The following is a 115,343-nucleotide window of genomic DNA, read 5'->3' as shown; positions in this document are numbered from 1 at the left end:
ACCATGTACGGGGTGCTGGTGGGCAAGGTCCGCCAGTCGATACCGGTCGGCGGCCTGCTCACCACCAGCAATATTCAGCACGCCACCGACAGCTACGGCGAACACCAGCACGAAAAAGCCCCCTGGTCGGCCCCCGACGTAAGTCGTTGGCAGGACCGCACCTTCATGGGCTACCACCGCCGCGACGGGCGCGTGGGCACCGCCAATTACTGGCTGGTTATCCCACTGGTATTCTGCGAAAACCGCAACATAAAAGTGTTGGAAGAAGCCCTGGTAAATGACCTGGGCTACGCTCGCCGCAAGAGCTATCAGCCCCAGACGCAGGCGCTGATTTCGCTGATGCAGGCGGGTAAGTCGGTGGAGGAAATTCTGCAAACGGATCTGCACAGCGCCGAAAATGCCCCCCAGGGACCTAACCGGTTGTTTCCGAACGTGGATGGCATCCGGTTCCTGAGCCACGAGGGCGGCTGCGGCGGTATTCGCCAGGATGCCCAGACGCTGTGTGGGCTGCTGGCCGGCTATATCACGCATCCGAACGTGGCGGGCGCGACGGTGCTGAGTCTGGGTTGCCAGAACGCGCAGGCGAGCATGCTACAGGACGAAATCAATAAGCGCAGCCCTAACTTCGATAAGCCGTTTTTTATTCTGGAGCAGCAGAAAATCGGGACGGAAGAAGCGCTGATTAGCGCGGCTCTGCGTCAGACGTTCGCGGGCTTGATGCAGGCGAATCAGGTGCGCCGCCAGTCGGCGCCGCTGAGCAAGCTGAGCATCGGTTTGGAATGCGGCGGCTCCGATGGCTTCTCCGGCATTTCCGCCAATCCGGCCGTGGGCCACGTATCGGATATGTTGGTGGCGCTGGGTGGCTCGGTTATTCTGGCTGAATTTCCGGAGCTGTGCGGCGTAGAGCAGGAATTGGTTGACCGCTCGATCAATACCGAAACGGCTGAGCGCTTCAGCCACCTGATGAAAGCGTACGGCGACACGGCTATTGCCGTGGGCTCGGGCTTCGACATGAACCCTTCACCCGGCAACATTCGCGATGGCTTGATCACCGATGCGATGAAGTCGGCGGGGGCGGCGCGGAAAGGTGGAAGCTCGCCCGTGGTGGCGGTGCTCGACTACCCCGAACCCGTGACCAAGCCCGGCCTGAACCTGCTCTGCACGCCCGGCAACGACGTGGAATCGACCACGGCTGAGGTCGGCTCGGGAGCGACGGTGGTGCTGTTTACCACGGGCCTGGGTACGACTACCGGCAATCCCATCGCGCCCGTCGTGAAGATTGCCAGCAACACTGCTTTGGCCAAGCGCATGCCCGACATCATCGACGTGAACACCGGCACCGTCATCGATGGCGAAGAAACCATCGAGCAGGCGGCCGAGCGCATTCTGGACTATGTGGTTCGGGTGGCGAGCGGCGAAGAAGTTGCCGCCGTGCGCCACGGACAAACGGACTTTATTCCGTGGAAACGCGGCGTTTCGCTGTAATGACTAAGAACGTCAAGCTCCCCTCCTCAGCTGAGGAGGGGACGCGGCGGCACAGCCGACGCGGGGGTGGTTGACCTCGTTGCTGACGTTGTTTAGTAAGAGCTACTTCAAAAAAGCCCCCCGCGCATCGTTCAACTAAACAACGACTGCAACCACCCCAGCTTTGGCTGTGCCAAAGCATCCCCTCCTTGGTAAGGAGGGGAGTTTATCGTTCTTTTTGCGCTCAAATTTGCTCGCTTCATCAGATAGATACGCACTATGAAAAAGCCTTTTCTCAATGACGATTTCCTGCTGCAAACGGAAACGGCCCAGCAACTCTACCATGAGTTTGCCAAGCCTATGCCCATCATTGATTACCACTGCCATTTGCCCCCCGATCAGATTGCGCAGGATCGGCAGTTTGAGAATATCACTCAAATCTGGCTGTACGGCGACCACTACAAGTGGCGCGCCATGCGCACCAACGGGGTTGATGAGCGCTACATTACGGGTGATGCGTCGGACTGGGAGAAGTTTGAGAAATGGGCTGAGACTGTGCCGCAAACCGTGCGTAACCCGCTCTATCACTGGACGCATTTAGAGTTGCAGCGCTACTTCGACATCACGGAATTGCTGAATAAGGACAGCGCCCGCCGCATCTACGAGGCCTGCAATGAGAAGCTGCGCACATCAGAGTATTCGGTGAAGAATCTGCTACTCAAAATGCAGGTGAAAGTCGTCTGCACGACCGATGATCCGGCCGATTCGCTGGAGTATCATCAGGTCATTGCCGCCCAGCCGTTTGGGGTGCAAATCCTGCCTGCTTTCCGGTCCGATAAGGCTATGTCGCCGGAGGACGTAACCGCCTACAACAGCTACCTGGATAAGCTGGCGGCAGCGGCAGATATAACCATTGCCACCTACGACGACCTGCTCGAAGCCCTGCGTCGCCGCCACGATTTCTTTCACGCCCAGGGCTGCCGCCTCTCTGACCACGGTTTGGAGCGTCTTTACGCTTCTGACTACTCAGCGGAGCAAGTGGCTAATGCCTTTGCACAAGCGCGTGGGGGGCAAAAATTAAGTCAGGAGGATACTGAAGCGCTGAAGTCGGAACTGCTGCTGGAGCTGGCCCGCCTGGATCACGCCCGCGGCTGGACCCAGCAGTTTCACTTGGGCGCGCTACGCAACAACAACGCCCGTATGCTGCGCCAGCTCGGCCCCGACACGGGTTGGGATTCTATTGGTGACTTCCCCCAGGGCCGCGCCCTTTCTACCTTCCTCGACCGCCTCGATTCGTCGGATCAGTTGGCCAAAACGATTCTCTACAACCTCAACCCCGCCGACAATGAGCTGCTGGCTACTATGATTGGTAACTTTCAGGATGGCACGGTGGCCGGTAAGGTGCAGTGGGGCTCGGGCTGGTGGTTTCTGGATCAGAAAGACGGGATGGAAAAGCAACTCAACGCGCTGTCGAATATGGGCCTTGTGAGCAAGTTTGTGGGCATGCTCACCGACTCGCGCAGCTTCCTTTCGTATCCGCGCCACGAGTATTTCCGCCGCGTGCTCTGCAACCTGCTCGGCAACGACGTGGAAAACGGCGAGCTGCCCGACGACATGGCGCTGCTGGGGGGCATTGTGGAAAACATCTGCTACTACAACGCCCAGCAGTATTTCGGCTTTGACGCGGTAGCAACCGAGGCCGTAACTCCAGGCTCCAGCTTGGTGAACAGTTGAACAACAGTAGCAGTAGCGCGAAGCTTCTGCTTCGCGTTTCGTCGCGGTCATTGTTAAATATGATTCCCAGCTAGTCGTTAGCTTCGCTGCCCTACGGGTCAACGATGCGCGAAGCGGAAGCTTCGCGCTACAAACAACGATTCGCCAAGCTGGAGCTTAACGTTACATTTACCTTTTATGAAACAGGTTATCACTTTTGGCGAGATTATGTTACGGCTCTCGCCGCCTCTGAACTATCGGTTCACGCAAGCGGCCAGCTTCGAGGCGAACTACGGCGGGGGCGAGGCCAATGTGGTCGCCGCCGTAGCGGGCTTGGGCATACCGGCCGCGCACGTCACCTGTTTTCCGGCCAACGAGCTGGGCCAAGCCGCTGCTCAGAGCTTCCAGCGCTTAGGCGTGGACATGCGCCACACGGTATATAGCGGCAAGCGGCTTGGTCTGTACTTCCTGGAAGTAGGTGCTTCCCTGCGGGCCAGCAAAGTGGTGTATGACAGGGCTGATTCTTCCTTTGCCAACCTCGATCCGGCCGCTTTCGACTGGGATAAAATTCTGAAAAATGCCCAATGGCTGCACTGGACGGGTATTACGCCCGCCATTTCGGCCGCTGCGGCGCAGGCCATCGGCGCAGGTATCCGGGCGGCTCGCCGTATGGGGCTCACTGTGTCGGCAGATGTGAACTACCGCCGCAACCTCTGGCAGTACGGCCAGCGCGCCCAGGACGTAATGCCGGACCTCGTGGCTGGCTGCGATGTGGTGGTGTGCTCCGAGAATGACGCCGCCGACTTATTCGGTATTCGCCCCGCGGCGGGTGCCGAGAATAAGTTTGCTTCCATCAGTGAGCAGCTGATGACGCGCTTTCCGCAAATCAAGCAAGTAATCAGTACTCGTCGCAAAACCCAAAGCGCCTCCCACGAGCGCATCAAGGGGCAGCTTTTTGACGGCGCTTACTCCGAAACACCCTACTACGACATCACGCCGGTGGTAGACCGCATCGGGGGCGGCGACGCGTTTCTGGGGGGCTTTATTTATGGCTCCTTACACTACGCTACGCCGCAGGAGGCGCTGCACTTCGCCGTGGTGGCCTCAGCCCTCAAACACACGATTCACGGCGACGTGAACCTGGTGACGGTGGCCGAAGTGGAGCACGTGCTGCAAGGCAACACCACCGGCCGGCTGGTACGGTGAAATGGTGAGTGGTGAAATGGTGAGTTTGACGTTCTGGCGGCGCGGACTACATGAGGACGATAATAACTAGAACAGCAAACTCACCACTCACCATTTCACCACTTCACAAACTCACCACTTCACAAACTCACCATTTCACCACTTCCCGAATGCCTCGTTTTTCCGCTGATCATATTTTAGAAACCGTCCTGCGCCACCCCATTGTTCCGGTTTTTTACCACGCCGAGGCTGCTTACGCGAAGCGTATCATGCAGGCTTGCTACGATGGCGGACTGCGGGTATTTGAGTTTACAAACCGGGGTGAAAAAGCCCCCCAGGTCTTCGCTGAACTGGCCGCTTTTGTGCGCGACACCTGCCCCGATATGCTGCTGGGTATCGGTACTATTTATCAGGCGGAAGAAGCGGAGCGTTTCATTGCCGCCGGCGCCGATTTCGTGGTGCAGCCCGTCACGACGGCGCCCGTGGCGGCGGTATGCCGGCAGCACGACGTGCCCTGGCTGCCGGGCGCCATGACGCTGAACGAAATCTATAACGCTACTCAGCTGGGCGCGAAGCTCGTGAAGGTGTTTCCGGGCAACGTGGTGGGGCCGGGTTATATCAAGAGTTTGCGCGGCCCGATGCCGGATGTGAAGCTGATGGTGACCGGCGGCGTGGAGCCCACGACGGAGAGCTTGGCCGAATGGTTTGGGGCCGGGGTAAACGTTGTCGGGATGGGGTCGCAGCTCTTTAAAAATGCTGATGATACGGCGGCCTTAAGCCGGCAGATTGCTGACTTGCTGGCGTTTGTTGAAACACTAAAAAAGTAACGCTGCCCGAATGGCGCGACCACCGTGCCATCGATTTGCCCACGAGTACGAGTTCTGCTTTGCTATCAATTTCCACACCCGATGATGATACCCTCTCCAACTCAATCTCCGCCCGGCACCCCGATTGCTGCATCTGAGAAGATGAGCAAGTATCGGTGGACCATCTGCGCGCTGGTGTTTTTCGCCACTACGGTCAACTATCTTGACCGGGCCGTTATTTCGCTATTGAAGCCTTATCTGGAGACGGAGTTTAACTGAAATTCGGGCGACTATGCCAACATCGAAATAGCCTTTAAGGTAGCGTACTCGCTGGGTATGCTCGGCGCGGGTCGCATCATCGATGCGCTGGGCACCAAGATCGGCTACGCCTTATCTACTTTTCTGTGGAGTCTGGCCGCCATGGGTCATGCGTTTGTCAGCAGCACTTTCGGGTTTAGTGTGGCGCGGGATTTCCTGGGCGTAACGGAGGCCGGCAACTTTCCGGCCGCCATCAAAACGACGGCCGAGTGGTTTCCGCAGCGTGAACGAGCATTAGCAACGGGTATCTTCAATTCGGGCTCCAACGTGGAGCGCCTTGCGATAAGACAGTGGAAATGAGTACTTAGCCCGGCTCTATGCAGCCGGACTCTGGTACGCTACTGTCGCACTTGTAGGTGCTGTGGTATAAGCCCTCGTTCCTCTACGCTCTTATTTCTTATGTCTAACCTCTTTCTTCCGAGCCTCTTATGAATCCCGCTCACGAAAACAACTTAGCCCAACCAGTCGGCACTACGCTCGACCGCTACATCATGCGCAAGCAGTCGGAGTTTGCGTTTGCCACCGGCGAACTGTCGCAGCTGCTGCGTGATATTGCCTTAGCGGGCAAAATTGTGAACCGCGAAGTAAACCGCGCGGGCCTGACCAGCATTATCGGGGCCGCCGGGGGGCAAAATGTGCAGGGTGAGCAGCAGCAAAAGCTGGATGTAGAGGCCAATATTCGCTTCATTCGGGCCCTGACCAACGGCAAGGAAGCTTGCGCGGTACTCTCGGAAGAAGAGGAGGATATTATTCATACCGGTCACTGCGAGGGCCGTTATGTAGTAGCCATCGACCCGCTGGATGGTTCCTCGAACATCGACGTGAATATCAGCATCGGCACCCTGTTCAGCATCTACCGGCGCGTGTCGCCGGTAGGAACGGAGGCCACGGCCGCCGACTTTTTGCAGGGCGGACGCAAACAGGTGGCAGCGGGCTACATTCTGTACGGCTCCAGCACCATGTTCGTGTACACCACCGGCCACGGCGTGGCGGGCTTCACGTACGAGTCGTCGCTGGGCGAGTTTTTCCTGTCTCACCCCGATATCCGCATTCCGGCTACCGGCCCCGTATTTTCCTGCAACGAAGGCTACTGGTTTGAGTACCCGGAGTACGTGCGCAAGTTTCTGCTGAGCTGCAAGCGTCGCACTATGTCCGGGCGCTACGTGGGCTCGTTGGTGGCCGACTACCACCGCAACTTATTTACGGGGGGCATTTACTTATATCCGCCCAATAAAAAAGCCCCCCAGGGCAAGCTGCGCCTCCTTTACGAAGGCTACCCGCTGGCCTTCCTCATGGAGCAGGCCGGCGGCTTGGCCTCCTCGGGCACCCAGGCCATCCTCGACATGGTACCCACCGATTATCACCAGCGCGCGCCCCTCTTTATCGGCTCTCCGAACCTGGTGAACGAGCTTCTGGCCGGAGCCGGGAAGCCCGCCATAGCCGCTATGGCCGCTAATCAATCAGCCGACTTTCGTTGTTAAGTATAAAGAATAGGAAAAATAAGCTTCTTGCATACTCTGTATTGCGTCTGGCTCGCTCCTTCTTGTTCTTTGCTGTCAACCTTCCGCTTCCAACCTTTCTTTCATGCCCAAACTAGTTGCCCCCCAAGTCGAGTTCAGCCACTTGCTGAGCCAGGTTAAAAGTGTCACCCCCGAAATCTTAACGCCCGACGGTCAGTTTCTGAACCTGATGGAAGGCCGCTGGCAGGAGCCCGGCAAGCCCCGCAAATTTATCTCGCCCGTGGATGGTACCGAGCTAGGCTCCCTGCCCATGCTTGACCACGAAACCGGGCTGCGGGCCGTCAGCTTCGCCAAGCAGGAAGCCGCCGCCTGGGCCGCCACCGACCTTGATGAGCGCAAAAGCCGGGTGCAGGATTGCCTGCATCAGCTCCGCCAGCAGGTAGACTTGGTGGGCAAGCTCCTCATCTGGGAAATCGGAAAAACGTATAAGCTAGGCTTCACCGACATCGACCGGGCTATTGAGGGCGTGCAGTGGTATGTCGATACTATAGAAGAAATGCTGGGTCAGCGCAAGCCGCTGGGCTTGGTGAGCAACATCGCCTCCTGGAACTATCCCATGTCGGTGCTGCTGCACGCGGTGCTGGTGCAGGTGCTCTGCGGTAACTCCGTGATTGCCAAAACGCCCACCGATGGCGGTTTTATTTCCCTCAGCCTCACCTTCGCCATCGCTCGCCGCTGCGGCCTGCCCGTCACCCTGGTCAACGGCTTGGGCAGTACCCTGAGCGACGCACTGGTTAAGAATGGTCATATCGACTGCCTCAGCTTCGTGGGCGGACGCTACAGCGGCCGCAACATCGCCGACGTACTGAGCCTGCACAACAAGCGCTACATGCTGGAAATGGAAGGTGTGAACACTTACGGCATCTGGGACTACAGCGACTGGGACAGCATGGCCGATCAGCTCAAGAAAGGCTACGACTACGGCAAACAGCGCTGCACTGCCTACGTGCGCTTCGTGGTGGAGCGCCGCCTGTTTCCGCAGTTTCTGGAAACCTACCAGAGCGCCATCCGCAGCCTGAAAGTGGGCAACCCCACGCTCGTAGACAACGCCGACGACAAGCTGCCCGACCTGGCATTCGGGCCCGTTATTCATGCTCAGCAAGCTCAGGATCTGGATCGGCTGTATAAAAATGCCCTCCAGACCGGCGCCACGCCTATTTACGAAGGCAAGCTCGATGACAACCTGTTTCTGCCCGGCCAGGACCGGTCGGCTTACGTCGCGCCCCGCGCCCTCGTCAACCTGCCGCGCCAGAGTGAGCTTTATTTTAAAGAACCCTTCGGCCCCATCGACAGCATTGTGCTGGTGGATAGGGTAGAGGAGCTGGTCGGCGAAATGAACATCAGCAATGGCGCGCTGGTAGCCGCCATTGCCTCCGACGACGAGAAGCTGGCCCGCCGCACGGCCAAGGAAGTGCGCGCTTTCAAAGTCGGCCTCAATAAGCTGCGCTCCCGCGGCGACCGGGAAGAAGTATTCGGCGGCCTGGGCGAATCCTGGAAAGGCGCCTTCGTGGGGGGCAAATTACTGGTGGAAGCCGTGACGCAAGGCGACTCCGGCCAGCCGGTGCTAGGTAATTACGAAGACGCTACGTTGCTGCCGGAGAAGATTTAGGTACTGGGTTTTCGTTTTACCAGCTGTATTAGCTAAAAGGCTCGAAAAGAGACCCTGGGGGGCTTTTTCGAGCCTTTTAGCTAATATACTGCGGAGTTTTTGAGGTTTAATAGCTTCACATAGCATTTACTTCTTAAACACATACTAGAAGAACCTCACGCCTACACTCACCATCACTAACCCGCTGGTATTTAACGCTCAGCCTGATACCTTTACCTGCTCTCCTTGCCCCACCGCATGAAACTATCCTTGCTAGTGCTGCTGCTTGTAGGCTTGGCCTTACAGGCTCGAAGTCAGGAACGTAAACGCGCCAGAGAGTATAGCATCCGCATTGGGGTGCTGCCCGCCGGTGCGCTCAACGCCATTACCGATGTACAGGGTGTGCGCGTAGGGCACACGACTTTGGTGCAAGGCCAATCGGTGCGAACCGGCGTAACGGCCATTGTGCCGCACGCCGGCAACGTGTTTCAGCAGAAGGTGCCAGCGGCGGTGTACGTCGGCAACGGCTTCGGCAAGCTGGCGGGCAGCACGCAAATAGAAGAGCTCGGCATTCTTGAAACGCCCATCGTCCTGACCAACACGCTTGGCGTGGGCACGGCCCTGAACGCGGTGGTAGGGTATGTGCTGCGGCAGCCAGGCAACGAAGCGGTACAGTCGGTAAACGCCGTGGTAGGGGAGACCAACGACGGTGGCCTCAACGACATACGCGGCCGCCATGTCACGGAGCAGCACGTGCTGGCCGCCATCGAGCAGGCACAGGGTGGCCCGGTGGCCGAGGGCAACGTAGGCGCCGGTACGGGCACCGTATGCTTTGGCTTTAAAGGTGGTATCGGCACGGCCTCGCGCCTGTTGCCTGCCAAGCAGGGGGGCTATACCGTGGGCGTGCTGGTGCAGACGAATTTTGGCGGCGTGCTCCAGATCAACGGGGCGCCGGTAGGCCAGGAGCTGGAGCAATTTTACCTGAGTCAGCAGCTGAAAGACCGCGCCGATGGGTCGTGCATGATTGTGGTAGCCACCGATGCGCCCGTCGATGCCCGCAACCTGGAGCGCCTGGCCAAGCGTGCCTTTCTGGGCCTGGGCAAGACGGGTGGCATTGCTACCAACGGCAGCGGCGATTACATCATCGCTTTTTCCACCCATCCGGGCTTGCGCGTGCCGTATGCGCCTACCACTGCTACCCAAACCACGACCACGCTCACCAACGAAGCTATGTCGCCGCTGTTTCTGGCGGTTATCGAGGCCACGGAAGAAGCCATTATCAACTCGCTTTTCAAGGCCGAACCCATGCAGGGCAAGGAGCAACAGCGCATTGAGGCCTTGCCGCTGGATAAAGTTCTGAAGATTTTAAAGCAACACCATGCCCGCTAACTCGCCGCTGCACGCGTATATCCACGGCCAGATTACGCCCCTCGATCAGGCGTTTCTGCACATCAGCGACCTGGCCATCCAGCGCGGCTACGGCGTGTTCGATTTCTTTAAGGTGCATGCGGGGCAGCCATTATTTCTCGACTACTATCTCGACCGCTTCTACCAATCGGCGCAGCTCATGGAACTGACCATACCGTTGGCGCGCCCGGCGTTGATAGAGGTAATTCAGGCCCTGATTCGGCGCAACGACCTGCCGCTGTCCGGCATCAAGATGATCCTGACCGGCGGCTACTCAGCCGATGGCTATAACCCAGGCGAGCCCAACCTGCTCATCACAGAGCAGCCGCTGGTGCTGCCTACGCCCGAGTTGTTAGTAACGGGCATCAAAGTGATAACACACGACTACCTGCGCGAAATACCGCCGGCCAAAACCATCAACTACTCCATGGGCATTCGGCTTATCAAGCAGATCAAAGCCCACGGCGCCGACGATGTGCTTTACCACCACAAGGGCGTGGTGACGGAGTTTCCGCGCGCCAATTTCTTCCTGGTAAAGCACGACAACACCGTAGTTACCCCCGCTACCCAGGTGCTGGCGGGCATCACGCGCCGCAATATCCTGGCGCTGCCTGAGCAGCCCTATTCAGTATCGGTCGGCACGGTAACCCTCGACGATGTATATCAGGCCAAAGAAGCTTTCCTGACCAGCACAACCAAGCGCGTGCTGCCGGTGGTACAGATTGATGATGTTGTACTGGGCCCCGGCAAGCCGGGGCCAGTGACACTGGCGTTGCTGCAGGCACTGCTGCAAGTAGAAGAACAAGAGCGGCAAACGTTACTTGTAATCTAGTCAACTAGTCAGTCCTTGCTAGGTAGCTATGAGAAGGCTACCCTGCCGCCAGCGAAGATTTAGGATAGGCGCGGGAATAGCGCAAAGTAAGCAGACGCCAGAGCCAGCATGACGCTCCAGTGTGTTTTGGACGGCTTCCTAAACAGCTTCTTTGCATTCGGAAAGCAGAAAGTGCTGATTTACGGCTTTGCTCCAGTATATTGCATCGCTACTATACCATAGAAAAAAGACAGTAATGGTAAAACGAATTTTGCCTCAACTACTTCTAGTGGGCTTTGTGTGCTCAGCAATAGTTACCGTTGCTCAGACTCCGGCTTTTTTCAAATCAGTAGGTGAATTGTGGATGGCTCTTAGCGGGCAGACGGACAGCTACGGCACTGGTCATGCACTCGGGGCTTTCGTGCGTTCGGTTTCTCGCTTTTGCGTGCCTTGTGTGTTATGGATTTATAGGCAGAGAGAATTGAAGGAGCTGGCTCAGTAGAGCGGCAACTACGGCTTCCCTTTGGGGCTATTTCAAGCCTTGTACAAGCTGCGCGCTCAGCGGGGGAATAACCTTTGTAGAGGTACGGCAGCAGGCGTAAGGCGATGATGGATTGGGCACGGCGCGCTGCTACCAGTTCCCATTAAGATGCATCGAGTGCGCTATAATTTGCAATAAATCCAGCATCTATATCCTAGCCGCGAAAAGCCCAGACCTGCTAACAGATTTGGGCTTTCTTATGCATAAAACATTTCCCTACATGCTACTGGGAGTAGGCTGCGCGGCCGGCCGGGGAAGCGTAATGGCATCCACGCTCTTATCCCGAATGAGCTTGTTCAGGGCCGGAAGGTCCTGCTCCCTGAGCATTTTGAACTGACTGAGCTGCTGATTAATCTGCTCCGTAACTTCCTTCTTGAACGCCACGGCTTGCTCCGTGGGCCGGTAGTCGCCGGTGCTGGCCTGCCCGACCAGATTGGCTAATTTGTTGTTCAACCGGATCGGGAAGTTCAGGGGGTCCTGGCCACTTTTGTTCTTGGTCTGGTAAAGCGCCTCTTCAATCTGAGTCATTTTCTTATCGATGGCCGCTGCCGATTCTACGATATCCTTGGCATTGGCCTGGTCTTTCAACGGGCCCGTGATGGTGTTGAGCTGCCCGCGAATGGTGCGGATATCGCGGATGGCGTCGTGGGTTTCCGTGAGTTTCCGCTGTACTTCTTGCAGGAAGTCAAACTGCGCCTGTAGGTCTTGCGGCGTGGCTTTGCTGCGCGGATCGGGCAGCACGGTAAAGGCAGTTTCCTGCGTTTCCTGGTTGAGTGTCAGGCGGGCTTTGTAGGTGCCCGGTACGGCCCTGGGTCCCTGCGTGCCGCCACCCCACAAAATAAGCCCTTCAAACTGGCTGGCATCGGGGTAGCTCAAATCCCACACGTAACGGTTCAGGCCCTTACGGGTGGGCAGCAGCTCCTTTTTTACTTTGGCTTTTTCTGCCTTCGTCAGATTTTTGCCCCCCAGGTCCCGGTCGGTGTTGGCGAACGTGCGAATAAGCTTGCCGCTCGAATCCAGGATTTCCAGCTTGACATTGCTGGTCGAATCCTGTTTTTGAGCCAAGTGATAATACAGCATGACCCCGCCCGGATGGTTCTGGCCCGCGGTTTTGGGAATGGTGGGGGTGCCGCGGCCCTCCATTTTGTAAGTCGGGGTGGGCGTGAACAGATGAAACTTGCTGGCGGCTACCGGCGCACTCAGCTGGTGCAGGGGCGTAAGGTCGTCGAGCAGCCAGAACCCCCGGCCCTGAGTAGCGGCAATGAGGTTGTCGTTTTTAATAGTCAGGTCAGTAATGGAAGCCGGCGGCAGATTGAGCTGAAACGGCTGCCATTGCTTGCCGTCATTAAAGGAGACATACATGCCGTATTCGGTGCCGGCGTAGAGCAGGCCGGGGCGCTTGGGGTCGGCGCGAACCACGCGGGTAAAGTGCGTGTCGGGAATGCCGGCGGTGATTTTCGTCCACGTCTTGCCGTAGTCGGTGGTCTTGTAGAGGTAGGGCCGAAAGTCCCCGGACTTATACATCGTGGCCGCCACGTAGGCTGCCCCCTTGCTGGTGGGATGGGCGTCGATGCTGTTAATCTGAATCCACTCGGGCATGCCCTTAGGCAGCACCTTCGTCCAGGTCTTGCCATTGTCGCGGGTTACGTGCAGCAGCCCGTCGTCGGAGCCCGTCCAGATAACGCCTTGCTCGGCCGGCGACTCCGCGATGGCGAAGATGGTACCATAGTACTCCACGGCCGTGTTGTCCTTGGTAATAGGCCCGCCCGATGGCCCCAGGGTTTTTGGATCATTGCGGGTCAGGTCCGGACTGATTATTTCCCACGATTGGCCTTCGTTGGTCGTTGCGTGCAGATGGTTGGAGCCGGCGTAAAGCTTCTTAGGGTCGTGGGCGGAAAACAGCAGGGGGAAATTCCACTGAAACCGGTATTTCATGCCCTCCGCGCCGTGGCCCATGGGGTTGTCGGGCCACACGTCAATGGTGCGCTCCTGCTGGGTGCCATGGTCTACACGGGAAAGATACCCGTCGTAGCTGCCCCCATACACGATGTCGGGGTTAATCGGGTCCACGGCCAGATGGGCGCTTTCGCCCCCGGCCGTCGATTCCCAGTCGCGCTCCTCGATGCTGCGGCCACCCGTGCGGTGCGGAATTCGCACCGTTGAGTTGTCCTGCTGGGCTCCGTAAATACGGTAAGGGAAATGGTTGTCGGTGACCACGCGGTAAAACTGCCCCGTGGGCTGGTTGTGGTACGTGGTCCAGTTCAGGCCGCCGTCGGTACTCACCTGGGCCCCGCCGTCGTCGGCCATCACCATGCGGTTGGGGTTCTCGGGGGCAATCCACAGATCGTGGTGGTCGCCGTGGGGGGCATCGTTGGCCTGGAAAGTGCGGCCCCCATCCTTGCTTTTGTGGTACGAGACGTTCAGCACGTACATGACGTCCGCATCCTTGGGGTCGGCATAAATGCGGGTATAGTACCAGGCCCGCTGGCGCAGATTACGGTCGTCGGAGAGCTTCTGCCAGTTCTTGCCCCCATCGTCGGAGCGAAACAAGCCCCCTTTTCAGCCTCCACCATGGCCCACACCCGGCTGGAATTCACGGGCGAAACCGCCACGCCGATGATGCCCAAAGTGCCCGCGGGCAAGCCTTCGTTGCGGGAAATATCCTTCCAGGTGTCACCGCCATCGGTGCTTTTCCACAGGCCCGAGCCCGGTCCGCCCGAGGAGAAGCTGTACGGGGTGCGCCGCACATTCCAGGTGCTGGCGTACAGAATGCGCGGGTTGGAAGGGTCCAGTAGTAAGTCAACGGCGCCCGCGTCTTTGTTGGCAAACAGCACCCGCTCCCAGTTCTTGCCCCCATCTTTGGAGCGGTACACGCCGCGCATCTCGCTGGGCGCGTACAGGTCGCCCATGGCCGCTACGTACACCAGATCCGGGTTTTTGGGGTGAATGCGGATGCGGCCGATGTGGCGCGAATCCTTCAGGCCCACGTTCACCCAGGTCTGGCCCGCATCCTGCGACTTCCACACCCCAAAGCCCGACGACACGTTGCCCCGCACGGTTTGCTCGCCCTCGCCGGCGTACAGCACGTTCGGGTCCGACTCGCTGACGGCCACGGCCCCTACTGACCCGCCAAAGTAGCGGTCCGAGATATTATCCCAGGTGCCGCCGCCATCGGTAGTGCGCCACACGCCGCCCCCGGCCGTACCCATGTAGTACAGGTTGGGGTTGCCGGGCACGCCCGTCGCCGTACCGGCCCGTCCGCCGCGGTAAGGGCCAATGGAGCGCCACCGCAGCCCATTGTACAAGGTAGTATCATAGACTGCGGCCGTGCCTTGGGGGGCTTTTTTTCGTTTGGAGCGCTGTTGGGCTTCGGCCGAAGTAGTAAGTAGCAGAAGAAACAGCACGCCAACAAAAGCGGCATTTAAGGGTAGCGAAAGTTTCATGCGCAATGGGTTAACATGGATCAGGCACTAAAAATAAGCGCCCAAAAATCGCGGTGAATGGTCTTAGCAAGCCAACTGCCTCTAAGGTAATCAGCCATAGATTCTAAACTAGCGAGAAACTTTCTGGAGGAGTATATTCCACTGTTGTGCTTGTAGCTTATGCTAAATTAAACAAGGTAGAGACGCAATATTTTGCGTCTCTACCTTGTTCTGACTGGCCCAAAAACTCAAACAGCTTCCCTAGGCGCTTTCTTTTATAGTTGATAAATAGTGTCGAAGCCAAGAATCCGAAAAGCACAATCTGCGGCCTGCTAGATGGTAAAGTATTTATGAGGCTATTTCGAGACAATGATATAACTAACGTTATGTCAAGAGGAATGCAAAGAAGAGTTCTAACAATAAATCGCCTGTACAAACTCATAAAAATTCTATTCTAACTGGCACGAAATTGCTGCCTAGCTGTACGTCTTCATTTTGCTGGTTAGTAACATGACTTTCTCTAAAATCTGGGTTATTGTTTTCGCTTGTCTAGTACTTTCCGCTAATGTGCTCTTTGACCACTATCGAGCTCCCACCGGTATGCTCTTGTCGCCGTTGATAGCGGCCGGCATGACGTGGCTGATTATGTTTTATGGGCCGGCATGGCCGCCTTATCTGCAAACGGGGCTGTGTGCCGTATTACTGGGTTTACAGGATATCGGTATCAAACTCACAGGCGGCGGCTCGCATGATGCCGAGGGACAAGGATTCATGAATCTGATGGTTCTGGTGGGAGCAGTGCTCTCGTTGGGCTTTATTGCTAGGGCCTTATGGGACCAGAAACAGGTGACGTGGTGGCTCAGGTTGGCGGCGTTGGTGTTGTTTCCTCTGTTAATCCTGCTCCACTTGGAGCTATTTAATGCTTTGGGCGAAGGGCTCTACTATGAGTTGTAGCGATGGGTAAGACAGCGCGTTGAACCCCCGTATGTTTAGCGAATTTGATAAGAGTCAATGAGAAGAACAAGAAGACTGTTATTCTCACAAAAAATTAATCCAATAGCGTATAATGCCCACTTTGCGATGGCTTCAGGTAAACAAAAAAGAGTAGGGCTGCTCGTTGTGCTCTTAGCAGGTTTGGTCGGGGCAGGCTACCAGTTCTTAGCCTCGCTGAATCCAATAGAAGGCATGAGGTCCTATACCACCAGTTCCACCAAGTCGAAAACCATGGGCGTGTTTGACCGACACGTACAAGTCCGCCCCCAGTTCCTGCGCCACGATTCGCTGTATTCAATCCGAATAGAAGAAGCGTATCTAGAGAACTTTTGGGTATGTGACGAGGGCTGTACTATCGCGAGCGAAATAGATGCTGTAGGCAGTAAAACGCTCATCGTCCGGTTACAACCGGGTTCGGATGCGACGGGCTTAACATACACCTATTCTATTCGGCATCAATACGGGGAAAACGAAAGCTCTTTTCATTTGGGGATGGATGGGGTCTTAGTGGCCTATATCAGCGCGCATATAGGCATTGGTTACCCCCCGTTCCCCCTAAAATTTTATGTATATGGAGGGAGCCATCGCGCAGATGAAATCTTACTCGATAGCATTACCTTTTATTAGCCTTTACTGTCCGATAAGGCGAATTATCTCAACCAACGTCAAAGGTGACTGGTACCGCTTTTGTACCCACCATCACCTTGATTCTCACCAACAATCTGTACCCTACAACGCCAACAAGCTCCCACCTTCAAGAGCCATAAGAAACAACGGCTATCCACTACCTTAGCCGCTATGCGCTGCTCCCTGCTACTCGTCCTGCTACTTTTCGCCCAAGCCACCGCGGCCCAAACCCCGAAGGCTGATATCCTCATCCGCAACGGCCGCCTCTACGACGGCACCGGCAACGCCTGGACGCTGGGCGACGTGGCCATCCGGGCGGGCCGCATTGTGGCCGTGGGCCGACTAGCCGCCAATTACCCCGCTGATACTGTGCTCGATGTAAAAGGCCTGGCCGTAGCGCCGGGCTTTATCGACGTGCACACGCACATTGAAGACGACGAGCTGCGCCAACCCACCGCCGACAACTTTATTTACGACGGCGTGACGACGGTGGTAACGGGCAACTGCGGCTCCTCGCGGTTGCCGCTGGGGGGCTATTTTCAGGTCCTGGACAGCGTCCGGTTGTCGGTGAATGTGGCCTCTTTGATTGGCCACGGCACCGTGCGCAAGGCCGTGCTGGGCCGGGCGCAGCGGGTGCCTACCGAGGCCGAGCTGCAGCGCATGGAAGCGCTGGTAGACAGCGCCATGCAAGCCGGCGCGGTGGGCTTATCATCGGGGCTGATTTACATTCCCGGCACCTACGCCCGCACCCCCGAGCTGGTGCGCCTGGCGCGGGTAGCGGGTCGGCATCAGGGCCTCTACGCCACCCATATGCGCAATGAAACCGACAGCGTAACTTATTCTATTCAGGAGGCCTTGCGGATTGGTCGCGAGGCCGGGCTACCGGTTCAGATTTCCCACCTCAAGCTGGGTGGGCAGCAGAACTGGGGCCGTACCGCTAACCTGCTTAATCTTATCGAGGAGGCCCGGCGGGCGGGGCAGGAAGTCACCATCGACCAGTATCCCTACACGGCCAGCTCCACATCGCTCAGCACGCTAATTCCCGAGGACGTACAGGCCGATGGTCGCGATTCTCTGCAAGCTCGTTTGGCGCGTCCTGCCGTGCGCAAAGCCGTGATAGCCAGTATGGTAGCGCGCCTGCGTCGGCGCAAGCTCAAGCACTTCAGCTACGCCGTGGTGGCCAGCTTCCCGCCCGATACCAGCTACCAGGGCCGCAGCATCGAGGAAATAAACCGCCGCCGAAACCGTCCGCACAACGCCCGCGCCGAGGCCGCTACCGTGCTCGACCTGGTGCTGCAATACGATGCGGGCATGGTGTTTCACGGCATGAGCGAAACGGACGTGCAAAACATCATGCGCTACCCGCAGAACATGGTGGCCTCCGATGCCAGCATCCGGGTGTGGCAGGAGGGCGTGCCGCATCCGCGCGGCTACGGTTCCAATGCCCGCGTGCTGGGCCACTACGTACGCGAAAAGCACATCCTGACCCTGGAAGAAGCCATCCGCCGCATGACCAGCCTGCCGGCTCAAACCTTCGGCTTTGCCGACCGCGGCCTGCTGCGCCTCGGCTTCGTGGCTGATATTGTCGTTTTCGACCCGGCTACGGTCGCTGACCGCTCTACCTTTGATAAGCCGCACCAGTATTCCGTAGGCATGCAGTATGTGCTGGTCAATGGCCGCCTCACCCTGCGTGACGGCCGGCACACGGGCACCCGTGGGGGGCAAATTTTGTATGGTCCGGGCCGGCAGCTATAACGCTTAATGCTCCGTAAGCTTTAGCCTTGCTCCAGCACCCGCCAGCCGTGGGCCGGCACGAGCAACTCTTCGCCCGCCGACAGGGTGAGAATGGTGTCCGTGAAAATGTCCATCCATTGGCCCGACGCCTCGGCCGGCAGCGGCAGCCTCTGCGCGGTGGCGGCGCAGTTGATAACGCAGAGCACGGCCGCCTCTTCCCTGTAGCGCCGGAAGCCGTAAAGGTCGGCGGGGCTGGGTAGGCGCTGGAAGTGGCTGGCAGCGTCGCCGTTGCGCAGGGCCGGGTGGCGGCGCTTGAGCTGGAGCAAGCGGGTGTAAAAATCCTGCAGCGGAATATCCTGCCACGCAACCGTATCCTTGTCGAAGAAGGCCAGCCGCCGATTCAGGGCCGCTTCCTGCCCGGTGTACACCAGCGGCATGCCCGGCAGCAGCACCGTGAGCACCGCAAAAGGCAGAGCCAGCGGCCCCAGACGCTCGTACTCGGTGCCGTCCCAGCTGTTCACGTCATGGTTGCTGGTAAAGTGCATCAGGTATACCGAAGGCGGGTACTTGGCCCGCTCGGCGGTCAGGTAGTCGTCAATAGCAGGGAGCGGCTGCTTGCCCTCGGCAATGTGGTCGAGCAGGTAATGCAGGCGCAGGCCAAAGGTCATGTTGAAGGCCTTCTCCAGCAACCTGGTGTTGCCGTCAAATTCTTCCCAGGAAAGCCCCCAGATGGGTATAACTCGTCCCACTCGGCCAGCATAAACAGGGGCTTCACCGCGTCGAGCTCCTGGCGGGCGTCGTCCCAGAAATCGGTGGGTACGAGGCCGGCCACGTCGCAGCGGTAGCCGTCGATATCGGCTTCGCGCACCCAGTAGAGCAGGGCGTCCGTCATGTAGCGGCGCAGCTGGGGTTGGGTATAGTCGAAGGCTACTACATCGGTCCAGTCGGCTACGGGCGGCACGAGGTTGCCCTGGGCGTCGTGTTGGTACCAATCAGGGTGCTCCGTGACGAGCAGGTTGTCCCAACTCGTGTGGTTGGCTACCCAGTCGAGCAGCACGCGCAGGCCCAGGTCGTGAGCCGTTTGCACGAGGTGACGCAAGTCGGATAGGGTTCCGAACTCCGTATTCACCCCAAAATAGTCGCGCACTGCGTATTGGCTGCCCAGGCTGCCCTTGCGCTCTACTTCGCCAATCGGATGAATCGGCATCAGCCACACGATGCTCACGCCCATAGCTGCCAGCCGGGGCAAATGACTTTCAAAGGCCCGAAAAGTACCTTCTGGCGTATAATTTCGCAGGTTTACTTCGTAAATAGTAGCATTAGCGGCCCATTCCGGGTGACGAACCTGAAACAGATGAGCGTGAGGGTGAGCGGCAGAATCGGGCACGGCAGTGGGGGGCTTTTTGAGTTAGTTAATGCGTGGCTGGAAGCAGCTGCAAGTTCACCCAATCAGATCGAATTCGCGCCCCTTTATAGGCGAAAGGCCCTCGGAAAAAGCCCCCAAAGACCATCTGCCAAGAGCCTTTCCGGTACAGGAAGTTAAGCTTACTCGGTGCGGAGGTTTTTGATGGGGTTAGTCGTAGCGGCCTTAATAGCCTGATAGCTAATGGTTAGGAATGCGACCAGCGCCGCTGCCACGCCCGCCGCCACAAAGACCCACAGCGGAATATCTATACGGTAGGCAAAGTCTTCCAGCCAGTTGTGCACTACCAGCCACGCTATCGGAAACGCAATGACGGCCGCTACTACTACCAGCTTGACAAACTCTTTGGACAGCAACCTGACGATGGTTGATACGTCGGCCCCGAGCACTTTGCGGATGCTGATTTCCTTTTTGCGGCGCTCGGCCGCGTAGGTTGCCAGCCCGAATAAGCCCAGGCAACCCACGAAAACAGCGACACCCGTAAAGATCCAGAGCAGAGATTTTAGCTTGTCTTCGGCCTTGTACATCTGGTCGAAATTCTCATCCGGAAACTTGTATTCGATGGGATAATTGAGGGTGAACTTGTTCCACACTTGCTCTACGTGCGCCACCGATTGGCCGACGTCGGTGGACTTCATCTTCACGGCTACCTTCCAGTTATCCGCCGGATTTATCTGTAGCACAGCCGGCTCTACCTTGTCATAGAGTCTTTTGTAATGGAAATCTTTTACCACCCCGATCACTTGGCCCTTTTTAAGCGAGTCTGGTTTGGCTGGGCCTCAATCTTCCAGATCAAGTCCTGGCCAAGAGCTTTCTGGGGTGTTCCGAAGCCAAATTCTTTGACGGCCGTCTCGTTGATAATGAAGGCGTAGTCCTTATCCGTGGTTAGTTCCTTTGAGAAATTACGACCGTTAAGCAGCTCCAAACTTAAGGGATTGATGTAGTCGTAATTAACCATCAACAGCGTAGCGGAATAAGGTTTTGCTCCCCATCTTTCGACACATGCACCTGGTCGCCGGCGACGGCATTGCCGGGAAAGCCACTCGCCTTTCTGCCCCGGAAAAATGCGCGAGATGTAGTACTCATCAATATTGGCCCGCACCTTCAGGCCGTTGAGCATATCCAGCTGCCCAATGCGCTGCCCAGGAGTAATCGACTCGCCTACCCCGGCGTTCAGTGAGGTAATCCGACCGGCTACGGGCGCTTTGATGGTCAGGTCATCCATCTTCTTGTGCATCAGGGCCAGGTTGTTTTGCATGCGCCCCACCGATTCCTGCATCTGATTGACTTGCTGGCGCATCGCCACCGAATCCTGCTGCAGGGTTTGATTGGTAGCTGCCGCTTGCGCACTTGGTACTGGTAGTTGTTCTGGCTTTCTGTGAACTCTTGCCGCGAAATAACTTTCTGCTCGTACAGCGATTTATTCAACTCATAAATGCGCTTGGCTTCTTTCAAACGGTATGCGATATCGTCGAATTGGTTAAGCTGCTGAATGCGGTTTTGCTGCATTAGATTGCGCATGTTCTGCAGGTTATTCATCAGGTCGAACATGGCCGTTTCGCGTTTTACCATTTGCCCGTACCCATCGGCATTCGGCGCGTTTTCCTCTAGCTGTTTAATGCAGAGCTTTCGGTAACTTTAAGAGTGCCCAAACATTGTAATCGCCTATCCGCTGTAAGCGTATTGCTGCTTTCCGCTGCGCTCGAATTGTGGCTCAGCGGGTACGCTCGCGCCCAAGCGCCCTACAACGTCATTGACTGGAAGGCACCCACTACGCTCAATACCTACCTGGTTCAGCAAACTCATCAGCAGTCCGACCAGCGTCGGGCTGCTTTCGCTGCTGCTTTGAAATCGGGGGCAGCCATGCGGGCGTATCAGGACAGCGCCCGGGCGCGCTACCGCCGCCTCTTGGGTCCGCTACCAGCCCGTACGCCGCTCAAGGCCCGGGTGGGGGGCAAAATGGAGCGCGCCGGCTATCAGATAGAGAAAATTGTCTACGAAAGTACTCCCCGCCACCACGTTACGGCCAACTTGTATGTGCCGAAGGGCAAAGGCAAATGGCCCGCCGTGCTGCTCTTCTGCGGCCACGAAGCCACTGCCAAAGCCACCGAGTCATACCAGAAAACCGCCATTCTTTTCGCTCAGAATGGCTTTATGGTGCTGGTCATCGACCCGATTTCTCAGGGTGAGCGGTATCAGCTCACTGATGCTAATGGAAAGCCACTTACTCGCGGCGGCACCACCGAGCACACCCTGCTTAATGCGGGCGCGGCCTTGCTGGGCACCAGCGTGCCCGCCGCCCAGCTGTGGGATAACGTGCGCGGACTCGATTATCTACTCACCCGCCGCGAAGTCGACCCCGACCGCATCGGCTGCCTCGGCAACTCCGGGGGCGCTACGCAAACCGCTTATTTCATTGGGTTCGATCCGCGGGTGAAGGTGGCTGCCCTGTGCAGCTACGTGGCCAGCGGCGAAAGAAACCTGGAGCTTACCGGCCCTGCCGACGGCTGCGTGCAGATTCCCGGCGCCGGCCAGGCTGGCCTTCGACTTACTGGAGTGGCCACTCATGTTTGCGCCCAAACCTTTGCTGCTCCTAGCTGGCCGTTATGACTTTGTCGATTATACCAGCATACAAGCCACTTATCACGAGCTAAAGCAAGTATATACCGAGCTAGAAAAACCTGGACGAATCAACCTGTTCACCTTCGACGATGGGCATGGCATTTCTCTGCCCAAGCGGGAGGCGGCCGTAGTCTGGTTCCGACGGTGGCTGCGGGATGATGCGCTGCTCGTGCCGGAAAATGCCCTGGCTACGCTGTCGGCTGAGCAACTGCAATGCACCTCTACGGGCCAGGTGAATACTGCCTTCCCAAAAGAAAGCACGCTATCAGATCAGTATTTGGCGCAGGCGCAGGAACTGGCTTCCCGGCGCCAGCCACTCACGTATGCCAGCCTCACGGCGGCTATCCGGCACGTACTGGCATTGCCCGACGCCACAGCTATTATCCCTCCTTTGGAAGTGGCCGACGAAGGCAGCGTACAAGGCCAAGGTATCACCATGCGTAAGCTGCTGCTCCGTCGCGCCGGCCAGCCGCCCTTACCCGCTCTGCTAGCTCTGCCACCCAATAATTTGCCCCCCAGTAAGGTTATTATCTGGCTGCCCGATCAAGGCAAGGCTTCACTTGCAGATAGCGCCGATCTGGTTGCCAAATACCTGCAAGAGCGGGCTGCCGTGCTGCTCGTAGACCTGCGCGGCCTGGGCGAAACCACCGATCCAGCCTCGTTCAACGACCCCAAATACTACAACCGCGAATATCGACCGGCGCTGCTGGCACTGCACCTAGGCCGGCCATTATTGGGGCAGCGGGTGGAGGATGTGTTTTCGGTGCTAAGCTTTGTCCGGCAGGATAATCGGTTCAACGCTGTGCCCGTGGAGGTATATGCTAATGGGCGGGCCGCGCCGGTGGCCCTGCACGCGGCCGTGCTGTCGCCTCAAATTACCCGATTAGAAGTGAGTGATTTACCTGGCTCGTTCCACGAAATTCTAACGCAGCCTACCCGGAAAGATTGGTACTCACTGGTGCTGCCCAATGTGTTGCACTACTACGACTTATCGGATGTGGCGGCGGTAATAGGCCCCCAACGACTTCATAAAAAAGACGTGCGATAAAGCAGCCGTAACACTAAGGGCCGAATGTGAAACCTGTCTTTTAAGGTTTTAAAACCCGACAGTGGCAAGAAAATTGAATTAATTTTATGCGACGGGACGCGCATGAGGTAGCTGGGAAATTAGTTTTAATACCTGGAGGTACTAAGTCATGTACCTTTCTATTCATTATACCAGCTTCATGTTATCTCGTCTTTTTCGGGCTTCGCAACGCTTTACACTCGTTTTTTGCTTGTGTGTTCTGGCCCAGCTTGGTTATGGGCAGCGGTTTGCGGCCATTGGCGACTATGGTTATGCAGGTCGAGCTGAGAAGAATGTAGCGGATTTAGTGAAAAGCTGGAATCCGGAATTTATTATTACCCTCGGCGATAACAATTACGAGCTAGGTGATTCGGCCACTATTGATCAGAATATTGGCCAGTACTATCACGCCTACATTTATAAATACAAAGGCCGCTATGGCCCCAGCGCCTCCACCAATCGTTTCTTTCCCGCGCTCGGCAACCACGATTATTATACCTCGAATGGCGAGCCCTACCGGGATTACTTTACCCTGCCTGGTAATGGCCGCTACTACGATATTGTGCGCGGCGATGTACACCTCTTCGCTCTCGACAGTGACCCGGCTGAGCCCGATGGCATTGATGCTAACTCGGTGCAGGCCCAATGGCTAAAAAAGAAACTCGCTGCTTCTACGGCGCTGTGGAAAGTTGTGTATTTGCACCACGCGCCATATTCCTCGTCCGGGCATCATGGTAGCACCACGGTTATGCAATGGCCCTTCCGCGAGTGGGGTGCCTCGGTGGTGTTGGCCGGCCACGACCACCACTACGAGCGGCTGCTAGTTGACGGGATACCGTACTTTGTAAATGGCTTAGGCGGGCGTAGCGTCAAAAATGTTCTAAAAGTGCCCCTTCCCCAAAGCCAAGCCATCTTCGGCACAGACTATGGCGCAATGCTACTCAATGCCACCCCCGATAGCTTGGTTCTACAGTTTTTTACCCGCAAACAAGAGCTCAAGGATACCTACGTGCTCCGGCCAGCCCCAACCACGACGCCCACTCTCTACCCCGTCAGCCCCAATCCTTTTCAGGATGCCACCCAAATTGAATTTTCTTTGCCAAGCCCTGCCGAGGTGCAGATACGCATTCTGAATACGCTGGGCCAGGAAGTAGCCACGCTCCAAAAAGGCACGGTAAAGGCGGGCCGGCACCGACTCGTGTGGCAGCGCAATGGCTTGCCCGCGGGCGTGTACTATGTGCAGTTGCTGGGCAGCAGCTTCTCATTAGTGACCCGCGCCGTAGCGTACTAAACACCCCGAAGCCAGGTACAGGCGGCAGTAGGAATAAAGTCTCGAAAAAGGCTTCATTTCTACTGCCGCTTTTTTGCGTCATCACCCCTGAATAGTGGGGCTAATGACGCAAAAAGCTCCTATGTAAAGCCTCTCCTAGCGCTGAATACTTTACTGCGTTAGGTATTCATTAGCCGAACATATGAGTATTCATTTCTCTAGTTGATTGATAATTAGAGAGTTGTTAGCCGGAATTCTCATTCTTTATTTAGTTATATAAACTTCAATATTGGCATGCTTTTTAATGGTTGGGTTTGGTTATAAAATGTGCCCTCAAGTGCCAAAACCCTAATTTAGAACAAGCGAGTAATGCGAAAACCTTCTACTATGAAAAGTGTAATAATTATATTTACTCTTATAATCGTTACAGGGATAAACGCCATAGCTGGTGCTACTATCACAGTTCCATCAAAATTTTATCATGTTGATCACAGAAAGAACCTGATACTGATCAATCAAAATATCAACGAAATAAATGCCACTAATGGCGAAATTGTCAGTGATATTTTGCTTGATAAAAAATATAGTTTTGTTGAGCCAGCCGCAATTTTAAAGTCTTCTAGTTCTTACCAGGTTAAACACGATAATCAAACGTATACCCTGTATTTTACTCAGCTTCCAGTTATTCAGATTGGTGCTAAAAAGGAAATAAAAGATAGCCCTAGTGTATATGCTAAATTTAGCATGTCCGAGTCAACAGGCCTTGTTACTGAGTCGGCATTAGGAATTGAAACCAGGGGGCTTTTTCGCAAACATTTCCAAAAAAGTCGTACGAATTAAGCTTCTTAAATGATACTATAGCCGCAGAAAGTAGGGACGTAAGCTTTTTGCAAATGCGCACGGATAATAAGTGGAATTTGCAAGCTATGTACAATGAGCCTTTGCGTATAAGAAGCAAAGTCTCAAACGAATTGTGGCAGAATATACACCAGATATACTATAAGGACAAAGAGCCAGATGCCAAGAATGGCATTGACATGGTTTATGTAGAGCTTTTTGTTAATGATGAATATAAAGGAGTTTATACCTTGAGCGAGCGAGTTGACCGCAAGCAATTAAAGCTGAAAAAGTACAGCAATGGAATAAAAGGAGAACTGTACAAAGGCAACGAATGGGGTGGAGCCGTGACTTTTACGGGGTTGCCGCCATTTGATAATACTAGTTTGACGTGGGACGGTTTTGAATACAAGCACCCTGAAGAAAAAACCGATTGGACGAATATTTACAATTTTGTAAATTTTGTAAAGAATAGTCCGAATGAGGAGTTTTATCGTGATTACCAGAAAAAATTCAACCTGAATAATGCAGTTGATTATTTTATCTTTCTGAATTTGCTTAGAGCTACTGATAACACTGGCAAAAACATTTATATCGCTAAGTATAAAACGGATGATCCATATTATTACGTTCCATGGGACCTCGACGGCGTATTTGGTAATGACTGGCAAGGTTGGAATATAAATGTTACGAACGATATTTTATCTAATGGCTTTTATGATCGTTTGATGCAGGACCGTTCAGCAAATGGGTTTCGCTTTGCACTTAACCGCCGCTGGGCTGAGCTAAGATCTTCGATAATAACAGAAGAATTTATACTAGCAAAGTTTCAGAAGAATCATGATTACTTGCTGAATAACAAGGTGTATGAGCGTGAACGTCTTGCTTGGAGCGCATTTGAGCGAAGCGACGACCAGCTAGCTTATATTTCCACATGGCTCAAAAGCAGATTAGAATACCTGGACGTAGCTTTTGGTAGTACGCTTGTTATTTCAGATGTCGTTTTGAGCACTGCAGACAGTCAGCTAGACGCGGTATTTCAACTCTATCCTAACCCGGCAACGGATTATTTAAGTGTTAATTCTAATTCAAAGCCCTTCGAATTAATCATCCAGGATTTGAATGGTAAGGTGGCGTTGAAGGCTTGCTTGTCTGGTGAGATAAATAAAATAGCAATTCATCATTTAAAAAAGGGAATGTATATCGCAACTATAAAAAGTGATAATTTATTAAAAATGAGAAAACTGGTCATTAACTAGCTTAAAGTGATAAAAGTTGGTGTAAGGTTTTTGCTTTTCTGATCTTCCAAGAAAAGCTGGTTAATAAGAAAGATATAAAGCGCCAGGCATCAATAGTAGTTACTGTGAATAAATCATGAAAAAGTCCCCCCTCCCACAGCCGCGTGGAGGGCTTTTTTATGATTTATCTATAGAGTTGTAACCATTTGCTTACCTGGGCTATTACCCATAAGGCCGTGGCTATTTCAGTAGCCAAAACATGCGCTGAATACTCTGCTGCACGGATATGTTTTCAATCCTGGTTTTGAGCCGGGAAATAGTTGGGTTGAGTAGCGCTGACAGGGCAGCATACGCTTTACTAAAAGCAATTTCAATAATGTGCTTTTCAATCTCCTCAATGGTAACTGTCTCACGGTTAATGCTTAGCATACAAGCCGATTCGTGCGGTACCAAACAGATGCGGCCCGTGAACCCCAAAAAATTGTTGGTGGAAAATAGAACCTGATACGCCTGCTGGTGGACCGCGGCGTTAAATTCGGGGACACCTGCAAAAACAAGCCAGCCCCATCGTCCGAATCGGAGTGGTCACAGGCGCCACGGTGCTCCATATGCTCCAGCATAAATCAGCGCATCCTCAATCGTATGATGCGACTTGCAGCCGTTCAGAGAGGTGATAAAATTGGTGCCACATGCATCACGCTCAAATTCAGGGCGGTAAAGGTCTTGCGGGTCAGCAGATTTCATCACTGGAAGAAGGCATTAGAACTCGACCGTGCTATTCGGTTGCGACAGCACGCGATTATGAATGATGTAAAAAGAAAACAGGTGCTGGCTGAGGACGAATTTGTTTTCAGCCAGTACCTGTTTAGTTACCACAATCGGGTGTCGCTTACGCCGGGCGGCAGAGGGCGTAGCTCGCCCAAGCCCAGCACGCACCAGCCTTCTTCAAGGCCAAATGAGCCTCCATGCAGTACATAGGTAATCCAGCGGGCCACCGAACGCCCACTGTAGGTTTCGCTTTCCGGCTCATATTCCCGCAGCTGCACGGCGTCACCAACCTGGTAAGCCCGGTCGTTTTCGCGCACGTCGAAATTCTTGGCGCCTGATACCGTAGCTTCGAAGCAGGCAGGCCAGATTTTCAACTCATGGGTATGAATTGTCGCCGTGGGGCGGTCAAGAGTTAATATACTGGTATTCATGATGTTCGTCGTTTGAAGGCGCATACTTGGCTAACAACTAGTTCGCCATAGCAGGTTTCGTACAGCAGCTAAATGTGTCCATCGGGTGGGGTGAGTTAGCAAGGCTGTGCACAGCTCGTATTTCTCGCACAGAACCGCTTGATTCCCACGCGTACCACATGCTAACAAGTAGATGCTTGGCTATGAGCAAGCAAGCCAGTGTTAGAAAATGTTGCCTTAAGAAAATGAGGCTAAATAGCCATTGGGGTTAATAGCCCAGCACTACGACAAAAAAGTCGTCCCTTTTTGGTAGTCTGGCCCGCTTGCTCCCTGTCGCAAGCGAAATATTGAGCAGGCCGGGTGGGATAGTGGCAGCAGCTCCGGGGCGTACACAGGTTTAAAATACGAATTAAATCATTTAAAATTTATACGCTTCTTATTTTACGCCTGTTTTAGAGATGTATTAACAGGTACAAAAGCTAGCAACACAAATAGCGAACAAAGTGTGCCATCAGAACGATAAGATCTGCTGACTCTACTTCAATCAAATAGGGAGTAAATAGGACTAGCTACTAAGCGTGCAGGAAACGTTAAAATCGTTGGAATATTAAAAAAGCCCATTCAGTGGCCGAATGGGCTTTTTTAACAGGAATACCTCAGTCTTATTTGCCCAGCTTAGCTTTCAGGTTCTTGTCTAAGGCCTCCAAAAACTCTTCCGTATAAAGGTAGTCTCGTCCGTGTTCTACCTTGTTGCCATGAATGCAAACAGCCAGGTCCTTGGTCATTTTGCCACTTTCTACCGTTTCGATGCAGACGGCTTCCAGGGCTTTGCAGAAACCGATCAGCTCTTGGTTTCCATCCAGAATTCCCCGAAACTCCAGCCCGCGGGTCCAGGCAAAAATGGAGGCAATAGGATTTGTAGAGGTTGGCTTGCCTGCCTGATGGTCGCGGTAGTGACGGGTAACCGTGCCGTGCGCGGCTTCAGCCTCCATTACAGTGCCATCGGGGGTTACCAAGGTAGAAGTCATCAGCCCCAAGGAGCCGAAGCCCTGGGCTACGGTGTCGCTTTGCACGTCGCCATCGTAGTTTTTGCAGGCCCACACAAAGTTGCCATTCCATTTTAGGGCCGAGGCCACCATGTCGTCAATCAACCGGTGCTCGTAGGTGATGCCGGCGGCCGTGAACTTCGTCTGATAATCCTGCTCGTAAATTTCCTGGAAGATGTCCTTAAAACGACCATCGTATTTTTTTAGGATGGTGTTTTTAGTCGATAAATATAGGGGCCAGCCTTTCATCAAGGCTTGGTTGAAGCAGGCATGAGCAAATCCCCGGATTGACTCATCCGTGTTGTACATGGCCAGCGCTACTCCATCGCTCTTGAAGTTGAATACTTCAAAAGACTGGGTTTCGCCGCCATCCTCCGGGGTAAAGGTGATAGTGAGCTTGCCTTTGCCTTTGGTCACGAAATCGGTTGCCCGGTACTGGTCGCCGAAAGCATGGCGCCCAATGCAGATAGGAGCCGTCCAGTTAGGAACCAGGCGGGGTACGTTGCTCATGACGATGGGCTCGCGGAACACAGTGCCATCCAGGATGTTACGAATGGTGCCGTTTGGCGACTTCCACATCTGCTTTAGGTTAAACTCTTTTACGCGCTCCTCATCCGGTGTGATGGTCGCGCACTTGATGCCTACTCCGTACTGTCGAATGGCATTGGCAGCGTCGATAGTAACCTGGTCACCGGTCGCATCGCGGTACTCAATTCCCAGATCATAATACTTGATGTCGAGGTCGAGGTAAGGCGTAATCAACTTGTCCTTGATGAACTTCCAGATGATGCGCGTCATTTCGTCGCCATCAAGCTCCACTACCGGGTTTGCTACTTTGATTTTTGTCATTTCCTCAGGGAACAGATGATTAATGTGCTGCCTCTTATATGTAGCCCGAAGATACGGGCCCAATCTTATCTTGTTCAAAGGTCTCCGACAAAAAGCAATTAACTCGAACAGGGTTGCTCTAGCAGGTATTGCGCAGCAATAAAGGCCACAATGATAAACTCCTCAGTAACAAAGGCCGACGTAAAAAAGCCCCCCAGAGGTAGCAGCAGGCTGGCTGATGCGGCAGGGGCCGTGCCCAACACCCCAGATACCAAGTTTGCCCTGGCCTCTATCACCAAGCCATTCTCTACACCAACGGCCAACTGTATCTACAGGATCAGGACGCGCCCTTAGTGCCGGATTCCTTCCGAAAGTTTTTAACTGGAACAATCCTGACCACACCGTCGAATTTCTGACTACCAAAGCGGGGCGCATGTATACCCTGACGTTGACTAGAGGCGTAAAAGACCCGCCCGGAAAAAAGCGGGTCCGCTAGACGTTAGCAATACCTGCTGCCTGAACCATACCGGATGCTTTATGTAGTAATATTTGCGAACTGTTAGCCAAGAAGAAACAGGGTAAACGCAAAATACCGCTCTACGAGGCGTAGAGCGGTATTTGTTAGCTTAAAGCGAGTGGCTTAGAGTAGTCCGTAGGGGAATCGAACCCCTGTTGGTAGAATGAAAATCTACTGTCCTAACCCCTAGACGAACGGACCAGATGATGTGCCTTACTCGTTTTTAGTGGTGCAAAGATAAGGCAGAGATAATTCAGCGCAATACGTACGGCCAAAAAAAAGCCCCCCAGCACTAAATGGGCTGACTTTCAGGAAGAAATTCTTTTTGCGGGGGGCAAATTTAGCGTTGAGAGCCCGTCGGAAGTGGCCCAAAACCGTAAGAGTGGAAGCAACGCAGAAGGCTTGGTAGTCGATTTGGCTATATTCCCTTCGCCCTGTACCTTCGCTCCGCGTTTCCACCCGGCCCTCGTGGTCTACTTAATTCCCAAACCCCAAACCTGTAATCATGGCTAAAATTAAAGTCGCCATCAACGGCTTCGGCCGCATTGGTCGCCTCACGTTCAAGTCTCTGCTCGGCCGCGACAACGTGGAAGTCGTGGCCATCAACGACCTGACTGATAACAAGACGCTGGCTCACTTGCTCAAATACGACTCCGTACACGGCCGCTTCAACGGCACGGTGGAGTTCGATGAAAACAGCCTGACCGTAAACGGCCAACGCATTCAGGCCCTGGCCGAGCGCGACCCGAAGCTATTGCCCTGGGGCGAGCTGGGCATCGATGTGGTATTGGAGTCTACGGGCCGCTTCGTGGATGAGGCTGGCGCTGGTCAACACCTCACCGCCGGCTGCAAAAAAGTCGTGATTTCGGCACCCGCTACGGGCAATATTCCAACCGTCGTATTGGGCGTAAACGAAGACATCCTGACCGGCGACGAAACCATTCTGTCTAATGCCAGCTGCACTACCAACTGCTTGGCTCCCATGGCTAAGGTGTTGGATGAGGCTTTCGGCATTGAGAAAGGCTACATCACCACGGTGCATGCCTACACCTCCGACCAAAACCTGCAGGACGCACCGCACAAGGATTTGCGCCGCGCCCGTGCTGCCGCGCTGAGCATTATTCCTACCAGCACCGGTGCCGCTAAGGCCGTAGGTTTGGTGTTGCCTCAGCTGAAAGGCAAGCTTGATGGTATCGCTATGCGGGTGCCCGTGCCGGATGGCTCGACTACTGACCTGACCGTTATTTTAAAGAAAGAAGTGACGAAGGAGCAGATCAACGAGGCCGTAAAGAAAGCCGCTGAAGGCCCGATGAAAGGCATTATTGAATACTCCACCGATCCGTTGGTAAGCATCGATATCGTGGGCAATCCGCACTCCTGCATCTTCGATTCGCAGCTGACGGCCGCCAACGGTACGCTGGTGAAAGTGGTAGGCTGGTACGATAACGAGTTTGGCTACAGCACGCGCACCGCTGATTTGATCCAGCAGTTGGGCGAGAAAATGGCGAAATAGCGCCTGCCGCATTACTTCTCAGTAATAGAAAAGCCCACCCAAAGCGGGTGGGCTTTTCTATTACTGAGAATAATGCGAAGCCTCCGCTTCGCGCACGAGCGAAGCGAGTTCCTACGCATAAGCTGTTAGTGGCGCGGTGCTGCCTACTCACTCCGCTCGTGCGCGAAGCGGAAGCTTCGCGCTACTCTCCCTCAACCTTGCGCTTCGCGCCGCGTTTCTATCCATCTATGCCCGCCAAGCCGCGTATCTGTTTTATCCTGAATCCTGCTTCCGGCACCAGCCGTCAGCAAGATGTGCCGGCCCTCATTGAGCGCTACCTCGACCATTCCGCCGTTGACCATGCCCTGCGAATGACGGCCTACGCGGGACACGCGGAGGAAATAGCCCGCACTGCCGCCGCCGAAGGATTTCGTACGGTAGTGGCCGTGGGGGGTGATGGGACGGTAAATGAAGTGGGACGGGGCTTACTGGGTACAAATGCCGCCATGGGTATTCTGCCGCGCGGCTCAGGCAATGGTATGGCCCGGCATCTGGAGGTGCCATTAGCTCTGCCCGCTGCTATCCGCCGGATGAGTAAGCCGGAGTTTCAGCTTATGGATGTGGGCCGGATTAATGGTCGCCCTTTTTTGCACGGCCGGGCTGGGGTTTGATGCTCATGTGAGCAAGTGCTTCGCCACCGCTGGCACCCGCGGCCTGGCCACCTACGTGCGCGTGGCGCTGCGCGAGTACCGAACTTTTCAGCCCAAGCCAATTACGGTTACGCTCAACAACCGCACGCTGACTACCGACTGCTATGTGCTGGCCTTCGCCAATGCCGGGCAGTATGGCAACAACGCCTACATTGCTCCACGCGCCGATATTCGTGACGGATTACTTGATGTGTGCCTGATTGATGCCCTACCTCTACGTCGGGCCGTGCGCGTGGCTCTCGGCCTAGCCCTCGGCGATTTGCCCCAGTCGGGGGCGGCGGTGTATCATACATCGCGACACGTGTTGGTAGAGGCCACCGCGCCCATGGGCTTTCATGTAGATGGCGACTATGCGGGCGAGGCTACTAGCTTTGAAATAGAATTGCTACCTCTGGCTTTGGAGGTAGCCATTTAAGATAGTGAAATAGTGAGTGGTGAAATAGTGAGTTTGATGTTCAATTTGCGCAGACCGCCCAGATGGCGCAAATTGAACATCAAACTCACCATTTCACCATCTCACCACTCGCCATTTAAACCCATGAAAGACGACAAAAACCGCCGCAGCCGCGAAGGCGTGGTGTATTCCACCAACTCCGACTTTTCTTACCAGCACGCCGACGAAGAAGCAGTAGTAACCCGGCCGCCCCAGCAGCAAAACCTGCGCGTGCACCTCGACCGCAAAAGCGGGGGCAAGCAAGTAACGCTCATCACCGGCTTCGTGGGTCAGGATGCCGACCTACAAACGCTGGCTAAGCTGCTCAAAACCAAATGTGGCGTAGGTGGCAACGCCAAAGACGGCGACATCCTTATTCAAGGCGACTTCCGCGATAAGGTGATGGGCGTACTACTGGATCAAGGCTACAAAGCCAAGAAATCCGGTGGCTAGAATAGTAGCAAAAGCGAATGCAGCAGTAGCTGGTGTCCATAGCGCAGTCACTTTACTCACTTAAATGGAAGCCGTCAATCCACGTGAACTAGCCGAAAGTGGCATTATTAACGCCGTGCAGTGGCTGAAGCTGGGTGTCGAAACCGTAGGTGCGCTCATTATTACACTGGGCATCGCAGTGGCGGGCTGGTTGCTGATAAAAGCATTGGTACAGCGCCGCACGGCCAATTTTACGGCTATTCGCCTGACGCTTGCCCGCTACCTGGCCCTGGCGCTGGAGTTTCAGCTGGGCGCTGATATTCTCTCCACGGCTATTGCGCCCAGCTGGCAGCAAATCGGGCAGCTCGGCGCCATTGCCGTCATCCGAACTGGTCTCAACTATTTCCTGACCAAGGAGATGAAGGAGGAAGAACGCCAGAGCGCCGAACAATCGGTGACGGAGCGAGCGCACCAAGCTCCCGGCACCTAGCAAGCGCGGAAAAAAGCGCTGGGGGGTATTTACGTGGTAATCGCCAACAACTTCCTGGCCCGCTCCACATCCTCTGGTGTGTCGATACCAATGGTTTCCAGCTCCGTTTCAGCCGTCAGAATGCGGTAGCCATTCTCCAGCCATCGCAGCTGCTCCAGGCTTTCGGCCTGCTCTAGCGAGGAGGGCGGCAGTTTGGTAATAGCGGCCAGTACGTCGGGGCGGTAGGCGTACAAGCCGATGTGGCGCAGGTAGCGGTGGTGCGTAAGCCACTGGCCAGGTTCAGCCTGGCGCTGGTAGGGCAGTGGGTGACGACTGAAATACAATGCATGCCCCGCAGCATCGAGCACAACTTTAGGTAAATGAGGACTGAATAACTCTTCCTCGTTGAGCACTGGTTTGACTAACGTGGCGAGCTGGGGGGCTTTTTTACCGTCAAAAAGTGCTACAAGGGCATCAATTTGAGCGGGGTGAATAAAGGGCTCATCGCCCTGAATATTAATGATACAGTCGGTGACCACGCCGAGTTGTTGGTAAGCATCAAACACGCGGTCAGTGCCGCTGGGATGATCGGGGGAAGTAAGCACCGCTTCGCCCCCGAAACTGTGAACGTGCTCCAGAATGCGCTTATCATCAGTCGCCACTACCACACGCTGGAGTTGCGCCCGCTTCGCCTGCTCCACCACGCGTTGAATCATCGATTTGCCCCCCAAGTCAACCAAGGGCTTGCCGGGTAGGCGAGTGGAGGCGTAGCGGGCGGGAATAATCCCAATGGCGCGGATCATAAAAAGGTGTTTAGTAAAGCTGAATACCAGCTGGGGGCTTTTTGCAAAGAACAGCGAAAACCTCGAATTGCTTGGTCCTTGGATTGGGAATGTGGCTTGGCAGGCCAATAAATGAAGCCCGACCACGTTGAACGGAAGTAGATTATTAGGTGTCGTTGGACCCCGCAGAAATGGCCTTTTTGGGACTCAGCCGGGATTATTTTTTATCTTTCGACACTTTTAAATTTCCCCTAAGCTGCTCCGCCTGATTTTGGGGACACTCGTTTTTCGCGAACTGCTCATATGACCCGTTTTTTGTCGCTGCTGCCCGCGTTCGTTCTCGCTGGTTTTGTCGCCACCGCCGCGCCCCGGCCCACTCTCCCGCCCGATTCCATTGGAGTTGAATACCGTAATAATAAAATGTTTATCAAGCACCGTGTGGTGGCCGGGGAAACCCTTTACGGCCTCTCGCGGCGCTATTCAGTGCCCGTAGAGCAAATTGTAGAGACCAATTCCTCGCTCAAAGGCGCCCTGGTAACAGGCCAGGTGGTACTGGTGCCCCGTACACGGGTAGTACTCACAACGCCCGCGCCGACAAGCACCGCAGCGCGACCTTCAACTCCTGCCAGTACGGTTGCCGCCGCTCGCGCTTTGCCCACCGACACCAATGGCAACCGCGTGTATACGGTGCAAAAAGGCCAGACGCTATACGCCATTGCCCGCCTCTTTCAACTTTCCCCGCCGATCTTGCGCGCTTCAATGGCCTGCCTGCCACTACTGGAGTAAAGGTTGGTCAGCGACTGATTATAGTGCCAGCAGGTAAGGTTAAATCCCCTGCGACGACGGCGACGGTGACTACTACACCCACTGCGCCCGTAGAACCGCCTGCTACTCCCGCGCCTACCTCGGCACCAGTTCCTGCGACGCCTAAGCCAGTTGTGGCGGCGCCGGTGCCCGCTCGAACGGCTCCTGTCGCGACTAATACCAAAGATTCAGTTCGTACGCCGGTTCAGGAAGCCGAGGAGCGTGCGCCTGAGCGGGCCAGCGAAATCGTGCGTCGCGTAACCGAAAGTGGGTTGGCGACCAAAATAGAAGGTACGGGCACCGATAAATATCTGGCTCTACACAAAACGGCCGCTGTCGGTACCATCATGCAGGTGCGTAACATCATGAATGGGCAGTCGGTGTACGTGCGCGTCATTGGTCAACTGCCTGATACGGGTGAAAACAGCAACATTCTGGTGCGCCTGTCGCCCCGCGCCGTGCAGCGCCTGGCTACGCCCGACAGCCGCTTTCGGGTCGAAACTTCTTACGTACCGTAAGCATGAAGCTGAGAGTTAAGATCCAGGAGTCAGGAGTAGAAGCGAAAAGTAAAGCCTCGCAACTCTTGACTCCTGGTTTTGTTTTATGGGTAACCGCTTCTAAATCCTTCGTTTGAATCACGCGCAGCTCCGGCAGTTCCTTGACGACCACCACGACCGCTACAACCGGCCGGCCTTTATTGTTAATGACCCGATTAGTATTCCACACCGGTTTTCCCAGCGTCAGGATGTGGAAATCAGTGGGCTATTTGCGGCCCTGTTAGCGTGGGGGCGGCGGCCAACCATCATTAGCAAGTGCCATGAGCTAATGCGTCGCATGGACGATGCGCCTTATCAATTCATCACGCAGCATTCCGATGAGGATTTGAAGAAGCTGCTGGGCTTCTGCCACCGGACTTTCTGCGACACCGACCTGCTATACTTCGTGTACTGGCTGCGCTGGTATTATGCCAGCCACGACACGCTGGAAGACGCTTTTTTGCAGGGTAACACGCAGCGCCAGCGGCTCGAAAGCTTTCATACCCTGTTCTTTAGCTTGCCTGATGCGCCCCAGCGTACGCGCAAACACGTGGCTACTCCCGCCCGCGGCTCGGCCTGCAAGCGGGTGAATATGTACCTGCGCTGGCTTGTGCGCCGCGACGACCGGGGCGTAGACTTTGGCCTCTGGACGCGCCTGCCCATGGCCGATTTGGTTTGCCCCTGCGATGTACACGTGGAGCGGGTGGCCCGCCGCTTAGGCCTGCTCACGCGCCGCTTAGTTGATTGGTCGGCGGCAGAAGAACTAACTGCTCATCTCCGTGATTTTGCTCCCCACGACCCCGTGAAATACGATTTTGCTTTGTTTGGGCTGGGAGTAGAGGAAAAAACGTAAGCCCCGGTTGGAGCCAAAAGCTACCTTATGGTTGCGCGTATAGCACGCCACCTTTCATCACCAGCTTTACTTGGCGCAGCGCAGTTATGTCGCGGGTAGGGTCGCCGGCCACGGCTACTAAGTCGGCCAGCAGTCCGGGGCGGATGCTGCCGCGGTCAGCGAGGTGGAAAATGCGAGCGTTGCCACTGGTAGCGGCCCGTAACACGTCAAGCGGCGGCAGGTTGTGATCTTGCACGAGCTGTTCCATTTCGCGCGCATTGTCGCCGTGGGTGAATACGCCCACATCGCCGCCTACCACCAAATCAACGCCGGCTTTGCGGGCTGCTTGCATACTAACGCGCTTTTGCTGTACCCGTTCGGGCTCCGGCGTGGTGCCCCGGCGCCAGCCCTGATACCGGGAAATGGCGTCGCCGGCGGCCACGGTAGGGCAGAGGGCCACCCCGCGCTGCTTCATCAGCTTGAATATTTCTGGCGTGCCGTTGTCGCCGTGCTCTATGGTTTCCACACCGGCTAGGGTGGCCCGGCGCATGCCTTCGGGCGTGCTGGCATGGGCTACCACGGGGCGGCCCGCGGCCCGTGCCGTTTGCACAATCAGGTTCAACTCATCCTGCGAAAACGTAGGCCGGGAAGGCTCGCCCTGTCCCCAGCGGTAATCGGCGTATACTTTAATGATGTCGGCGCCTTTACCAATCTGCTCGCGCACGGCACGCACAATACCGTCTACGCCATCGGCTTCCTGAGCCCCCTGGGGGGCATTTACATCTACGGAAAGCTTGGGCCCATAGCTGCCCGTTGCCACCAGCGCCAGCGTGGCCACTAAGAGGCGCGGGCCGGGTACAATTCCTTGGTTAATAGCTTGTCTCAAGCCAACATCAGCGTAGCCTGCGCCTTCGCTGCCCAAGTCGCGGGCGGTGGTAAAGCCGGCCAAAAGCGTTTTTTGAGCGTGAGCAGTAGCGCGGGCCACCCGTAGCGCCTGCGACTCCGTGAGCACCTGATCGTTCCAGCTTGTTTCGTTGTAAGGATGAAGCAGCATGTGCGAATGTCCCTCAATAAGACCCGGCAGCAATGTAAGGCCCGGCAGTTCCACCGTGCGGGCTCCAGCTGGCGCTGTCACCTGTCCGGCCGGACCAGCCGCCGTAATCTTGTCGCCGGTTACCACTACCACCCAGCCCGAATGCATGCTTTCGCCATCGAAAACAGCCGCCGGGCGAAGCAGCGTGGTGGTTACTGGCGAAACAGACGAAGTTTGAGCCAGAAGCGAGACCGGCAGCCCCAGCAAAAACGCAGACAGCAACAACCCTAAACGGTTAAACGAAGCACGATTCATAAAGAGTAGGGAAAGCAGGCACAAAGTCAATACACCAACCTGAATGGTGAACCGTGGTCGGGGCCGAAAGTAAAGCCAATTACTTAGCCTTCTTCAATTGCTTGATTTCCCTCTTGACCTTACTGACTGATTTACGCTATAAATCTGCTCGGCCGTAAGCTGGGGGGCTTTTTTCTGTATATTAACTGCTTAAGCAGTAAGGGCAGCCACATGCCTTCATCGGCACGAGCGGCAGGCGTTATAAAGAGTAGCGCAAGAAACGAAGCGCACTGAAGAGAAAAATTTAGGAGTGACCCAACTCGGCCACGGCGGGCTGCGATTTATCCGATATAGCGGGCAGCGAAGGGGCTGTAATAACGCCGTTGTTTGGAGCGGCTGATTTGCTTTCCCACTCCTGAAAGCGAGAAATCTCTCCCTGAAACTTGCTGATAAACCAGCTTATCAGACTCAGATCGTCCAGAAAGCCGACCAGAGGAATAAAATCGGGCACTAAGTCAATGGGGGATAGCGCGTACAGAAGCACGGCAAGGCCAGAAATGATAGTGGTCGCTTCAATTTCCCGGTACGAGCCACTGGCGAATGCGCCAACCAAGCGGATCAGCGTGCGCCCCATATCAATTACCTGCTGCAGAGGGCCTTTTTTGCTGTCTTTCGCGTCGAGCTTCGAAGCTACTTCGCGCAGGATGAGCGCAGTGCGGAAGGGGCGCCCCAGTAGCTTGCCGGCCCGGCCCAGGAAGACGTTGAAAAGTGCATTTTTGGAAATAGCGAGGCCTTTTTCGTACAATGATGACATGAGGAATTAGTTAGTAAGAGGTTAGTAAAAGAGGTACGGTTGAGAACGGGCTGGCGTTGTAGAAGCCTTATGATTGGTCGGGGGTTTTGATTTAAATATTTTGACAATCAGACTATTGCAGCAAATCATGAAGCGACTTAACCTGCACCTATAAATCAGGAAATGAGTTGCCGGACAGACCCGTTTCAAAAGTCTGGGGGGCTTTTTCAAACACTACTAGCCTCAACCAGTCATATCTGCTCGGAGAAAAAGCCCCCAGCCAAGTAGCCACCAAACAAAGAAGGTCGCACTTGGCAAGTGCGACCTTCTTTAAGCTTAAACTGTCAGACGTTGATCTACTGCTTCACAAACCGCTTCACGTAGGTCTGGCTGGGGCTGGTAATGCGGAGAATATACACGCCTGCACTCATGTTAGATAACTGCTGGTTAAGCTGTTGGTTTACCTGCTCTAACGAGCCCGCGGCCTGCGCTACGGCCCGGCCATCGGTGCTCATTACCTGCATGCGCACTTGCTGCCCAGCGGAAGCTGGCAAGCGCAGTTGCACGGTGCGGGTGGCCGGATTAGGATAGATATCCAGCTGAGCGTTAGCCTTCTGGGCACTGCTGCTGGCCGTTACGTAGCCAAATGCAAAGCGCGTCAAGACAGGATAATGGTCGGAAGTAGTGTTGGCGTAGTTAGGAATTTGGGCTGCCAGATCAGTGCGAAGCTGAGCCGTGGAAGGCAGGTAGAAAGCATTCAGCTCGCTTGACACCACAACATGGTCGATGACGTCGCCAAAATCAACGGTTGAGCGTTGGCCTGTCTGGCTCAGAGGCAGAGTAACCGCTATGTAATTCGCTACATCAGCGGTAAAGGCGCTGTAGGAGGTAACAGTGGTATTCACGCCCGAAGCTACGGTTTGGTCAAGGTCATCGTTGAAGTCACCCAGAATGAGTACGTTGCCCGTACCGAAGCGCGTGTCCAACTCCACTCTCAGCGCGTCGGCCCCCCGTTTGCGGCGGTCATACGCTTCCTGCGCATCGGCTACAGATGTGTTTTCGTTGGCTTTAGCGTGAATAAGCACAAAGTTGATGCGCTGCGTAAATCCATTAATAGTCACGTCGGCTTCCATCAAGTACGGAAAGCGCCCCGATGACCAGGCGTTGTATTGGGGGCAGGTAGTGGCGTTACCGGGGCAGCGCAACAGCCCGGAGAATGTAGGATTGCTCACGACACTGGTGCGATACACAAAAACCAGCTTTTGGGCCGAAGCATAGTCGGGGTCGTTGTTGTCAGGAGCGTTCGAGCCAAATTCTGCCACCTTGTACTTATAGGTACCGGGCAATTGGCGTACTACCGCACCCAGGCGGGCGGTATCCACTATTTCCGTCAGCCCATACACATCAGCATTCAAGTTGGTCAGAATAGTCAACGCGTTAGCTTGCTGCAAGTTGTCATCAGTGGGGGCCTGAGCCGGCGAGCCGAACCACTCAATATTCCAGTTGGCTACATCCAGGGTATTATCCGGTGCATACGTGTTACCAGCTACGGCTACTGTAGCATTCGAAGCGCCTGGGGTACTGACTGTTATGGTAGAAGTGTAGGAGCGAGCCGCCAGCGTAGGCGTGAAGCGCACTGTGACGGTAGCGGAGGTAAAGTTGGCCTCAGCTGCCGTGTAAGTCACTGAATTAGAGAAGGAGGAGCCATTTCTGGAAAGCTGAAAGGCTGGATCAGACGACGTTATCGTGACGGGGCCAGTCAGGTTGCGGAAGGCAGCCGTGAATGTTTGCGTGGCCGACGCATTAATGGCCTGATAGCCAAATGCCAGGCTGGCGGGGTTGAGCAACAGGACAGGTGCCGCGGGCGCGTTGGCGTTTTGCAGGCGCAGATCATCCAGCGTCCAACGGGCGGCTCCCAACTCCGGGCCACTCGTATACACAAAAGCCAGGTACACATTAGGTCCTTTAAAACGAGTGAGGTCGATATCCGGCGTTAGCGTCCAGACGTCGGAGCCGCTACCGGGGAAGTCAGCATTCAGGTCGGTCCAGGTTACGCCGGCTGCGTTTGGGCTGCCCGTACCCGTGTAGTTGGTTGAAACCCGGAGCCGCAGCGCAGCTCCTGAGAATGCCACCCGGCTCCAAAAGGAGAAAAGCGGAAACTGGAAAGTGCTCAAATCAAAGGCCGGCGAAATCAGCCAGTCCTCATTGGGTACGCTAGCGCCTGAGGCAAAGCCATTGATCTGCAATCCATTGGGAGCAGAAGCCCGGTTCGTTGGATCATTGGCGGCGCGGCCAAAGGTGGTGCAGCCCCAGCTTTGAGGACCCGTCACGCTAAAAGCCGTCCAGGTATCAAAGCTGGTAGAGCCGCTGGGGCACACATCAAAAGAGAACAGGTTGTTGTTCGGATCGATGCCCGTACCCGAAACGGCTACACTTTTGGCCACCGCCCCGGTGCTGGTATGCGTGATGGTGCCGCTGCTGGCGCCGCCCGTGGTGGGCGTAAAGCGCACGTACACCGTTTGGGCCGTGGTGAGCTCAGCGGGCGTGAAGGTGAGAGTAGAAGTGAAGACGGCTGCGGGCGCATTGCTTTTTGATAAGGCAAAACCAGTTGGCGCCGTGGCCGTTACGTCGGCACTCAGGCTGCTGCCGGTGAGCGTGTAGGATTTCGGAGCAGAATTGGTGTTGAGCGCCTGCCGGTCGAAGATGAGGCTGGCAGGTGCTACGCTCAAGCTGGGAGAAGTGGGAATATTAGTAATGAAAGCCAGTGAGAAATCGTCGATGGCAGAGCTGGGACGGTTGCCGGCGCCGGTAGAGGGCGCTAGCGCCACCACCCGAATCCAGACGGGCTCGTTGATGTCGTTGAGGGCAGTGCCAAAGTTGGCCGTAATCGTAGTAGAGGAGAAAGTGGAGCCGCCGGTCGTTGGGGTTTCGGGTGTGGTGGCTACCGTGGTAAATGCGGTAGGCGTAGCCCCAATGCCATAGTCAACGCGCCAGATGGTAGTGCGGGTGGAGGTGGCATCCAGCGATTGAAGCGCAAACGTCAGCACCAGATTGCCTTTCCCGACAGTATTGGCTACTTGAAACGTAAAAGCGGCGCCTGGGTCGCCGAGGCTGCCAGTTTGCCGTACGCCCAGCGCCCGGTTGGTGGCGTTGTTTTGCTGCTCAGTAGTGACGGTGCCTTCGAGGCCGGTAGCCGAAGCGAAGTTTTTGAAGGCCCCAGTCGTGTTGTTCCAGAGCACCTCTGCCATTGGGAAAGCGGCCGCGGGGGTGCCAAGAGCGGTAGCCGTAGCCCCCGTGCGGACGCTAAAGCCAGCAGGCGGGGCCGTTTCCAGGCCGTCGAAGTTTTCCGTGTAGGGGCTGGTCGTTAGCGTGACCTGCGCCCAGGTGCTAGCCGCGGGCCAGAGTACCAGCAGGAAGGCCAGCAATCGAAAGAGTAGCGAGTGTTTCATGAGTAATAGGGAGAAGTGATGAATGAGTAAAGCTACGTTTTAGCACTAAGAATAGATATAACTTAACTATTACCTTTTTGTCTGTAGCCGCCAAAATGCCCCCATGCTTGCTATGAGGGCATTTTAATTACTTTTATAAACGTAAAAAAGCCCCCCAAAGTAGTTGGGGGGCTTTTTAGTATAGACTTCGGCGGCTGGTGCTCGGCTTACTTTTAGAAGTCCTGTCTTTCTACTCAAATAGGCACACCGTACCGCCTACCCAGTCCTTGTTTTTATTGAAATCAACCCCAATCATTTCACCTCGGCTCAGGCGGCCTAAGTTGATGAGCAGTAAGGGCCGCGGTGCCTGCTCCGGCCAGCCGTACAGCATACGAATTTCGCACTTCACCAGCCCATCCGGCGACTGCACTACTGGCTCGTATTGCACCTTGCGCTGGAGCAGATAGTTGTGCTTGTCGGTGATGGCGTCCAGGTCGGCGGCCGTTATGTGGAGCCGCACGCCGCTACCAGCGAAGGAAAACAGGGGCTTCAGCACATAATTCTCCAGGTCAGCGGGATAATCAGATAGCGTATGTAGGTAATGACTTTCGGGCACGAAGGGACTGTGCAGCAGGGGCATAGTGTACTTGCTGATGCGGAAAAACCAGTTAGGGTGTCCTACCCAGGTTACATCCACATCGTCGGTAAGCTGAAATTCCGTTTTTAGGTCAGAGTGCTGATCCAACTCATCGAAGATCAAGCGGTTGTAAATGCGCTTGATGGGAATCTGACGGCCGTCCTTCTCGTAGTACAACTGCCGCCCTTCCTTGCGAACTTCGGTCAAACACACGACTTCGATGCCCAGGGCGCGGCGCGTCAGCTCAAAGTCGAGGCGGGTTTTCTGCTTCTCCGGAAATAGCTCCAGCAAGACCACCTGCTCCGGGTTTTCGTTGGCCACGATAAGCTGGCGCAGGTGCTCTATATAAGCAGCGCTGCCGCCCGGCTGAAATACGTGCGACACCGAATCAGGCACCGGAAAATGCTCCCGAAACACTCGCGGCAGATAATCCTGAAACGCATACAGCGACGGAAACCCTTGCAACTCAATTAGCTGCGGCTCCAGTTCGCCTTGGGCATTGCGGCACACCGCAAAGTCGATAGCCAGAAAAGACGTGTGCTCGTCTTCGTTGGGTACGCGCTGTCGGGGCGGTACCGCCTGCTCGGTGAGCGCCTTAAAGTTGGGTGCTGTGAGCACGTCGATAATGCTTTCGCCGGCGCTAATAAGCTTATCCCGCAGGGCTGCAGGTACGAAAATAGGCGTTTCGGCAATACGGAAATCCGGCAGGCCAGGCAAATCACGCTCAATGGCTTCGAGCATTTTCTGGTAGCGCGATACGCTAAAGGCTTGGTTGTAGACTTGGCGGATTTCAGGAATCATAGCTAGCTGAGTAGAAGCGGAGTGGAGAGTTAGGGCAAGTGTACGCAAAATAAAAGAACGTCAGACTCCACCTGCATGGCGCCTGACGTTCTTTCTGCTAAATGCCTGTGTGGACGCTCGCTATGCTGGCTGCAACGAAGCTTCAGGCGTCGTCAGAGCGGTAATGGCCTCACGCAGAAACGTGGGCACCACCACCGACTCCGTTAATTCAATGGTGTCGGGGTCCTGAAGCAGGCGCACCATGTCGTTGTACTTGTCTTCGCCATGCTCCAGTACAATCTGCTGGCGTTTGGCGTCAGTCAAAAAGTAGCGCAGCATGCCTTCGCCATCGGCCTCCGGATGAAACTGAGTGCCAACGATTTCGGGCGTGAACCGGATAGCCATAATGGCTCGCTCCAGCGGTACATGGGGGCGTACTTTCTCTAGGCATAATACTTTGATTCCCAGGTCCGCCATATGGTTGGCATCAGGCTCTATTACCTGATAATCACGCGAATCGACGGCGTAGAAGGGGGCCGGCAAGGACGCGAACAAGGGGTCAGTCTGGCCGTCATCGGTTTTGCTGATGGGGAAAACGCCGAACGACGTAGACTTGCGCTTGCTCAACGTGCCAACCCCCAAGTGCCGGCTCACCAACTGGAAAGAGTGGCAGATGAGTAGCACATGTTTCTTCCGTACATGAATGCTATTCCAAGCAAAAATGCTGTCAATCAATGCGAAATAAGGCTGCTCCCAAGCTTCATCGGAAGGCAAAGGGCTGCCGGGGCCACCTGATGAGATGTAAATATCGTAATCCAACGCCGGCAGCTCACCGTTGGCCCGAACGTTAAAAATGTCGAAATACAAGGCCGCTCCATCACTTTGGGCCTGGCGGATTAACCGCAGAATACAACGCATGCCTTCGTTAGGCCGGTTGTCGTACATATCTAAAATGGCAATCTTTAAAAACTTCATGCGAACATACCAACTACAGAGAGTCAGCCAATTATTAGAAAAAAGTAGACCTCAACAGTAGCCTGGCGGCCTGTGAGGTCTACACACATTGGCAAGTTAGAACGTAGCTAGTTAGTAGTACGTTTTAATCCAATTACGATTTTAAAATCATAGACCAAAAGTGGTTTCGGCCACGATAAAGTCTACTACTTGTTTTAAGTCGCCGGTTTGGCGGAACACGGCCAGCTGACGGTCGGCGCCGGTACCCATTTCCAGCATCTTCAGTACGTACTCTACCTCGTGGCGGCTGCCCAGTTCATCTACTACATCATCCACAAAGTCAAGCAGTTCCAGGATGAGCGTGCGAGTTGGAATCTCTTCCTGCTTGCCAAAGTCAATCATCTTGCCGGCAATGCCGTAGCGGGCGGCCCGCCACTTGTTCTCATTGATAAGCGCCTTGCGGTATTGCCGAAAGCTAAGGTTGCTGATCCTGAGCTTATAAATTTTGGCCACCAAGGCCTGCATCACGGCTGCCAGCGCAATGGCTTCATCGGCCCGCAGCATCATGTCGCACACGCGGTATTCAATCGTGTTGAAGAAAGGATGGAGGCGCAAATCCCACCATATTTTCTTGCCATTATCAATACAGCCCGTCTTTACCAACAGGGCGATATACTCGTCGTACTCGCTGGCGCTGGAGAAGTGTTCAGGAATACCCGTGCGCGGGAAACGCTCGAATACTTTGGTTCTGAACGACTTGTAGCCCGTCTCGCGACCTTCCCAAAAAGGTGAGTTGGTGGATAAAGCGAAGATGTGAGGCAGGAAATACCGCAGCGAGTTCATCATGTATACGCCTAGCTCGCGGGTTTCGAGGCCCACGTGCACGTGCATACCAAACACAAGGTTGGAGCGGGCAGCATCCTGCAACTCCTCCACAATCTTGTCGTAGCGCACATCCGGGGTGATGGGCTGATCTTGCCAGCGCGAAAACGGATGCGTACCCGCGGCGGCAATCTTCAGTCCCACCTTATCGGCCAGCTCAATTACGTGCTGGCGCAGATGAATAACCTGGTGGCGGGCTTCCTCGATATTCTGGCAGATAGTAGTGCCCACCTCCACCACCGACTGGTGCATTTCGGCCTTCACCTGCTCCTGCAGAATCATCTGGCCACCATCCACAATCTGCGACATGTGGGAGCGCAAATCGCGGGTTTCCGGATCAATAGTTTGAAATTCTTCCTCTATTCCGAGCGTAAAAACAGGCTTAGCCATAGTAGTAGTAGCTTATCGATGGGAAGAGAGGCCACGGAAGGCACTGGGGGGCATTTTTAACAAATTGAGTTTAAAAATGCCCTCCAGACGCTATTCCTGAGCCTTTTTAGCTTTTGGCGCAGCCGCTGCCTTTTTAGGTGCAGCAGATTTAGGTGCGGCGGCCTTTGGGGCAGCAGCTTTAGCAGCGGCTGGCTTTTTAGCAGCCCCCGTTTTGCCCGCCGGAATCGAATTCTGCGCGCCATTCTGGGCCGAATGCTGCACGAACGTGCCCCAGGTTAGGTTGTCGCGGCCGGGCTGGTAAGCACGGGCCTTCTCGATGGCCAGGTTGGCGGCGGCTTCTACTACCCACTCAAAATTCTGCTGGCCCACAGAGTTCACGTCGGCGTCGGGAGCGGGGTTGCCGAAGTCGATGGCAATTGGAATACCATCGCGCACGGCGAATTCTACGGTGTTGAAATCGTAGCCCAGGCCTTTGTTTAGGCGCAATACGTAGTCTTTCATGGTTGCCAGCAGCTTTTCGCCGGCCGGGCCGGTGGTTTTCATCTGGGTAGCGTAGCGCTGGTGAAACTCATTGCGGGGCTCGTAAGGCATAATGAGCACCTCTTTGCCGCCGATGCAGTAGCAGCGGAAATAATCGTCGAAGTCAATGGCCTCCTGCAATAGCATTACCAGCTGGCCGGTTTCGGCGTAGGCGCGGAAAAACTCCTCCGGGTTATGGAGCTTGTACACACTTTTCCAGCCGCCGCCGGAGTGCGGCTTCATAAAGGCTGGAAAGCCGATTTTTTCGAAAGCCATGTCCCAATCCATCATGCGCAGATTGCGGAACGACCGTTCGCTGGTGTCGTCGGGGCGCTCTTTGGAAGGCAGCAGCAGGGTGCGCGGCACGGGCACGCCGAGCTGCACGGCCAGGGCGTTGTTGAAAAACTTCTCGTCGGCGCTCCACCAAAAGGGGTTGTTGATAACAGCGGTGCCCGTCAGAGCCGCGTTTTTGAGGTAGGCCCGATAAAAGGGCACATCCTGGGAAATGCGGTCGATGATAACGGCGTAGTCGGAGGGCACGTTCTGCTCTACCTGGTCGATGGAGACGAATTCGGCGGTGAATTCGCCGCCGGCTTTTTCATTTACCCGATCGACAAAAGCCTGAGGGAAGGTACTTTCCTGGCCAAAAAGAATTCCGATTTTTTTCATAGTGTAGAGATTAAGGACTTAGGGAGATGATTAACAGGAGAGGACATCAGGCCGGGCTTGACGTCGTGAAAAGGCGTGGGGGGCAATTTTACATCCGGGACAAATAATGCGGAAACATGTCGCGCCAAATGGGCCAGTCGTGGCTGCCATTGGGCCGAATGTCGAGCCAGTGCCGAATGCCTTTGTTATGCAGGATGCCCGACATTTCCTCGTTGCCGGAGCGGCAGAAGTCGTGCTCAGCGGTACCCAGCACAATATTCATCTGATGGAAATGCTCATTCTGGGCGTCGGGCATGTACTGGGGAGGGTTGTTGTAGTACACGTCCTCGTCGTAATGCCCATCTAGGAACCGCCGCATATCGAAGGCGGCGCCCATCGTAAATACATAAGCTACCTGCTCGGGGTGCCGAAAGGCAAAGTTGAGGGCGTGAAAGCCGCCGAAGCTGCACCCGGCCACCCCAATCTTATCGACGTGGCACTCTCGCTGGAGCGCGGGCACGAATTCCTGACTGAGAAAACGGTCGTAGCGGTTGTGGTTTTGTATTCGCTCAGCGGGGTGAAGGTGCTTGGCGTACCAGCTGTCATGGTCGCGGCTATCGAGGCAAAAAAGCTTGATTTTGCCCGACTCAATAAACCAGCGTACTGATTCGACCAGCAGAAAATCCTTAGCCTCGTGATAACGTCCGCCCGAGGTCGGGAAAATTACGATGGGGTACCCATGCGTACCAAAAACCAGCATCTCAATGGCGTGGCCAAGATGCTGGGAGTGAAAAGTGCGGTATTCTTCGTACAAAATCGTAAGAACTTAGACAGGGAGAGGAGATAGGAGAAAAGTAATGAAATATTTCATTGCACCAAGTGGGCTTTAGCTAAGAACCGGAAAAAGGTACCTTGCAAGCCCAATACAGCGTCCGCCGATTTAGCCTTTGTAATGAATCATTCTCTTTTTTCGCCTTCGCAAGCCGCTGCCGTGCAAGTAGTACGCGACGAAGTGCTCATGTCAGCTTCTTTAGGGCGTACGGTGCGGCTTGATGTGGTGTTGCCGCCAGCCTTCGATCCAGCCAGCCACGGACCCTATCCGGTGCTGTATATGAATGACGGTCAGGATTTGCGACGTCTGCGACTAAAAGCCACTCTCGACGCGCTTTATCAGCAGCAGGCACTGCGTCCGTTTGTGCTTGTCGCTATTCATGCCGGCGACCGGATGCACGAATATGGCGCGGCCGGCCGGCCCGATTATTTGGGCCGCGGCAGCAAAGCACATCTCTATACTGATTTTGTGCTGGAAGAATTGCTGCCCTATGTGCAGCAGAAATACCACGTGACCTCCGACCCGGAGCAAGCCGTTTTTGCGGGTTTTTCCCTGGGCGGGCTCATGGCTTTCGATTTGGTATGGCGCAACCCGGATGCATTTACGTGGGTGGGCGTTTTTTCCGGCTCATTCTGGTGGCGGCGCAAAGCCTTCGAGGACGGCTACATCGATGCCGACCGCATCATGCATTCGCTCGTGCGCTCCGGCCGGCCGCATCCTAGCCACCGCTTCTGGCTGCAAACCGGTACGCTGGACGAAACCAACGACCGTAACAAGAATGGCATCATCGACTCCATTGAGGATACCCTGGATCTACTGGCGGAGCTGACTCGCCAGGGGGTTCCTGACCAACATATTCGCTACGTGGAAGTGGCTGGCGGCCGGCACAACCAGGAAACGTGGGGCCGCGTTATGCCAGACTTTCTGCGCTGGGCCTTCGGCAAAACGCCATCCCGGCCCTCCGATGCCTGGCAACCCGCTGGTGCCCTGCCCTCTAAACGGAACTGGGGCAGCTCCCAGCGTCTGAACCGACAGCGGCGCCTGACACCCAAAAAAGCCCCCAGGCCACCGAAGCAGTAGTGCCAGCGGAGCCAGTGGTTATTAAGCAGCCCGTAAGCGGCGAATACCCAGCATACTACGAAAACTACCTCCGGCACGTACCCGATACTATCGATCCGGTGGAGCTATTGGAAAAACAAGGCGCCCACGTTCGGGCGCTACTCGGCTCCCTCACCGATGAGCAGGCGCTGCTGGCTTATGCCCCCGAGAAGTGGACTATTAAGGAGATGATTCTGCACATACTGGACTCGGAGCGCATTTTTGCCTACCGCGCCCTGTGTATCGCCCGCGGCGATCAGCAGTCGTTGCCGGGCTTCGATGAAAATGCCTACGCCCCGGCCTCGGAAGCCAACACCCGCTCGCTGGCCGATTTGCTGGCCGAGCACGCCGCCGTGCGCGCGAGTACTGTAGCGCTGTACCGCTCATTTGCCCCCCACATCCTCGATAAGGTAGGCCTAGCCAATGAGCATCCCATTAGTGTGCGGGCTCTGGTGCATGTGGTGCCGGGCCATGAGGCACATCATTTAACAATTTTACATGAACGGTATTTGCCGTTATTGTAGCTTTAAAGCGCACAACACAGACTAAGCAGTCTGCGTTATTATTCCCAACTCATCCTTCACCTTCACTTGTTTCAGTCATGGCTAAAGCACAAGACGCCCGCAAAGAGAAAAAGAAAGAGCCCGCCAAAACCACTAAAGAGAAAAAGGCCGCTAAAGACGAAAAGAAAAAATCGCGCGAGAGCAGCAGCGAGTTGTAAGCTGCTTAAGGCTGAAAAAGCCCCCCAAGTATCATTTGGGGGCTTTTTTGATGACTGCTGTTTGCCGCTGTCCCGCTCGTGTTATAACGTATAGTACACTTCCTTCTGCTTGTCGTGGTGGCGTAGGTAGCCGTGGAGAACGAGCTTAATGAGGGTGCGGTAGGCCCGGCGCTCCCCTACATTGATCAGTTTTTGATATTGGCCCAGTGTGATGCGCGGGTTGGTACGGAGGTAATCTAGCACGGCCAACTCGTCTTTGTTCAGCGGGATTTTCTCGAATGTTGGCTCTTCGCGTTGCAGCACCTTTTCGGTGAGGCTGCTGGTTTGCACGCTTTGGTCGCGCACGCGTACGTAGCCTCGCCAGTCGCCCTCGGCCACCTGGGCGCGGTGGGGTTTATGTGCGCTTTCCCGCACCGTTACAATGAGCACAGTGCGGTCGTCTTCCTCTACTTCTTTGAAAGTGAGCAGGATAGGAGGGTCTACATAATGGGTGGCTGCCTCGCGCAGCACATGAATTTCCTCTGCCGCATCGCGCACGCCCACGATTCGTCCATCATCGTCGACGCCGACTAGCACGTAGCCACCGCGCGTATTGGCTAGAGAAGCTAAGGTGCGCGAAATGCGCGTTGGGTGAGTGGTCTTTTTTAAACTCTACCTGCTCCCCCTCACCCTGACGGATCAACTCCTGCAGCGTGGGCATAGGTTATAAAGTGGATTTGGAATAACAATCATACACCAAGCCTCTAAGCTTTGCTGGAGGATGAAAAATTGCCCCCCACACCATAAGAACGTCATGCTGAATGCGGTGAAGCATCTCGCGTGCGGTAGTAAAGTTAGTAATCAGCCGACCGCCGGCGAGATGCTTCGTGACTTCAGCATGGCCACCTTTTATCGTTATGATCAGCTACTTACAGTTACTCCACGCCCGTTTCCTCCTGCGAAAGGCGCCAGAGGCGGGCAGCTTCGGGGCGGCTCTGGGAGCGGCCCGAGGCACGGCTGGGTTTACGGTTTTTAAAATACTTGCCGCTAACGCCTTCTATCTCAGGTGAGGACGCTAAGTAAATGCTCGTCTGAGCGCCCTTTTCAGGACTGATCATAAACGGCCGAGCCGCCCACCACATGGCTTTCATCAGGGGAGAGCTGCCCGTATTCACCAGCCCAGTGTCTACCATGCCGGGGTGGAGGCAGTTAGCCGTTACTTTGGTTAAATCGAGGCGGTGAGATAACTCGCTGGTGAACACGATGTTAGCCAGCTTGGAGTCGCAGTAAGCCGTGAATGAGCTGTATTTCTCGGGGGCGTTGCGGGCCTCCGCCGACTGCTCAATTTCACCCAGCCAGTGCGCCTCCGACGCTACCGTCAGGATACGTGCCTGCGGAGCCGCCAGCAGCTGCGGCAACAGCAGATTGGTAAGCGCAAATACAGCCAGATGATTCGTGGCCCAGCTCAGCTCGTGGCCTTCTTCGGTAATGGTAAGCGGGCCCGGAAAAATGCCGGCGTTATTTACCAGAATGTCAAGCTGATCGAAGCGTCGGGTCACTTCCTCGGCCAAGGTGCGCACGTTGGCCAGCAGCGACAGGTCGCAGAGCAGCAAATCGAGCTGAGCATCAGAGCCTATGGCTTCGCGGATGGCAGTGCGGGCTCGCTCGCCGCGCTCCGGGTTGCGGCATACCATTACCACGCGGGCACCGCGCCTCGCTAGCTCGCGGGCGGTTATCAGCCCAATGCCACCTGATGCGCCGGTAACTAAGGCGACTTTACCGCGCAGAGGAGCAGAAACAGAATCGGAAGACGCAGTCATCAGGGAAAAACAAAATCAGTGTAGGGGGCAGAAATTGAGGTAACGTACGCTTTAGCAGGGACAGAGTTGAAAAATAGGCAGTGGTTTGGCTGTAAACGGCTTTTTAAGACTAAAAAGTCTGTCAGACTAAAGCGTAGAATGTAAGACTTCACCAAGACGCCAGATCCAGCATGACGGCCTTTAGTGTACCACTCCTTAAATATAAATCTGCTTAAAAAAGCCCCCCAGCCGAAAAAAACAATGCCACCTTCTACTGTAGAAGGCGGCATTGATAAAATCCAGCAAAACGAAATGCTTAGAAAGGCAGGTCGTTATCGTCGTCGCCGGCGATAGGGGCGGCGGGTTGAGCACGAAGATTTGGGTTTTGGTTCTGAGCGGGAGCAGCGGGACGAGGAGCGGCTTGCTGCTGATTGCCATAGTTGCCGCCAGCAGCGGGAGCACCGCCACCTGCACCAGCTTCGATGCGCCAGGCCTCCAGGTTGGTGAAGTACAGCATCTGGCCGTTTTTGTTGAAGCCGCGACCCCGCAGATTGAAGGTCACTTTTACCTCGTCACCGATTTTGAAAGGATCTATCAGGGCCGTCTTATCCTGCACCAATTGGAACTTGATATGCTCGGGGTACTGGCCCTCCTGGACTTCCAGCACGAACTCGCGCTTGCGAAATTTTTCACTCACCTGCTGTTCGTCGAAGATTTCGTGCAGGCGGCCGGTAGCGTCGTAAGCCATAAAAAAGAATAGTTGAAATGATGAAAATGGGAAGTCAAACGTACGAAAAAAAACCCGTTTCGGTTAAAAAAAACGGCCAAAACTCCGGTATGTTAGCTACGTATCTGTATGGGACTAAGCGACCAAAAATTGGTTTCTGCAGCCGGCTAAGCTTTGTCTTTATCTTGCGTTTTTAGGCATATTCACCCATTTTTTTCTATGAAACCGACTTTTGCACTGGCCGTACACGGCGGGGCCGGTACCATCTCCCGCGACCAAATGACGCCCGAAAAGGAGCAGGCCTACCACGCCGCTCTGCGGCAGGTGCTCGAAGCCGGCCACGATGTGCTGCGCCAGGGCGGCGCTGCCCTCGATGCGGTAGAAGCTTCCGTGCGCGTGCTCGAAGATTCGCCCTTATTCAACGCCGGCCGTGGGGCCGTATTTACCCATGATGGTCGCCACGAGATGGATGCTGCTATTATGGACGGCCGCGACCGGAGCGCCGGGGCCGTGGCGGGCGTGCGCAATTTGCAAAACCCCATCAGCGTCGCCCGGGTGGTGATGGATAAGTCGGACCATGTGCTGCTGGCCTGGCCGGGGGCCGAGGAATTTGCCCGCGAGCATAACCTGCCCACCCAGCCCGACGAGTACTTTTTTACCCAGCACCGCCACGATCAGCTGCAGGAAGCGCTGGAATCCGGGGGAATACAACTGGACCACAGCGAATCGAAAAAGCCCCCCAGCCCAAGAAAATGGGAACCGTGGGTGCCGTGGCCCGCGACCAGCACGGTAATCTGGCTGCTGCTACCAGCACCGGCGGCATGACCAACAAGCGCTACTCCCGCATCGGCGACTCGCCCCTTATCGGGGCCGGCACCTTCGCCGACAACCAAACCTGCGCTATTTCCTGCACGGGTTCGGGCGAATACTTCATGCGCGCCGTGGCCGCCTACGATGTGGCTTGCCTGATGGAGTACCGCGGCCTGAGCCTGGCCGAGGCCTGCCGCATTGTAGTACACGACAAGCTGGCGCCGGTAGGGGGCGAGGGCGGACTAATAGCGGTTGATGGGGCCGGTAATCTGGCGCTGCCGTTCAATTCAAGCGGCATGTACCGGGGCACAATCACCTCAGAAAGTCCTCTTTTTACCGCCATTTATGAGGACAAATAGCTGAGCTTTGAATGTGCTATATATAAGGAGTAACGCAGGAAGCTTAAAGTTGGGCAGGAGGCCGCAGGGGTACAAGCGAATATTTGATGGCATCTCATTTTAATCAAATGAAAACCAATGTCTTAAGATGTGTTCTGCTGTGGGTTAGTCTGTTGCTGAGTGCAACTACTTGGGCACAAATGATTTTGCCCCCCAGGTCTATGACTCCTGAGATTAAAGAAATAGGTCTGTACTACGGTAATAGTATAATGCCCGCTATTCAGGACCAACGGTTAAAGCTGGAAGCTGACCTCTCAGCGGCCGATAAGAAGCTTTTGGCTGAGTATCGAGCAAAGACAGATAAACTACAAGCTGACTCCCGAGCAACGAGTCGTTTGCTTCCGGCAACTGATCAGGCTAGCAAACTTGCTCGACGTCGGCGGGAAATTGAACAGTTTAGTGCTATCTATAATCCAGCAGATTCATTGGCCCAGAAGTATGAGCTTCCCATCCAGAAGCTACTGCAGGAGCTGGAGCCACAGCGAATAGAATGGGAAGCTGCGATAGTTGCCGTCCAGAAAAAGCATCGAACAGCAGATGCAGGGAGCGCTGACTTTAATACGCATTTGAGACTACTGCATAGAATGCTACATCCATCAAGTTTTATTTTAGTGTATCCGCCTTCGCAAAAATTGGCTAACTGATAAAGCAGTTGCATGCAAAAGGCCGCTCTCCCAAGGAAGAGCGGCCTTTTGCATGCAATCAGACAGGCCTCTATGAAACGGCCGACTTAGGCTTGGGCGATGCAACGGGGGGCAAAATTTCCTTGCTTGGATAAAATTTGCGCTCCTTAATATTATAGACGTTGCCTTTTACCAGCACATGCAGCACCATGTTCTCGATGGAGAGGGCAGCGCCTTTCTTTGCCAGACTGGCATTATTATGCTCCAAGTTATGGCCATCCATTATCACAACCAAGTTGGAGCCGATGGTTTCAATCAGATTGCCTTCCGTAATGAGGACGCCGGTATCCTCACCCAAGCCGATACCAATCAGCTTGGGATACAGGGCCACACACTCAATGAGGCGACCAAAGCGGCCCCGCTTCACGAAGTGCGAATCGATAATAACTTTTGACATCAAGCCCAGCCCGGTTCCAATCTTAACAGCCCCTTTCATCAACGCATCGGGCACGCTGCCGCCCCGAATCATGACCTTTGACATAGCCATGGCGCCGGCGCTGGTGCCAGCGATGATGAAATTGGCGTGTTGTTGATATCGCTCCGTGAGAACGCGCAGAAACTCGGTATTCCCGAACATCTCCGTGAGCCGGGATTGGTTGCCCCCGCTAAACATAAGTATGTCGGCGTCGCGCAGGCGGGCCAGGTGCTCGGGTCGGTCGGTATCCTCGGGTACGCGAATATCCAACACCCCCACGTTGAGGCAGTTGAGCATGGCGAAGGAAGCCACATAGATGCGGGCCACCTCTTCCGGAATCATGGAAGCCGTGGTAATAACCTCAATGCGCGGGTCGGCTTTGCCCGATTCGGTTACTATCCGTTTCAGAATCCCCAGCTCAAAGAAGTTTAGGTAGTACTTCTTCTTGGTGCGAGGGTTGGGGTAGGTGCCTTTATCTTCATTGCCACCGATGGCAATTAGTTTGCCGAGAGGTTTTAGATTTTCCAATACCAACATTCTAGACTAGTTCAACACAAAAAACAACAGAGCAGTCAGCTCCAAATTCAAGCAAGCTTCGGGCCACGCAGGGTCCAGCTGACTCCGCGGCCAGAGCGGGGGAGTTAGTCAAGTAACAAGTCAACTGCTCAAACCTCCCACTTTCGGCCTTTTTCTTCTTAAGCCTTAAACGGGGCGGCCCAGAAGCGCATCGAAGGTACTGGTAGCTACGGCGTGATAGTTTGGGCGGGCGCGGGCATAAATAGCCTGGGCCCGAGCCTTTCCATCGGGTAAGGTTAGTAGCGCTTTATACAGGGGCAGTAGAAACTTGCGCCGGCCCACGCGGAGCAAAAAACGCTGGGTAGCTTCCTCGGCTGGCAGATGGCCGGCCGCCAAAGCAACCGGTAACCAAGCCGTCAGAATTTCGGCGTTGCCGGATAGGGTGAGCTCGAAGGCGGCATCCAACTCCGCAATTTGCGCCCTGGATAAATCGGCGGGCAGCCCTTGTATAAAATATACCCACTCGTGCGTGCTCCACTCCGAAACGACTAAGTCAGCGGCCGGTGTGCCGCGCTGCCACTGCCGGCGGGCGGCATCAACGGCCGCGAAGCGCTCGGAGGCTATTGCTGGTGCCACACTCGGGATGCCAGGGCTGTTGATCCAAGCGTCTAATTGCAGCTTTTCTTCCAAGCCAGGCTCCTGTTCTAATAGCTCGCTGCGCAGATAGCCCACGAAGGAAATAGTGTCCATGCTCTGAAAACTGTGCCGGGCGAAGTACTCCTTAATAAAGGCGTCGAGGCGGGGGCGACCGATTAGGCTCTCAAGAGTGAGGAGGAGATAGTTGCCTTTTTCGTACGCAATATCATTAAGCCCTTCATCAGGGTCGCGGCCGGCAAGGTTAAGATAGAGGTGAGTATCGGGACTCTGGGGGCCAATTTCCTCAATGGTATGGAGCAGCGCATTATGGCCCAGCATCTGGAGCATACCAGCGTAGGCCGGACCATATAGCTTCTCCATAATCCGGCGCTCAAAGTAAACGGTAAAGCCTTCGTTTAGCCAGAAATCATTCCAGGTAGCATTTGTAACCAGGTTGCCAGACCAGGAATGCGCAAGCTCATGGGCTATTAAACTGGTTAAGCTACGATCACCAGTTATGACGGTGGGAGTTACAAATGTTAATCTTGGGTTCTCCATTCCACCAAATGGGAAGCTGGGGGGCAAAACCAACAGATCATATTGCTCCCAGCGGTATGGACCATACAGAGCCTCGGCCGTAGCTACCATTTTCTCCAGATCTCTAAATTCCGAGGCGGCCGCTGCTAGGGTAATTGGTTCGGCGTATATGCCAGTGCGGGCACTGATGGGAGCGTAGCTCAGGTCGCCCACGGCCAGGGCCATGAGATAGGCGGGAATGGGCTGCGTCATGCGAAAGTGGTACTCGCCTTGGGGCTCCTTCGATTGCGAGTTCTCCGCACTCATCAGCGCCAACAGACGGACTGGCACCCGAATCCAGGCTTCGTAAGTAAAGCGCACGCCGGGCGAGTCCTGGCAGGGCAGCCAGGTGCGAGCCAGAATAGCCTGCGACTGGGTAAACAAAAAGGGCTGCTCCCGACCAGCGGTTTGGACTGGGGCCAGCCACTGCAAAGCCGCTGCTTCGGGGGAGGTCTGGTAGCGGATAGTGACGGCGGTAGTTGCCGGCATGATGGCTATGCGCAGGGCTTGGCCCAGTACCGCGTTGGGGGCTCCCAACTCGTACGTGGTAGCAGATCCATCGGGGCCGTCGAGCAGCACGGCCTCTATCTGAAGGTCCCGTGCATCGAGGTGAAGGTCGGGGGCACCGCTCGGGTTGGTAAACTGCCAGGTGGCCTGCCCCGTGAGCGTCTGCGCAGTAAAGTCTACGCTTAGCTCAAGCGCCAGGTGATGGACACGAGCTTCAGTAGGGCGGGCGTAGCTGTGAGGATCAATCGCGGAGAAAGAGCTAAGAGCAGTGGAAGTAGGCATTGGCAAAATTCAAAAAGTGCGTTTTATTCTTCAACCTAAAAAGTAGGGTGGGAAAGGTAAAGGTAGCCAAAACCCTCACTGCCGCACGGCAACGCGGTATACAAGTGTGGAAGCAAAACATGTATATTGCCAACCGAGGCGAATTTGGAACCCCATGGAAACCTCGCGGGTCTGAATGCAGTAGAACGCCCAAGCCGCCAAACAGGACCTATCTTAAGCTAGGTTTTGTTGATGAGCTAGCTTGGTACTAAATGCGTTTTCCGCCGCTTCTTTATTTACATATGAAATCTCTCGTTCGCTTTTCTTTTCTCTCCACCTTCATGGTTTGGCTGTTGGGCCTTACGGTGCTCACCCTATCCTCATCATGCAGTCAAGACCAGAAGGCTCAGATTAAAGACGCTCTCCCCGGTGCGCTCACTAAAGCTGGCGACCCTCAGCCAACGCTTGACAGCACCTATGTAATTCAACAGATGGGCGCCGAGCCCGCTTTTAAGGAGCATACTGATTGGGGCAAAAAGTTTTATAAAGAGCGGGACTACCGCTTAGGCTGGTTTCGGAACCACGAGCTGGTTCCTCAGGCCAAAATGATGCTCGGGGTTCTCGAAAAAGCCGCTGACGAAGGATTAGATCCTAAAGACTATAAAATCAAGGACTTTGATAAGCTTTTTGCTGATCTGGAGGCGGTGCAATCAGACTCGACCAAACGTAATGCCCTGGAAAAGAAGATTGACGTGGCCTTGTCGAGCACGTATTTCAACTGGGCCTCCGATTTTTATCGGGGAACAGTAAGTCCACAGGAAGTCAAGAATATAGATTGGCGGGTAAAGCGCAACAAGATCAAGTTGCACAAGGCCCTGCTGACTATTCTTCAGGAGCGCGAAAGCACTTACCCTTATTACGAATTTGAGCCGCTTCACCCGGAGTACAACGCCCTGAAGAAAGCGTTGGCTGACTATCGGGCGTTGCAGCGCAATGGTGGCTGGCCCACTATTCCAGCCGGAACTAAGCTAAGGCCTGGAAGCTCATCACCGGCCGTTGCGCAGTTGCAGCAGCGTCTGCTGGGGGGCAAATCTGAGCCCGCAGCTACCCCGGTGCAGCCCGTAACTAACAATGGTAACGCTACCACATCAACTACTAATACGACTCCAGCCGCTATCTATGAAGGCGAACTGGTAGATGCCGTAAAGGCCTTTCAAACACAAAATGGACTTAAGGCTGACGGTGTAGTTGGAGGCGAAACTCTGCGTCTGCTCAATGTGCCGTTGGCGGATCGCATCGATCAGATCATGCTGAACATGGAGCGTTGGCGCTGGATTCCGAAGCGCTTTGAGCCAGATTATTTACTGGTCAACATTCCCGATTATAAGCTCCATGTTATTGAAGACAACAAGGAAGTGTTCAATATGCGGGTGATCGTAGGCAAGACTTTAAATGCTACGCCGGTGTTCAGCGATAAGCTGGAGTACGTCGTTTTGTCGCCTTATTGGAATGTGCCCATGAGCATTATCCAGAAAGAGCTGGCGCCCAAACTGGCTAACAATCCAGGCTACCTGGAGCACCTGGATATGGAAGTGGTAAAGGGATATGGGGCCAAAGCGGTACCCGTCGACCCCGGTTCTATTGACTGGACCAACGTAAACGAGAAGACGTTTAAGTATACGCTACGTCGTCGTCCGGGTCCCAAAAACGACTTAGGTGAGGTCAAGTTTATCTTCCCCAACTCCGACGATATTTACCTCCACGACACCCCCAACGACGAACTGTTCAATCAAACCAAGCGTGGCTTTAGTCATGGTTGCGTGCGGGTAGAGGAGCCCATCAAGCTGGCCGAATACCTGCTCCGCAACAAGCCCGGCTGGAACAGGGAGACAATCTTGGATACTATCCAAGCCCGCAAAGAGAAGTACGTGACGCTGGATGAGGAGCTGCCCGTGTACTTAGTCTACTTCACTGCCTGGGTGAGCGAAGACGGAAGCGTTCATTTCCGCGACGACATTTATGGCCACGATAAGGTGTTAGCGAAGCAATACTTCAACTAAAAATTCCTTTCCAGCCTGTATCTTCTCTAGGAGATTAGACAGGTTTTCTGGATAGCAAAAAGCCCCCCGCAGCTAGGAGTTGCGGGGGGCTTTTTGCTGCCTCTAATGGCTTACCACTTTATTGATCCACACTCATAATTACTCTCGGAACCTGTTAGGAGCAGCTTTAAATCCAGTTAGCAATAATCATGAGAAAAGCCCCCTAATAAGAGGCCAAACGCTGAGACAGTCTAAGATTAACATTTATAAACTGCAAATAAATCAGACAGTTGTATTAACATTAGTAACGAACGAACTACACATAGTTTATAAATGTAACGCGCAAGGAGATGTGACCATGATTCACTTATAATCGTACATTTGTAAATCGTTACTGTGTCACTTATTATGGTTGAGCGCATTCGGCAGATTTTGCAAGCCCGACAATTGAGCCCTACTCAATTTGCTGATGCTTTGGGTCTGGCGCGTCCTATTATTAGCCATGTGCTTAGTGGTCGCAATAAACCTAGCCTGGAAGTGGTGCAAAAGATAATTGCTGCCTTCCCAGATTTGTCGTTGCCTTGGCTGCTGAGCGGACAGGGACCTATGCTGGCTGCTGCCGAAGCTGTAGCAGTTCCAGGTGCCGCGTCCAATCCAACGCCTCCAGCAGAACCTAGGCGAGCTAAACGACCTGCACAGCGCGATTATGAGCCGTTAGCCGCTCCGTCAACTGCTCCTGTAATTCCGCCTCAACCAGCAACCGAGCTGCCTCCCGTAGTAACTTCTTCAGCGCCGACTGCTGCGCCGTCAGAGGCTCCACGCATTGATCCGCCTGCCTCGGAGGCTGCAGCCCCCAGCCCACCAGTGGCTGCCGTAGCAGTTCCTCATAATGCCCCCCAGAGCGCAACTGTGCCTGCGCCAAGCTCATCTGCTGCTCCCGACATGTTATCTGCCTTTGCCGAGCCGGGCAAAATAATTCGTCGCATCGTCATCTTTTACCACGATGGCACCTTTTCTGCATACCAGCCAGAGATGCTGGGTTAAGGTGCTTTTGTCGTTGTAAAAGACGTGTATATAGGCGCCAACGCAGCCTGTCTTATTAGCTGTGATTCCCTTAATAAGGCATGATGCATGCCTTATTAACCGTTAGATAGTCGATAACTTACTGGTTTCATTTTGGGGCTTATCCTTTTCATAAGTGGTTTTATACTGGTTGCTATACAATTATTGTTTCCCTGCTTAACGTACTATAATCAAGGCCTCTAAACGCGCTGATTAAGCTGCTTATATGTATGGTATCGATATCAGTTGAATAAGAAAAAGTATAGTTTGTACCACACTTTCCTTATTAATATGATTTTGTATATATTACTAAATTAACAAACTTAAAATCAGATGTTTATGTTGTTTGTGTTCTAGTTAAGATAAGGATAATTATGGTAGTTATAAACGTTTGCTATTTTATGGTTTATATGCTAAAGTTTCCTTTCTATAAACCGATACTTTTTGTTTAGGCATTTTGATATAAATGCTAACACTATTGACAAAGCCTTTTTGTGAGAAAAGTCAAAGTAAGCTTAACTGTGTAGCACGCTAATAGAGTTAGCAGGTGGTGAGGAAACCGGGAAAAAAGTAGGGTTACTCAAGTATGGAACAAGGGCCACTCAAAAATTACTGCTCCAAAGCTTGATATCCAGAATCGTTTGAGAGGCAGTTGTCAAATGTTATCTGACTGTGGACATAACAGAACACTCCTTCATGTAAGCAGATGCTTGCATCGTTGGTGACCCAAAAGGTTAGCTAAGTTTTGTAATGGTAGGTTCTGATTAACTTAAGCCAATGCCTAGCATAGCAGTTGGGAGTTTTGATGGGGGTGCTTACCTTTGGAGCATGAAAAAATTCCGTCTGCTTCTGCTGCTTGCTTCCTGTACCTCGCTCCTTATGACGACGTCTTGCTCAGTTCCCCCAAATGCTGAGGAAGATCCTAACGCCGATGCGGCCTACAAGCGCGCCCACCGCACGGAGATGTACCGCAAGGCACAGAGCAGCGAACCTTCCATTCAACAGTAGTCGCTTGAAGCTCGGCAGCGGCCTGCCTTAGCTTACTAGATAGCCTTCAGGATATAATGCAGAAGCCCCACCCGACTTAAGTCAGATGGGGCTTCTGCGTTGCTATTCGTTTTGCCCTCGAAAGGGAAGTCGGACATTATCTGACCAACGCCGCTACCAATTGCTCGGTGGTAGGTGCCGGAGCAGATTGGGGGCAAAATCGGGGAGACTGATGCCGGCCAGAAGGTTGTTCTCCAGCAAGTCGGCCCAGGTGCGCAGGTAGAGCACCACGTCGTCGCGCTGGTTGTGACGCAGGGCGTTGCGCCGCTCGAAAGGGATGGCCGCCCGGATGTCGGGATCGGCGAGACGTTCTAGGTGGGTGAGGTCTTGCCGGGAGAAGCCCAGAGCCAGCATCTCATCGATGGTTTGGTCGATGGGCAGGCCACTGGTGGGGCAATAGTCGATGAGCTGCCGCTCCCAATCGCCGTAGCGCTGCATAGCGCGGGCGTGAATCTCAGCTTTCGTAAGGCGCGTGACGGTTTGGGCAAGGTGGCCACAGTTGCAGCTGCCCATGTGGCCCCATTGATAAGGAGCCTGGGTAGCAAGGCGCTGAGCCGTATTGCGCAGGGCCTGAATGACGGGAAGAGTGCTCTTAGCCATAAGAGAGTAGATCGGGTTAAGACAAGTACTGGAAGACTTCCGGGTTTATAAGGCGAATGAACACCGTTTTGTTTCATAAAAAAGCGGGGCCGACTTATCGTCGGCCCCGCTTTAAGTTATTAGGGGTGCTTATCGGCCATTGCCGCCGCTGCCGTAGCGACGACGATTTTGCCCCCCACCGCTGCTACCGTTACCGCCACTGGTGGAGCGTTCGCCACCAGCGGGCCGGGAAGAAGAGCGAGGCCCAGCGGCTGGGCGTGAATGGCCCTGGTCACCGCGGCTCGAAGCCTCAGCGCCAGCACGCGGTGCACGACCGCCACCGTCACGGCCGGGGCGGGCGGGCCGACCAGCGGGACCTTTCGGACGCTGAATCGATTCGCGGCCATTCAGTAGCACGGGTGCAATAGCAGTGGACCGGTAAGGGTGCGTAGCCACGTCAATCTGCCGACGAATCAGCTTCTGAATATCCTGGAGGTAAGCGCGCTCTTCGTCTTCGCAGAAAGAGAGGGCAATACCGTTGGCCCCAGCCCGGCCCGTGCGACCAATGCGGTGCACGTAGGTTTCGGGCTCGTTGGGGATTTCGTAGTTGATGACGTGGGTCAGCTCATCCACGTCGATGCCGCGGGCGGCGATGTCGGTGGCAACGAGTACGCGGATGCTGCCGGCTTTAAAGTTGGATAAAGCGCGCTGGCGGTGGTTCTGCGACTTATTGCCGTGAATAGCTTCAGCGGCAATGTCCGCCTTCACCAAGGTTTTCACCACTTTATCGGCGCCGTGCTTGGTGCGCGTAAAGACGAGCACCCGCCGAATATTCTTGTCAGAGAGCAAATGCTCCAGCAGGTCGGCTTTGTCGTGCTTATCGACCATGTACACAGCTTGCGAAACCGTGTCGGCCGTGCTTGACACGGGCGTAACGGCAACTTTCACCGGGTTGGGCTTCAGAATAGTGCTGGCTAGCTCCTGAATTGGGCCAGGCATAGTGGCCGAGAAGAACAGCGTCTGGCGAGCGGTAGGCAGCTTAGGCAGAACACGCTTGATATCGTTGATAAAGCCCATGTCCAGCATGCGGTCGGCCTCGTCGAGCACAAATACTTCTACGTGGCGCAGGTCCACGAAGCCTTGGTTCATCAAGTCGAGCAGACGACCGGGCGTAGCAATAAGAACTTCCACGCCGCGACGCAGGGCGTTGGTTTGGGGCAATTGACCCACGCCACCGAAAATAACGGTATGACGCAAAGGCAAATGACGGCCGTAGGCGGCGAAGCTTTCGCCGATCTGGATGGCCAGCTCGCGGGTAGGCGTGAGCACCAGGCAGCGAATGCGCGAGTGCGACACGTGCGCTACTTTGGCCGTCTGGGTTAGAATTTGAAGAATAGGAACAGTAAAGGCGGCGGTTTTGCCGGTGCCCGTTTGGGCAACGCCCAACAAATCGTGGCCTTCCAGCACCTGCGGAATGGCTTGCTGCTGAATAGGGGTGGGCGTGGTGTAGCCTTCCTCGTGCAAAGCACGGAGGATAGGATCAATCAGATTGAGTTCGTCGAATGACATTGAAAAAGATAAAAGGAGCCACCCCTATACTAAGTACGGTAGGCGGCAGCCGACAAAAACGCGGCTTAAAAACCGGTCGAAAAAGAGAAAAAAGCCCCCAGCGGAGCCGGAAGCGGTAGCGGGTTGCGGCGGTTGAACGTATAACCAGAGCCAGGCGCCGCGCCTGGGTCAGTTATTTCCGATAAAATCCAACGTTTACACGCCAAGCTTACGACCTATGCTCATAAAGGACCGGAAAATCCTCTACGAAGGCTTTTACAAACTTAGTCAACTCACGGTGCAGGATGGCTCCGAGGAGTACCAGCGCATCCGGTTCGAGCCCGGTAAGGCCGTAGCGGCCCTGGTACTGGATACCACCCGCCAACGCTATCTGCTGGTCCGTCAGTTCCGAGTAGGCGCCGAGGCCGACGTACTAGAGTTGCCAGCCGGCATGCTCGACAAGGAAGGTGAGAGCCCGGAGGAGGCCCTGCGTCGTGAGATCAAAGAAGAATTAGGCTACAAAGTTGATCATTTAGAGCAAATAATCCAGATGTACCCTTCTCCGGGGGCCAATTCGGAGCGCATTACCATCTACTACGCCGAGGTAAGTCAAAAAATCGCCCCCGGTGGCGGTGAGGCCAGCGAGGGCGAAAAGCTGACGGCAGAGGAATTTAGCTGGGAAGAGTTGCTGGCCGAGCCCCTTCAGGATGCCAAAACCATCATAGCCGTGCAGTGGGCGCAATTGCGCAAGGCGAATAGATAACCCAAGTGGGAGCCTATTAAACTAGAACTAGAAAGTTAGTTCCCCTCCTCAGTTGAGGAGGGGTTAGGGGTGGTTGAAGACGCCAGAACGATGCTAGAGCTAGTTCTAAAAAAACTGTTCAATGATTGCCAACCACCCCTAACCCCTCCTTAGCTAAGGAGGGGAACTAGCTGCCTAGTATAGCTCTAGTTTGAGAGGCCGTCACTGGATTTAACCTTAGCCCTGCGGAGTTACCACGTACTCGAAGTTCTGCTGGAGCTTGGAGTCGGTGATGATGACGGTGAGAGGCTGGGGTGTTTCGGTTTTAACAAATGGAATAGTGCGCTCGCTCTTGTACAGGTCGCGGTTCCAGAAGCGGCCGTTGCCAGCTGTAGGGGTTTGGTTGTACACCTCTTCCCCAGCTTTGTTCTTGGCCGTGATGGTGAGCAGGCTGGGGTCGGCATTCTGGGCCCCGCGCCGATACATGGTTATCACCAGGTTACCGCCGGCGGGCAGGCTGTTGAAGCGGCGCTGATACGTGGTATCGGCCCAGTTGTTCATCTTCCGCAGGGCGTTTATTTCGGTCAGTAGCTCCTCGTAGGGGCGATAAGCCAGGCGCGTGGCGGTGCCAGCAGCTTCCGAGTCTTCGCCGGTGTTTTTGGTCACGTTGGAGATATAGGCGCAGTCTTTATCCTTTTGGGGAATCATGTAGCGCTGCTTGCGCTCTTCCTTTTCTTTCTCTTTTTCCTTGGTCTTTTGGCTTTTTTGGGCCGTGGCAGCGAAAGATGATAGTAGGCAGCAGAGGAGTAAAAGTTTTTTCATGGGAATAAATAAGAAAGGAAATGGAGTGCGCGGTAGCGCGTGTAAAAGCAGGAGAGGAGCAGCGACTAAAGCTCAAGCTTGGCAGGGTAGCAGCGCCACAGCAAAAAGCGTGACAAACCCATAATACCTGCATAACCCTAGCGTCATAGGCCGCTCCGACCTTTGCGGCGGGTAAACCTGCTTTGGCCTATGCACGCTCCTGTTACTCTGCCGCTGCTGCGCCGTTTGGTTCGGTGGTTGGCGTACGCACTCTGCCAAGTGGCACTGCTCGTGGCCTTTGGGCTGCGCGCCTTCGCTGGGGGCAATTTCCGTTTAGCTTCGGTGGGCACACGGCGGCGAAAGCCAGGATTTTGCCCCCCAGCGGCCGGCACTTGACGCCACCGGCATCTCTGGCCCAACACCACCGCACTGCCGCCTAATGGGAAAGAAAAAGAAAGCCGCCAAGGGCCGCCGCGTCGCCGTAGCCGTCATCTCCGACGTGCACCTGGGCACCTACGGTTGCCACGCCGAAGAGCTGCTGCGCTACCTCAAAAGTATTCGGCCTAAAGTGCTGGTACTCAACGGCGATATTGTAGATATCTGGCAGTTCAGCAAAAGCTATTGGCCCGCTTCGCACATGCGCGTGGTGCGCCACCTGGCCGGCCTGGCGGCCAAAGGCACGCCTATTCATTACCTCACCGGCAACCACGATGAGCTCCTGCGCAAATTTACCGGCACCCGCTTGGGGGCCCTCAGCATTGCCAATAAGCTGGTGCTCGACTTGCCCGGCGACGGCAAAGTCTGGCTTTTCCACGGCGACGTGTTCGACGTGACCATGCAGCACTCCAAGTGGCTGGCCAAGCTGGGCGCCCAGGGCTACGACGCGCTGATTCTGCTCAACCGGCTCGTCAATTTCATGTTGCAGAAAATGGGACGGCCCCGCGTAGCGTTGTCCAAGGCGGTGAAAGACAGAGTGAAAGGTGCCGTGAGTCTGGTAAGCAACTTTGAGCAAACCGCCGCCGGCATTGCCGCTGACGAGGGCTACCGCTACGTGGCCTGCGGGCACATTCATTGCCCCGAAATAAAGACCATTGCCACGCAGAAAGGCGAAGTGACTTACCTGAATTCCGGGGATTGGGTCGAAAACCTGACCGCCCTGGAATACTGCGCCGACACGGGCTGGCAACTCTACCGCTACGCCGACGATCCGCTCATGCAGCAGCCCGCCGAAGCGGAAACGGATTCTGATACCTATGAGGTTGCCGGCGCTTTGGAAGCGGCGCTGTTTGAGGAAATTATGAGTGGGAAGTAGGATGGTGGCACTACTACTTTTTCTGTCGTAGTACCACTATCGGTAAACGACCTCAGGCGTTTGCCAACATCAGCAACGATAGTGGTAGTACGACTTTGGAGTCGTACTACCCTGAAAGCCTCATACTTGTCCCTGTTAATCAGCCTGCTTTTTACATAACCCAAATAAATGCCGAACTAGCAGGGGGCTGCTAGCTCAGCAGTTGCTCTCTTCTTTTCAACCCTCAAAAAATCTACCCTTGCCCCGTATTCTTTACGCCATTCAAGGCACCGGCAACGGCCACCTGAGCCGCGCCCGCGATATTATTCCATTGCTCCAGGAGCGTGCTTCCCACCTCGATGTGCTCGTGAGCGGCCCGCCCGCCGACCTGGCTTTGCCATTTCCGGTGCAGTATCAGTTTCACGGCATGGGGTTCGTATTTGGCAAAAGCGGCGGCATCAGCTTTACCAAAACATTTGGACAAGTAAATGCTCCCGCTTTTGTGCGTGAGATGCGCCAATTGCCCGTAGAGCAGTATGATCTGGTTATCAATGACTTCGAGCCCGTGTCGGCGTGGGCGTGCCGCTTGCGCCATGTGCCTTGTATTGCGCTAAGTCACCAGAGTGCCGTACTCACCAGAAATGCCCCCGGCCCAAGCGCCCCGATGTGGTAGGTCGCACGGTGCTGCGTCATTATGCCCCCGCCACAGCTCACTACGGCTTTCACTTCGAACGCTACGATGCCGGCACGCACACGCCCGTTATCCGGGGACAGGTGCGCGCCCTGACTCCTACGAATGAGGAGCATTACACGGTGTATCTGCCGGCCTACGACGAGGCGACGCTGGTGCAGCGCTTGCGCTACCTCAGTCGCACTACGCGCTGGGAAGTGTTCAGCAAGCACAGCCAAAAGGAGGCTGAGTACGGCAATGTGCGCGTACGCCCCGTGAGCGGCGCGGCCTTCACCGACAGCCTCGCTCGCAGCGGCGGCGTACTCTGCGGGGCAGGCTTCGAGACGCCCGCTGAAGCACTGTTTTTGGGAAAAAAGCTGGCCGTGGTGCCCATGAAAAACCAGTATGAGCAGGCTTGCAACGCCGCTGCGCTGGCCAAAATGGGCGTGCCCGTAGTGAAAGGGCTCAAGGACAAGCACCTCGATGGCCTCGACCAATGGTTGCAGCTTGGGGAGCCTATTCCTGTAAACTATCCCGACGAAACAGCCGCTGTGCTGGACAAGCTGCTGCGCGAACACCTGAAATAGGCGTTGGGGGGCAAAATTGGGGCGCGGAACAAAGTGGGGGTAGGCTTTACGTATTTCGAGTTGTTTCAAACTCCAGGGCCAATACGCACTCCGGCTGCCCTCTTACTTTATACAAATGGTAAAACTACTCGGCTTTATGCCTTTATAAGCGGACTTTGGTTGTGAAGCCTTTGCCATCTGTGATGTACACTTGCTTGAAGCCTAACTCTGTCAGCTCACTGCGTACTTGCTGGAGCACGAAGTTTTTGTTTTCTGCATTGAAAGACGGCGAAGAAAGAGTGATGACCTCCGCCTGTTCTCCCCCAACGCGGACCCGCACGTTTAGCTCATCTGAAATGGCGTCTTCGGGCAACTCCTGGGCGTAATATTTTTTAAAGTCATCGGGCAGCTGGTCGGCGTGGGCCTGGCGCGCCGCTACGGCTATTCGGTTTTCTGCGGCTCGCTGCCGGGCAGCCGCTAGTTCAGCTGCGGACGGCCTGGGAGGAGCCGCAGGGGCCTTGGGGGCAAAACCAACTTCGCGGCCGGCCCGATTTTATCGTCGGCAGCTTCGGTAGCTGCCTCTAAATCAATGGTGTTGGCAGGAGAAGAGGTCTGCGCCAGCAGCACAGCGGCCACCGAATCCTGAATTTTTGCCCGCAGGGCGGCAGAGGGGTTGGGGCAGGCCTGCGCGCGCTCACTACCTGGTTAAGGGGCTGAGGGGTAGAAGCAGGAGTTGCCCGGTTGAGGCGACCAATAGCAAATGCCGCCACAAATACGAGCAAACTAAGCCCTATGATTCCTAAAAGGGCATTCATATTCATAGCTGGGAAGTTAAACGGCGAAGAAACGGCCAATTTTACCTTTCATATCACGAGTAAGGCTCAACCCAAATCTGCGACTTTAAAGTATAGCAGGTGACGCATACGCTGCTTTTGCGTCAACCGACTTGCGTTTTTTATGGCTGCAAAGCATGATAACAAGTTGCTTCAATAAGTCATGCTGTGCCGAATAAAGCAATTTACAAAGAATTGAAAACTCTGTACCCGGGCCGAAAGTTGCTTTTCGGCGTAAGTCAGGGCTTCATCTTCGTGCCCAGCCCAGCCGTGTGCTTAACCAAAAAACGTATGCTCAACCAAAAATACGCGTATAAGGCCAATAACTTTACGTGGTCTGCGCGCCGCTGCCTGCTTACCTTAGCTGTTGTCTGAATGCCTGCATTAGGTGCTGCCTTACCCGCTGCCTTCTTTCCTGAAAATGCCCCCCAGACCTATTGCCGAGCTGATCTTGGTTCTGATTTTCGGTGGGGCGTGGCGGCGGCGGCCTACCAGACTGAGGGTGCCTGGGACACGGATGGCAAAGGCCCCAGCATCTGGGACGAATTTGTGCGGCGGCCCAAGAAAATCAGGGACAACTCGCACGGCCGGATAGCTACCGATTTCTACTACCGCTGGCCCACCGATCTGGATTTGATGCAGCAGCTCCAGATCCCCAACTTTCGCTTCTCGCTGGCGTGGTCGCGGGTACTTCCCCAGGGAACAGGTACGCTGAATACCAAAGGGTTGGATTTTTACGACCGCCTGGTTGATGGCTGCCTGGAGCGAGGAATTACGCCCTGGCCCACGCTCTATCATTGGGATTTGCCCGCCGCCCTGCAGCAGCGCGGCGGCTGGACCAACCGCAGCATCGTGGGCTGGTTTGCCGACTATGCCCAGCATGTGGCCGCCCGGCTCGGCGACCGGGTGCAGCACTGGATGGTGCTCAACGAGCCCATGGTATTTACGGGCGCGGGCCACATGATTGGCATTCACGCGCCCGGTCGGCGGGGGCTGGGGGCCTTTTTATCGAGCACCCACCATGCCACTCTGGCTCAGGCCGAAGGAGGGAGGGCGTTGCGTGCCGCCCTACCCGCCACCGCCCAGATCGGTACCACGTTTTCCTGCTCTCACCTCACGCCCTGGCGCCCTCATCTAAGCCGCGACCAGCGCGCTACGGCTCGCGCCAATGCCATTCTCAACCGTCTTTTTGTGGAGCCAGCCCTGGGTCTGGGCTACCCCGTAGCCGAAGCGCCCGTGCTCGGCTGGCTCGACCGCTACATAAAGCCCGGCGACGAGCAGCGGCTGCCCTTCGACTTTGATTTTTGGGTATTCAAAACTATACCCGCGAGGTAGTGCAGCACTCGCCCTACGTGCCGCTGGTGTGGGCTAAGCTGGTAGGCGCTGCCCAGCGCGGCGTGCCTCATACGACCATGGGCTGGGAGGTGTACCCCGAGAGCATTTACCACATGCTCAAGCAGTTCAGTAGCTACAAAAATGCCCCCCGCCTGCTCGTCACCGAAAATGGTGCCGCCTTCCCCGACGAATTAATAGCCGGCCGCGTGCCCGATGTTGCCCGCCAGGCCTACCTGCGCGCCTGCATAGCCCAAGTGCTGCGCGCCAAGCGCGAAGGCGTGCCGGTGGATGGCTACTTTGCCTGGTCGTTCACCGATAATTTTGAGTGGGCCGAGGGCTACCACCAACGCTTCGGCCTAGTGCGCGTGGACTACGACACCCAACAGCGCACCATAAAAGACTCCGGCCACTGGTACGGAGAATTGCTGGCGGGCAAAATGGTGTGAGTGGTAAGGCGTTAACTCTATGTGGTTCTCTAGAACGTCATGCAGAGGCGGAGCCGAGGCATCTCGCGTGCTGATGTTGCTACCTAACAGGACAGTCATGCTGCATCTGGCGTCCGCTTGTCGAAGCATCTCTACCGCTTCATTGAGCAACGATTGAGGTTAGTACAGCGGTAGAGATGCTTCGACTTCGCTTTGCTCCGCTCAGCATGACGGCCTCTTTACCGATAGATAGCACCACAACGACCGCACGCGAGATGCTTCGGCTCCGCCGCTGCATGAGCGCCTGTTTGTTTGATGGTGTTACGTTACAAACGCCTCAAAACCTAGTATTTGCCCCCCACAACCCGCTTATTCAGCTGAGCCATGCCAGCGGGGAATTCCGGTAAGCGCTGGGGGGCTTTTTGGGTGTTGGTGGTATCGGTGAGGCTATGGAGGAAGGCCAGAAGGTCGCTTTTTTCGGCTTTACTGAGATTGAGCTTATCGGATGGCAACGTCTGGTTGGGCACATCGAGGCCCAGGCCTGCGCCGCCGCCCTGGTCGTAGAACTCGATTACTTCTTCCAGCGTGCTGTAGGCGCCGTTGTGCATGTAGGGCGCGGTGAGGGCGATGTTGCGCAGGGTGGGCGTCTTGAAGGCGTGACGCTGCCACTCAATGCTTTGCAAGCGAAACTTGCCTGGATCGGGGTCAATGTTTTGGGGGTGGAGGCTGGCTTGGGCCGGTACGCCCAGAATCTCGGTTTCGGTGCGGTCGAAGGTGGGGGCCACGTTGCCGTTGAAAAGAGGCATAAAATGGCAGGTGCCGCATTTGCCCTTGCCCATGTACACATTGAAACCCCGCTTTGCCGCCGCACCCAGGGCCTCCGGCTCCCCCCGCACGTAGCGGTCAAAGGGGGCATTGAGGCGCACCAGGGAGCGTACATAGCTGGCCAGGGCCTTCTGCACTTTCGCCTCTGTAATGCTGGTTGTGGGCGCCTCTGCTACCTCAAAAGCTTGCGCAAACGCCGCCCGATACGCCGGGCTTTGGCGCAACAGCGTGGCAGCGCGGGCCAGCGAGCCGTGCATTTCGGTGGGGTTGGCCAGCACGTCGGCGGCCTGGTCTTCGAGGTAAGTCAGGCGGCCGTCGTGATACTGCGTGCGCTGCAAGGCTGCGTTCAGTAGGGTAGGAGCATTTCGGCCAACCGTTCCTTTACCTGTAAATGCCACACTCCGGGCCCGATTTTCAGCAAATCCGCGGGCGGGCTGGTGGCAGGAAGCGCAGCTACGGCTACCGTTACCTGATAGCACCGGATCAAAAAACAACTGCTCGCCCAGCGCTATCTGCGCTGAAGTGGTGCGGGCATCACTCTGGGGGGCAAAATAGTCGGGATTGAAGGCGGCTGAATCGAACAGTGTGGCGGCGCTGGCCCGCAGTGCCCGCGCTTCTTTAAACTCGGAAATACCCAACACCAATTGGGCCTGCTGCAACTGCTGTGATAAGGGATTAGCGTATTGGGTCAGAAAAGTAAGCTGGTCGAAATCGGTTGCATCTGCGCGTGTTAAGTAAGCCAGGCCACTAGCAAAAGTCTGATTGAGGCGTTTCGCCAGCGCTGCGTCGCGGGTGTGTAAGTCGGGCGCGTAAGCCGCCAGCGCAGCCCGGAGCGCCTGCAAGCTGGTGGCTGCCTCAGGCACGGCCGCTGCGGGCGAGGCGGGCGTATCGAAGCCCGGCAGCCCGAGCGTCACGACCCGGAACACGCCCAGGCGCAGAGCATCAAACACGTGCCGGTCGGTGAGCACCAGAATATCGGCCGAGTTGCGCAGGCCGCGCAGGGAGCTGCGCATGAGGGCCAGCTGGTTGAGCAGCTCAGCACGCTGGTCCGGGCCGTAAGCTTTGGGGTAGTAATAGGTCTCTATCACCTGCAACCCTTCCGGCATAATCTTGCGCTGCTCCTGGTCGTAGTCGGCTACCTCAATAATGGCCGGTCCATTTAAGAGCTTAGCCAAGGAGGCCTGGTAGTATTCAGCCAAAAATTCCACCCGCTTGTAGCGCAGCCGCGCCTGCCGATACGCTCGTCGCTGCACGGCAACTGGCGCTTTAGTAGCCACGCTTCGCTCCAATAGAGCTAAGGCTGAATCGAGCCCTATCAGGTTCTTTTGATAGGTAGCCAACACCTGATCGGCCGCCCGCGCCGCCGCCCGCTGGGTCGCGCTAGCGTCGGGTCGTTGGCAGGCAATGGGCCCACACAAGGCAAGAATGAATAAGCTTAACGCCGCCCAGAATATAATTCTTAACATCTGATTATCAATGAATAAACAAATGAGTAAATAATTTTTTATACAAATGAGAAAGCCTCATCCGGGTAGGACGAGGCTTTCTATCAGTACTAAGTGGTTAGCGTGGCAGGCCACTGATAACTACCAGCTGGCTGGCTTGCGTGTTGCCGTTGTTGGGCTTAGCACCGCCGTCGCGGTACTTCTGGCCGGTCCAGCTGTGGGGCTGAATACACACCGTAAACGTGTTAGGAATACCCAGCTCATCGGATACATCGAGCATGGCGCCGTATTCCCAGCTGCCTTTGCGAGAGGCCCCGCTACCAACGTTGTACTTAGCAGCGTCGGCCTCGGTGCGGCGGTGGTCCAGCTCCGCTACTTTCTTCATCCCGCCACCGTTGATAGCGTACTGATAGATGTAAGCGTCGTGGGTTTCGGGGCCGTAGCCGTTGGAGTCTTCCTGCACATACACGTAGTTCTCCGTTACGCAGATGTTGTCGGGGTTTTGGAATTCGCCGGCAATGCCGGTGCGGTCGTCGCCGTCCAGAATTACTTCCAAGGTGCCTTTCAGCGGATTTTTCTCATCCAGCACGAGGCGGTACACGCGGCCCCACACCGTGCGCGACTTATCGGCGTTGGCGCCGGAAGCGGCCTGGCCGGTTACGTTGAAGTAGATTTCACGGCCGTTGGCGCGGTTACTCTTGCCGTTGTTCTCGTGGCCTTTGCGGTAGTCGATATCCTCAACGCGGCCAAATTTGATGGCTTTCAGCGGGTCAACCTGCGCCTGCATTTGGTTGCCGGTCAGGTTCTTGTGGTCCGGAATCAGGGCAAACTCTACGTCATACTTCTGGCCCACATTGATGTCAGTTTCCTTCTGGTTAAGATCGGTGCGGCGGAGCATGTACTGCTGTCCGCCGTCGAGGTCGCCTACCACGTTGCTCAGGTAAAGCGCTAATTGCCCCCCAGTGGCGTCGGAAGCATCTTCGCCGGTCAGGACCACCGTTTTGCCGGGGTAGGCCGACTTGGGTAAAGGCACGGCATTTTCGGCGCTCCAGTAACCCAGACCCCGAATACCTTTGGCCATACCTTGGGTGTTATTCGGCGCAAATGGGTCAATCAAATGAGTTTGGGCGTTTACATCGCTTTCACCCGCGCTCAGGAATACGGGGCCAAAGCCGTGCTCCTTGGGCGTAACCAGCGTGGCCGAACACAAGCGCCACCGGCCGCCGTCGGAGTTAAGCACGTACTCACCACCCACGGGCTTGAAGGTGTTATCGAATTTCACCCGCGAGATGGATAGGTTGTCCTCGTGGTTAACGAGCATGGTAAAACCCTCACCGTCGGGGTTGCGCAGCAGGCCCGCGCCGTCGGCCGAGCCGCCAAACATAAAGTCGGGCGAGGCAGGCAGCACGTCGTCGGAGCTGATAAGGGAGTAAATCTTGAGGTTGTCGAAGCCGGTCAGGGGTTTAATGAGGGCCGGTGTCACGGAGTGATTGGCCAGCTTTACTCCATTAACAGGAATGGAGGGCTGATTGCCTTTGTCGGTTTCGCAGCCAACCAGCAGGGCCCCGAGGGCCACGGCTGAAAGGCGCGTTGAAAGAGTAATGGTGCTCATAAACAAATAGTTAGGTAGGAGAAGAGGTTGCGTATTAGAGTTGCCCAAAAGTATTGGAGCCATATTACCGTCGTGTAAAGGGGCGGTTATCAAGCTGTGACGGCAGTGTGAAGAAATTGCGAAGAGGTGCCAGGAATGAGCTTGAGGACGTTTGCAATGCGCCAACAGGGCCATAATGGATTTCGATCGGCCTCTCACAGTCTATATGCCAGTACAATTGTGGGCCACGTGTATCTTGGGGGGCTTTTTCGCCGGTTTAGCTTCTACTTATGCTGCTCACCATCACCACTACCCACCAGCCCGCCACCGATCTGGGCTACTTGCTGCATAAGAATCCGGCGCGCCTGCAATCGGTGGATATCGCCTACGGCCAGGCCCACATCTTCTACCCCGAGGCTACTGCGGAGCGCTGCACTGCCGCTTTACTGCTTGACATCGACCCGGTAGCACTGGTGCGGAACCACCGCGGCCCGGCTGGGGAAGGCTTTGCTCTGGAGCAACACGTGAACGACCGGCCCTACGCGGCCTCTTCCTTTATGAGTTCGGCGCTGGTCAAAGCCTTCAACACGGCCATGAACGGTACCTGCAAAGACCGCCCTGACCTACCGGACACACTTTTGCCGCTCGAAGCTATCGTAGCTGCTCTGCCCGCCGCCAACGCCAGTCAGCTCCAACGGCTATTTGCCCCCCTAGGCTACGAAATCGAAACCGAAGCGCACCCACTCGACCCCACCGTGCCGGCCTGGGGCGACAGTCGGTACTTCACGCTTCGCCTGCGCCACCCGGCTCTGCGTCTGCGCGACTTACTCAGCCACCTCTACGTGCTCATCTCCGTGCTCGACAACGACAAGCACTACTACATCGGGCAGGCCGAGGCCGACAAGCTCCTGCACCGTGGCGGCGAGTGGCTGCCGCTCCACCCGGATCGGGAGTTTATTACGCGCCGCTACCTGCGCAATCTGCGTGAATACGTCGATCCAACGCTGGAACGGCTGCTGGCGGGGGAGGAAGACCTAACGATTGCCTCACCCCCTGGCCCCGCATCTGCTTTAGGCGCAGAGTCCCCAGGAGAGGGGAACTAGACTCTAGTTCTAGTTTAATCTCGGGTCTATCTGATCCAGAGTTAAATCTAAATGCCAGTTCCCCCTCTCCGTGGAACTCTGCGCTTAAAGCAGATGCGCGGCTAGGGGGTGAACCACCCATGGAACAAGCCGAAAAAACATCTCTTCACGACCTCCGTCTCGACCGCGTAGCCGAAGAAATTCGCCACCTCGGCGCCAAGCGCGTGCTCGACCTGGGCTGCGGGGAAGGCAAGCTGGTACGCCGCCTGCTCAAAATTCCGCACGTCGAGCATATTCTGGGTATGGACGTTTCGCACCGCGAGCTGCAACGCGCCCACGAGCGCCTGCACGTAGTAGAAATGCCCCCCAGGCAGCGGGAGCGGCTCACGCTGGTGCAAGGCTCCCTGCTCTACCACGACCCCCGCCTCAGCTGCTACGACGCGGCGGCCGTAGTCGAAGTCATCGAGCACCTTGACGAAAACCGGCTGGCTGCCTTCGAGCAGGTGGTATTTGCCCGTGCCCGCCCCGGCGCCGTGCTCGTCACCACACCCAACGCCGACTACAACCAGCGCTGCGAAACCCTATCCGCCGGGGAGTTCCGCCACCAGGACCACCGCTTCGAATGGACGCGGGCGCAGTTCGCGGCCTGGGTGGCAGGAGTGGCCGAGCGCCACGGCTACCGCGTGCTCGTGGAGCCGCTAGGGCCGGAAGTGGAAGGAGTAGGGGCGCCCTCGCAGTTGGCGGTGTTCGAGAGTTGATGCTGGTTACAATAGTGCCTAAGCAGCAACGATGAGCTTTAGTCTGAAAAGTTTGCTATACGAACCTGATTTTCAAAGTCATCCAAGCTGTCATATTTTTGAAAGCTCAGGTCTCTGTTCTTGGCTTTTAGTTGGTCAACTATTTCTAAAGCTAAATCTAGGGGCTCATTTTCTCTGCCAAAAGCATTGGCGTCCCAATTGGTAACAGCCAAAAATCCATCATTGGACATACCAATTAGCCAATTCTCTAAAAATTCTGATAACGGCATTGCGCTTGGATTGTATTGGGCCCAATCTTCTTTGGCCGCTGCACTAGCATACGCTTTATCAGACCAGAATGGAAACACTTCAGCATCGTCGAACTCGTTGGAAGATGAAGTTGCCCATCCATCTTTAGACTCAAGTGCCCAAACAGTATCGAATTCAACAACTCTTTCAACAAATTTTTGGTGCTTATAATTAGTAGTAGCGGCGTCTTGGAGCATGTAGCTTTCCTGTTTTTGTAAAAAGGTACTTTTATTCTACGCTCAATTTTAAGTGCCCTCCTAAACCCTCCCGAATAATCCGCATCAGCGTGGAGAGTCGAATATCAGCAGCGTCGTTTTCGATGCGGGAGATGTAGGTTTTAGTGGTGCCGCAGCGTTCGGCGAGCTGGCTTTGAGTGAGGCCCCGTTCCTTCCGCAGCTCTTGTAGCATAGCGCCGAGCTTGAAGGCCTCAAAGCCTTCCTCAAATTCGTCGCGGGCAGCCGTGCCGCGTGGGCCATACTGCTTGTCAAGATGATCTTGGAGGGAAGTAAGATTAGGGGCTGATTGCTTGCTCATCGACGTATTGTTTTTTGAGTTTAACGGCTTGTTCTAATTCGTTTTTGGGCGTTTTCTGGCTTTTCTTCTGAAAACCATTCAGCAGAATAACTAAATGACCCTTATCAAAGAAGCTGAAGGCGCGGTAGATGTCAGAGCCGACTTCTACCCGGATTTCATATAGCCCGTCTGTACCTTCCAAATGCTTGAGGAACTTAACCGGTACCTGATCTACGGTCGAAACCAATTGTAAAGTCCAGTCGAATTTGCGCTGTACGCTTGGTTTTAGAGTAGCGTAGAAGTTGAGGAAGTAATGTCGATAGAAAAAGATGTTGCGAGTAACTTTCCCGGCCATGCTATAAAGTTAGCGAATTAGGTAACAACATGGCTGTCTATACATAGATTCCTCTTCACCCTGAATTCAATTCCAGCACAAACCCACCGCACGCCTTTACCGGCAGCGGCAGCGCCGTGCCGCTGAAGCTGCGGGTGCATAAGTCGCGGGTGGTGGTGCCTTCGGTGCTGAGGGTGCCACCTTTGATGGCGCCTAGCTTGGCTAGGTTGAGGGCAATGGTGCGGTCGGTGGGGGTGCCGTTGATGCCGGCCACGTGCTATTGTCTGTCAAACTTACGCTGCATCTAGCTTCGCCCGTCCCCGTGCCCGCTTGCGTTGGGCTGCACCAGCTGCTTGCCAAGGTCACTTTTAATGTGAAGCGGTCTGCTTATTTTTTCGCTTTTAATAAATTGTTGGACTTTGATATTTTCCCAGATAATTAATTTATTTTCTACTCTCGTAATCGCCCGAATATCGCCATCCTGAGAAATAACAAATCCTAAGCTGCCATTATTGCTCCAACAGTAAGAAAACATAGAGCAGTGTCGGGTGCCAAATTGATTGGGGCTCACGGCCGTGATTTTATCATCGCGCACAGTAGCGCTTTTGGACACATACACATAGTCCGGTAAGGGCTTAGACCGAATAACGGTGCCGAAGCCTTTTACTTTTAAATCGGTAGTAAGTACTACTAAACCATCGACGCAGGATAAGGAAGAAATAAATCGAATAGCACCTTTTATTTCATCACTTGTTTCCTTTTTCTGCGCCTCCGATACGTTTTCGCTTACATACAAGGATACGGGAACCAGATTTTTCTCGTCTTTCGAAAATTCATCAGCTATGGCAGTCGAATACTTGTAGTGCGATATATTAAGCTGAATATAATTCACGATTGCCCTGGATAACCGGTCGTAGGATAACTCGTGTTTTACATTTAAACCTGCTTTTTGGTACGGGGTTATTAAAAAAGCCCCCCCGTGGTGGTAATTCTGAGTTTTGAGCAGAATACGCGATAATGACTGAATAATGGAGGTTTCTATATACTCGTCCCAATCTCTGGGGTCTTCGTCTTCGTATTGTTTTTTAATATAGTTTCGGACTGCTTTTTTATAAGGCTCGGAGAATGATTTCAGTATTTTATTAACGGTCCCTTTTCTGAACACATCGACATAATTGCTGATTAGCGTGTTTTGCTTTAAAGTAGCAATTAACTCATAATCGAGCATCACATGAATGCTCCCGATGTCGGATATAGTAGTCTGGAAAAGGCCGGGCTGCTCGGAGCCGGACTCGGTTTCGTAGTTAAGAAAGTCCTGGTAATGAACCGCTTGGTCGATCATTCCCCAGATAAAAAGCTCATTATTCGAGTCGTAGTACACGGCCAGCGACGAGCTCCACGGGTCGGCTGCCTTCGACAGCTTGACGATGTTTTTAACCGTGAAGGGAATGCGTTTGCGGAAGTGGATATAATTCCAGCGGTCAGCCACAATGCGCTCGGGCGGGGTAGGGTCGGGGTCGGCCGGATCAATGAAGGTGACCGTAACCTTAATCAGCTGACGCTCTTCCGTTTTAAGGCTCGTAAAAAACAGGTTCTCGAAGAGGTGCGCTAATATTTCTTCGCTGGGCTGCGGATAATTCGTCTTCGTTAGCTTTTTGTACACGAGCCTAGCTAAGTCGTGATAGGTGGAGTTTATATGTGCCATCGTATCGTCCCGAATAAGCCAGAAACCCATTAACGTTGCCAAGTAAGCTATTCCTAAATATACGTCCGCTTTTTCCTTATGCCTCTGACTACCCTAAAACTTCCTGAACTCTCGCTGGTCCTGCTCATGGGTACGTCGGGGGCGGGAAAAAGTACGTTTGCCCGCCGCCTCTTTCGGGCTACCGAAATCGTATCCTCCGACTACTGCCGGGCCCTGGTGGCCGACGACGAGAACGACCAGTCGGCCACACCCGACGCGTTTGCCCTGCTCCAATACCTGGTGGGCGTGCGCCTCAAGCGCGGCCTGCTCACGGTAGTCGATGCCACCAACGTGCAGCCCGAATCCCGCAAAGTCCTCGTGCAACTGGCCCGCGACTACCATGTGCTGCCCACCGTCATCATCCTCGACGTGCCCGACCGCGTGGCCGAAGACCGCAACCAGACCCGCCCCGAGCGTCGGCAACTGCCCCGCCACGTAGTGCCCCAGCAGCGCCAACAGTTGCGCCGCAGCCTCAAAACCCTCAAGCAGGAAGGCTTCCACCACATCTTTCACCTCCACGGTCCCGAGGAAATCGACGCCGTGCAAACGGTGGTGCGCGACCCGCTCTACAGCAACCGCAAGCACGAAAACGGCCCCTTCGACATCATCGGCGACGTGCACGGCTGCTACGATGAGCTGGTGCAGCTGCTCGATAAGCTGGGCTTTGTGGTGGAAGAGGAGCCAATCGTGGACGCGCAGGATTTGGGCGTGCGCGTAACGCGCCGCGTTGAGGTGACAGGCGGTAGAGACGCAATAATTGAAGTCTCGTCGTTGAAAAATTCGTTGGAGAACAACCCAAGTCAAGACATTCAACCAAACAGCATCAGCAACGACGAGACTTCAACTATTGCGTCTCTACAGCCCTACTACAAGCGGGCAGCCGAACGCCGCGTCATATTCCTCGGGGACCTAGTAGACCGTGGCCCGGCCTCGCCACAAGTGCTGCGCCTGGTTATGCGCATGGTGCAGGATGGGCTAGCCCTATGTGTGCCCGGCAACCACGATATCAAGCTACTGCGCCATCTGGGGGGCAAAAATGTGAACGTGCAGCACGGTTTTGCCGAAACCCTGGCGCAGCTGGTCGCCGAATCGGACACGTTCAAGAGTCAGGTGCGGCAGTTTCTGGATGGGCTGGTGAGCCACTACGTGCTGGATGGTGGCCGCTTAGTAGTGGCCCATGCCGGCATGCGCGAGGAAATGCAGGGTCGTGGCTCGGGCGCCGTGCGGGCCTTTGCGTTGTTTGGCGAAACGACCGGTGAGATTGACGAATTCGGGTTGCCCGTGCGCTACAACTGGGCCTCCGAGTATCGGGGGCGGGCGATGGTGGTGTACGGCCACACGCCCGTGCCCGAGGCGGAGTGGCTGAATAATACCATCGACATTGATACCGGTTGCGTGTTTGGCGGCCAGCTCACGGCCCTGCGCTACCCCGAGCGGGAGCTGATTTCGGTGCCCGCCGCCCGCGTGTACTGCGAGCCGGTGCGCCCGCTGAACTATCGTAGCATTCAGCTGCTTGAGGCCACCCAAACCGACCTTTCCGCTCAGCAGCAGCACGACGACCTGCTCGACATCCGCGACGTGACGGGCAAGCAAATCATCCGGCCGCGCCTGCTGCCGTCGGTTACCATTCGGGAGGAAAACGCCATTGCGGCTCTGGAAGTGATGAGCCGGTTTGCCCTCAACCCCAAGTGGCTGCTGTATTTGCCCCCCACCATGTCGCCCACCGAAACCTCGCCGCTGCCCGACCTGCTGGAGCACCCCGCCGAGGCCTTCGACTACTTCCGCCGACAGGGTGTGGAGCGCGTGGTGTGCGAGGAAAAACACATGGGCAGCCGCGTCGTGGTGGTGCTGGCCCGCGACGAGGACGCCGCCCGCCGCCGCTTTGGGGTGGTGGGCGAGGGGCCGGGCAAGTGCTACACCCGCACCGGCCGCAACTTCTTCACCGACCCCGCCCTGGAATCCGCCTTCCTCACTCGCCTGCAAGCGGCCCTGCTGGGGGGCAATTTTTGGGAGAAATTCCACACCGACTGGCTCTGCCTCGATGCCGAGCTGCTGCCGTGGTCGGCCAAGGCCCAGGAGCTAATCAAAAACCAATACGCCGCCGTAGCTGCTGCTGCCGACGCGGCCCTGCCCCTGGCCGAAGCCACGCTAGCGCAAGCCGCCACCCGCGGCCTCGACGGCGTGGGAGCCCTGCTGGCCCGTACCACGGCCCGCCGCACCGCCGCCACCCACTACGCCGAAGCCTACCGCCGCTACTGCTGGCCCGTGGAGAGCCTCGACGATTTGCGCCTGGCGCCCTTCCACCTGCTGGCCACGGAGGGCCGCACCTACTTCGATAAAGACCACGCCTGGCACATGGAAACCCTGCGCGCCCTCTGTCTGCCCGACTCCGGCCTGCTTCGCGCCACCACCTATCACGTAGTATCCCTGCAAGATCCCGCCGCCGTGGAAGCCGCCATCCAGTGGTGGACCGACCTCACCGAAGCCGGGGGTGAAGGCATGGTGGTGAAGCCCTACGATTTCATTCCCGCCACCAAAAAAGGCCTTATCCAGCCCGCCCTCAAGTGCCGGGGCCGCGAGTATCTGCGCATTATCTACGGCCCCGACTACCTGCTGCCCGGCAACCTGGAGCGCCTGAAGGAGCGGGCCGTAAAAGCCAAGCGCAACCTGGCTCTGCGGGAATTCGCGCTCGGCGTGGAAGGGCTGGAGCGCTTCGTGGCCGGCGCCCCGCTACGGGAGGTGCACCAGTGCGTGTTTGGTGTGCTGGCGCTGGAAAGTGAGGCCGTGGACCCGCGCTTATAATTCAGCACGATTGTAGAGACGCGACACTTCGCGTCTCTTCGTTGAACGACTAAATAAGAACAGTCAGTCAAACACCATCAGCAACGAGGAGACGCGAAGTATCGCGTCTCTACAATCGTGCTTATTTAATGGATGATTCTCGTTATCAGGATAAATACCGCATAGCTTCTACTCGCTTGCCAGGCTACGATTATGGGCAGAGCGGCATATATTTTATCACCATCTGTACAAAAGACCGACAACCATATCTTGGTACTATCGAGGTGCCCGAAGGAAATTGGGATGGTGCTTTTTTGCGCACCTCGGGATTAGGTGAAAAAGCGGCTGACTACTGGAACGCCATTCCTGAGTTTGCGCCGTTCGTAAGTATAGATGCGTTTATCATAATGCCTGACCACCTGCACGGCGTATTGCTCTTCGATAAGGATGAACCAAACGCTACGAGCGGGGAGACGCGAGGTATCGCGTCTCTACCAGCGTATGACAACCGGTTTGGCCCGCAGTCTAAGAACTTGGCTTCGGTGCTGCGCGGATTTAAATCAGCAGTAACTACGTACGCCCGTCACCATGGCATAGAATTTCATTGGCAGCCCCGCTTTTACGATAGAGTGGTGCGAAACCAGCACGAATTAGAACGAATACGCCACTACATCAGTACCAACCCTACCCGTTGGGAGGCTGAATACGATAATGGAGAGGGCCTTTACCGCTGAGCGCTGTAGAGACGCGACACTTCGCGTCTCAATCGTTGCTTGTGCTGTGTGGTGCCGGTCGTTCAACGAGGAGACGCGAAGTGTCGCGTCTCTACAAGTATTCTACCGGCGTTTTTTCAGCCACTTCAGCGCTGCCACAACTTTCGCATCCTTGCTTAAGTCCGTAAAATTGTCGCCGCCGGTGATGAGGACGTCGGGCGCGACGTTGGGGCGGTAAACCACCTTGTTACGGTCGGCTTCCTGCATGCCGGTAATGGTAAGGTAGGAGGAGCCGCTGATGCGGTAGCTTTCGTTGGCGGTGGTGGCACCGTAGGTGGGCTCGCCGAAGAAACGGGTGACGGGGCGACCCTTCAGGCTGATGGCTACAATCTCGCCCGAGCTGGCCGTCATGCCGCTGAGCAGCACGGCAATGGGCTTGTCGGTTCGCTTGACCGGGCAGCGATTCTATAGGGTGGTCACCTGCATCGTATCCATATAGAAGTTGCCTTGCTTGAGGTACCACTGCTCAACGGGCTTGCCATCTTTGTCCACAAAGCCCCCCAGATAGCCGTCGCCGATCAGGGGCGCGATGCCAGCCAGCATGGGCGCCATGGCCCCGCCGTCGTTCAGGCGCAGGTCAATGATCCAGGACTTGGCTTTGTCGGGGTTGATGCGACAGAGGGAATCCTGCACCACTTGGGCCGCGTCGCGCATGGCTTGCAGGCTGCCCCCCGCGTTGATGCCCGGTAGCTGAATGTAGCCCACGTTGCCAGGCAGCATCTTCACCAGTACGCCGGGCTTCTTGGTCAAAGCCTCCTTCACGGCCGTATTGGCGTAAGCGGGGCGGGCGGTGTTGCGCCACTTGTAGGTTTTGCCTTTGTAAGTCAGCCAGCCGTGGTCGTCCTTGAGCTGCTCAAACACATACGGATAAATCGGGAGCAGCTCCCGCACCGACTGCGCGCCCTGGGCTTTCTGGTACACCGTCTGGCGCAGCTGCGGCCAGTCCACGGTGCTACGCTCCAGCGAGTACGTCTCCAGTAGCGTCAGGCTCTTGTCGAGAAAGGTCTTAACCGAATCGGGGAGCGGGGCAGGAGCGGTTTGGCAATGGGCCGAGTGAGTAGCGGCCATAAGGAGCACGAGTAGCCAGAGTTTCTTCATGCAGCGAAGATGCGGATTGCTGGCAAAGGGTTGGTTCTAGCTTCGGTTTCTCTTGAGAGTTGGATAAATAAAAATTGTTGGAGCATTTGAAATGCTTCGTGGCCGGCGCTCCGCCGCGGGAGGTACGCCAGTGCGTATTTGGCGTGCTGACTTTGGAAAGTGAGGTGGTGGGCCCGCGGTTGTAATGCAGCACGATCATAACTACTGGCAAAGGTGTAGCCCGCATTCAATTAGATTACAAAGCTAGCCGAGCCATGTAGCATTTATTGTAAATAAATCCTGTCTCGTATTGCAAACACCGTGTCAATCCCTTTGTGGACAGAAGTGTAATCAATCTTAAAAATACACTGCCAGATGAAAGATTGATTGAGTAAGTATTGAGTATTCGGCTTTGGTTGGATAGTAAAATAACAAGTGTCAAACTTTAATTCTGATTGAGTTACCACCATATCAGGATCGTCTTCAATATGAAAATCAATAGTCAGGTAATCAGTGATTCCGTTTTTCTTCGCTATTCTATAAAAGTCATCAGTGCCCATATATACCTTCCTTGCGTAGGGTTTCTGAGCAGACAAGTAAATTGTATCGGGCGTAGCTTTATTCAGACGAGGGCTTTCAAGATGGATAAACTCGTAGACTCTACTGTCTGAAGGCTGTTCTACAGTAGACTTACCTGAGCAAGATGTTATGATAGCTAAAACGATAGTTGAGGCTAAAAATGGAAATGGTTTGATCATGGTTGTGACTACTCTTAAAGGTGACTTCGGCTTTGGTGTCGTAGCGGGATAATTACATCAGCGGCTGAAGTTACAAAGCTGTTGGCTGACGATTCTACTTTCCACCCATACTCTTATCCCGCGCGCCCTTAAACTCCGAACCTGCTTTCCACTGCGGAAACGTAGTTTCCCGGCCAGGCGCTGCCCCACGCGGAGGTAAAGCTGCGCGTCCTGAGCAATGCCGGATAAATCCCAGTTGGGGTCAAACTGGTCGGCGGGCTTGTGGTACATGTTGGTGGTGTAGTTCTGGCGCTGCTGGGCAATGGCTTCCTTGCCGCCGGTGCGGCTCTCGAAACTACTTACTTCTGGAGTAGAAGTGCCAAGTAGCAGGATGCCTTCTGTGCCGCTTGAAAGATAATATTGAAAATCTACTACTCACCCAATTTAGCTTGGTAGTTACTTTGCTGTAAAAAAGCCTTAAAGTCTTTGGTAGTCAGCATGTCGGCTAGGGCTTTTTTCTTGTCGGTGGCTTTCGTGTAGTAAGCTTGGCAGATTTTGTAGCCTATGTAGTAACCCAGGTCGCAAGGCTTATCGGGGGTTTCCTGTTCGGGGTTGACTAGCCAGTTTTTGGTGTTGGTACCCAGCATTTCCTGCTGAAAAGCCCCCCATAGCTCCCGCTCGTGGGCGTTGCCGTAGGCGTGAAAGCGGGCATTGTTGCCCAGAGAACCTGTCACTAGCTCGGCCACAAAATCGGCCATGCCTTCCCGGATGGCCGCGCTGAGCAGAGTGCCATCGGCTCGCTGTTGGTTGTTGTGAGTTAGCTCGTGCGTTACCAGACTCGGCATGTCGGCCACCGTAGCGCACCGGTTAGGCTGCACCAAGGAAAGCTCGGAGGTATCAACGTCGGGGCCGCAGGCTAGTTGGTCAGCCCCCATGAGCAGGCCCGGCGGTTGGGCAGTGCTGCCTGCAAAGCCCCCCACCACAAAGTAGATGTGATTGAACCGCACCGGCGGATACAGCTTTTGCAGCTGCCGGAGCGCCGCCAGTATCTGAGGCTTCTGATCGGCTACGGCCTGCGTAGTTTGCTGCACGGAGGCGTAATAGCGCGGGCGCTGGATAATGCGACGGGCAAAGCGCTGGGCATCGCCCTGGTATTTACGGGTGAAGTAGTCCTGCAGGCCGGGCGAGGCTTTGGCAAAATACTGCTCTTGGAAAATAACACTGGCCTGAGCTGTGTCGCGCATAGCCGCGGGATAAGCAGCCCAGAAATTATCAATATCAGATGTGACCAACCGGATTTTCTCAACGTCTCGAATGCTGGTGCATTGGGCGGCACTGAGGAGGAGTACTATTCCAATGACTTGGCGAAAAGGTAGGTGCATGATGGGTAAGAACGGAGATAAAGGTGGGAAAGCGACCCAAATGATCCTTGATTTTTGCCTTCATTGCAAATGATTTGCTGTGGCACCCACCATTTTGAACTGATTTTCGCACCCACATCCTGCTATTAGTTGCCCACTTCATGCTCACTCGTATTCAAGCCGCCCTTACCCAACTCGAAGCAACCCACAACATCTGCGTCCTCTACGCCTGCGAGTCGGGTAGCCGGGCCTGGGGCTTTCCCTCGCTCGATAGCGACTATGACGTGCGCTTCATCTACGTTCATACCACCGACTGGTACCTGACCCTGGACGAGGGCCCCGACACGCTCAACTTCCCCGTGGATGAGGAGCTGGACCTGGCCGGGTGGGAGCTGCGTAAGGCGCTAAAGCTGCTGCGCGGCTCCAATGCGGCGTTGTTTGAGTGGCTACAGTCGCCGGTGGTATACCAGGAGGCGTTGGATTTTCGGGCGGCGGTGCAGCCGTTTATGGGTGGGTGCTTTAATCCGCGGGCCGGTTTGCACCATTATCTGGGACTGGTGCGGCGTGGGGTGGAGGATGAGTTGACGGGGGACGAGGTGCGGCTGAAGCGCCTGTTCTATGCCTTGCGCTCGGCGCTGGCTGCCCGCTGGATTCGGGAGCGGCCCACAGAATTGCCCCCCATGGAGTTTGGGCAGTTGCGGGAGTTGCTGCCCACAGCCCTGAGTGGAGTAGTGGACAAGTTATTGGCCCGCAAAGCCACCGCCGATGAAAAAACGAATGTGCCGTCGCCGGGTGAACTAGTGACGTTTCTGCATGAGGAATACGCGGCCGGACAAGCTGCCCGCGCTACATTACCCGTACCAGCGGCTGGCCCGGTTTCGGGGCTGGACGCGTTGTTTCGGCGGTTGATTAGGGCGGCGTTTGACCAGTAACGCGAAGCGGTGCTTCGCTCGTTGAACAAGCAGCTGTGAGCATTTATTAACGGATGACCGCAACGCGAGGCGAAGCACCGCTTCGCGTTACAAGCAATTTCTATGACCATCTCTGACCTGCGCCAGCGCGGCCTGATTCTTTTTGAAGCCATTAGTGGCAGCCGCGCCTATGGTACCAATCTGCCCCACTCGGATACGGACCTGAAGGGCGTATTCATTCTGCCTGAAACCGAGTTTTACGGCCTCAATTATGTGCCTCAGGTCGCCAATGAAACCAACGATGAGGTATTCTACGAGCTGCGTCGCTTCGTAGAATTGCTGCTTAAAAACAACCCCACCGTGCTGGAGCTGCTGGGTACGCCCCCGACTGCGTCATTTCCCGGCATCCGTTATTCGCCGCTTTTAGGGCTGAAGATTTCCTCTCAAAGCTTTGCCGCCAAAGTTTCGCCGAGTACGCCGTGGCCCAGATTCGGAAGGCGCGGGGCCTGAACAAGAAAATCAACTACCCCGAGCCGCCTACCCGTAAGTCGGTGCTGGATTTTTGCTACGTGACCGTAGGGGCCGGCGCCCAGCCGGTGCAGCAGTGGCTGGCGCGGCTGGGCTACACGTCCGCGCAGTGCGGTCTGGCCAATGTGCCCCATCTTACCGACTTGTACGCGTTGTTTGTTGAGGAGAAAAATGCCCCCCACGGCTACCGCGGCCTGGTGCGCGACCCCGAAACCTCGCAGGATGTGCTGCTGTCGGCGGTGCCGAAAGGGGAGGTGCCGGTGGCGTATCTGAGCTTCAACCGCAACGGCTATAGTACTTACTGCCGGGTGTTTCGGGAGTATCACGATTGGGTGAAAAAGCGCAACGCTGAGCGCTACGAGAATACCCTGCAGCACGGTAAAAACTACGACGCCAAGAACATGCTGCACGTATTTCGGCTCCTGCAAATGGCCGAAGAAATTGCCCTCACGGGCCAGCTACACGTGCGCCGACCTAATCGGGAGTTTCTTTTGCAAATCCGCCGGGGTGAGTCTGAGTACGAGGCGCTGGTAGAGGAAGCCGAAGCGCTGGTGACGCGGGTAGAAACCGCCTTTGCCGCTTCCAGTTTGCCGGAGGCACCCGACAAACAAGCTGCTGAGCAGCTGCTGATTCGGGTGCGGCGGAGTTTTTATGCTTCAGCAGGTGCCTAAGATTGGGCTAAACAACTTACCGCAGAGGCCAGCACTAGCTATTTACTAGGTCATCATAAAGTTGCGGCAGGAGTTGAAGCGGGCGTATCATCTGAATAGTAGGTAGCGCTACCCTGTCACCACGCTTAGGGGTATTTTATAGGGAATCCTATGTTAGCCAGCACTTACTCTTGCCACCTGTTGACTGTATCCGTACGCCCAAACTTGCCGGCCTGTTATGTATTGTTGATTAACAGTAGGGGAGGGGAGAGACTGGTGCACATCCGCGCGTTTCTCCTTGATCAGTACTCTCACCCACGCCAGGTTAAGGCCGGAGCAAAAAAGCCCCCTAGACTAAATCAGGGGGCTTTTTTGCTCAATAGATTTACTAACAGCCATGTCTACTCCACTCAGTCAGCTTGAAAGCGCTATCAACTTTGTCCAGCATGCCCGAAATGCGACTGGTGCCAGCTAGCAGCCTGGGCTACGTCTTGGGGCGTGAGATTGTGGCCGGCGGGCGCGTCGTAGCGCGTGAGCTTAAAGCCGCGATTCGTGAGCAGGCTGGCGTAGCGGTCGGTGGCGGCTGGGTCTACGGTTGGGTCGCGCTGGCCGGGCGCAAAAAACACCGGCACCAGATTCTGGGGGGCATTTTGGTTTTCTTTATTCATCGTCGGGGCCGCGGGCACCTCACTCAGCGGCTGCATGGGGCGGAGCAAGGCTGCGCCGGCCAATAGTTCGGGGTAAAGCAGCAGCACGCTTCCAATGAGGTTGGCCCCGTTAGAATAGCCCAGCGCCACCAGGTTTTGTAGATCAAAACCTTTGTGGGGGGCAATTTCGCGCAGGAAATGCACCAGCTCGTGGGTGCGGAAACGGACATCGTCTTCGTCGAACACGCCCATGCCAAGTCGGCGAAAAAAGCGGGGCATACCATTCTCCAGCACGTTGCCGCGCACGCTCAGCACGTTGAAGCCCGCGCCAAGCTGGCTGGCGATAGGTAGCAGGTCACGCTCATCGCCACCCGTGCCGTGCAGCAGCAGCAGCGTACGGCTGGTTGCCTGCTCGGCGGAGCGGTAGATATAGTGAAGAGGCTGATAGTTCATAGGTTAGCGAATAACAGGCAAGCTGGCTTCAATCTGTGCCCGCCGACGTTCGTACTGGGGCGGCAGCAGCAGGTGCGTACCCAGCTCCTCCAATGGCTCGTCAATCATAAAGCCGGGGTTGTCGGTGGCAATCTCAAACAAAACGCCCCCCGGCTCGCGGAAGTACAGGGAGTGAAAATACTGCCGGTCAACCTGCTCCGTGATGTTTAGGCCACGGGCTGCAATCTTCTCCCGAAAGCGCATTTCCGTGGCATCGTCGGGCACGCGAAACGCAATATGGTGTACAGAGCCACCAGCTACGTGCCCGCGCGCTTCGCCGGGCGCTTCTACCAGGTCGATGATGGCCGCGCCAGGCACGGCATCGGTAGCGAAGCGGTAACGGTTTACGTGCTGCTCTATCAGTTGGTAACCAAATACATCGGTCAGAATCTCGGCTGTGCCTTTGATGTTGGTTAGAGTCAGCGTCACGTTGTGAAAACCTCTGGTTGCTACGTCGGTGCTCACCTCAGGCGTGACCCAGGGCGTACGCGGATCGGGGGTTTTGGCGACGGTCAGCTCCAGCTTCAGGCCATCGGGGTCGAGGAAGGTCAGGTAGGGCTCCCCAAACTTCTCGCTGGGCTTATTGAAGGTCACATTATGCTGCTCAAAACGCTTCAACCAGAAATCAAAGCTGCCCTCGGGCACGGAGTAGCCAATTTCGGTAGCCTGCCCGGTGCCGCGCCGCCCCGGCGTCATGTTCTGCCAGGGAAAAAACGTGAGAATGGTGCCTGCCGATCCTACTTCATCGCCAAAGTAGAAGTGGTAAGTGCTGGGGTCATCGAAGTTAACTGTCTTCTTCAAAAAGCGCAGGCCCAATACCTTGACGTAGAAGTCGTAGTTGCGCTGGGCGTTGCTGGCAATGGCCGTGATGTGGTGCAGGCCAAGAATCTGGTCAGACATAAAACCTATGATTTGAGGTGAATAGAAGCTAAACCACTAAACCAGGAAAAAATCTAGTAGTAAAGTTAAAATCCTGAAACATCTATCCATAAGCACACGTAAAATTCAACGTAGTACCTGCTTATGGGAGTCTGCAGCCTACGGATTGAATAAAAGTGACAGTGAACCAGAGAAGTTAGTAAGAGTAAATTTAGATTAGGAGTATAGTGCTTTGCCGGAATAGTGAGGAATTATAAAGCAACAAAAAGCCCCTCCTGGTGAGGGGCTTTTTGTAAAGAAAGTAGAATGGTAGGGAACGCAGAGAAGAAATATATACTACTTAACCTCCAGACGCTGCGAGCTGATCTTACCTTTCTCGCCTACACGTACTAAGTACACACCACTTGTTAAGCTCTGAATGTCCAGACGCTGAGCTAATGCACCGCGTTTCTCCAGAACCGTTTTTCCAGTCATATTAACAATCTGAACGTAGTCGCTGCCAGCAGGTAGCATGATATACTCAGATGCTGGGTTTGGATAAATTGTTATGCCGGTAGAGGCTTTTGCAGAAGAACTGGAAGTCGTGTTCAGTGAAGACTGGCTAACAGTTACATTAGAGCTAACGCTATTGGCGCTAACGCTGTTACCGATGCGGGTAAGAATCCAACGCTGGTTGTTGCCACCGTTATCATCCCACTGTATAACGTCAGCTCCGGCTTCGCCGCTATTGGCAAACACATCCAATACTTGGTTTGTGCCTTTATGCACAAGCTTGTACGAGCCATCCGCCTGACGTTCGGCAATCCAACGCTGGTTGTTGCCACCGTTATCATCCCACTGGATCACATTAGCACCAGCTTTAGTGCTGCCGCCTTCTACATCCAGCACTTTGTTCGTGCCTTTGTGCGTGATCTTGTATGAGCCATCGCTGTTACGAGTAAAGATGAAGCGCTGGTTGTCGCCACCGTTATCGTGCCATTGCATCACATTAGCGCCAGCAGCAGAGCTGTTGTCAGCTACGTCCAACACCTTATCAGTGCCTTTGTGCGTCAGCTTATACGTGCCGCCCGATACGATATCACCATTATCAGGAATTGGGGAAGGAACAGGAGTAGGCGAGGGAACGGGAGCAGGAGCTGGTGAAGGAGCCGGAGCAGGAGCAGGAGAACCTGACGTTGGGCCCACTACCACACCATTGGCGCGTAGCTTGGTTTCCCACAGCACGAATTCTGCCTTTTCAGTGTCACGGGTAATCAGGAACGGTAGCTCCGTGTTCAGCGAGTAGTTATGGGGCTCGTTGGCGCTGGGCAGATACTGGTCATTCCGCTGCTTGGCACCGTTTGCGCCCCGATTGACGTAGCCGACTATGTTGTTATAAGCTTTGTTATTATAGAAGAGGCCTTCCTCGGTTTTCATAATGTAGATACCTACATTGTTGCAGCGGATATACGTGCCGTCTGCCAGGTAGCCCGAGTTAATGATCCGGTTGTTATAAAACTCCATGTCATGGCCTGCTCCTATGCAAATGCCTTGGGTACCGGTGCTAACAATGTGGTTGTCGAAAGCTTTGGCGTAGGCCGGCGACACGTTTATATCGTTGCTGTGGCCATCACCCATGTTGATGCCGCCTCCGCCATAATCAGTTTCGTTAGCTGGGTCGCTAGGGTAGGCACCCTGGATGTAATTGTTATTGACGAGAATAGGGCTATCCGGTGTGCCATTGGACACGTAGAGATTGATGTTTTCTTCTACCCGGCTTTTGTAAGGCTCGTTAATTACCTGGTTCCAGGCAATTTCTGCTCCCCTTATTTTACGTACACTGTTGAACTGCACAAACTGTACACGCTCAAATCCGTTGCCGTTGCGGTAACGACCGTCGATGTTGACTGCTTTGTTGAAAAGGATCTTTACTGTCTCGTTAGGGGAGTTGTTGCCCTGATAGAAGGCCAGATAAACGCCTGACGTGTGATCCATATAATTGTGCTCCAGGCGAATGTTCTTAAAGTTATTCGCATCCAGAAAGCGGCCATAGCGCACATTGTCCTGGCTTGGCGTCAGACCATAACCATTCGTGTTACGAACCGTTAGATTCGTGCCATTGATGTGAGCACGAATCAAAATGCCCCGACTACGAATATTCGCATTTTCAATCACTACCGGCTCGGATGTTTCAACACTAACGGCGGGTACATTTGAGTCATTACTCTCCCAATTGCCGGAATAAGTGCCGCCTCTGGAGATAACCAAAGGACCCTGATAGTTCTGGGCGAAGCCAGTGTGAGCAGCGCCAGTGAGGAGTAGAAGCAGCCAAGATAACAGTGCCCAATAAGAGGTTGCTTGGCGTGCTGGAGAGGGAGTAAGGTGTTGGATGTGCATTCGCTGAAAGGTTTGAAAGAATAAAAGTGAATAATCCAGAGTGAGCAATACAGACCAGTTTAGATGGGAGTCGACCGGTTTACAAGTGGCAATATTACTGGATAAAGTCGAATCTGAGCCAATAGAACAAAAAGTTGCACATAGTGGAAACGCCATAAACTGTACTGCTCAATCGGGCAGAAAAAGCCATATTAGATACAGCAAAAACCCCCACCAGGCCCTTATACGAGACTTTTTTACTATATTATGTAAAGTAGATCTTAATTCTTTATTGCAAAAAAATCACTTATAAATAACTGTTTTTGACGTCAACATCAGTTGTAAGCTTCTCAGTATAGACAACTCTATATATTGCAGTAGTGAGTGAAAAAATTGGATGATAAATCTTCGAGTAAGATAATTTCAGATCTCACTTAAAAGTGAATAAACTCGCTCGGTAACCTCAACAGTAAAAATGATTTTTGTTAAGCTTTTACTGATTGTCCTAGTGCTTAGTCAGGGGAATTAGGCACCCTAATTTTCTGGTAATGTCGGCCGAGTTTGGTGCGGGCTTTTTCGAGGGAAAACTGCCAGTTGACCGTGGCCCGGCGCTCATTTCGCTCGGCTACACAAGCGGCCACGTGGGCGGTGAGCTCGTCCTGGGTGGGGATGCGCTGGTGGAGACACTGGCGGGCAATGGCCGAGAGTTCAAGTTCGACCATGTTGAGCCAGGAGGCATTTTTGGGCGTGTAATGGAGCTCGAAGCGCGCGGCCAGGGCGCGGGCCTGCGCGGCGGGCAGGTGCTGGTAAAAGACGGCATCGGTGTGGGTGTTGAGATTATCCTGCACTAACACGATTTTCTCCGCCTGCGGGTAGGCCGCCGCCAGGCGCTGCATAAAACGGCAGTAGTCCGCCCCGGTCCGGCGGGCGGAAACCTCGACCAGGCGCTGGCCGGTTGCTGGTTCAAAAGCGGCCAGCAAACAGGCCGTGCCCTGGCGTACATAGGTGCTGCTTTCGCGCCGGGGCCGGCCGGCTTTGGCGCGCTGGCCGTCGTGGGCGGGTTGGGCCGGCACAGGCGGCAGCGGCTCGACGGGCTGGCCGTGCAACACGCAGGGCCGCTCATCGAAGCAGACAACGGGAAAGCGTGGATCGTGGGCCCGCTCGTAGACGGCCAGCACGTCTTCCATCCGCGCCACAAAGGCCGCATTCACCGCCCCCAGGCACCAGTGCTGCTGGCGGTGAGGCTGCAATTCGTTTTTTGAGCACCTGCGCCACTGTTTCGTGGGAAATGGTTTCCACCAGGGCCAGTTCCACGGCTTTGTCGGCCAGCAAACGCAGGGTCCAGCGGCTGTGCCCCACCGGGGCCTGGGTGCAGGCCAGGGCCGTGATAGCGGCCCGGTCTGCCCCGTCGAAACGCCGCGGGCCGCCGCTCCGTGGCGCTTCACTGAGGGCGGCTTGCCAGCCGCCTTCTTCGTAGCGGCGGCGGAGCTGACTCACCGCCTGTCGGCTTAAGCCCACGGCTTGGCCGGCGGCCTGCTGGCCGATACCGGTGGCCAGCGCCAGCAGGGCCTGGGCGCGACGCACCGCCCGTACCGACCGGCGACCAGTGCGCGTAAAATTTTCGAGGGCGGCTTGGTCAGCAGCCGGCAGGGGAAAGGGAGTGATTGGACGGGCCATAGATTCCCAACGCTAACCCGCTTGTTTTGTTAACCAATCCCCCTGACTAAGCACTAGTTGGTAATTGTTGAGGTTGTACCCCGCCTTATTCACCAAAGAGGAGAGCATACACACGGTTCATCTGTTAATCTAAAACTGAGGGTCAAAAAATGAACTTTATCAAGGATAATTTCGGGTGTATTATAAAAATTACATTTAGCTGCCCCGCTATTTGATTTATAAATTAGATATTATATATATAACTTAGTAGATTTATAAGTCTGAAGGAGTGTTAATGGCTACCAATAAGTGACCCCATTTTTAACTTTTACCCTTCTTGCAAACACCAAAAAGCCAGGCCTGATAATTCGTGTTATGAACTATCGGGCCTGGCTTTTCGCTGTACTTGGCTACAGGCTTAATAACAATTTTAGCTCCTGCTGGATGGCGTGCTCCTACTTAGTGCGCAATTCTAAGCCAGCTCGATTGGTGGATGTGCAAAGCAAAACGACGGACTTTCTTTGGCTGAAGCTTTATTCTGGACGTCTCGGCGTGGGGAAAGCGCGTGTCCTGCGTCAGGGTTGGGCCAGGTGAGGCGGGAGGGAATAAAGAGTTTGACAAACAAATCCTCCTTAGTATAGGCATCGAAGCTGGGGCTGTCGTCTTGCAGCAGAATAGGTAAGGTAATGGGGCCACCGGCCGTATCGGAGGCCATCGGTATCCGTCACGTTATGGCCTTGTCCTGAAGGGCTTCTGCCGGCGGCGGCGCTTTGCGGTTGCCGATGATATAGCGTAAGCCTTTATCGTAGCTGAAATAGCTATAAGCCCAGTTGAGCAGTACGATCAGACGGTTGCGGAAGCTGACCAGCGAGATAACGTGCACGAAGCTCCAGGCCAGCCAAGCCAAAAAGCCCCCCAGATGCAGATCATGGCCAAAAATCCTGATGTCGGCTACGGCGTGGTTGCGGCCGATGGTGGCCATGCTACCCTTGTCGTCATAGCTAAAGGGCTGCATGGGTTCACTCTTTAATTGGCGCTCTAAGTTCAAGCCCAGCAGGCGCCCCTGCTGTAGGGCCGGCTGCGCCACCATCGGGTGGCCTTCGGGATAAAGCTCACTGCGCATAGCCGCAATGTCGCCGAGGGCAAAAATGTTGTCGTAACCAGCTACTTGATTGACTTCATTGACGGCGTACCGATTTCCGGGCAGCAGACAGTCGGCACGCAACCCATCTATAGGACTCCCCGTAACGCCCGCTGCCCAGATAAGCGTGCGGGTAATCAGTTGCTCGCCGGTATTGAGCGTCACGGTGTACCCATCGTACGATTTTACGCGGCGGTCCAGCCACACCTGCACCCCAAATTGCTTCAGGTATTCCAGCGACTTCCGGGAAGCCTCCGCCGACATGCCTTTGAGCAGCGCCGGACCGCTCTGCACCAGGTGAATATCCATTTCCTTAAAATTCAACTCCCGGTAATCGCGCGGAAATACGTGGGCGCGCAGCTCGCTCAGGGCACCGGCAATTTCTACGCCGGTGGGGCCGCCGCCCACAATCACGAAGTCCAGCAGGCTGTTGATTTTTTCCATGTCGCCAAGCTGCAGGGCCTGCTCGAAGTTGGAAAGCACGGTGTTGCGCAGTTCAATGGCATCGCCTACCGTTTTAAGCGTAATGGCGTGCCGCTGCATCTGCTCATCGCCGAAAAAATTGGAAGTGGCACCAGTGGCGAGCACCAGATAATCGTAGCGTATCCGGCCAATGGAGGTTTCCAGCAGCTGTTGTTCGGTATCAACGCATACGGCCTCGGCCAGGCGGAAGTAAAAGTTGTCCTGCCCATCCAGGATTTTGCGAAACGGCGACACTACTGAATCGGCCGCCAGGCTGGCGGTGGCTACCTGATAGAGCAGGGGTTGGAAAGCGTGGTAGTTCTGTTTGTCGATAAGCACTACCTGCATCGGCGCGTGGCGGAGGGACCGCGCCAGCTCCAGTCCGGCAAATCCGCCCCCCACAATGACCACCCGTGGCTGATTGATATCTTCTATTTTAGCTAGGGTTTCCATATAGCAATAGGGGTTCGGGGTAAAGCTGTGGTGGCGCTTGCCTGAGCTTGATTTCAGGTATAGCTGGCTGAAATACGCGAAACGGGCGAAGATGGGGGTGAGGCGGCTCAGCCATTAGCAGATGCTATGGTTGAAAAAGCCCCCAGCCCTGCTGGGCACGTCTTGGCTTGTACCCGTTCGACTTTACTGACGCCTGGTCTGGCAAAGTTGCTTTTGTGCCGCAAACTCTTTACTTGCAGTAGATTAAACCCCCATTCTATGGAAGTCGAAGTTCTGAAATACCCTGCGGTGCGCAACTACATTGCCGGACAATTTGTAGCGGGTGCCAGCGCGCGCACCCTGGAAGTCTTCAGCCCCAGCAGCGGTTCGGTGATTTCGACGGTGCCCCTGAGCGGGATGGAAGCGCTTAACCAGGCGGTGGAGGCAGCGCAAGCCGCTTTTCCCGCCTGGTCGGCCCTACCTATAAAGGAGCGGGTGCAAATCTTCTACCGCTACAAGACCTTGTTGGAAAAGAACCTAGTGGAGTTGACTGCCTTGGTGCGCGAGGAAAATGGCAAAACGACCGATGAGGCGCGGGCCGAAGTGGAGAAGGCCATCGAGCTGACCGAATTTGCCTGCTCTCTGCCCCAGCTCGTGGCCGGCGAGATGCTGGAAGTAAGCGCGGGCGTGGAGTGTCGCGTTGACCGCAAGCCGCTGGGCGTGGTGGCTTCCATTACACCTTTCAATTTCCCCAATATGGTCCCGCACTGGACCGTTCCCAACGCTATTGCCTTGGGTAACTGCATGATTCTGAAGCCTTCCGAGCAAGTGCCGATCAGCGCCGGCCGCATAGCCGAGCTGCTGAAGGAGGCCGGCCTGCCCGATGGCGTGCTCAACATCGTGCACGGCGACAAGGAAATTGTAGAGGCCATCTGCGACCATCCTGGCATCAAAGCGGTGTCGTTTGTAGGCTCGACCAAGATTGCCAAAGTAGTGTACCAGCGCGCGACGTCCAATCTGAAGCGCTGCGTGGCGCTGGGCGGGGCCAAGAACCACCTGCTCGTCCTGCCCGATGCCCACATGGACATGACGGCCTCCAACGTGGCGGCTTCCATGTCGGGCTGCGCCGGGCAGCGCTGCATGGCGGGCTCCGCTATGGTAGCCGTGGGCGCCGTAGAGCCTATTATTTCTAGACTAGTAGAAGAAGCCCGCAAGATTGTGCCGGGTAAAAATCTGGGTTCTGTTATTAGCCGGCAGGCCAAGGAGCGCATTGAGCGCTATATCACCGAGGCGGAGCAGGCCGGTGCCCATATCCTGCTGGATGGCCGCAACGCCGTAGTAGCGGGTCAAGAAGACGGCTACTACGTTGGCCCTACCGTTATCGACCATGTAACCACGGATATGGCTATCGCGCATGAAGAGGTTTTCGGCCCCGTACTGGCCATTATCCGGGCCCAAGATATAGATGAGGCGTTGGCCATTGAAAATTCATCCAACTATGGCAATGCCGCTTCCGTGTTTACTCAAAGCGGCGGACTGGCTCGCTACGTGATGGAAAACGCCTCAGCCGGCATGATTGGGGTGAATATCGGGGTGCCGGTACCACGCGAGCCTTTCTCCTTCGGCGGCTGGAACGAGTCGAAGTTTGGCGCTTGCGATATCACTGGCAAAAGCTCCATCGAATTCTGGACCCAGCTCAAGAAGGTCACCACCAAGTGGAATCCGGAGTCGCGGACGAACTGGATGAGCTAATACATTGGACGAAAATGGGTAAATGCAGTACCGCGATGAGTTGCGTAGCGCTGTCGAGCTTGTTAACTGGGTGTTTTGGCCTGTTTGATAGCGGAACAGATAAAGTAATTGATGAATACGAGGTAACATGGATTGACTTGCATGCTCATCGCGCACTGTATAATACCGAAGAAGTTATACCAGCCTATGTATTTGCCGTTGGCTACGACTCAAGGTTCATTTTCGTCAAACAGCACCCTTTATCGGGCGAGAATGACGAGAAAATAGTCAATTCAATAACGAACTACTACATTATCGATAGGACTAAAAATCAACAAAAGAGCAAGGGGGTGTACGGTCCTCTATCTAAGAAAGGCTTTGAAAACCAATGCTCTAAGTTGGGTGTAACCCAAGTGTCGTTTGCCCTGAAGTATCCAGAAAACATAAACTAATTTTGAAATAAGCTGCAACTTCTTCCAACTGCCGCTTGCAAGCCACCCCACCATGGAAACGCTCACTCACGATAAACAGCAAATCCTGCAGGATAACCTCGACTACACGCTTTTCTCCTGGTCGAAGCAGGCGGGGCTGAACCCCATTAATGCCGAGCGGGCTGAGGGGGTGTACGTGTACGACCGGGACGGCAAGCGCTACATTGACTTTTCTTCCCAGCTGATGAACGTGAACATCGGCCACGGCAACCAGAAGGTGACCGAGGCGGTGGCCGCGCAGATGCAGGAGCTGAGCTACGTGTATCCGGGCATGATTACCAAGGCCCGCGGCGACCTGGGTAGGAGGCTGGCCGAAATAACGCCCCCCAACCTGACCAAAGCCTTTTTCACCCTGGGCGGCGCGGAGTCAATTGAGAATGCTATTAAGCTGGCACGCGTGTACACCGGCCGCCACAAAATCGTGACCCTGTACCTCTCGTTTCATGGGGCTTCCTACGGGGCCATCAGTGCCGGCGGCGACCCGCGCAAGCTGGCCGTAGATAGCCAGGCCATGCCGGGCGTGGTGCACGTCGAGAACCCATATTTCTATCGTTGCCCCTGGTACAGCACTACGCCCGAAGAGTGCGCTGAACGGGCGGCGGCCCACATGGAGCGCGTCATTCAGTACGAAGGACCGGGCAACGTGGCTGCCATTCTGATGGAAGGCGAATCGGGGACGTCGGGCTGCATAAAATACCCCCACGTACTGGCAGCGGGTGCGCGCCATCTGCGACAAATATGGTATTCTGCTCATCGCCGACGAGGTAATGAGTGGGTTTGGCCGCACCGGCAAATGGTTCGGCTCCGACCACCACGGCGTAAAAGTGGATATGATGGCCATGGCCAAAGGCATCACGGCCGGCTACCTGCCGCTGGGAGCCGTGATGGTGGACGAAAAAATTGCCGACTCCTTTAATGATAAGCCGCTACCCCTGGGGCTGACCTATTCGGCTCATCCCGTGTCGTGCGCGGCGGCCGTAGCGGTACTGGGGATTTACGAAGAGGAAAACATGGTGGAGAACGCCGCCGAAATGGGCAAATACCTGGACGCCCGCATCTGCGACCTGATGGGCCAGCACCCCAGCATCGGCGACTGGCGCAATACAGGTTTGCTGGGCTGTATTGAGCTGGTAAAAAACCGCGAAACCAGAGAGCCCATGGCTCCTTGGAATGCCGCTCCCAATCAAATGGAAGTCATGAACCAGGTGGCCGCCAAAATCCGTGAGCTGGGCATGTACACCTTCGTGCGTTGGAACTACATCTTCATCGCACCGCCGCTGAATATTACTAAAGAGGAGGTGGAGGAAGGATTGGCCATACTTTCCCAGGCTATCCGCATTGCCGACCAGCATACGCACGGCTAATAGCTCATCTGGGGGGCTTTTTTCTCGCTTTAAAACCCAATTTTATGGTGCTAATGAGCTCCGGTTGATGCTGGAGACCAAGACCTGTTTTGGCTAAAATTTGGGTATAGAAAAATTTAACTGCTGCCGTTTATTTGAATTTGTAAAGAAAAAATGATAAATTTTTAGTCCCTATCCTCTACACATTCCTTCTCTGAATGGCGTCTCTGCTCATTAAAAACGGCCATGTCGTGACGGCTGATTCCGACAGTGTTTGCGATGTACTTATTCAGGACGAAACCATTGTCGCTATCGGCCGCAATCTGCCGGGTACAGCGGACCAGGTAATCGACGCGGGGGGCAAATTGGTGCTGCCCGGCGGCATCGACCCGCACGTCCACCTCGATATGCCCTTTATGGGCACCTTCAGCAGCGACACCCACGAAACGGGCACCCGCGCCGCTCTGCACGGCGGCACCACCACCGTCATCGACTTTGTGCTCCAGAAGCAGGGTCATTCCCTGCGCGAAGCCCTCACGGAGTGGCAGGGGCGGGCCACCGGCAACGCCGTCGGCGACTATTCCTTCCACATGGCCGTCACGGATTTCAACGAGCATACCCAGGCCGAGATTGCGGAAATGGTGGCCGAGGGCATCACGTCTTTCAAGGCATTTATGGCCTACAAAGGTGCGCTCATGATCGACGACGCGCAGCTGGTCGGCCTGATGCAGGAAGTGAAAAAGCACGGTGCACTGGTGACTGTGCATGCCACCAACGGCGACATGATTGATACGCTCGTGGCTCAGCATCGCGCCCAGGGCAAGCTGTCCCCACTGTATCACTACCTCTCCCAGCCGGAAGTAACCGAAGCGGAAGCCTCCGGCCGCTTCACCGACATTGCCAATTACACGGGCGTCAATGCCTATATCGTGCACCTGACGTGCGAAGGCGCTCTGAACCAGGTGCGCGAAGCCACGCGCCGCAACCAGCGGGTTTTCGTCGAAACCTGCATTCAGTATCTATTGCTCGATGCTTCGCTGTATGAGCAGGATTTCGAGGGGGCAAAATATGTGATGTCGCCGCCGCTGCGCCAGAAAAAGGACCAGGAAACGCTGTGGGCCGGCATTAATCAGGGGTTAGTGCAAGTGGTGGGCACCGACCACTGTCCATTTCTGTGGGAGCAGAAACAACTGGGAAAGCATGACTTTTCCAAAATCCCGAACGGCCACCCCGCCATCGAGCACCGCATGGAACTGCTGTTCTCGGAAGGCGTGAGCAAGGGCCGCATCAGTCTGCAACGGTTTGTGGCCGTGACGGCGACCAACGCGGCCAAAATCTTCGGCATGTTTCCCCGCAAAGGCACCATCAGCATCGGGGCCGACGCAGATCTAGTCATCATTGACCCCGAGCGCAAACATAAGATTTCCGCTGCCACCCACCACATGAACGTCGACTACTCGGCCTACGAAGGCTGGGAGCTGACGGGCAAGATTGAAACTGTGGTACTGCGCGGAAAGGTAGCCATCCGGGAAGGCCAAACCAAGGTGGAGAAAGGCTACGGTCAGTTCATCAAACGCGGCCCAACGATTTTCTAACTAACTTATACTAAGATGATAAAAGCTGAAGCTAGTTTCCCTCCTCAGCTGAGGAGGGTCAGGGGTGGTTGATGGGCGTTGTTTGTCAAGAACATCATGCAGAGCAACGCGAAGCATCTCGCGTGTTTCGTTGAGTTGCTACCACAACATCAGCACGCGAGATGCTTCGCGTTGCTCTGCATGACAAACGCTAGTTGTTCTACCGCTCCGGTCAACTACCCCTAGCCCCTCCTTAGCTTTTAGCTCTAAACCTCTCTCCCAACTTTCAAAAACTGAACCCCTCAGCTCATGCCACGAATGATTAAATCCGGTCTAATCCAGATGAGTTTGCCCATGACCGAGGGCGAAGGCACCATTGCGGAAATCAAGGAAGCAATGGTGCAGAAGCATCTGCCCCTTATCGACGAAGCCGGCCAGCAGGGCGTGCAGATCCTGTGTTTGCAGGAGATATTTAACACGCCGTATTTCTGTCCCGGCCAGGACAATGCCTGGTACGCGTCGGCGGAGGCCGTGCCGGGTCCCACGACCGAGCGCATGGCCGAGTACGCCAGGAAGTACAACATGGTCATCATCGTGCCGGTGTACGAAAAGGAGTCCGCGGGCTTTCTCTACAACACGGCGGCCGTCATTGACGCCGATGGCACGTACCTGGGCAAGTACCGCAAGAACCACATTCCGCATACCTCCGGCTTCTGGGAGAAGTTTTTCTTCAAGCCCGGCAACCTGGGCTATCCGGTTTTCCAAACCAAATACGCCAAAGTGGGCGTCTATATCTGCTATGATCGGCACTTCCCCGACGGCGCCAGGGTGCTGGGCCTGAATGGGGCTGAAATAGTATACAACCCATCGGCCACCGTGGCGGGCCTCTCCCAGTACCTCTGGAAGCTGGAGCAGCCGGCCCACGCCGCCGCCAATGGCTACTTCATGGGCTGCATCAACCGCGTAGGGGAGGAAAAACCCTGGAATTTGGGCAAATTCTACGGCTCGTCTTACTTCGTCGACCCCAGGGGGCAAATTTTTGCCCAGGCCTCAGAGGATAAAGACGAGCTGCTGGTCGCTGAGTTTGACCTCGACATGATTGAGGAGGTGCGCGCCACCTGGCAGTTTTTCCGCGACCGTCGCCCCGAAACCTACGAGAAGCTGGTGGAGCTATAGGCGCCTTTGTTAGTGGTCCTACGACTCTAAAGTCGTAGGACCACTATCGTTGCTTATGCCTGCATAATCAAAGGTCGTTCAACGAAAGTGGTACTACGACTTTGGAGTCGTAGTACCACCACCGCCTTTTATCACCTCATAACCTATTGCCAGTCCCATGGCCGAGTACTTTTCCCCAGCTTCCGAACAGGAGTTTCACGCCAATTTCGCGCAGCTTAAGCCCCGGATGAATAATACGGAGGCGCTGTACGAAAGCTCGCGCTGCCTGTTTTGCTTCGACGCGCCCTGCATTAAAGCTTGCCCTACCGGTATTGATATTCCGCAGTTTATCCGTCAGATCAATACGGGCAATGTGACCGGGGCGGCCCTTACTATTTACGAGGCCAACTACTTCGGTAATGCTTGCGGGAAGGTGTGCCCTACGGAGGTGCTGTGCGAAGGAGCCTGCGTGTATAACCTGCAGGACGTGAAGCCGATAGAAATTGGCCGTTTGCAAAGCTTCGCGACGCGTCAGGTGATAGAAAGTAAGAATTACCTGTTTGAACCGGGCCCGCCGAATGGCCGCAGAGTAGCCATCATCGGGGCGGGGCCGGCGGGTATTTCCTGCGCCTGCGAGCTGCGGGCGCTGGGTTATGAGGTATATGTGTTTGAGGCCAAGGCCCAGCCTTCGGGCCTCACGGTGCACGGCGTAGCGCCCTACAAAATCACCAACGAGGAAGTGCTGGCTGAGATGGATTACCTCCAGGCGCAGTTTGGCTACCGGGTGCAGTATAATTCGCCCATCACCTCCCGGCCCGATTTGCTGGCGCTGGAAGAAGCGTATGATGCCATCTTTCTGGGCATTGGTCTGGGCAAGACCAATGCCTTACTGCTGCCGGGCGAGGAGCGCGAAAACTGCGTGGGAGCCGTAGAGTTTATCGAGCAGCTCCGGCGCGAGCACCATCAGCTACTGGTGGGCCGCAAGGTGATTGTGCTGGGCGGCGGCAACACTGCTATGGATGCGGCCTCCGAATCGGCGCGCCTGGGCGCTGAGGACGTGATTCTGGCGTATCGGCGCAGCAAGGAGGACATGGGCGCCTACGACTTCGAGTATGATTTGGCCAAAAGCGTGGGCGTGAAAGGCCTGTTCAACGTGGCCCCGCTCGAAATTGTGGGCAATGGGCGGGTAGAGGGCGTGAAGTTTATTCGCACTACCACCGTGGACGGACAGGTGCAGGCGGTGCCCGGCAGCGAGTTTGTGGAGCCCTGCGACATGGTCATTAAAGCCACCGGCCAAGCCAAGCAGACAACCTTCCTCAGCCTGATTACTGGTTTGCAGCTCGATAGTAAAGGGCGGATTGTAGCCGATACACATACCTATCAAACGACTAACCCACAGTATTTTGCCTCCGGCGATGCCCTCAATGGCGGCGCGGAAGTAGTAAACGCCGCCGCCGAAGCTAAGGTAGCGGCGCGGGGCATTCACGCCTACCTGTCAGCTCGGTAAAAAAGCCCCCCAGCGTTAAGTATCAGCGCTTTAGAATATAAAATTGTTCTTAAATACAGAAAAGAGTGAATCTAGCGGTCATGTTGAATCTGGAGGCCGCTTGTCGAAGCATCTCTACCGCTTCGTTGAGATTAGTACTCAATAGAGATGCTTCGACAAGCGGCCGCCAGATTCAGCATGACGTTCAGAAGTTTTGTTCGAATTCCCAAACAGCTTCAATAATTCAGCTCCCGCTCGAACGCACCTAATGGCGTTCTTTACCCTGACTCTTCCATGCCGGATCTCTCCATAAACTTCGCCGGAATCAAGTCGCCAAATCCTTTCTGGCTGGCCTCGGCGCCGCCTACCAACTCGGGCTATCAGGTGATGAAGGCCTTCGATGCGGGTTGGGGAGGAGCCGTCTGGAAAACGCTGGGCGTGCCGGTCGTGAACGTATCGAGCCGCTACGGCGGGGTAAACTACCGGGATAAGCGCCTGATCGGTTTCAACAACATCGAGCTGATTTCGGACCGCCCGCTGGTCGACAACCTGCGCGAGATAGAGGAAGTAAAAAAGCACTTTCCGCACCACGCCGTCATTGCCTCCCTGATGGTACAGAGCCGGGAGGAGTGGCACCAGATTGTGCGCGATGTGACCAACGCCGGCGCCGATGGCATTGAATTGAACTTTGGCTGCCCGCATGGCATGTGCGAGCGGGGCATGGGCTCGGCGGTGGGCCAGGAGCCGGACGTGCTGCGCACCATCGTGGAATGGGTGATGGAGGTAGCCCGGATTCCGGTGATTGTGAAGCTTACGCCCAATATCTCCGATATCACGGAGCCCGCGCGGGCCGCGCGGCTAGGCGGGGCGGACGCCATTTCGCTGATCAATACCATTCAAAGCATCGTCGGGGTTGACCTGGATCTGTTCGCGCCTTATCCGATTGTGGATGGCAAGGGTACGAACGGTGGCTATTGCGGTCCGGCCGTGAAGCCCATTGCCTTGAACATGGTGAAAAACTGTGCTCAGGACCCCTATGTGCAGCTGCCCATATCCGGCATTGGTGGCATTGAGAACTGGCGCGATGCGGTGGAGCACATCCTGCTGGGGGCCAGTTCGGTGCAGGTGTGCACGGCTGCCATGCACTTTGGCTTCGGCATCATTCGCGAGATGACAGCCGGGTTGGAGCAGTACATGACGGAGAAAGGCTTCCATACTATTTACGACATGGTTGGCAAAGCCCTGCCCAATGTGAAGCACTGGGAAGAGCTAAACCTGAAGTACAAGGTGACGGCCAACATTCACGAAGACAAGTGCATCGGCTGCCAGCTCTGCTACACAGCCTGCGAAGACGGCGCGCACCAGGCCATTGCCCTGCGGGAAGGCACCCGCGTACCCGAAATTATCGAAGAAAACTGCGTGGGCTGCAACCTGTGCTCCCTGGTTTGCCCCGTGGAAAACTGCATCACGATGGACCGGACTGATGATGGCACCGAACACCTGACCTGGAAGGAGCGCACGCTGGCCGGCACCATTCCGACTGACTTCAACGATGAGCGGGCCGGCGGCCTGCACCACTGGGTGCCCGAACCCACCGCCGCGTTGGGGAAAGAAAAACACAAAACCTTGCCCGGCAAGGCGCGTCAGCTAGGGTATCCGGCACCCGCAATTACCGATCTATTAAGGAAGGAATAACTTTATCTACTGCTGGAGATATAGTTAAGTATAGGTCAATAGGTCAATTGTTTATGTGAATTTTACTTAAACAGATTCCGAATGGAAACGCCCCAGCAGCCAACAAAAAGCCCCCCAGCGACCGGTTTGACCAGTGAAGATCTGGCCCCCGTCGCCATGCAGGACCGTACCTGGAATACCTGGAACTACGCCGCGCTCTGGATCAGTATGAGCTTGTGCATTCCTACCTACATGCTGGCCAGCTCGCTCATCGAAGGCGGCATGAACTGGTGGCAGGCCGTCCTGACCATCTTTTTGGGCAACAGCATTGTGCTGGCCCCGATGGTTCTGAACGGGCGGGCCGGTGCCACGTATGGCATCCCGTTTCCGGTGTTTGCGCGGGTTAGTTTTGGGGTGCGGGGGGCAAATATTCCGGCCATGATGCGCGCCATTATTGCCTGCGGCTGGTTTGGCATCCAAACCTGGATAGGAGGGTACGCGCTTTATCAGATGGTGAAGCTGTGGGTACCGGGCATCGCCACGCTGCCCGCCATATTTCCGGCTTCGTGGTCGCTGGAAACGGGTCCGGCGCTGCTGTTTCTGCTCTTTTGGGTGCTCAATATCTACGTGGTGTATCTGGGCGTCGATAGCATCCGGAAGCTGTTGGTGTTCAAAGCGTTCTTTCTGCCTTTCGCCGCGCTGGCCCTGCTTTTCTGGGCCATCCGGGCGGGGAACGGGCTGGGGCCAATTCTGGCGCAGCCGGCCAAGTTTACCTCATCGGCGGAGTTCTGGGCTTTCTTCTTTCCTTCGCTGACGGGCATGGTAGGCTTCTGGGCCACCTTATCCCTGAATATTCCGGACTTCACGCGCTACGCCATCAGCCAGCGTGCCCAGGTGGTGGGGCAGGCCCTGGGGCTGCCGTTGCCCATGACGCTGTTTGCCTTTATCGGGGTGGTGGTCACCTCCGCCACCTTTCTTATTTACGGGCAAACCATCTGGGATCCGGTCGTGCTGGCGGGCCGGTTTGATAGTAAGCTGCTGGTGAGCGCGGCAATGGTGGCCGTGGCGCTTTCCACGCTGGCTACTAACATCGCGGCCAACATTGTGAGTCCGGCCAACGACTTTGCCAACCTTTCGCCGGCCCATATCAGCTTCAAGACGGGCGGCTACATCACCGGCGTTATCGGCATTCTGATCTTTCCCTGGAAGCTGATTGCGGACCCATCCGGCTATATTTTCACCTGGCTGGTGGGCTATTCGGCGCTGCTGGGGCCTATCGGCGGCATCATGATTGCCGATTATTACTTTATCCGCAAGCAGCAGCTCCACCTGCCCGACCTGTATCAATATACCGGCCGCTACGCCTATCAGAACGGCTTCAATACCAAGGCGCTATTGGCGCTTGTGGGGGGCATTTTGCCTAATATTCCTGGCTTCCTGACCGTCACGGGCCTGGTGCCGAAGGGCACGGTGTGGCCCTGGCTGGTGGCAGTGTACGACTACGCCTGGTTTGTGGGCTTCTTTATTTCGGCCGTTTCCTATTTGCTGATGAGCAGGCAAAAGCAGACTGTGCAGCAGGAGCAGACTCAACCGCAAGGCGAATTTCAGATAAGCTCTATGTAAAAGCAGCGCCATGGCTGCTGGCTTTGCGCAGCGCGCAGGCAATTTTCGTTGTTGCTATTTCTTGTAAGAAACGCAAGTTGCGGACTAGTAGGCTAGAGTTAAGTAGTTGTCAGCCTGGGTGCGGCTTGGGCTTGAGAGGCTGCGCTTTGCGGCTAACATGGCATTGTAATCGCCTTTACATGAGGTTGCTGACTGCGTCGTCCAGCTTTATGGCTCGGATTAGGGCACCAAGATGGTGCCGGGCTCGTATAGCTGGATAGATTCGCAGCTATGGATATCTTGAAGCGTAATAATGTAAAGGTGAGTGGGTCTGGGTCACAGACCTTGGTTTTTGTGCACGGCTTTGGCTGCAACCAGCGCATGTGGCGGCTGGTGGCCCCGGCCTTCGAGGCGCGCTACCAGGTGGTGGTGCTTGATCTGGTAGGATCCGGACAGTCAGACCTTACGGCTTACGACCCCGCTCGCTACAGTAGCTTAACGGCTCACGCCGAGGATATACTGGAGGTAATGCGGGCTCTGAATCTATCGGATGCCGTTTTTGTGGGCCACTCTGTAAGCGCCATGATTGGGGTGCTGGCCGCTATTCAGGAGCCGCCCCGGTTTTCCCGACTGGTGCTGGTGGCGCCCTCGCCGCGCTTTCTCAACGATGTGGGCTACACCGGCGGATTTGAGGCAGCGGATATTGAGGAGCTGCTGGAAACCATGGATAACAACTACCTGGGGTGGTCGGCGGCCGTTACGCCTATGATTATGGGCCATGCCGACCGACCCGCGCTGACGGAGGAGTTAAACAACAGCTTTTGCAATACCGACCCGACCATTGCCCGACATTTTGCCCGCGTCACCTTCCTGTCGGATAATCGGGCTGATCTGCCCTTGGTGCCTACCCCGACGCTGATTTTGCAGTGTGCGCACGATGCGCTGGCTCCGGTGGCCGTGGGGGGCTTTTTGCGCCAGCAGATACCCAACAGTCAGCTGGTGGTGCTGGATACCTCGGGTCATTGCCCCCATCTGAGCGCCCCAAAAGCTACTATCGAGGCCATGGAGGCTTTTCTGGAACCTGCATCTTCAATATCCGGCCAATGAGCGAGGCGGACGAAACGCTACTGCCCGCGCTCGACCTGCGGCTGACGGAGGAAAACCCGGATGACCTCTACGAGTACGCGCCCTGCGGCTACTGTTCCTGCCTGCCCGACGGCACCCTGGTCAAGCTCAACCAGACGCTGCTGAACTGGCTGGGCTACGCACGCCCGGAACTGGTGGCCCGTCTGTGTTTACAGCAGCTCCTGACTATTGGCGGGCGCCTGCACTACGAAATGCACTGTGCGCCCCTGCTGATATTGCAGGGCCAGGTGAGGGAAATAAGCTACTCCCTGCGCCGTAAAGACGGTACCGTCCTGCCCGTGCTGATGAATGCGGTGCTGCGCCGCGATACCGACGGCAATCCGCTGCTCATTCGCGTTACGCTGTTCGATATCACTGATCGGCGCAAATATGAGCAGGATCTGCTGCGGGCCAGGGATGAGGCCGAAGAGCAGCGCGAGCTGTTGCAGCGCCAGAATGAGCAGCTCACCCGCATCAATGCCGACCTGGACGGCTTCGTCTATACGGCCTCGCACGACCTCAAGCAGCCCATCCATAATATGGCCGGGCTGCTGGCCGAATTGAAGACCAGTGCCACCTTCCACGACCCGGAGGCCGACAAGATGATCGGCATGTTTGATCAGGCTCTGCAGCAAATTCTGAAAACGATTGAAGGCCTGACGGAGGTAGTGCAACGGCCGCGGGAGCTGGAGCAGGCTGCCACCGAGGCCGTAGACTTACTGCCCTTCACTGAGGAGATTGTTCGCAGTCTGCAGCCGCGGGAAGTAAAGGACGTATTCACGCTCGATTTTACCGCCGTGCCCACCTTACGCATTGCGCGTACCGCCCTGCAAAGTATTCTCTATAACCTACTTAGCAACGCGCTCAAATACGCCGAGCCGGGCCGGCCGCCCCGTATTCGGGTAAGTACAAAGCTCGCAAACGAAGTGCCTGTGCTGAGCGTGCAGGACAACGGCCGCGGAATTGATATTGAGCGCCACGGGAGCCAGCTTTTCCAGCTTTTCCGGCGCTTTCACCCGGAGGTGGAAGGCGTGGGCATTGGACTGTATCTGGTAAACCGGCTGGTAGCACAGGCTGGGGGGCAAATTGAGGTAGAAAGCGAGGTGGGGCAGGGCACTACGTTTCACTTGTATCTACCTCAGTAGGTAGCAGGTATAGTATTTTTATGCGCTACTTTAGGTCCAGCCAAATTAAAAGTCTGCTACCTTGAAAAGCAGCTTATAGTGTATACTGGCGCATCTCACGCCCATTTCCTCCTGCTATGACTTTCTCTACTCGTTGGCACCTGGTGCTGAGTGTTGCCCTCCTCTTGGGCTCGACCGCGCCCGGCTTAGCTCAGCAGTTCACCTCGCAAGTGCAGGAGTTCATCAAAGTGCAGGATCCGTCCGTGGCCCTGGTCGATGCGAAAGTCATTGACGGTACTGGCCGGCCGGCGCTGCTGCATCAAACGGTGTTGCTGAAGCAGGGTCGAATCGTGCAGGTAGGCCCCGTGAAGAAAGTGAAAGTGCCCGCCGATGCGAAGGTGATCAACTGCGCGGGCAAGACGCTAATCCCCGGCCTGGTGATGCTGCACGAGCACCTGTACTACACGATGCCGATGGGGGGCTTTTTCAATATCGCCCAGATGCCGTACTCCTTTCCGCGCCTGTATCTGGCCGGCGGCGCCACTACTATTCGCACGGCTGGCAGCATTGAGCCCCAAACCGATCTGGCAATTAAGCGTTTGATTGGGGAAGGCAAGCTCATCGGGCCGGACATGGACGTGACCGCGCCATACATGGAGGAGCCGAGTCTGGATATTCCCGCCTTAAACACCATCAACGGGCCGGAGGATGCGGCGGCGAGTACGAAGTTTTGGGCCGACAAAGGCTGTACTTCCTTCAAGATGTACATGCACGCCACCCGCGCCGACCTGGCGGCCGTGGTGCAGCAGGCGCACCAGCGCAAACTCAAGGTTACGGGCCACCTGGCCTCCATTACGTACCGCGAGGCGGCCGAAATCGGCATTGATAACCTCGAGCACGGCTTCATGGCCAGCTCCGATTTCATACCTAACAAAGCCCCCGACGTGGCCGATTATCCCGCCGCGCGGCAGTCGTTGCTGAAGTTGCCGGTCAATAGTCCCGCTATGAAAGACCTGATCCGCTTCCTGGTCAGCAAGCGGGTAGCCCTTACCTCCACCTTACCGGTATTCGAGCCGTATACCGGCCGCGAAGTAGTGCTGGGCGGCGGTTTGGAGGCCCTGATTCCGCAGCTGCAGGAGCGCGAGCAAGCCACCTGGCAGCAAAATCAGAACAAGGACACGGCCAGCGTGCGACTGTTCAAAAAGGAAATGGTCTGGGAAAAGCAGTTCTACGACGCCGGGGGGCTTTTAGTATCCGGCACCGACCCGACGGGGGCGGGCCGCACGATTGCCGGCTATTCCAATCGTCGCCAGCTGGAGCTGCTCGTGGAGGGCGGCTTCACGCCGGTTCAGGCTATCAAAATAAGCACCCTGAACGGCGCTATCTACCTGGGGCGCGAGAAAGAGATTGGCACCATCGAGGCCGGCAAACAAGCTGATTTAGTCTTGATTGACGGCGACCCGGAGCAGGATATTCAGCAGGTGCGCCGCATGGAAATCGTCTTCAAGAAAGGCGTCGGTTTCGACTCCGTCAAGCTATTTGAGACGATGAAGGGCAAAGTAGGCTTGAACTAGAAAGGCCTGTAAAGCTGTCTGGGGGGCAAATTCTGACGTGAACTCACCAGGTCGAAAACGCTGGCGCGGCGGCGCTGCTACTCCTGGTACTGATACTGATCGAGTAGCTCGTGCAAGTCGGGCAAGCGGCGCTCAAACTGCGTCAGCAGGGCCGGTGGTACGGGCACGGTGGTACCGTAGCGGGTGAGCAGGTAGCGCACCAGGGCCCGCAGCGCCTGCACCTCTTCCTGCAGTTGCAGGCGGACCATCTTCCAGCGCCTTTCCCCGTCCGGCTGGGTACGGCACACCTGCCTGACGGCTACGGTATGGCTGACCACGGCCGCTAGCTGCTCCAGCATGCGCTGCTCATCCTTACTAAATACTCTGGGTTGCCGGTCGATAATACACAGCGTTCCAATGGGCTGCTGGTTGGGCATGCGCAACGGGGCTCCCGCGTAAAACCGCAGCTGGTTGGTGCGGGCGGCCTGCGCCGCCTGCACCGTAATAAGCGGATCCTGTTCCTGTTCCAGATCCTGATACACCACGGCTTTTTCGTGGAGAATGGCGGTGGAGCACAGCGCTTCCTGCCGGGGCTGCTTTTCATTGCCCGGCATCCCATAGTTGGCTTTGTAGAACACATGCTCTTCGTCTACCAGGGCAATCAGCGAAATGGGCAGGCTGAAAATGCGGGCGGTAAGCGCCACGAGCTCGTCGAAAACCGTTTCGCGGAGTGCCGGCAGCAGGTCGTAGGAGCGCAGACTGCTCAGCCGGGCGGCTTCGTCCTCGGGGAGTAGCCAAGAAGGAACTTCAGACATGAAACAGCCGGCGTTATGTAAGCAGGGGTGGGCGGAGAGAGCGAAGGTAAGGCGCCTTTGGCAAAGTGCAAATTCCTATTTTTCGCCCGTAACTACTACGGCCCCATAGTCAAGGGCCGCATTTCTATCAGGGTATTTCTGATCTACCAACTCAAATACCTGCTGTTTAATCTGTTCTGTGGTCGCCGCATCCGCTTTGCTCAGGGCTGCTACTACCGGAGCCGCAACTTCGTTCATAAAATTCCAGTATCGCTCGTTGTCACCGCAGGTTAGCTTGCCGGTTACCTCTTTTTCCGAAACGTTCTGAAAGCCAGCTTGTTTGAACAGGTCAGCCAGAAAGCCCGGACTGCCGCAACGGAACATACCTGGCGCGCCGGGCGCCGGCGCGGGCAAGCTTATATTTTTCTGGATGGTACCCATGATGGCAGTCACCCACACGTTTTTGTCTGGTACGCCCCATACGGCGGCGGCAATTTTGCCCCCCGGCTTCAGCACCCGCGCCATTTCCTTGGCGGCCATAAGCATATCCGGAAAAAACATAAATCCGAAGCGGCAGCTTACCGCATCAAACGTGGCGTCGTCGAACGGCAGCTCACTCACATCGCACACCACCGTTTCATAATTGGTGATTCCTTTTTGAGCCTTGTCGCGGGCCACTTCCAGCATTCCTTCCGCCAGATCAGTAATAACAACTTTTCCGCGGCTGGTCAGGGTGGCAATGGTAAGTCCGGGCTCCCCGGTGCCGGCCGCAATATCCAGCACCGTATCGGTGGGCTTTAGGTGCAGGGCCCGAATAATCTCATCGCCCATGGGCTTCAGCCAGTCCATCGTAAAGTCGTCCCATTTGCGCCAGCCCGGCGAAAACTTATTCCACGTTGCCTTTTGCTGCTCTCGGATTTGTTCCAGTTGCGTATCCATAGCATTAACCTGGTTAAGTGAAGTGGATGTGTTATTCGCGAAGAGAAGGCAATGTGGGTAGCGCAGGCTGGTGTGGGCGTGCAGGAGGCTGTTTCCAGAAAATGCGTAGGCAGCGGTAGTCAGAAAGTACAGCTTGCTTTAGATTCTGCTTACCCTAATATAGCGGTTTTTAAATTCTGATTTCACCGCCTCTTTTTGGCTTTAAAAAGTTGTTTGCGTTAGCTCCAAAACGGGGTAGAGACGCATAGTTGCGTCTCGTCGTTGAACGACAAGCATGTAGAAAGCCCGAGCGACAAGACGCAACTATGCGTCTCTACCCCCGTCTGCCTTCTAGCTTCTAAAGCTTCCTTATTTCTATACTCAAGCTGAGTGTTAAAAGGGTGTTTGCTGGTAGATGGAGCAGGCTTAGCAGTCGCTAAAGAATCCTTTGTACTATAGTTATTACCAGGCAGCGCCGGAGCAGCGCCAAACCAATTGTCAAGCCGGAACTATATCTTTTCTGTGAAATATTTGGCAATGTGTTTGCTCTCGCGTTCCCTAAATAATCTAACTGCCTTGGTATATGAAAAACCAATACGATCCGAGTACCGGGGAGCTCGTTGTAGAAGCCAAAAGGGAGATAGCGGTAGCTATGTGCCTGTTTCTGAGCTCCTGCCTTACTATTATGTGCTGGGTATAAACAGCAGGGAGCCTGGGGGGCAAAGTACAATAGGCTCTCAGCAGAGAGGGCAGGAGCAGTAGCTGAGCAAAGAAGCGGATAAGGGTAGTTAAGCCGTCTGGTATTCTTCCATTACCTCCGCAAGCTCAATCTCTTCCATCGGCGGTACCGGCGCGAAGCGGGACTCATGGAAGTTGGCCTCCGGAAAGCCCGGCGCTACGCCGGCATTATTGATTTCGAGCAGCGTAATACCGTAGCCACGATGCGTATCATACACGCCGCGCACGGTATAGATAGGGCCGCGCTTGGGTGTCTGAATATTAGGGTTCTGCACCAGCAGCAGAGTAAAGTCATCGTTGGTGCAGATAACCTGCTGGCCCGGATGGAATAGTGGCGGCTTCATGCAGCAAAGATACGGCGGTCTGTTCTGGTAGGACTAGCGCCTTGTGCCTGAGAGAGCCATTTTAAAAGCTGTATGAGCGGTAGCCAGAAGCAGCATGACAGTTTAGAAAAGTGGCTATATATGCATTCGCAACTACTGGTAGTATGTGATATGGATAGTTGCGTATGCAGAATAGCATGTCAATATATATTGGGCGGTGGTCTAAAGCGTGGTGATAAGCCTAATGCATGACCAACTGAAAAAGGCGCTGAACAAGCTATTCAAGCTCCTTTTGATTCAACCTGAAACGGCACCATCACCACGCTTTAGACCACCGCCATATATTGGTGGGAAACCGATAATTGATAGACGATAAAACGGAAAAATATCATTTAAAAGTTTGGCTTATCATGGGTTGAGATTAAATACTTTTCCAAGACATTATTTATAACAAATGTTATGTAAAGGGACGAAACGAAGACGAGAGAGGGAAGATTTGTATTCCTCCGCTTCCCCAAAATCCTGTTTACCCATAAAGGAGCGTTCAGCGAATAACACTTACCACCCCGTCGTGCCGAATGGAAACGACCCATCCGAGACTAGCGTCGAATAAGTCAATGTCGTCGGCGACCGGATACCAAAGGTCGTCGAAGTAGCGGGTCACGTCGGTTGTCTGGAAGACGTCCACTTCCTCGAATCGAGCCCAATTGATGAAGAGTTCCGGCAGGGGCGTAATGCCCAGGGCTGTGAGCGTCGGAAGCAAAGCAAAGTCGTACTCGGCGTTTGCTTCGTGGTAGTAGGTCTGGCGCGAGGCAAGGGCGCATTCAAATCCGTTGGCCGTATGGGAGGCCGTCAGCCCAAAATGGCTGGTGAGGCGGGCCTGCAGCGCCTGGCCTTCCGTAGCCGACAGGGAGTAGTACAACGGAAAAGGGCAGCCGTGCTCCTGTTCAAACAAGGCGATTTTGAATGCTTCCATGATAGGTAAAAGTAGATGCTCGCGCCTGCACCGTTCAGTCTATAAAGACGGTGTTTAAGTAAATATCGTCTTTGGGATAGGGTACGATAAGGGCCCGTTATCACGCCCTATCACGTGGCAAACCAGTGCGGATAAAGTGACAATAACAGGCGTATGGCTGTCCTAGTGCTTAGTCAGGGGAATTAGGCACCCTAATTTTCTGGTAATGTCGGCCGAGTTTGGTGCGGGCTTTTTCGAGGGAAAACTGCCAGTTGACCGTGGCCCGGCGCTCATTTCGCTCGGCTACACAAGCGGCCACGTGGGCGGTGAGCTCGTCCTGGGTGGGGATGCGCTGGTGGAGACACTGGCGGGCAATGGCCGAGAGTTCAAGTTCGACCATGTTGAGCCAGGAGGCATTTTTGGGCGTGTAATGGAGCTCGAAGCGCGCGGCCAGGGCGCGGGCCTGCGCGGCGGGCAGGTGCTGGTAAAAGACGGCATCGGTGTGGGTGTTGAGATTATCCTGCACTAACACGATTTTCTCCGCCTGCGGGTAGGCCGCCGCCAGGCGCTGCATAAAACGGCAGTAGTCCGCCCCGGTCCGGCGGGCGGAAACCTCGACCAGGCGCTGGCCGGTTGCTGGTTCAAAAGCGGCCAGCAAACAGGCCGTGCCCTGGCGTACATAGGTGCTGCTTTCGCGCCGGGGCCGGCCGGCTTTGGCGCGCTGGCCGTCGTGGGCGGGTTGGGCCGGCACAGGCGGCAGCGGCTCGACGGGCTGGCCGTGCAACACGCAGGGCCGCTCATCGAAGCAGACAACGGGAAAGCGTGGATCGTGGGCCCGCTCGTAGACGGCCAGCACGTCTTCCATCCGCGCCACAAAGGCCGCATTCACCGCCCCCAGGCACCAGTGCTGCTGGCGGTGAGGCTGCAATTCGTTTTTTGAGCACCTGCGCCACTGTTTCGTGGGAAATGGTTTCCACCAGGGCCAGTTCCACGGCTTTGTCGGCCAGCAAACGCAGGGTCCAGCGGCTGTGCCCCACCGGGGCCTGGGTGCAGGCCAGGGCCGTGATAGCGGCCCGGTCTGCCCCGTCGAAACGCCGCGGGCCGCCGCTCCGTGGCGCTTCACTGAGGGCGGCTTGCCAGCCGCCTTCTTCGTAGCGGCGGCGGAGCTGACTCACCGCCTGTCGGCTTAAGCCCACGGCTTGGCCGGCGGCCTGCTGGCCGATACCGGTGGCCAGCGCCAGCAGGGCCTGGGCGCGACGCACCGCCCGTACCGACCGGCGACCAGTGCGCGTAAAATTTTCGAGGGCGGCTTGGTCAGCAGCCGGCAGGGGAAAGGGAGTGATTGGACGGGCCATAGATTCCCAACGCTAACCCGCTTGTTTTGTTAACCAATCCCC

104 protein-coding genes, 1 tRNA gene and 4 pseudogenes (1 of these 109 running past the window's edge) are annotated in these 115,343 nt (G+C 55.4%); 58 read left to right on the top strand and 51 right to left on the bottom strand.

Going from position 1 to position 115,343, the window contains the following annotated elements:
* From MKZ35_RS07565 to MKZ35_RS07520, 10 genes are all read left to right on the top strand, one after another.
* A protein-coding gene (locus tag MKZ35_RS07565) for a UxaA family hydrolase (protein WP_482512624.1) crosses the window boundary here: on the top strand, positions 1–1,485 show its 3' portion. It extends 171 nt beyond the left edge of the window; 1,485 of the gene's 1,656 nt are visible here — the last part of the coding sequence; the start codon falls outside the window, past its left edge; it ends in the stop codon at positions 1,483–1,485.
* Between the two features lie 258 nt (positions 1,486–1,743).
* On the top strand, positions 1,744–3,198 hold the full coding sequence (gene uxaC, locus MKZ35_RS07560; protein ID WP_482512623.1) for a glucuronate isomerase: 1,455 nt from the start codon (positions 1,744–1,746) through the stop codon (positions 3,196–3,198).
* 177 nt (positions 3,199–3,375) lie between these two features.
* Entirely contained in the window at positions 3,376–4,383 is a 1,008-nt protein-coding gene (locus tag MKZ35_RS07555) for a PfkB family carbohydrate kinase (protein WP_482512622.1), read from the top strand.
* Between the two features lie 149 nt (positions 4,384–4,532).
* Positions 4,533–5,189, top strand: coding sequence for a beta/alpha barrel domain-containing protein (locus MKZ35_RS07550; RefSeq protein WP_482512621.1), 657 nt, complete (start codon positions 4,533–4,535; stop codon positions 5,187–5,189).
* Between the two features lie 81 nt (positions 5,190–5,270).
* Positions 5,271–5,447 carry a hypothetical protein gene (locus tag MKZ35_RS07545; protein ID WP_482512620.1) on the top strand — a complete coding sequence of 59 codons (177 nt, stop codon included), beginning with the start codon at positions 5,271–5,273 and terminating at the stop codon, positions 5,445–5,447.
* 21 nt (positions 5,448–5,468) lie between these two features.
* Positions 5,469–5,786: an MFS transporter gene (locus MKZ35_RS07540; protein ID WP_482512834.1), complete on the top strand. Its 318-nt coding sequence runs from the start codon at positions 5,469–5,471 to the stop codon at positions 5,784–5,786.
* Positions 5,787–5,914: 128 nt separating this feature from the next.
* A complete protein-coding gene (fbp, locus tag MKZ35_RS07535; protein ID WP_482512619.1) occupies positions 5,915–6,967 on the top strand; it encodes a class 1 fructose-bisphosphatase in 1,053 nt (350 codons plus the stop codon).
* A gap of 103 nt (positions 6,968–7,070) precedes the next feature.
* Positions 7,071–8,615, top strand: a complete 1,545-nt coding sequence (locus MKZ35_RS07530; RefSeq protein WP_482512618.1) for an aldehyde dehydrogenase family protein — start codon at positions 7,071–7,073, stop codon at positions 8,613–8,615.
* A 237-nt stretch (positions 8,616–8,852) separates the two neighbouring features.
* Positions 8,853–9,983, top strand: a complete 1,131-nt coding sequence (locus MKZ35_RS07525) for a DmpA family aminopeptidase (protein WP_482512617.1) — start codon at positions 8,853–8,855, stop codon at positions 9,981–9,983.
* Positions 9,973–10,833 (top strand): aminotransferase class IV, encoded by an 861-nt coding sequence (locus tag MKZ35_RS07520; protein ID WP_482512616.1) that lies wholly within the window; start codon positions 9,973–9,975, stop codon positions 10,831–10,833. Before MKZ35_RS07525 ends, MKZ35_RS07520 begins: the two co-directional genes overlap by 11 nt.
* A 2,940-nt stretch (positions 10,834–13,773) precedes the next feature.
* Here the strand turns inward: MKZ35_RS07520 and MKZ35_RS07515 are convergent.
* A complete protein-coding gene (locus MKZ35_RS07515; protein WP_482512615.1) occupies positions 13,774–14,796 on the bottom strand; it encodes a WD40/YVTN/BNR-like repeat-containing protein in 1,023 nt (340 codons plus the stop codon).
* A 489-nt stretch (positions 14,797–15,285) separates the two neighbouring features.
* On the opposite strand from MKZ35_RS07515, the gene MKZ35_RS07510 reads away from it, so the two are divergent.
* The 3 genes from MKZ35_RS07510 to MKZ35_RS07500 all read left to right on the top strand — a co-directional run bounded on the left by MKZ35_RS07510 (position 15,286) and on the right by MKZ35_RS07500 (position 18,150).
* Positions 15,286–15,729, top strand: coding sequence for a hypothetical protein (locus tag MKZ35_RS07510; protein WP_482512614.1), 444 nt, complete (start codon positions 15,286–15,288; stop codon positions 15,727–15,729).
* Between the two features lie 57 nt (positions 15,730–15,786).
* Positions 15,787–16,395, top strand: a complete 609-nt coding sequence (locus MKZ35_RS07505; protein WP_482512613.1) for a hypothetical protein — start codon at positions 15,787–15,789, stop codon at positions 16,393–16,395.
* A gap of 171 nt (positions 16,396–16,566) precedes the next feature.
* On the top strand, positions 16,567–18,150 hold the full coding sequence (locus MKZ35_RS07500; RefSeq protein ID WP_482512612.1) for an N-acyl-D-amino-acid deacylase family protein: 1,584 nt from the start codon (positions 16,567–16,569) through the stop codon (positions 18,148–18,150).
* A gap of 20 nt (positions 18,151–18,170) precedes the next feature.
* Here the strand turns inward: MKZ35_RS07500 and MKZ35_RS07495 are convergent, their stop codons facing one another.
* The 4 genes from MKZ35_RS07495 to MKZ35_RS07480 all read right to left on the bottom strand — a co-directional run bounded on the left by MKZ35_RS07495 (position 18,171) and on the right by MKZ35_RS07480 (position 20,852).
* Positions 18,171–18,818 carry an alpha-amylase family glycosyl hydrolase gene (locus MKZ35_RS07495; protein ID WP_482512611.1) on the bottom strand — a complete coding sequence of 216 codons (648 nt, stop codon included), beginning with the start codon at positions 18,816–18,818 and terminating at the stop codon, positions 18,171–18,173.
* Positions 18,794–19,516 carry an alpha-amylase family glycosyl hydrolase gene (locus tag MKZ35_RS07490; RefSeq protein WP_482512610.1) on the bottom strand — a complete coding sequence of 241 codons (723 nt, stop codon included), beginning with the start codon at positions 19,514–19,516 and terminating at the stop codon, positions 18,794–18,796. The genes MKZ35_RS07495 and MKZ35_RS07490 overlap by 25 nt, the downstream gene beginning before the upstream one ends.
* 158 nt (positions 19,517–19,674) lie before the next feature.
* A complete protein-coding gene (locus tag MKZ35_RS07485; protein ID WP_482512609.1) occupies positions 19,675–20,235 on the bottom strand; it encodes an ABC transporter permease in 561 nt (186 codons plus the stop codon).
* Positions 20,236–20,291: 56 nt separating this feature from the next.
* Positions 20,292–20,852: a hypothetical protein gene (locus tag MKZ35_RS07480; protein WP_482512608.1), complete on the bottom strand. Its 561-nt coding sequence runs from the start codon at positions 20,850–20,852 to the stop codon at positions 20,292–20,294.
* A gap of 383 nt (positions 20,853–21,235) precedes the next feature.
* On the opposite strand from MKZ35_RS07480, the gene MKZ35_RS07475 reads away from it, so the two are divergent.
* The 5 genes from MKZ35_RS07475 to MKZ35_RS07455 all read left to right on the top strand — a co-directional run bounded on the left by MKZ35_RS07475 (position 21,236) and on the right by MKZ35_RS07455 (position 26,606).
* Positions 21,236–22,162 (top strand): alpha/beta hydrolase family protein, encoded by a 927-nt coding sequence (locus tag MKZ35_RS07475; RefSeq protein ID WP_482512607.1) that lies wholly within the window; start codon positions 21,236–21,238, stop codon positions 22,160–22,162.
* Complete coding sequence (locus MKZ35_RS07470) at positions 22,119–23,222, top strand: hypothetical protein (protein WP_482512606.1); 1,104 nt, start codon at positions 22,119–22,121, stop codon at positions 23,220–23,222. Before MKZ35_RS07475 ends, MKZ35_RS07470 begins: the two co-directional genes overlap by 44 nt.
* A 178-nt stretch (positions 23,223–23,400) precedes the next feature.
* Positions 23,401–24,531, top strand: a complete 1,131-nt coding sequence (locus MKZ35_RS07465; protein ID WP_482512605.1) for a metallophosphoesterase — start codon at positions 23,401–23,403, stop codon at positions 24,529–24,531.
* Positions 24,532–24,897: 366 nt separating this feature from the next.
* On the top strand, positions 24,898–25,350 hold the full coding sequence (locus MKZ35_RS07460; RefSeq protein ID WP_482512604.1) for a hypothetical protein: 453 nt from the start codon (positions 24,898–24,900) through the stop codon (positions 25,348–25,350).
* A gap of 17 nt (positions 25,351–25,367) precedes the next feature.
* Complete coding sequence (locus MKZ35_RS07455; RefSeq protein ID WP_482512833.1) at positions 25,368–26,606, top strand: CotH family protein; 1,239 nt, start codon at positions 25,368–25,370, stop codon at positions 26,604–26,606.
* Between the two features lie 219 nt (positions 26,607–26,825).
* Here the strand turns inward: MKZ35_RS07455 and MKZ35_RS07450 are convergent.
* The 4 genes and pseudogenes from MKZ35_RS07450 to MKZ35_RS07435 form a co-directional block, all read right to left on the bottom strand.
* A pseudogene (locus tag MKZ35_RS07450) lies at positions 26,826–27,092 on the bottom strand (hypothetical protein); the annotation flags it as partial.
* Positions 27,093–27,454: 362 nt separating this feature from the next.
* Complete coding sequence (locus MKZ35_RS07445) at positions 27,455–27,808, bottom strand: ASCH/PUA domain-containing protein (RefSeq protein WP_482512603.1); 354 nt, start codon at positions 27,806–27,808, stop codon at positions 27,455–27,457.
* Positions 27,809–28,425: 617 nt separating this feature from the next.
* Positions 28,426–29,658 (bottom strand): NADP-dependent isocitrate dehydrogenase, encoded by a 1,233-nt coding sequence (locus MKZ35_RS07440; RefSeq protein ID WP_482512602.1) that lies wholly within the window; start codon positions 29,656–29,658, stop codon positions 28,426–28,428.
* Between the two features lie 625 nt (positions 29,659–30,283).
* Positions 30,284–30,355, bottom strand: a tRNA-Glu gene (locus tag MKZ35_RS07435).
* Between the two features lie 304 nt (positions 30,356–30,659).
* On the opposite strand from MKZ35_RS07435, the gene gap reads away from it, so the two are divergent.
* The 5 genes from gap (at position 30,660) to MKZ35_RS07410 (ending at position 33,711) form a co-directional block, all read left to right on the top strand.
* The gene (gap, locus tag MKZ35_RS07430; RefSeq protein WP_482512601.1) at positions 30,660–31,667 is read left to right on the top strand and encodes a type I glyceraldehyde-3-phosphate dehydrogenase; all 1,008 of its coding nucleotides are present in this window, start codon (positions 30,660–30,662) and stop codon (positions 31,665–31,667) included.
* Between the two features lie 158 nt (positions 31,668–31,825).
* Entirely contained in the window at positions 31,826–32,317 is a 492-nt protein-coding gene (locus MKZ35_RS07425; protein ID WP_482512600.1) for a diacylglycerol/lipid kinase family protein, read from the top strand.
* Positions 32,318–32,324: 7 nt separating this feature from the next.
* Positions 32,325–32,771, top strand: a complete 447-nt coding sequence (locus tag MKZ35_RS07420; protein WP_482512599.1) for a diacylglycerol/lipid kinase family protein — start codon at positions 32,325–32,327, stop codon at positions 32,769–32,771.
* A 123-nt stretch (positions 32,772–32,894) separates the two neighbouring features.
* A complete protein-coding gene (locus MKZ35_RS07415) occupies positions 32,895–33,242 on the top strand; it encodes a translation initiation factor (RefSeq protein ID WP_482512598.1) in 348 nt (115 codons plus the stop codon).
* A gap of 64 nt (positions 33,243–33,306) precedes the next feature.
* The gene (locus MKZ35_RS07410) at positions 33,307–33,711 is read left to right on the top strand and encodes a DUF1622 domain-containing protein (RefSeq protein ID WP_482512597.1); all 405 of its coding nucleotides are present in this window, start codon (positions 33,307–33,309) and stop codon (positions 33,709–33,711) included.
* A 29-nt stretch (positions 33,712–33,740) separates the two neighbouring features.
* Here the strand turns inward: MKZ35_RS07410 and kdsB are convergent, their stop codons facing one another.
* Entirely contained in the window at positions 33,741–34,493 is a 753-nt protein-coding gene (kdsB, locus tag MKZ35_RS07405; RefSeq protein WP_482512596.1) for a 3-deoxy-manno-octulosonate cytidylyltransferase, read from the bottom strand.
* A gap of 282 nt (positions 34,494–34,775) precedes the next feature.
* On the opposite strand from kdsB, the gene MKZ35_RS07400 reads away from it, so the two are divergent.
* The 3 genes from MKZ35_RS07400 to MKZ35_RS07390 all read left to right on the top strand — a co-directional run bounded on the left by MKZ35_RS07400 (position 34,776) and on the right by MKZ35_RS07390 (position 36,665).
* Positions 34,776–35,258, top strand: coding sequence for a LysM peptidoglycan-binding domain-containing protein (locus tag MKZ35_RS07400; protein WP_482512595.1), 483 nt, complete (start codon positions 34,776–34,778; stop codon positions 35,256–35,258).
* 65 nt (positions 35,259–35,323) lie between these two features.
* On the top strand, positions 35,324–35,794 hold the full coding sequence (locus MKZ35_RS07395) for a hypothetical protein (protein WP_482512594.1): 471 nt from the start codon (positions 35,324–35,326) through the stop codon (positions 35,792–35,794).
* 112 nt (positions 35,795–35,906) lie between these two features.
* A complete protein-coding gene (locus MKZ35_RS07390) occupies positions 35,907–36,665 on the top strand; it encodes a TIGR02757 family protein (protein ID WP_482512593.1) in 759 nt (252 codons plus the stop codon).
* 25 nt (positions 36,666–36,690) lie between these two features.
* On the opposite strand, the gene MKZ35_RS07385 is transcribed toward MKZ35_RS07390, so the two are convergent.
* From MKZ35_RS07385 to MKZ35_RS07350, 8 genes are all read right to left on the bottom strand, one after another.
* Complete coding sequence (locus MKZ35_RS07385) at positions 36,691–37,992, bottom strand: metal-dependent hydrolase family protein (RefSeq protein WP_482512592.1); 1,302 nt, start codon at positions 37,990–37,992, stop codon at positions 36,691–36,693.
* Between the two features lie 283 nt (positions 37,993–38,275).
* Positions 38,276–38,785 carry a YkvA family protein gene (locus tag MKZ35_RS07380; protein WP_482512591.1) on the bottom strand — a complete coding sequence of 170 codons (510 nt, stop codon included), beginning with the start codon at positions 38,783–38,785 and terminating at the stop codon, positions 38,276–38,278.
* A 335-nt stretch (positions 38,786–39,120) separates the two neighbouring features.
* A complete protein-coding gene (locus tag MKZ35_RS07375; RefSeq protein WP_482512590.1) occupies positions 39,121–42,213 on the bottom strand; it encodes a T9SS type A sorting domain-containing protein in 3,093 nt (1,030 codons plus the stop codon).
* 229 nt (positions 42,214–42,442) lie between these two features.
* Positions 42,443–43,630: a hypothetical protein gene (locus MKZ35_RS07370; RefSeq protein WP_482512589.1), complete on the bottom strand. Its 1,188-nt coding sequence runs from the start codon at positions 43,628–43,630 to the stop codon at positions 42,443–42,445.
* A gap of 120 nt (positions 43,631–43,750) precedes the next feature.
* Positions 43,751–44,584, bottom strand: coding sequence for a type 1 glutamine amidotransferase (locus MKZ35_RS07365; RefSeq protein WP_482512588.1), 834 nt, complete (start codon positions 44,582–44,584; stop codon positions 43,751–43,753).
* Positions 44,585–44,731: 147 nt separating this feature from the next.
* The gene (locus MKZ35_RS07360; protein WP_482512587.1) at positions 44,732–45,835 is read right to left on the bottom strand and encodes a carboxylate-amine ligase; all 1,104 of its coding nucleotides are present in this window, start codon (positions 45,833–45,835) and stop codon (positions 44,732–44,734) included.
* Between the two features lie 90 nt (positions 45,836–45,925).
* Entirely contained in the window at positions 45,926–47,023 is a 1,098-nt protein-coding gene (locus tag MKZ35_RS07355; protein WP_482512586.1) for an ATP-grasp domain-containing protein, read from the bottom strand.
* 88 nt (positions 47,024–47,111) lie between these two features.
* Positions 47,112–47,816, bottom strand: coding sequence for an alpha/beta hydrolase-fold protein (locus MKZ35_RS07350; protein ID WP_482512585.1), 705 nt, complete (start codon positions 47,814–47,816; stop codon positions 47,112–47,114).
* 138 nt (positions 47,817–47,954) lie between these two features.
* On the opposite strand from MKZ35_RS07350, the gene MKZ35_RS07345 reads away from it, so the two are divergent.
* Entirely contained in the window at positions 47,955–48,914 is a 960-nt protein-coding gene (locus MKZ35_RS07345) for an alpha/beta hydrolase (protein WP_482512584.1), read from the top strand.
* A complete protein-coding gene (locus MKZ35_RS07340) occupies positions 48,914–49,456 on the top strand; it encodes a DinB family protein (RefSeq protein ID WP_482512583.1) in 543 nt (180 codons plus the stop codon). The genes MKZ35_RS07345 and MKZ35_RS07340 overlap by 1 nt, the downstream gene beginning before the upstream one ends.
* A 278-nt stretch (positions 49,457–49,734) precedes the next feature.
* Here the strand turns inward: MKZ35_RS07340 and MKZ35_RS07335 are convergent, their stop codons facing one another.
* The 3 genes from MKZ35_RS07335 to MKZ35_RS07325 all read right to left on the bottom strand — a co-directional run bounded on the left by MKZ35_RS07335 (position 49,735) and on the right by MKZ35_RS07325 (position 52,179).
* Positions 49,735–50,229 carry an AlbA family DNA-binding domain-containing protein gene (locus tag MKZ35_RS07335; RefSeq protein WP_482512582.1) on the bottom strand — a complete coding sequence of 165 codons (495 nt, stop codon included), beginning with the start codon at positions 50,227–50,229 and terminating at the stop codon, positions 49,735–49,737.
* A gap of 338 nt (positions 50,230–50,567) precedes the next feature.
* Positions 50,568–51,452, bottom strand: a complete 885-nt coding sequence (locus tag MKZ35_RS07330) for an SDR family NAD(P)-dependent oxidoreductase (RefSeq protein ID WP_482512581.1) — start codon at positions 51,450–51,452, stop codon at positions 50,568–50,570.
* A 295-nt stretch (positions 51,453–51,747) separates the two neighbouring features.
* Positions 51,748–52,179 carry a DUF3127 domain-containing protein gene (locus MKZ35_RS07325; protein ID WP_482512580.1) on the bottom strand — a complete coding sequence of 144 codons (432 nt, stop codon included), beginning with the start codon at positions 52,177–52,179 and terminating at the stop codon, positions 51,748–51,750.
* A 198-nt stretch (positions 52,180–52,377) separates the two neighbouring features.
* Here MKZ35_RS07325 and MKZ35_RS07320 point away from each other — a divergent pair.
* Together MKZ35_RS07320 and MKZ35_RS07315 are read left to right on the top strand one after the other, a co-directional pair.
* Positions 52,378–53,327: pseudogene (locus MKZ35_RS07320) on the top strand (isoaspartyl peptidase/L-asparaginase family protein).
* Between the two features lie 200 nt (positions 53,328–53,527).
* On the top strand, positions 53,528–54,010 hold the full coding sequence (locus MKZ35_RS07315; protein WP_482512579.1) for a hypothetical protein: 483 nt from the start codon (positions 53,528–53,530) through the stop codon (positions 54,008–54,010).
* Positions 54,011–54,080: 70 nt separating this feature from the next.
* Here the strand turns inward: MKZ35_RS07315 and MKZ35_RS07310 are convergent, their stop codons facing one another.
* Together MKZ35_RS07310 and MKZ35_RS07305 are read right to left on the bottom strand one after the other, a co-directional pair.
* Positions 54,081–55,001 carry a cyanophycinase gene (locus tag MKZ35_RS07310; RefSeq protein ID WP_482512578.1) on the bottom strand — a complete coding sequence of 307 codons (921 nt, stop codon included), beginning with the start codon at positions 54,999–55,001 and terminating at the stop codon, positions 54,081–54,083.
* Positions 55,002–55,166: 165 nt separating this feature from the next.
* Positions 55,167–56,981, bottom strand: a complete 1,815-nt coding sequence (locus tag MKZ35_RS07305; RefSeq protein WP_482512577.1) for a M1 family metallopeptidase — start codon at positions 56,979–56,981, stop codon at positions 55,167–55,169.
* 281 nt (positions 56,982–57,262) lie between these two features.
* On the opposite strand from MKZ35_RS07305, the gene MKZ35_RS07300 reads away from it, so the two are divergent.
* The 3 genes from MKZ35_RS07300 (at position 57,263) to MKZ35_RS07290 (ending at position 61,069) form a co-directional block, all read left to right on the top strand.
* Positions 57,263–59,020 carry a L,D-transpeptidase family protein gene (locus tag MKZ35_RS07300; protein WP_482512576.1) on the top strand — a complete coding sequence of 586 codons (1,758 nt, stop codon included), beginning with the start codon at positions 57,263–57,265 and terminating at the stop codon, positions 59,018–59,020.
* 387 nt (positions 59,021–59,407) lie between these two features.
* A complete protein-coding gene (locus MKZ35_RS07295) occupies positions 59,408–60,043 on the top strand; it encodes a helix-turn-helix domain-containing protein (RefSeq protein WP_482512575.1) in 636 nt (211 codons plus the stop codon).
* Between the two features lie 846 nt (positions 60,044–60,889).
* The gene (locus MKZ35_RS07290) at positions 60,890–61,069 is read left to right on the top strand and encodes a hypothetical protein (RefSeq protein ID WP_482512574.1); all 180 of its coding nucleotides are present in this window, start codon (positions 60,890–60,892) and stop codon (positions 61,067–61,069) included.
* A 153-nt stretch (positions 61,070–61,222) separates the two neighbouring features.
* On the opposite strand, the gene MKZ35_RS07285 is transcribed toward MKZ35_RS07290, so the two are convergent.
* A complete protein-coding gene (locus MKZ35_RS07285; RefSeq protein WP_482512573.1) occupies positions 61,223–61,708 on the bottom strand; it encodes a hypothetical protein in 486 nt (161 codons plus the stop codon).
* Between the two features lie 129 nt (positions 61,709–61,837).
* The gene (locus MKZ35_RS07280) at positions 61,838–63,256 is read right to left on the bottom strand and encodes a DEAD/DEAH box helicase (RefSeq protein WP_482512572.1); all 1,419 of its coding nucleotides are present in this window, start codon (positions 63,254–63,256) and stop codon (positions 61,838–61,840) included.
* A 217-nt stretch (positions 63,257–63,473) separates the two neighbouring features.
* Here MKZ35_RS07280 and MKZ35_RS07275 point away from each other — a divergent pair, with 217 nt between their 5' ends.
* Positions 63,474–63,998 carry an NUDIX domain-containing protein gene (locus MKZ35_RS07275; protein ID WP_482512571.1) on the top strand — a complete coding sequence of 175 codons (525 nt, stop codon included), beginning with the start codon at positions 63,474–63,476 and terminating at the stop codon, positions 63,996–63,998.
* Between the two features lie 216 nt (positions 63,999–64,214).
* On the opposite strand, the gene MKZ35_RS07270 is transcribed toward MKZ35_RS07275, so the two are convergent.
* Positions 64,215–64,799: a hypothetical protein gene (locus MKZ35_RS07270; RefSeq protein ID WP_482512570.1), complete on the bottom strand. Its 585-nt coding sequence runs from the start codon at positions 64,797–64,799 to the stop codon at positions 64,215–64,217.
* A gap of 189 nt (positions 64,800–64,988) precedes the next feature.
* Here MKZ35_RS07270 and MKZ35_RS07265 point away from each other — a divergent pair, with 189 nt between their 5' ends.
* The 4 genes from MKZ35_RS07265 to MKZ35_RS07250 all read left to right on the top strand — a co-directional run bounded on the left by MKZ35_RS07265 (position 64,989) and on the right by MKZ35_RS07250 (position 67,326).
* Positions 64,989–65,174, top strand: coding sequence for a hypothetical protein (locus MKZ35_RS07265; protein WP_482512569.1), 186 nt, complete (start codon positions 64,989–64,991; stop codon positions 65,172–65,174).
* Between the two features lie 43 nt (positions 65,175–65,217).
* A complete protein-coding gene (locus tag MKZ35_RS07260) occupies positions 65,218–66,090 on the top strand; it encodes a UDP-2,3-diacylglucosamine diphosphatase (protein ID WP_482512568.1) in 873 nt (290 codons plus the stop codon).
* A gap of 238 nt (positions 66,091–66,328) precedes the next feature.
* Positions 66,329–66,742, top strand: a complete 414-nt coding sequence (locus MKZ35_RS07255) for a glycosyltransferase family protein (protein ID WP_482512567.1) — start codon at positions 66,329–66,331, stop codon at positions 66,740–66,742.
* Positions 66,736–67,326 (top strand): glycosyltransferase family protein, encoded by a 591-nt coding sequence (locus tag MKZ35_RS07250; RefSeq protein ID WP_482512566.1) that lies wholly within the window; start codon positions 66,736–66,738, stop codon positions 67,324–67,326. Before MKZ35_RS07255 ends, MKZ35_RS07250 begins: the two co-directional genes overlap by 7 nt.
* Positions 67,327–67,468: 142 nt before the next feature.
* Here MKZ35_RS07250 and MKZ35_RS07245 read toward each other — a convergent pair whose 3' ends face one another.
* On the bottom strand, positions 67,469–67,678 hold the full coding sequence (locus MKZ35_RS07245; protein WP_482512565.1) for a hypothetical protein: 210 nt from the start codon (positions 67,676–67,678) through the stop codon (positions 67,469–67,471).
* Positions 67,679–67,782: 104 nt separating this feature from the next.
* Positions 67,783–67,941 carry a hypothetical protein gene (locus MKZ35_RS07240; protein WP_482512564.1) on the bottom strand — a complete coding sequence of 53 codons (159 nt, stop codon included), beginning with the start codon at positions 67,939–67,941 and terminating at the stop codon, positions 67,783–67,785.
* A 572-nt stretch (positions 67,942–68,513) separates the two neighbouring features.
* Between MKZ35_RS07240 and MKZ35_RS07235 the strand changes: the two genes are divergently transcribed.
* Both MKZ35_RS07235 and MKZ35_RS07230 read left to right on the top strand, forming a co-directional pair.
* A complete protein-coding gene (locus tag MKZ35_RS07235) occupies positions 68,514–69,473 on the top strand; it encodes a glycoside hydrolase family 1 protein (RefSeq protein WP_482512563.1) in 960 nt (319 codons plus the stop codon).
* Entirely contained in the window at positions 69,443–69,919 is a 477-nt protein-coding gene (locus MKZ35_RS07230; protein WP_482512562.1) for a family 1 glycosylhydrolase, read from the top strand. Before MKZ35_RS07235 ends, MKZ35_RS07230 begins: the two co-directional genes overlap by 31 nt.
* 323 nt (positions 69,920–70,242) lie before the next feature.
* Here MKZ35_RS07230 and MKZ35_RS07225 read toward each other — a convergent pair whose 3' ends face one another.
* Both MKZ35_RS07225 and MKZ35_RS07220 read right to left on the bottom strand, forming a co-directional pair.
* Positions 70,243–72,189, bottom strand: coding sequence for a cytochrome-c peroxidase (locus MKZ35_RS07225; protein WP_482512561.1), 1,947 nt, complete (start codon positions 72,187–72,189; stop codon positions 70,243–70,245).
* A 97-nt stretch (positions 72,190–72,286) separates the two neighbouring features.
* Positions 72,287–73,780, bottom strand: coding sequence for a PhoX family protein (locus tag MKZ35_RS07220; protein ID WP_482512560.1), 1,494 nt, complete (start codon positions 73,778–73,780; stop codon positions 72,287–72,289).
* A 269-nt stretch (positions 73,781–74,049) separates the two neighbouring features.
* On the opposite strand from MKZ35_RS07220, the gene MKZ35_RS07215 reads away from it, so the two are divergent.
* Positions 74,050–74,862, top strand: coding sequence for a 3' terminal RNA ribose 2'-O-methyltransferase Hen1 (locus MKZ35_RS07215; protein WP_482512559.1), 813 nt, complete (start codon positions 74,050–74,052; stop codon positions 74,860–74,862).
* Between the two features lie 119 nt (positions 74,863–74,981).
* Positions 74,982–75,599 carry a methyltransferase gene (locus tag MKZ35_RS07210; RefSeq protein ID WP_482512558.1) on the top strand — a complete coding sequence of 206 codons (618 nt, stop codon included), beginning with the start codon at positions 74,982–74,984 and terminating at the stop codon, positions 75,597–75,599.
* Between the two features lie 38 nt (positions 75,600–75,637).
* Here the strand turns inward: MKZ35_RS07210 and MKZ35_RS07205 are convergent, their stop codons facing one another.
* From MKZ35_RS07205 to MKZ35_RS07185, 5 genes are read right to left on the bottom strand one after another with little or no spacing between them, the layout of a single operon-like run.
* Complete coding sequence (locus MKZ35_RS07205) at positions 75,638–76,084, bottom strand: DUF2750 domain-containing protein (protein WP_482512557.1); 447 nt, start codon at positions 76,082–76,084, stop codon at positions 75,638–75,640.
* A gap of 31 nt (positions 76,085–76,115) precedes the next feature.
* The gene (locus MKZ35_RS07200; RefSeq protein ID WP_482512556.1) at positions 76,116–76,421 is read right to left on the bottom strand and encodes a helix-turn-helix domain-containing protein; all 306 of its coding nucleotides are present in this window, start codon (positions 76,419–76,421) and stop codon (positions 76,116–76,118) included.
* Complete coding sequence (locus tag MKZ35_RS07195) at positions 76,399–76,755, bottom strand: type II toxin-antitoxin system RelE/ParE family toxin (protein WP_482512555.1); 357 nt, start codon at positions 76,753–76,755, stop codon at positions 76,399–76,401. The genes MKZ35_RS07200 and MKZ35_RS07195 overlap by 23 nt, the downstream gene beginning before the upstream one ends.
* A gap of 55 nt (positions 76,756–76,810) precedes the next feature.
* Positions 76,811–77,008 (bottom strand): hypothetical protein, encoded by a 198-nt coding sequence (locus MKZ35_RS07190; protein WP_482512554.1) that lies wholly within the window; start codon positions 77,006–77,008, stop codon positions 76,811–76,813.
* A gap of 30 nt (positions 77,009–77,038) precedes the next feature.
* Positions 77,039–78,397: a putative sensor domain DACNV-containing protein gene (locus MKZ35_RS07185; protein ID WP_482512553.1), complete on the bottom strand. Its 1,359-nt coding sequence runs from the start codon at positions 78,395–78,397 to the stop codon at positions 77,039–77,041.
* Positions 78,398–78,517: 120 nt separating this feature from the next.
* Here MKZ35_RS07185 and MKZ35_RS07180 point away from each other — a divergent pair, with 120 nt between their 5' ends.
* Both MKZ35_RS07180 and MKZ35_RS07175 read left to right on the top strand, forming a co-directional pair.
* Positions 78,518–81,280 (top strand): polynucleotide kinase-phosphatase, encoded by a 2,763-nt coding sequence (locus MKZ35_RS07180; protein WP_482512552.1) that lies wholly within the window; start codon positions 78,518–78,520, stop codon positions 81,278–81,280.
* Between the two features lie 128 nt (positions 81,281–81,408).
* The gene (locus tag MKZ35_RS07175) at positions 81,409–81,993 is read left to right on the top strand and encodes a transposase (protein ID WP_482512551.1); all 585 of its coding nucleotides are present in this window, start codon (positions 81,409–81,411) and stop codon (positions 81,991–81,993) included.
* Positions 81,994–82,095: 102 nt separating this feature from the next.
* On the opposite strand, the pseudogene MKZ35_RS07170 reads toward MKZ35_RS07175, so the two are convergent.
* The 3 genes and pseudogenes from MKZ35_RS07170 to MKZ35_RS07160 all read right to left on the bottom strand — a co-directional run bounded on the left by MKZ35_RS07170 (position 82,096) and on the right by MKZ35_RS07160 (position 85,228).
* A pseudogene (locus tag MKZ35_RS07170) lies at positions 82,096–83,100 on the bottom strand (S41 family peptidase).
* 293 nt (positions 83,101–83,393) lie between these two features.
* Positions 83,394–83,867 (bottom strand): hypothetical protein, encoded by a 474-nt coding sequence (locus tag MKZ35_RS07165; protein ID WP_482512550.1) that lies wholly within the window; start codon positions 83,865–83,867, stop codon positions 83,394–83,396.
* 410 nt (positions 83,868–84,277) lie between these two features.
* Positions 84,278–85,228, bottom strand: coding sequence for a gliding motility protein GldB-related protein (locus MKZ35_RS07160; protein ID WP_482512549.1), 951 nt, complete (start codon positions 85,226–85,228; stop codon positions 84,278–84,280).
* A gap of 140 nt (positions 85,229–85,368) precedes the next feature.
* Here MKZ35_RS07160 and MKZ35_RS07155 point away from each other — a divergent pair, with 140 nt between their 5' ends.
* The 3 genes from MKZ35_RS07155 to MKZ35_RS07145 all read left to right on the top strand — a co-directional run bounded on the left by MKZ35_RS07155 (position 85,369) and on the right by MKZ35_RS07145 (position 87,317).
* On the top strand, positions 85,369–86,139 hold the full coding sequence (locus tag MKZ35_RS07155) for a nucleotidyltransferase domain-containing protein (RefSeq protein WP_482512548.1): 771 nt from the start codon (positions 85,369–85,371) through the stop codon (positions 86,137–86,139).
* Between the two features lie 102 nt (positions 86,140–86,241).
* The gene (locus tag MKZ35_RS07150; protein ID WP_482512547.1) at positions 86,242–86,628 is read left to right on the top strand and encodes a DNA polymerase beta superfamily protein; all 387 of its coding nucleotides are present in this window, start codon (positions 86,242–86,244) and stop codon (positions 86,626–86,628) included.
* Positions 86,598–87,317 carry a hypothetical protein gene (locus tag MKZ35_RS07145; RefSeq protein ID WP_482512546.1) on the top strand — a complete coding sequence of 240 codons (720 nt, stop codon included), beginning with the start codon at positions 86,598–86,600 and terminating at the stop codon, positions 87,315–87,317. The genes MKZ35_RS07150 and MKZ35_RS07145 overlap by 31 nt, the downstream gene beginning before the upstream one ends.
* Positions 87,318–87,727: 410 nt before the next feature.
* Here MKZ35_RS07145 and MKZ35_RS07140 read toward each other — a convergent pair whose 3' ends face one another.
* The 7 genes from MKZ35_RS07140 to MKZ35_RS07110 form a co-directional block, all read right to left on the bottom strand.
* The gene (locus MKZ35_RS07140) at positions 87,728–88,396 is read right to left on the bottom strand and encodes an alpha/beta hydrolase (protein WP_482512545.1); all 669 of its coding nucleotides are present in this window, start codon (positions 88,394–88,396) and stop codon (positions 87,728–87,730) included.
* Between the two features lie 3 nt (positions 88,397–88,399).
* Positions 88,400–89,335, bottom strand: coding sequence for a ring-cleaving dioxygenase (locus tag MKZ35_RS07135; RefSeq protein ID WP_482512544.1), 936 nt, complete (start codon positions 89,333–89,335; stop codon positions 88,400–88,402).
* 315 nt (positions 89,336–89,650) lie between these two features.
* Positions 89,651–91,561, bottom strand: a complete 1,911-nt coding sequence (locus tag MKZ35_RS07130; RefSeq protein ID WP_482512543.1) for an RICIN domain-containing protein — start codon at positions 91,559–91,561, stop codon at positions 89,651–89,653.
* A gap of 620 nt (positions 91,562–92,181) precedes the next feature.
* Positions 92,182–92,889 carry an IS630 family transposase gene (locus MKZ35_RS07125; protein WP_482512256.1) on the bottom strand — a complete coding sequence of 236 codons (708 nt, stop codon included), beginning with the start codon at positions 92,887–92,889 and terminating at the stop codon, positions 92,182–92,184.
* The gene (locus MKZ35_RS07120) at positions 92,789–93,346 is read right to left on the bottom strand and encodes a helix-turn-helix domain-containing protein (protein ID WP_482511251.1); all 558 of its coding nucleotides are present in this window, start codon (positions 93,344–93,346) and stop codon (positions 92,789–92,791) included. Before MKZ35_RS07120 ends, MKZ35_RS07125 begins: the two co-directional genes overlap by 101 nt.
* 451 nt (positions 93,347–93,797) lie before the next feature.
* Positions 93,798–94,040: a hypothetical protein gene (locus MKZ35_RS07115; RefSeq protein WP_482512542.1), complete on the bottom strand. Its 243-nt coding sequence runs from the start codon at positions 94,038–94,040 to the stop codon at positions 93,798–93,800.
* A 9-nt stretch (positions 94,041–94,049) separates the two neighbouring features.
* On the bottom strand, positions 94,050–95,381 hold the full coding sequence (locus MKZ35_RS07110; RefSeq protein WP_482512541.1) for an NAD(P)/FAD-dependent oxidoreductase: 1,332 nt from the start codon (positions 95,379–95,381) through the stop codon (positions 94,050–94,052).
* A gap of 258 nt (positions 95,382–95,639) precedes the next feature.
* Between MKZ35_RS07110 and MKZ35_RS07105 the strand changes: the two genes are divergently transcribed.
* From MKZ35_RS07105 to MKZ35_RS07055, 11 genes and pseudogenes are all read left to right on the top strand, one after another.
* Positions 95,640–97,112 carry a CoA-acylating methylmalonate-semialdehyde dehydrogenase gene (locus MKZ35_RS07105; protein WP_482512540.1) on the top strand — a complete coding sequence of 491 codons (1,473 nt, stop codon included), beginning with the start codon at positions 95,640–95,642 and terminating at the stop codon, positions 97,110–97,112.
* Positions 97,076–97,543 carry a DUF3997 domain-containing protein gene (locus tag MKZ35_RS07100; protein WP_482512539.1) on the top strand — a complete coding sequence of 156 codons (468 nt, stop codon included), beginning with the start codon at positions 97,076–97,078 and terminating at the stop codon, positions 97,541–97,543. The genes MKZ35_RS07105 and MKZ35_RS07100 overlap by 37 nt, the downstream gene beginning before the upstream one ends.
* A 52-nt stretch (positions 97,544–97,595) precedes the next feature.
* A pseudogene (locus tag MKZ35_RS07095) lies at positions 97,596–98,946 on the top strand (aminotransferase class III-fold pyridoxal phosphate-dependent enzyme).
* A 197-nt stretch (positions 98,947–99,143) separates the two neighbouring features.
* Positions 99,144–100,520, top strand: a complete 1,377-nt coding sequence (hydA, locus tag MKZ35_RS07090; RefSeq protein ID WP_482512538.1) for a dihydropyrimidinase — start codon at positions 99,144–99,146, stop codon at positions 100,518–100,520.
* Between the two features lie 297 nt (positions 100,521–100,817).
* Complete coding sequence (locus MKZ35_RS07085; RefSeq protein WP_482512537.1) at positions 100,818–101,675, top strand: nitrilase-related carbon-nitrogen hydrolase; 858 nt, start codon at positions 100,818–100,820, stop codon at positions 101,673–101,675.
* A 157-nt stretch (positions 101,676–101,832) separates the two neighbouring features.
* A complete protein-coding gene (locus MKZ35_RS07080) occupies positions 101,833–103,161 on the top strand; it encodes an FAD-dependent oxidoreductase (RefSeq protein ID WP_482512536.1) in 1,329 nt (442 codons plus the stop codon).
* Positions 103,162–103,434: 273 nt separating this feature from the next.
* Entirely contained in the window at positions 103,435–104,835 is a 1,401-nt protein-coding gene (gene preA / locus MKZ35_RS07075; protein WP_482512535.1) for an NAD-dependent dihydropyrimidine dehydrogenase subunit PreA, read from the top strand.
* A gap of 81 nt (positions 104,836–104,916) precedes the next feature.
* Positions 104,917–106,437, top strand: coding sequence for an NCS1 family nucleobase:cation symporter-1 (locus MKZ35_RS07070; RefSeq protein ID WP_482512534.1), 1,521 nt, complete (start codon positions 104,917–104,919; stop codon positions 106,435–106,437).
* A 270-nt stretch (positions 106,438–106,707) separates the two neighbouring features.
* The gene (locus MKZ35_RS07065; protein WP_482512533.1) at positions 106,708–107,523 is read left to right on the top strand and encodes an alpha/beta fold hydrolase; all 816 of its coding nucleotides are present in this window, start codon (positions 106,708–106,710) and stop codon (positions 107,521–107,523) included.
* A complete protein-coding gene (locus MKZ35_RS07060) occupies positions 107,520–108,686 on the top strand; it encodes a sensor histidine kinase (RefSeq protein WP_482512532.1) in 1,167 nt (388 codons plus the stop codon). Before MKZ35_RS07065 ends, MKZ35_RS07060 begins: the two co-directional genes overlap by 4 nt.
* A 116-nt stretch (positions 108,687–108,802) precedes the next feature.
* Complete coding sequence (locus MKZ35_RS07055) at positions 108,803–110,239, top strand: amidohydrolase family protein (RefSeq protein WP_482512531.1); 1,437 nt, start codon at positions 108,803–108,805, stop codon at positions 110,237–110,239.
* A 77-nt stretch (positions 110,240–110,316) separates the two neighbouring features.
* Here the strand turns inward: MKZ35_RS07055 and MKZ35_RS07050 are convergent, their stop codons facing one another.
* The 6 genes from MKZ35_RS07050 to MKZ35_RS07025 form a co-directional block, all read right to left on the bottom strand.
* On the bottom strand, positions 110,317–111,033 hold the full coding sequence (locus MKZ35_RS07050; protein ID WP_482512530.1) for a GAF domain-containing protein: 717 nt from the start codon (positions 111,031–111,033) through the stop codon (positions 110,317–110,319).
* 75 nt (positions 111,034–111,108) lie between these two features.
* The gene (locus MKZ35_RS07045; RefSeq protein WP_482512529.1) at positions 111,109–111,951 is read right to left on the bottom strand and encodes a class I SAM-dependent methyltransferase; all 843 of its coding nucleotides are present in this window, start codon (positions 111,949–111,951) and stop codon (positions 111,109–111,111) included.
* Between the two features lie 767 nt (positions 111,952–112,718).
* Positions 112,719–113,012, bottom strand: coding sequence for a hypothetical protein (locus MKZ35_RS07040; protein WP_482512528.1), 294 nt, complete (start codon positions 113,010–113,012; stop codon positions 112,719–112,721).
* Between the two features lie 523 nt (positions 113,013–113,535).
* Complete coding sequence (locus MKZ35_RS07035; protein ID WP_482512527.1) at positions 113,536–113,967, bottom strand: hypothetical protein; 432 nt, start codon at positions 113,965–113,967, stop codon at positions 113,536–113,538.
* 169 nt (positions 113,968–114,136) lie between these two features.
* Positions 114,137–114,844: an IS630 family transposase gene (locus MKZ35_RS07030; RefSeq protein WP_482512256.1), complete on the bottom strand. Its 708-nt coding sequence runs from the start codon at positions 114,842–114,844 to the stop codon at positions 114,137–114,139.
* Positions 114,744–115,301: a helix-turn-helix domain-containing protein gene (locus MKZ35_RS07025; RefSeq protein ID WP_482511251.1), complete on the bottom strand. Its 558-nt coding sequence runs from the start codon at positions 115,299–115,301 to the stop codon at positions 114,744–114,746. Before MKZ35_RS07025 ends, MKZ35_RS07030 begins: the two co-directional genes overlap by 101 nt.
* Positions 115,302–115,343: the final 42 nt, after the last annotated feature.

It is taken from the genome of Hymenobacter sp. R533113 (assembly GCF_056835965.1).
This window is presented reverse-complemented; position numbering and strand designations above follow the sequence as displayed.

Excerpts from the sequence above, each read along its gene's own strand:
- MKZ35_RS07085 (WP_482512537.1), top strand. The coding sequence starts at position 100,818 with ATGATTAAATCCGGTCTAATCCAGATGAGTTTGCCCATGACCGAGGGC.
- MKZ35_RS07175 (WP_482512551.1), top strand. The coding sequence starts at position 81,409 with ATGGATGATTCTCGTTATCAGGATAAATACCGCATAGCTTCTACTCGC.
- MKZ35_RS07470 (WP_482512606.1), top strand. The coding sequence starts at position 22,119 with ATGTTTGCGCCCAAACCTTTGCTGCTCCTAGCTGGCCGTTATGACTTT.
- MKZ35_RS07500 (WP_482512612.1), top strand. The coding sequence starts at position 16,567 with ATGCGCTGCTCCCTGCTACTCGTCCTGCTACTTTTCGCCCAAGCCACC.
- MKZ35_RS07065 (WP_482512533.1), top strand. The coding sequence starts at position 106,708 with ATGGATATCTTGAAGCGTAATAATGTAAAGGTGAGTGGGTCTGGGTCA.
- MKZ35_RS07235 (WP_482512563.1), top strand. The coding sequence starts at position 68,514 with ATGCCTGCATTAGGTGCTGCCTTACCCGCTGCCTTCTTTCCTGAAAAT.
- MKZ35_RS07115 (WP_482512542.1), bottom strand. The coding sequence starts at position 94,040 with ATGGCCTCCGATACGGCCGGTGGCCCCATTACCTTACCTATTCTGCTG.
- MKZ35_RS07410 (WP_482512597.1), top strand. The coding sequence starts at position 33,307 with ATGGAAGCCGTCAATCCACGTGAACTAGCCGAAAGTGGCATTATTAAC.
- MKZ35_RS07360 (WP_482512587.1), bottom strand. The coding sequence starts at position 45,835 with ATGGCTAAGCCTGTTTTTACGCTCGGAATAGAGGAAGAATTTCAAACT.
- MKZ35_RS07445 (WP_482512603.1), bottom strand. The coding sequence starts at position 27,808 with ATGCGCCTTCAAACGACGAACATCATGAATACCAGTATATTAACTCTT.
- MKZ35_RS07040 (WP_482512528.1), bottom strand. The coding sequence starts at position 113,012 with ATGAAGCCGCCACTATTCCATCCGGGCCAGCAGGTTATCTGCACCAAC.
- MKZ35_RS07325 (WP_482512580.1), bottom strand. The coding sequence starts at position 52,179 with ATGGCTTACGACGCTACCGGCCGCCTGCACGAAATCTTCGACGAACAG.
- MKZ35_RS07515 (WP_482512615.1), bottom strand. The coding sequence starts at position 14,796 with ATGAAACTTTCGCTACCCTTAAATGCCGCTTTTGTTGGCGTGCTGTTT.
- MKZ35_RS07155 (WP_482512548.1), top strand. The coding sequence starts at position 85,369 with ATGCTCACTCGTATTCAAGCCGCCCTTACCCAACTCGAAGCAACCCAC.
- MKZ35_RS07060 (WP_482512532.1), top strand. The coding sequence starts at position 107,520 with ATGAGCGAGGCGGACGAAACGCTACTGCCCGCGCTCGACCTGCGGCTG.
- MKZ35_RS07415 (WP_482512598.1), top strand. The coding sequence starts at position 32,895 with ATGAAAGACGACAAAAACCGCCGCAGCCGCGAAGGCGTGGTGTATTCC.
- MKZ35_RS07275 (WP_482512571.1), top strand. The coding sequence starts at position 63,474 with ATGCTCATAAAGGACCGGAAAATCCTCTACGAAGGCTTTTACAAACTT.
- MKZ35_RS07260 (WP_482512568.1), top strand. The coding sequence starts at position 65,218 with ATGGGAAAGAAAAAGAAAGCCGCCAAGGGCCGCCGCGTCGCCGTAGCC.
- MKZ35_RS07160 (WP_482512549.1), bottom strand. The coding sequence starts at position 85,228 with ATGCACCTACCTTTTCGCCAAGTCATTGGAATAGTACTCCTCCTCAGT.
- MKZ35_RS07465 (WP_482512605.1), top strand. The coding sequence starts at position 23,401 with ATGTTATCTCGTCTTTTTCGGGCTTCGCAACGCTTTACACTCGTTTTT.
- MKZ35_RS07195 (WP_482512555.1), bottom strand. The coding sequence starts at position 76,755 with ATGGCCGGGAAAGTTACTCGCAACATCTTTTTCTATCGACATTACTTC.
- MKZ35_RS07555 (WP_482512622.1), top strand. The coding sequence starts at position 3,376 with ATGAAACAGGTTATCACTTTTGGCGAGATTATGTTACGGCTCTCGCCG.
- MKZ35_RS07365 (WP_482512588.1), bottom strand. The coding sequence starts at position 44,584 with ATGAAGTTTTTAAAGATTGCCATTTTAGATATGTACGACAACCGGCCT.
- fbp (WP_482512619.1), top strand. The coding sequence starts at position 5,915 with ATGAATCCCGCTCACGAAAACAACTTAGCCCAACCAGTCGGCACTACG.
- MKZ35_RS07150 (WP_482512547.1), top strand. The coding sequence starts at position 86,242 with ATGACCATCTCTGACCTGCGCCAGCGCGGCCTGATTCTTTTTGAAGCC.
- uxaC (WP_482512623.1), top strand. The coding sequence starts at position 1,744 with ATGAAAAAGCCTTTTCTCAATGACGATTTCCTGCTGCAAACGGAAACG.
- MKZ35_RS07290 (WP_482512574.1), top strand. The coding sequence starts at position 60,890 with ATGAAAAAATTCCGTCTGCTTCTGCTGCTTGCTTCCTGTACCTCGCTC.
- MKZ35_RS07375 (WP_482512590.1), bottom strand. The coding sequence starts at position 42,213 with ATGAAACACTCGCTACTCTTTCGATTGCTGGCCTTCCTGCTGGTACTC.
- MKZ35_RS07385 (WP_482512592.1), bottom strand. The coding sequence starts at position 37,992 with ATGAATCGTGCTTCGTTTAACCGTTTAGGGTTGTTGCTGTCTGCGTTT.
- MKZ35_RS07315 (WP_482512579.1), top strand. The coding sequence starts at position 53,528 with ATGACTCCTGAGATTAAAGAAATAGGTCTGTACTACGGTAATAGTATA.
- MKZ35_RS07505 (WP_482512613.1), top strand. The coding sequence starts at position 15,787 with ATGAGAAGAACAAGAAGACTGTTATTCTCACAAAAAATTAATCCAATA.
- MKZ35_RS07510 (WP_482512614.1), top strand. The coding sequence starts at position 15,286 with ATGACTTTCTCTAAAATCTGGGTTATTGTTTTCGCTTGTCTAGTACTT.
- MKZ35_RS07370 (WP_482512589.1), bottom strand. The coding sequence starts at position 43,630 with ATGATTCCTGAAATCCGCCAAGTCTACAACCAAGCCTTTAGCGTATCG.
- MKZ35_RS07200 (WP_482512556.1), bottom strand. The coding sequence starts at position 76,421 with ATGAGCAAGCAATCAGCCCCTAATCTTACTTCCCTCCAAGATCATCTT.
- MKZ35_RS07135 (WP_482512544.1), bottom strand. The coding sequence starts at position 89,335 with ATGTCTGACCAGATTCTTGGCCTGCACCACATCACGGCCATTGCCAGC.
- MKZ35_RS07205 (WP_482512557.1), bottom strand. The coding sequence starts at position 76,084 with ATGCTCCAAGACGCCGCTACTACTAATTATAAGCACCAAAAATTTGTT.
- MKZ35_RS07280 (WP_482512572.1), bottom strand. The coding sequence starts at position 63,256 with ATGTCATTCGACGAACTCAATCTGATTGATCCTATCCTCCGTGCTTTG.
- MKZ35_RS07035 (WP_482512527.1), bottom strand. The coding sequence starts at position 113,967 with ATGGAAGCATTCAAAATCGCCTTGTTTGAACAGGAGCACGGCTGCCCT.
- preA (WP_482512535.1), top strand. The coding sequence starts at position 103,435 with ATGCCGGATCTCTCCATAAACTTCGCCGGAATCAAGTCGCCAAATCCT.
- MKZ35_RS07055 (WP_482512531.1), top strand. The coding sequence starts at position 108,803 with ATGACTTTCTCTACTCGTTGGCACCTGGTGCTGAGTGTTGCCCTCCTC.
- MKZ35_RS07110 (WP_482512541.1), bottom strand. The coding sequence starts at position 95,381 with ATGGAAACCCTAGCTAAAATAGAAGATATCAATCAGCCACGGGTGGTC.
- MKZ35_RS07070 (WP_482512534.1), top strand. The coding sequence starts at position 104,917 with ATGGAAACGCCCCAGCAGCCAACAAAAAGCCCCCCAGCGACCGGTTTG.
- MKZ35_RS07300 (WP_482512576.1), top strand. The coding sequence starts at position 57,263 with ATGAAATCTCTCGTTCGCTTTTCTTTTCTCTCCACCTTCATGGTTTGG.
- MKZ35_RS07295 (WP_482512575.1), top strand. The coding sequence starts at position 59,408 with ATGGTTGAGCGCATTCGGCAGATTTTGCAAGCCCGACAATTGAGCCCT.
- MKZ35_RS07550 (WP_482512621.1), top strand. The coding sequence starts at position 4,533 with ATGCCTCGTTTTTCCGCTGATCATATTTTAGAAACCGTCCTGCGCCAC.
- MKZ35_RS07215 (WP_482512559.1), top strand. The coding sequence starts at position 74,050 with ATGCTGCTCACCATCACCACTACCCACCAGCCCGCCACCGATCTGGGC.
- MKZ35_RS07480 (WP_482512608.1), bottom strand. The coding sequence starts at position 20,852 with ATGCGCCAGCAAGTCAATCAGATGCAGGAATCGGTGGGGCGCATGCAA.
- MKZ35_RS07520 (WP_482512616.1), top strand. The coding sequence starts at position 9,973 with ATGCCCGCTAACTCGCCGCTGCACGCGTATATCCACGGCCAGATTACG.
- MKZ35_RS07380 (WP_482512591.1), bottom strand. The coding sequence starts at position 38,785 with ATGTCATCATTGTACGAAAAAGGCCTCGCTATTTCCAAAAATGCACTT.
- MKZ35_RS07355 (WP_482512586.1), bottom strand. The coding sequence starts at position 47,023 with ATGAAAAAAATCGGAATTCTTTTTGGCCAGGAAAGTACCTTCCCTCAG.
- MKZ35_RS07440 (WP_482512602.1), bottom strand. The coding sequence starts at position 29,658 with ATGACAAAAATCAAAGTAGCAAACCCGGTAGTGGAGCTTGATGGCGAC.
- MKZ35_RS07105 (WP_482512540.1), top strand. The coding sequence starts at position 95,640 with ATGGAAGTCGAAGTTCTGAAATACCCTGCGGTGCGCAACTACATTGCC.
- MKZ35_RS07270 (WP_482512570.1), bottom strand. The coding sequence starts at position 64,799 with ATGAAAAAACTTTTACTCCTCTGCTGCCTACTATCATCTTTCGCTGCC.
- gap (WP_482512601.1), top strand. The coding sequence starts at position 30,660 with ATGGCTAAAATTAAAGTCGCCATCAACGGCTTCGGCCGCATTGGTCGC.
- MKZ35_RS07025 (WP_482511251.1), bottom strand. The coding sequence starts at position 115,301 with ATGGCCCGTCCAATCACTCCCTTTCCCCTGCCGGCTGCTGACCAAGCC.
- MKZ35_RS07265 (WP_482512569.1), top strand. The coding sequence starts at position 64,989 with ATGCACGCTCCTGTTACTCTGCCGCTGCTGCGCCGTTTGGTTCGGTGG.
- MKZ35_RS07310 (WP_482512578.1), bottom strand. The coding sequence starts at position 55,001 with ATGTTGGTATTGGAAAATCTAAAACCTCTCGGCAAACTAATTGCCATC.
- MKZ35_RS07210 (WP_482512558.1), top strand. The coding sequence starts at position 74,982 with ATGGAACAAGCCGAAAAAACATCTCTTCACGACCTCCGTCTCGACCGC.
- MKZ35_RS07050 (WP_482512530.1), bottom strand. The coding sequence starts at position 111,033 with ATGTCTGAAGTTCCTTCTTGGCTACTCCCCGAGGACGAAGCCGCCCGG.
- MKZ35_RS07080 (WP_482512536.1), top strand. The coding sequence starts at position 101,833 with ATGGCCGAGTACTTTTCCCCAGCTTCCGAACAGGAGTTTCACGCCAAT.
- MKZ35_RS07045 (WP_482512529.1), bottom strand. The coding sequence starts at position 111,951 with ATGGATACGCAACTGGAACAAATCCGAGAGCAGCAAAAGGCAACGTGG.
- MKZ35_RS07545 (WP_482512620.1), top strand. The coding sequence starts at position 5,271 with ATGATGATACCCTCTCCAACTCAATCTCCGCCCGGCACCCCGATTGCT.
- hydA (WP_482512538.1), top strand. The coding sequence starts at position 99,144 with ATGGCGTCTCTGCTCATTAAAAACGGCCATGTCGTGACGGCTGATTCC.
- MKZ35_RS07345 (WP_482512584.1), top strand. The coding sequence starts at position 47,955 with ATGAATCATTCTCTTTTTTCGCCTTCGCAAGCCGCTGCCGTGCAAGTA.
- MKZ35_RS07180 (WP_482512552.1), top strand. The coding sequence starts at position 78,518 with ATGCCTCTGACTACCCTAAAACTTCCTGAACTCTCGCTGGTCCTGCTC.
- MKZ35_RS07330 (WP_482512581.1), bottom strand. The coding sequence starts at position 51,452 with ATGACTGCGTCTTCCGATTCTGTTTCTGCTCCTCTGCGCGGTAAAGTC.
- MKZ35_RS07400 (WP_482512595.1), top strand. The coding sequence starts at position 34,776 with ATGACCCGTTTTTTGTCGCTGCTGCCCGCGTTCGTTCTCGCTGGTTTT.
- MKZ35_RS07165 (WP_482512550.1), bottom strand. The coding sequence starts at position 83,867 with ATGATCAAACCATTTCCATTTTTAGCCTCAACTATCGTTTTAGCTATC.
- MKZ35_RS07525 (WP_482512617.1), top strand. The coding sequence starts at position 8,853 with ATGAAACTATCCTTGCTAGTGCTGCTGCTTGTAGGCTTGGCCTTACAG.
- MKZ35_RS07285 (WP_482512573.1), bottom strand. The coding sequence starts at position 61,708 with ATGGCTAAGAGCACTCTTCCCGTCATTCAGGCCCTGCGCAATACGGCT.
- MKZ35_RS07305 (WP_482512577.1), bottom strand. The coding sequence starts at position 56,981 with ATGCCTACTTCCACTGCTCTTAGCTCTTTCTCCGCGATTGATCCTCAC.
- MKZ35_RS07220 (WP_482512560.1), bottom strand. The coding sequence starts at position 73,780 with ATGAGCACCATTACTCTTTCAACGCGCCTTTCAGCCGTGGCCCTCGGG.
- MKZ35_RS07140 (WP_482512545.1), bottom strand. The coding sequence starts at position 88,396 with ATGAACTATCAGCCTCTTCACTATATCTACCGCTCCGCCGAGCAGGCA.
- MKZ35_RS07460 (WP_482512604.1), top strand. The coding sequence starts at position 24,898 with ATGAAAAGTGTAATAATTATATTTACTCTTATAATCGTTACAGGGATA.
- MKZ35_RS07225 (WP_482512561.1), bottom strand. The coding sequence starts at position 72,189 with ATGTTAAGAATTATATTCTGGGCGGCGTTAAGCTTATTCATTCTTGCC.
- kdsB (WP_482512596.1), bottom strand. The coding sequence starts at position 34,493 with ATGATCCGCGCCATTGGGATTATTCCCGCCCGCTACGCCTCCACTCGC.
- MKZ35_RS07120 (WP_482511251.1), bottom strand. The coding sequence starts at position 93,346 with ATGGCCCGTCCAATCACTCCCTTTCCCCTGCCGGCTGCTGACCAAGCC.
- MKZ35_RS07530 (WP_482512618.1), top strand. The coding sequence starts at position 7,071 with ATGCCCAAACTAGTTGCCCCCCAAGTCGAGTTCAGCCACTTGCTGAGC.